Below are 115,343 nucleotides of genomic sequence, written 5' to 3'. Positions count from 1 at the left end.
TTAACGTTTTTGACGGGGATGCTTGGGACTACGCTGGTGCTTTGGCTGACGGGTATTGCGAGGCACTGGCTTATTTATCAAACGCTGGATGATTCTATGGCCCAACAATATGCCACATTTACAATCAACAATCATCGGCTTTCACTCTGGTTTTATGGAGTCGATTTTGTGAAGGCAACCATTATGTTTCTACTTTTTTTGCCGGTGTATGAGGCGCTTTTCTTTGCCGTCGAATCCCGAGAAATAACAAACCGACTTCGGCAATCAGAGCGTGAAAAAGAAGCACTGGAGAAAACCAATCTTCAAAGCCAATTGGAAGCGTTAAAGCAGCAGGTAAACCCGCACTTTTTGTTCAATAGCTTGAACGCGCTCGGAACCCTCATTGAGGAAGACCCACCGCAAGCCTCCCTTTTTTTGGAAGAATTGAGCACCGTGTATCGTTATTTACTGCGGAGCAATGAGCAGAATCTGACCACTTTAGCGGCCGAGTTAGACTTCATTCATTCGTATACACATTTGCTCAAAACGCGCTACGGAGCAGGGTTAAAGATATCTATTCATGTCGATTCAGTTCACGAAGCATTTCTGTTGCCTCCTTTGACGTTGCAATTGTTGGTTGAAAATGCCGTTAAGCACAACATTATTTTGCCCGAACAGCCGCTTTCTATTTCGGTTTTTACGAACTCCGACAATCAATTGGTGATTACCAATAATTTACAGCGAAAAAATACCAAAATACACTCAAATGGTCTGGGGCTCAATAATATTCTGACCAAGTATAAAATGTTGGGGCAGACCGTTCCGACCATTCTTGAAAATGAAAATCAGTTCTCAGTTATGTTACCTTTGATAAAATATAGTTGACGCCTCAAAGCCCTTTTGTACCTTTTAAAAACTCTATTCTTGAAAAATTGGCGTTTATGGCCGATTTTTAACCCATTAATCTTTGCTCACTATGAAAATTTTAATAATTGAAGACGAGGAACTGGCCGTTCGAAAATTGTCGAAATTGTTGTTGGATTTGGATGAAAGCATCCAAATCGTAGGAACCTGCGCTAGTGTGAGGGCGTCAGTAGCTTGGCTGAATGCCCATTCGGGCGAGTCAGCGGTGCGGCCTGATTTGATTTTGATGGATATTGAGCTGGCCGACGGGCAAAGTTTTGAGATATTTGAACAAACCACCGTGAGTGCTCCCGTCATATTTACGACTTCGTATGATGAATACGCTTTGCGCGCTTTCAAAGTCAACAGTATTGATTATTTGCTAAAACCCATTAAGCGGCATGAGCTGGAAGCGAGCTTGGATAAGTACAAACGAACGCATTATAATCAAAATGGAGCAGTGGCTGGAAAAAGTGAAACCAGCGGTGGGGTCGATATTGATGCATTAGTACAGCAACTCCGCCAACACATTCAGCCGGCTGATTATAGGCGGCGTTTTTTGGTGAAACACCTGCAACAATGGGTGCCCGTTGAGGTGAGCGATATTGCCTATTTTTACTCCGAAGAAGGCGTTAGTTTGTTTAAAACCGTTCACAATCAAAAGTTTTCGCTGGATTACCCCTTAGATGAGCTAGAGGCGATGCTTGACCCCGCCCATTTTTTTCGGGCCAATCGTCAATACATCGTTCACATCAATACGGTGCAGCAGGTTCATCCCTATTTTAACAATAAACTGAAGTTAATTCTCAAGCCAAACACCGATGATGAAGTGCTGGTAAGCAGAGAGCGGGCCACGGATTTTAAGCGTTGGATGGGTAAATAAAAACGGAGGGCAGCATTATTGGGCTTTGGTCCAAACCGTAGTTTTGCCAAATGCTGCAATGCCTACGTATCCCCTGATTTCTAACTTTCCTTCTTTTAGTTTCAGAAAACCGTCGTAGGTTTTGCCGCTTTTGGGGTCGTATACTTTTCCGTTGCGCCATTGGTCTTGGTGGAATTCAAATTGTTCCAAAATGAGCAGGTTTAATAAGGGGCGCCCTTTCAATAAAGCGTTGGTGTTGTTGGCATCTTTTCGGGATGTTTTGCCGTCGGCTTCGTAGAGTTCTTTACCCCAAATCAGTTTTCCGAAATAAAGACTTCCTGATTTATAAATTCGGATTTTGCCGTCTTTTTCGGCGTTAAACCAATCACCCAAAATCGCATCCGCATTTTGAGAAAAAGTAATGTTGCTGATTAAAAATAGGGATAATGCGGCAAAAAGGAATGTTTTCATGGGCTTGCTGTGAATGGCTGATTCAACTTTACAAAACTAAAAATTTATCATTTAGTTTTGCAAAGAAGGTTGTTACACAGCACGATACTCAATCACAACAGGCTCATTTCACCCGCTAGAGGTTTTGCCAATTCTTCGCGGATGCGCTCCACATCGCTTTCTCGCGCCAAAATGCTCATCATCTTGGTAATAGCGGCTTCGGTGGTGATGTCGCCGCCGCCCACAACGCCGATTTTCTGGAACCACGTACTGGTTTGGTAGCGTCCCTGCATCACGCGCCCGCCGTCGCACTGCGATACATTCATGATGACTACGCCGCGCTCCGTGGCTTCTTTCAGTTCGTACAAAAACCAAGGTAGGGTAGGGGCATTGCCAGCACCGAAAGTCTCCAGTACCACACCGCGCAATCCGTTGATATTGAGGATGGAACGGAGTACATTTTGGGTGATGCCCGGAAACAACTTCAGAATGGTTACATTTTCATCCAAAGGCAGCTGGGTCTGAAAAGGGAGTTCTGGACGATACGGCGCGATGTAAGGGTAATTGTACTCAATCGTCACGCCGACTTCGGCCAAGGCGGGGTAATTTTCGGAGCGAAAAGCATTGAATTGGGAAGTCTCTTTTTTCTTGGCGCGGTTGCCCCGCAGCAGATAATTTTGAAAATAAATGCATACCTCTGGCACCAACGGGCGGCCTTCCCACTGCGCCGCCGCAATTTCTAAGGCTGTAATGATGTTTTCACGGGCATCTGTCCGGGCAATTCCGATGGGCAACTGTGCACCCGTCAGGATAACAGGTTTGCTGAGGTTTTGGAGCATGAAACTCAACGCCGAAGCGGTATAAGCCATCGTATCGGTGCCGTGTAGAATCACAAAACTGTCGTAAGAATCATAATGACGCTGAATCAACCGCGCCAAGTCCATCCACACATCGGGGCGCATATTAGATGAATCCATGATTTCTTCCAAACTCGTAAACGTAATCTCGAAGTCTAACCGCTTGATTTCGGGGAGTTTGTCCAGGATTTGTTCAAAATCAAAGGGGACGAGTTGGCCTTTTTCAAAGACCATTCCGAGTGTTCCACCCGTGTATATCACCAACACGGAAGCGCGCGGACGGTTGGGTAAAACGGGATTGATGGTGACTGATTTATACGCTGGCATGGTTGAGAAGTGTTGATGATAAAGGAATCGTTTTGAACGACGGTATGTTTAATAAACCATTTGGGTCGCATTCTGGGTTGTTATTCGGGCGAGTTCTTCCACCGTAATTTGCATTAAGTCAGCGACTTTCTGTGCAATAATCGGAATATACGCGACTTCGTTGCGCTTACCGCGATACGGGACGGGCGCTAAATAAGGGCAATCGGTTTCGAGTACGATGTGTTCTACGTCGATGTAAGGCAAAACCTTGTCTAGACCTCCGTTTTTAAAGGTAGCCACGCCCCCAATTCCTAGTTTGAAGCCCAATTCAATCGCTTTTTGGGCCTCTTCAAGTGTTCCCGTAAAACAGTGAAAAATTCCTTTTAGCAGTGGATTCCCAACTTGCTCAATCAGCTCAACGACTTCCCAAAAAGCACTGCGACTGTGAATATCAATCCAAAGATTGTGTTTGAGGGCCAAATGGCATTGCACCAAAAACGCTTCTTTTTGCTGCTCGACAAAGGTTTTATCCCAGTACAAGTCCATGCCAATCTCGCCAATGGCTACAAACCCCCTTCCCAACTTTCCCCCTGTTTGGGGAAGGAGTTGTTGCTGGGCTGCTTTATTGAGCCAATTTTCTACGATGTACAGTTCTTTTTGAAAATCTTCTTTGACATACGTAGGATGCAAACCCATCATGGGCAAACATACATTTGGATATTGCTCCGCCAACGCCATCATGCCGTCGATGGTCGTGTGGTCACAATTGGGCATCCAGATTTGGGTAATGCCCGCCTTAAAAGCGCGGTCCAGCATTTGGGTGCGGTCTTCATTAAATACTTCGTCGTAAATATGAGCGTGGGTTTCTATCATGAGTCGTGAATGGAGAAAGATGAAGCGCTTTAAATACAAACATTTTTCAGTTTTGCATTGGTTGCGGGTAGCTTGTACGGTTTTCTATTTTACGGTTTTTCAATACTCCCGCCCTTTCCAGACGGTGGTTTTTCGTAGATAAAAATTAATCAGCATCACAAAGTTCATAACGATGTGGAAAAGCCAGAAAAAAGGGACGCCAATAAAAAGGTGAGGTTGTTGCAGCCAATTTAAAATACTGACCAACCAAGTACAGACCCACAGAACGTATAAAAATAAAATAACAAGGGCGGCTTTGGGTATAAAAATGCCTAGAAGCACTATAAACGGAAGGAATAATGCATTGACATACACCCCGATACGTTGCCCCCAAGGCAGGGTCATGGCGCCGTGCATCCAGCGTTTTCGTTGAATCAATAGTTGAGAAAAGGTCGGAATCGGCTGGGAAAGGGTCAGGACGCGGCGGTCAAATAATTGAACGAACTTAAAACCTTGGGTCACGATAGCGTGAAAAAGAGCGTAGTCTTCCGTGATTGAAAAACCTACTTTTTCATACCCTCCCACGGTCTCAAAGGCTTTACGACTTACGGCCATGTTGTTGCCCATCGCCGTAATGGGGACCCCAAAAAGGGAAAATAAACGTATAAATGAAAGATAGTACAACCATTCAATGGCTTGCATCAATCCAAAAATACCTCCCCCTTTTATGGTTGTGGTACCTGTTACGATGCCCACGTTGGGTTTAAAATGCGAAAGCATGTTTTCAATCCACTTCTCTGGTACTTCGATATCGGCATCCGTAAAAAACAGGAATTCGCCCTGCGCCCGCTGCGTCAATTGGGCCAACGCATTGGTTTTTCCTTTCAGGGTCGATGCCCCGCCTGAATTTGGAGCGGGAGTAATGTTAACAAGTTCAAAATGAGGTTTGTCCCGAATAAACTCCCGCACCAACGCCCCCGTCTCGTCTTCCGAAGCATCATTGCCGATGAGGATTTGCAGGTGTTCTGGTGGATAACTCAACGCCGCCACAGACTGCAAACAAGCGACGATATTGTCCGCTTCGTTGCGAGCGGCGATAAGAACTGATACTTTTTTCACACCCTACTTTTTTGCAAAGGTAAGGGTTCTTGGGTTGTATTTTGAGTTTCAAAACGGGGTATTCGTTGGTATAAATGGCAATGGAGTTGCCTTGTTGCCTTAAAATGAGGCTTTTATCATTAATTTTTGTTATGGATTGAACGGGAAACGAATGGGAAATTGTTAGGAGAAAATAGACTATTTACCCCCTTCATTGATTGCTCATTATCGTATGGCTACACATCGACTGATCACTAAAGTTAAAAACAGTAAACTCCTCGAAAAAGAGGAAGAACGCCGTGACGTAGGATTTGGAACCCGCATTACCAATGACCGCGGGCGATTGATGAAATCTGACGGGTCTTTTAATGCGCGCCGAGTCAATGGCTCATTTTGGGCGAGGCTTGATATTTTCCACCGCTTGACGGGGCTTTCATGGCCGATGTTTTTTCTGGTGGTATTTATGGTATATTTTGTGGTAAACTGCTTTTTTTCAGTGCTTTATATGATGATAGGCGTAGAAAATCTTCAGGGGATTAAGGCCGTTAGTACGATGGAGCAGTTTTGGGGAGCGTTCTTTTTTAGCGCCCAAACATTGACCACCGTGGGCTATGGGCACGTGGCCCCCGTAGGGCTAGTGGCGAGCGGACTGTCATCTATTGAGTCGTTGGTGGGGGTGTTAGGCTTTGCGATTGCGTCGGGTTTGGTCTATGGACGGTTTTCTCGTCCCGTTCCTAAAATTCTTTTTAGCCGAAATGCTATCTTTGCGCCTTATTTGGACATCAACGGTTGGATGTTTCGGATGATTAACGAGAGTCCGACGGAGTTGGTGGATGTGCGCGTAGAAATTTCACTTTCACGATTGGAAACCCTCCCCAACGGACAGCGTTCGCGGCGTTATTATCCATTAAAACTGGAACGTAACCAGGTAAATTTTTTTCCATTAAGTTGGACTATAGTGCATCCTATCACGGAAGCGAGTCCTTTATACGGTGCTACGGAGGACAGCATGGCCGAGTCAGATACGGAGTTTCTGGTGTATATTCGGGCTACCGAAGAAACTTTTTTGCAATCGGTACATGCTCGGTATTCGTTTCGGTACGAAGAAGTGGTGTGGGGTGCAAAGTTTGTTCCCATGTTTGACAGCGGTAAGCGGGACGATATTGTGAGCGTAGATGTTCAAAAAATACACGATTATGAGCCCAAAGAGTTGAATTAAGTTCAAATCCTTTGTTGTAAAATGACCGATAATGGCGACTCAATGCGTAAAAAGACCACCAATTACGCCAAATATTCGAGTATTGGCTTGCAAATGCTCGGAACCATCGGACTGGGAACCTATGCGGGAGTAAAGCTGGACGAGTGGCAAGGAAATAAAATTCCAGGTTGGACATTGGCATTATCTTTACTTTCTATCGCTGCTGCCTTGTATAATTTCATTCGGCAGGTCAAATCCTGATTTCTAAGAGAGATGTGACCCAATATATTTTTGTAATACTCCGCACTTACCTGTTGTTTGTTACCTATTTCGTTGATTAACTTTTATAAAATGTTTCGAACTATCCTTTTTACGTTCTTTTTGGGAATTGTACTTTTTACAGCCGATTACTTTTCAGTCGGGGCCTATATCCATCCTGAAAAATGGACTATTCTGGCCTTCTTCTTCGTGGTTTCGTTGCTTCAACACCGTTTGATGGAGCAGGGTTTTAGGGAGAATAGAGAAAGATTTGTTCAATTTTACCTGACCACGGTCGTCGTTCGTCTCTTAATGTGTCTGGTATTTGTAGGGGTATTTTTGTATTTCAAGGTGCCCTCTCCCAATAGCTTCGTCGTTACCTTTTTTGTATTTTATTTATTTTATACTTGTTTTGAAATATACGGATTGTATCGTAACTTGCGCCGCGATTTGGAATAGGAGCGTATTCTTTATTTGTAATTCGTTAATCGTTAGTTATGTTTCAGACCTTACGTCATACATTTTTCGCGACATTCGCGCTACTTTTTGTTACTTTTTCCGTTGCTTTCGCCGAAGAACCGGCTCATGACCATGAAGCCAAAGAAAGCAAATTCAACATTGGTGAGATGATCATGCACCACATCGCAGACGCCCACGAATGGGAATTTGCGCATGGTTTGTCAATACCGCTTCCGGTCATTATTTATGACAATGGGGTGAAGGTATTTTCATCGAGCAACTTCTACCACTCGCCCGATGCTACCCACGAAGATCACGAAAACCACGTGTATCCCAACAAAGCCTTAGGCTACGTATTGGAGCATGAGCACATCTACCCAATCGGGGCAGATGGCAAAGCCAACAAAGAAGCACACGTATTGGATTTTTCCATTACTAAGAACGTAGCTTCTCTGCTTTTAAGTGCCATTATTCTTTTGCTTATCTTTACTTCGGTTGCCAAAGGTTATTCCAAAAATAAAGGAAAAGCTCCTTCGGGCATCCAGTCGTTTTTGGAGCCTATCATTCTGTTTATTCGGGATGAAGTGGTAAAGCCCGCCATCGGCCCTAAGTACGAAAGATACTTGCCTTATTTGTTGACCTTGTTTTTCTTTATTTGGGTAAACAACCTCCTTGGGTTGGTTCCTGGTGGAGCAAACTTAACGGGCAACATCGCCGTAACGTTGATTCTGGCGGTTATTACCTTTATCATTGTTCACTTCAGCGCCAATAAGCATTATTTCGCTCACTTGATTAAGCCAACGGGTGTACCTGTTGCTTTGTTACCGATTATGATTCCGGTAGAAATCGTGGGCGTATTCATGAAGCCTTTCTCATTGATGGTTCGACTTTTTGCCAACATCACGGCGGGTCACATCATTATCCTGAGTCTTTTAGGTTTGATATTTATTGCCAACAATTTAGGCGGTGGCGGTACCGGTTGGGCCGTGAGTCCGTTGGTCCTCATCTTTACGTTGTTTATGAACGTTATTGAGTTGTTGGTGGCGTTTTTGCAGGCCTTTATCTTTACGCTCCTGACGTCAATGTACATCGGAAGCTCCATCGAAGAAAGCCACGAAGCAGACCACGGACACTAATTTACGCGTACCATTTTTCATTGAATTCTTTTGTTTCACTATATAATAAATTACAATTATGTTGCTTCAAATCTTACTCCAAGCTGCTGCTGAAAGCGGTGCAGGTCTAGCGGTATTAGGTGCCGGTATCGGTGCAGGTTTAGCTGCAATCGGTGCAGGTCTAGGTATCGGCCGTATCGGTGGTAGCGCAATGGAAGGTATTGCTCGTCAGCCAGAGGCTGCTGGTCGTATCCAAACTGCGATGTTGATTATCGCGGCTTTGATCGAGGCCGTAGCTCTTTTCGCTGCCGTTATTTGCTTGTTGATTTCTTTCAAGCTCTAATTGCAACAAAGGGATTTCGTACTGTGCGCATTAGGCGTCGGTACGAAATCCTCTCTTTTGTAGTAAACAAGAGGAATTCTAAATTATTATCTCAAAACTGTAAACTGTATTCAAATGGAATTGTTAACCCCCGCAATCGGCTTACTTTTCTGGATGTTGGTGGTATTTGTTATCTTGGTGGTGATCCTGCGCGTAGCCGCTTGGAAACCCATCATGAACGGCTTAAAAGAACGCGAACATCAGATTCAAAGCGCGCTTGATTTGGCCGAAAAGACCCGTGCCGACATGGCTAAGTTGCAGTCAGACAATGAAAAATTACTGGCCCAAGCCCGTGCCGAGCGCGACAGCATTTTGAAATCTGCCAAAGAATCTGCCGACCGTCTGATTGCCGAAGCAAAAGACCGCGCAGGTATCGAAGGAAAACGCATTATTGAAGATGCACGTGAGGCCATCAATAATGAACGCGTAGCCATTGTTGCTCAAATGAAGAAAGAAATCGTCACGATTTCGCTTGATATTGCCGAGAAAGTGTTGCGCAAAGAATTAGGCGACAAGACCTCGCAGGAGAAATTGGTAGCTGATTTGGCCAAAGAAGCAAGACTTAACTAGTCAATTATCATTCAACATTGAACTGTTGATGTTCAATGGTAACTGTTCAATAAATTATGTCTGAATCTACCGTAGCATTACGATACGCCAAATCGCTTATTGACTTGGCACAAGAACAAAACGTGGTGGACACTGTTTATCAGGATATGCTTTTCTTCAAGCAGACGGCGGAAGAAAATCGTGGATTGATGTTGGCTCTTAAAAGCCCTGTGGTACGTCACGACAAGAAATTGGCTATTCTGGAAGGAGTGTTTAAGACCAGAGTAAGTCCGACTTCTTATACGATCTTTACCATCATCACGAAGAAAAACCGCGAAGGAATCATGTTCAGTATCGCGGAAGAGTTTATCAAGCTGTATGATGAGAAAAAAGGCATTGTCAAAGCGCTCATTACTTCTTCGATGCCATTGACCGCTCCATTACGTAAACAATTTGTGAGCATAGTAGCAGAAGCTACTGGCAAAACAGTTGAATTAGAGGAGAAAGTAGATGAGAAACTCATTGGAGGATACGTGTTGCGCGTTGGAGACCGGCAAGTAGATGCGTCTATTCGCACGCGCTTAAACGACTTAAAATTGAAGTTGCTCAACTAAGATATTTTTTATCTGCTTAGAGTGACAGAAGCCCTCATTGCTTTGCGATGAGGGCTTTTTTTGTTGGTTTTTTAATAAAATCTAAAATTGGCAAAAAATTTGAAGATTTGATACCTCAAACAGGTTGGCTTACCCCAGCTCAAATTACAGCCATAGCCGATGACATTGATGATATCCACATTGGCGAATGTAAACAGGTATATGTGAAACTCAACAGCATATCAGGCGGTATTCCACAAATGTCCCAAGCTTGGTGCAGAGATGTGATTAGAAGAATGAGATTTACTGATAATAACACAGATGCAATTAAAAACTTCGGAGAAGTATTATTTGAAGTAATTGAAGCAAGAAGAAAAACTTATGCACGTTCAGTCATGGGCGTTCATAAAACACAAAAACTCGTATGTATAGCCAGAATCAACTAACAACAAGCCAAATTGCTTTTTTTGAATACAAGGAATACTCTTTTCATCAGTATGAAAAATTAGCATTGGAAAGGCTTGAGAAGCATTCCGATATTAATGCTGTCCGTAAGGATAAGGAAATGTACTCTTTTATGACAAGCCTTACAGATATCATCCTCAAAACCTTGGTGATAGATAACGATTGGCAACAAGTCAAGTATTTTTGCTATACGCTGGGCAAAGTGATTGAGGCTGACCATGATGGTAAAAAAGACAATTTACACAAAGTGTTAGTGTACAAGGTAGATTCTCATCTGATGGCATCTTACCTGCTATGGTCTGATCATAGGGAATTGATACAGCGTTTCACTACGTTCAACTATGCCCAGTACGGCAATACCGAGAAAGAAATCTGGAATCGGTGGACGCTATTGGAACAGGGGATCGCCATATATGCTTATGTGATGTATCATTTGGCGAGTGGCATGTTTGAGCAAGTACACAATTGCATTGCGGTGGCCAATCGTCTGGCCACGAGCCGAAAATTCAGCCGCAGGCATTTCCCTATTCATGTTCGTATTTGGGAGGCTATTATGAACAAAGACAAAGAGGCAATCAAAACCAATATATTGCAGCTTATCAACAAAGCACACGGATTCTTTCATGAAGAATTATATGGTGAGGGTGACTTTATTTCAAGCCCTGCCATAGGGTATCTGAAAGCCGCATGGCTTTTGGGCATTGAAGTAGAAGTAGAGCATCCGCTTATTCCGATGGAGATGATGCCTGTCAAACCGCTTGAAAAATATGAAAATAGATATTGGTTTTTAATGGAAGAATAAATACCGTAACACCAATGGTTTTCAAATCAGATATTTCACATAGAAAACGCCCTCATTGCTTTGCGATGAGGGCGTTTTTTGTTGCTGTAAAAAGAAAAGTTTTGGAAGAAGAAAACAGCGTTACATCGCCTCAAAAATCTCTTCAATGGCATCGGCCAAGGCTTCGTCTTTTTCGGTCACTTTATCGCCCGCATCGTGCGTAGAGAGCTCAAACGTCACTTTGTTATAAACGTTTGACCACCAAGGGTGATGGTTCATCTGCTCGGCTACTTCGGCCACTTTGGTCATGAAAGCAAATGCTTCTTTGAAGTCTTCAAATTCGTATTCCTTTACGAGCTTATTGTTTTGTTCTATCCACATATATCAATTTGTTATGGTCAAGATTAACCGTTGGTATCTCTACTAACGATTAATCCTTCAGAACTGACATACTTTATTATTCAACGAGGCGAAAGATGGGTGATAATTATTCCTTGACGTCATCGTTGAAAAAACGCCATTTATCAAGCTTCCATCGCATCATACACCACTACTTTGCTCCACAAATGGGAGTAGTTTTTGATGAATTCCTGATGAATTGGATGGTCTTGGTATACCTTTTGCCCCGCCGTGTCGTCAAAGAACATCAGCTCCGATACATCCCAACTGGTATCTACTACGTCCCGTTTTTCGGTGCTTGCCAATACTCCCACGTGCAGTTTACGAATGGTTTCAATTTTGGATAGGGTTTTCAAGCCTTCTACCAGTTTATCACGGTCGGCTACGGAGCCTGGGTTTTTGAGCCAAAAGAAAACGTGGTGTACCAGTTGCTTTTTGGGTGCAGCTGCGATGACGTGGGCAACTGCCCCAGTTCCGACGAGGGTAGCGGCGGTTAGAAATGAACGACGATTTGATTTTTTCATAAAAGAATTAAATAGGTGAGTACCTGACAAAAATACGAAAACAGGTTTGACATGACTTCCGTTATTCTACGGTGACAGATTTTGCCAAATTGCGAGGTTGGTCTACATTTCGCCCTCTCATGACGGCTACATAGTACGAAAGTAATTGCAGCGGAATGGATGAAAGCAACGGAATAAGGATGTCGTGGGTTTCGGGTACTTCAATCACAAAATCAACCATGTTTGGAATCAGCTCATCGCCTTCGGTCACGATAGCAATCACGCGGCCTTTACGGGCTTTTACTTCCTGAATGTTGGAAACAATTTTTTCGTAGGAACTGTCTTTGGTAGCAATAAAAACCACCGGCATGTCTTCATCAATGAGCGCAATGGGACCGTGTTTCATTTCGGCGGCGGGGTATCCTTCGGCGTGGATGTACGAAATTTCTTTCAGTTTCAAAGCCCCTTCCAACGCAACGGGGAAATTCAGCCCCCGCCCCAGATAGATGAAATTGCGGGCGTAGGTGAAAATATACGCAATTTCTTTGATGCGGTCGGCGGCTTTGAGCACTTGTCCCACCTTCTGCGGAATCGCCGATAGGTCGAGGAGCAATTGTCGGTAGAGTTCTTCGGTAATGCTACCCCGTTTGTGGGCAATGGCAATGGCCATCTGCGTCAGAACCGTCACCTGTGCCGTAAAGGCTTTCGTACTTGCTACGCCGATTTCGGGTCCCGCGTGGGTATAGGCTCCCGCGTGGGTTTCGCGGGCAATGGACGACCCGACCACATTGCACACGCCAAAAATGGTCGCTCCTTTCGATTTAGCAAGCTGAATGGCCGCGAGGGTATCAGCGGTCTCGCCAGACTGTGAAATGGCAATGACGAAGTCGTCTTCGTTAATAATGGGGTTGCGGTAACGAAACTCCGAAGCATATTCGACTTCCACGGGAATTCGGGTGAGCTCTTCAAAGACGTATTCTGCCACCAGCCCCGCGTGCCACGACGTGCCGCAGCCTACAATGATGATGCGTTTGGCCTCGGCGAGTTTGTCCATGTAGTCACTTAGGCCGCCCAACTGCAAGGTTCCTTCTTCGCTGTTGACCCGTCCGCGCATACTATCGGCAATGGAGCGCGGCTGTTCGAAGATTTCTTTCAGCATAAAATGGTCATAGCCGCCTTTTTCAATGGCTTCCAATTCCAGTTCTAACTTTTGAATGTAAGGAGCCTGCCGCTCGTTTTCGAGATTAACGATTTTAAGCTCTCCCTGTCGTACCAAGGCCACTTGGTTGTCGTCAAGGTAAATGACATCTTTGGTATATTCAATGATGGGGGTAGCATCAGACGCAAAAAAGAATTCCTTTTCGCCCACGCCAATGACCAACGGGCTGCTTTTGCGGGCGGCAATCAGCTGCGTGGGGTCATCTTCTGAGATTAAAACGATGGCATAAGCGCCCACTACCTCCTGTAAGGCGAGCCGCACGGCCTCCTCCAGCGAACAATTGGTTTCTTGCTGAATGTCTTCAATGAAATGGACCAAAACTTCTGAGTCCGTTTGTGAACGAAATTCGTGGCCTTTTTTGAGCAATGCCTGTTTTAAACTGTCGTAGTTTTCGATGATACCATTATGGATAATGGCCAGTTTTCTATGGTTTGAATAGTGGGGGTGCGCATTAACATCATTTGGCTCTCCGTGGGTGGCCCAACGTGTGTGGCCGATGCCCACCGTAGCGTGTAAATCTTTGTTTTGGAGTTCATTTTCGAGGTCAATGACTTTGCCTTTCTTTTTGTAGATTTTTAGACCTTCTCCATTGAGCAGCGCTACACCGGCACTGTCATAGCCTCGGTATTCGAGACGTTTGAGACCCTTCAGGATGAGAGGACACGCTTCGCGGTGGCCCACATACGCTACAATTCCGCACATAGTAAGAGATGTTTTAGATGAGTTGAGGGACTCTGTGGTTTTTAAAAAAAATTATCAACCTAAAGAGCCCTAAAAACTTTTTTAAAAAACTTATTTTAGTACAATAAATATACCTAAAATTCTCGAAATTTACTGAAATATTACAAAAACAAAAAGAGAGCGGAAGTTTTTCCGCTCTCTTTTTAAATCCAATGTTTATCGTTATTTTTTTACTTAGTCACGGTATAGAATATCCTTAACTTCACGTTTTCTGGGGTGGGGTTTATGGTAAAACGGTCCACCTTATTGTTGATAAACGGATAAAAACTTGTTAAGGCTTGGTTGCCCGATACGTACGATTGTAGAGTAGAGCCCTGACTCGTTGGCATCAGCAACAAGGCGGTACTTTTCTTAAAACCGATAGAAACCGCCTGTAAATATGTGGTAAGTACAAAGTTATAATTACGGAATTTAGACGTGTACGGAACAATTTGAGGTAAAACGTACGACTGAAAAGTAGCCCCATCTACTGGGAGGAGTAATTCGGTGTCTCCTTTTGACCGTAACAGTCGGTTGCTTTCGTCGGTTTCGGCCATCGTAAGCGTGCTTGGCAATCCGTATAAACCTCCAACGTGCTCAGGTTGATTAGGAACAATGTTTAGCTCAGCACGATTGATGGCAACGCGCCCCTCTCCGAATAATTTTGATAAATACGGAAATTCAACCTTCGTCACAATACCGAGGGCATCCTGAACATAATTCAGTCCTTTGGTTTGGGCGGCGGGCAGGGGTTTCAACGGTTGAATCTGGCTTAGGGCAGTTCCTTGGCGGTCTGCTTGCATTTGGTTAAAGCGTTTCAGCATGGGAACCCTAAACACGTACGCGATGGTGTCGTTGGTAATGTGATAATAGAGGTTCAAACTGATTCCTGAGGTGGCTGGAGAAAAACCGATCACCATTCCATTGCTTGCTGATGGCACCAACGTAAAACCCTTGAGCTGTTGCGCAAATTTGAGCGCCGTACTTGCTTCCGTTTTTCCGCTCAAATCCAGCAGCTGCTGTCCTAATGTATTAGGGAGCTTGAACCGGAACGTATTATTGGTAGAAGGAGTCGGATTGAATTTTACACTAGACAGTGCGGCTGCGTCGTACGGGATACTGCTGTTATTGTAATAGTTTTTGCCCGTTCTAAGCGAATCACTCAAACGGTGAAGTTTGACCTCAAACGGTTGGAGGGTATCGCCATACAGGTAAGAATACGCAACATCCAGATGGAGTGAATCAAAGACATAGGTATTGGTACTGCCGTCTGAATTGAGGTTGAGTGTTTGCCCCATCTCAAAGAAGGGTTGTGCCGAAACCCGACCAAAAATCGGGTCGCGGTAGTTCCCTACGAGCATTTGTTGCGCATTGGAAGTGCGAACTGAATCCAAAAGAACGGTGCTGGTGCGAACGGTAACGGTGTCGGTAAACTGTACCTCTGCGATTACTTCGGGCGGGAGTCCGATTTCTTTCGGGGCTTCGCACGCTGCCAGCAAAATAGCAAAAGCGATGACCAGGAAGCCAGCTGTTTTAGCCGGCCAATTCATTATATAAGTTGTAATAAGCGTCGGTATAGTTTTCGTCTTCTTCAACCAGTTCAAGCTTGCGTTCGGGCAATTCATCAAGGATTCTGTTTAAACTTTCACTAAAATCATCATCAGCTTTTACTACGGCATCGGCATACGCACATCCAATTTTGATAAAACCTTCAAAATCGGCAGAACGCAGATGCGCCAATGCCTCATCGCTGACGTCCATGGCTTTGGCTTTGTCTAAAATATCGCCTTCAAATTTATAGTTGAAAGCGTTGTTATAGACGGTGAAAACACACTTTGTATCCTTAAACATCGGATCGTTTTTGTAAGTGGTTTTCAAGTAAAGGGGAATAAGGGCGGTCATCCAGTCGTTGCAATGAACGATATCGGGAGCCCATCCCAATTTTTTAACGGTTTCGAGAACTCCCTTGCAAAAGAAAATGGCGCGCTCATCGTTGTCGTCAAAAAAGTTGTTGTCCTTGTCTAAGAAAACGGACTTTCGGTGGAAATAGTCTTCGTTGTCGATAAAATAAACTTGTAATTTGGCGCTTGGGATGGAAGCTACCTTGATTACCAGCGGTTTCTCATCGTCACCGACTGAAATATTAATACCAGAAAGGCGGACTACTTCGTGGAGGCGGTTTTTGCGCTCGTTGATGAGACCAAAACGTGGTACTAATATGCGTATCTCCATGCCCCGCTCTTGCATCGCTTGGGGAAGTTTTCTTACGTAGTCGGCTACCTCAGTGATTTGGAGAAAGGGATTTATCTCGCTGGCTACATACAAAATCCGTAGTTTACTCATAGGCTTTGGTAAAGCTTGATAGGATTGGTTTTGAAGAAAAATTTTGCAAAATTATACAAAATTTTGGCGATTTTCAACCATATTCCCCGAGATTTATTTGATATGGCCGAAAGATATTACCTTTGTTGCCTAAAATTCTCCTTTATCGAATCTATGAAAACTCCTTTGGTTGAGAGCTTGGTTGGTTGGGCCACGTTGGGCTTTTTTATTTTGTGGATTATGGAATTCCGTCGGACTCAATTTCAGGAAAGTTATTGGCTCTTAATGCTTAGCCTATCGTGTCTTCTGGGTTTTCAATACCTGCGCTATCGTCGGGGGGCAGTGCCACTTTTGGATAAGTATGACCCCAAAAAAGAAGTGAAACCAAAGGCGACGGTGAAGCCTTCACTTAAAAAGAAAAAATAAGGCTATCGGGTAGAAAAAACCTTGATTTTTTACAATAACCAGAGGCTAATTAAAAAAATACCGTCGCCTAAGGGGCGATAACGTTCATTGGAAAGTACTTTGGCCGACGAGCGTTTTAGCACGTGCATACACCCGCTCATGACAACGACGACGATTGCGGCCCTGACGCAATACCGGTAAGTGGTGAAAATAATCACAGCCAATGCTCCGACGATAATCAATCCCAGCAACCAATTCAGCACGGAGGAAACCGTTTCGGTACCCCACGCGATGGCGAGTGAAAAACCTTCGTCCAACTCCAGGGACTCAAACCATGAGAACAGTAATAAATTCTGGAAAGCCAATAAGCCATATAAACCCATCAACACGGGACTTTCCCACGCGAGGGTAGTCTCGGTCAAGATGGCAGGCCCCCAGATGCCTGCGGTGTATACAATCGCTACCAGCGGCTCTTTAAAAACCTGCGCCGTATGTTTGGCAGAAATCTGGAAGGCAAACCACAAATAGAGGCCCACTAAACTAGCTAAGCCGACGCCAAACCAGAGGACTTTTGAGGGTACCCAAAAAAGAAGCACCAATGAAATCAAACCCAACCCCAAAAGAATTTTAACCAGCCAAGGTTCATTTTTAGCGTGAAAATCGTGCCGAGGAGTAGGGGAGTGGTCAGATTTGCGATTGTCTAACAAACGGTCGGCGACGTAAATCATAAATACGGCAATTCCTACCAGAAGCATGGAGGCCCACGAAACCTTCCCGTGGCCGTCGGGCAAACGGCTCGCAATGATGTGGGTGACGACGGCTCCCGCTACCACGTCAAAACTAAGCCAATGCGCTCGTTTGAGGTAATAGTTAATGATAAAAGCCGTATCTTGAAGCCACTGCATATGGACGAAAATTGTTAGAATGAAGGATTTACGAAGTTGAGCGGAGACGGATTAACCTTTCGCTTTCAGGCTGCCTTTTATTTCACGAATGCGTTCATTGAAGTTCCAATTGTGAAAATCGACGTTTGGGAGGCAGGTCGTTTCCAGATAATCCATAACCGTAGGCGGGTGAATCACGCGTTCGCCTTGCCGCACATCAATGTATTTGGAGGTTACCCAAAGTACATTTTTGAGTTGGGTACGGGTGTCGTCGGTCATGTAATACTCCGTTACGGTGGTATCCTGATTAAAATAAATCAATCGGGACGTAATCCGAACCCACTCGCTTACCATAGCGGGGCGCACATACGCAATCTGGTGCTGATACACCACCCAGCTTTGGCCCAATTCCCGAAAAAGGCGTCCGAAGTTGAATTCGTAGAGCTTGGCTACTTGGTCTTCGCGGGCGTTGAAGTAATAATCAAAGTATTTGGCGTTGTTGAGGTGTTGCAAGGGGTCGCAATCCTGAAAACGAATCACCATCCGCGATTCGGGTTCTTTGGGATATTCTTTGCCGGGTATACGTTCAAAAAACATGAGAGTAACGGTAAAACGTTATAAAATAATTGATTGGCGATGCTTTTTTAGGGCAGCACCTTGGTTGAGTTAAACGTTAAAATGGGTTGCGTTGATTACGATTAATGGATGATGATTAATCTTTCACTTTACGGCAAACCAGCAGCCTTTTATCGGCGTTGGCGAGCGTTGTGGCCAGCAAATATACGTCACCCCCGTCTTTTAGTTTTAGTTTTTTGCGAAGTTCGTCGGTAGTACCCGGAAAATTTCGGAGGGTAAGGTTTGCTTTTTCGTTTGTTAGATAAGGTGTAAGTGCTTTAACATCAGCTTTTACAGTGGCAATCAGTTCAAAGGTTCTCCCGGGAAATAGCCGTACCAGACTTTCGGAAGTATAGAGGTGACTGTGGGGGGCAATTTTAGCAATTTGGAATTTTGCGGCGACCGTTTTAAACGCTCCTGCTTTCAAAATAGCGGCGTTGGGTTCGTAAATGTACCGAAGAGGGGTACTGAATTCAACAACGGTATCTGGCTCCTCCGACCAGTAAAAATCAAAGATTTGTTGGCTGCCGTCGTTCTTGAAATTAATGGTTTTGATGATAAGGTCGGTAGCGGGTGTTCCTATTTCCAATAACAATTCTTTGCACTCATTTTCAACCGCAACTACGTGAACCACACTGATTTGCGGCACTTCCAACAACGTTTGTGTCAGATCTAATAAAGGCGACACTTTCACAAGGATGTGGTGCGCCTTCTCCAAAAATAACGCCAAGTGCTTGGTGACGTCGGGTTCGCAATCCCCCAATCCTACCACTCGACGTTGGTCGGCGGTGCGGCGGGCGGGGTCGAGATAAATCCAATCCACTTTGGCATCCAACCGTTGTAAAAAAGCGATGGAATCGTCGCAAATACATTCGATGTTGGTGGTGTTCAGGATGTCGAAATTGTGGCGTGCGCGCTCGACCAGTTTTTCGTTTTGTTCGATGTAAGTGACCGATTCAAACTGTTTTGAGAAATAATAAGAGTCAATTCCCATGCCACCCGTGCCGTCAACAATCGTTTTTGAGGCCGTTTGGCTCATAACCTCGGTTTTGTAATGAGCGGTGGATTCGGAAGAGCTTTGTTCGACCGACACGGCGGGCGGGAATACCAAACGAGGCTCGGCACACCAGCTCGGTAGTTTTGTCCGGGCCTTTTGCCGAGCCTCAATTTGGGCAATGACAAACTCTTTTTCTTTGCCGTATTTGAGCCGTAAAGAAGTCGGATTTGCCTGACTGTTTTGTTGTATAAAAGCGATTTGTTCGTTAGATAGCATTGTACTTTGCAACGGCAACCACTAGATCGCGTTCAGTTTTTATGTCTAATTTTTCCTGATCCATCAGTGTTTTTAAGGCTTCCTCTTTGTCAGACAAAGCGCCGAGTACCGACTTTTTATTTCTTTTGATTTTCGTTAGGCTGCCGTCTGCTTTGAGTAAAAAATATTCGTTGGCATCCTCAAAGGTATCGTAGCGCACGTTGTTGCTGTAAGGGTCTTTATAATCGGCTTTTTTTAAGGTCTTGCTGATTAACTTTACCAAGCTGGTTTTTCCTTGGTATAAGGTCAAAAAATAGATGTCGCGCATGTCGTATTTTGGGGTATGTGCCGAGGGATACCTTTTAAATTCAAAATTTGCTTTTGTAACGGGGTCATTGATAGTGAATGAATTAACTTGGTACGGAAATACAATGATTGAATCTCCGCCGGGGCGTTTCATGACCAATTCTTTGGAATAAGCGTTGTATTTAAGGGGTACTTCTTTGAACACGCGCCCATCCACAAAGGCCATTTCTCCGCTAATCCATTCGGAAATGAAAAAAGGAGAACCCTTTAATCCTTCGTACCGACTATCGAAAGAAGAGGTGGTGTAGGTGCCCATGTTGAGGCGACCGTCTACGTCACGGATGAGGTTGTTGGCGTTTTCAGTTTGGGCCAAAAGCGAGGTACAAGAAGCGGTCAAAAAGACAAAAGTTAGTATTTTTTTCATGGCTTTTTATTTTTAAAGAATTCTTTCGCAAAGTAATTGAAAGTAGGTTGTGTTCAAAAGCTTACAGGCGCAAATTTAATGAATAGGTAGGGGTGGTAGAGATAAATTGAAAACAAAAAAAACGGGGAGGCCGACACAATCTGCCCGCCTCCCCGTTTTTTTATGTAGACCCGATGAGGGTTATCTCTCGCCCGATTTCTTAAAATAATTATCGGCTTCGCGTTTGTAGAAAGGGGCAAAACTCGGCGGTACGGTACGCAAGAGTTCGGTTTGCCGCTGTTTGTCCTTCACGTATTGCTCAAACTCCGCAGGCGGGTTGCGGGGTTGTGGCTTGGCCGTTTCGGACTTGCGTTGGGTATCTTCTTCCTGTTGACGCAATGCTTTTTCGGATTCTAATAACCGTGTTACGATTTCTTCCTGACGTTTGATGATCGTCGGATTGATACGTTTGTTTACCAAGTCGGTTTCGGTTTCGTCCATCTTATCCATCAACTCTTTGACCTCATTCCCCACTTTTCGGCCGCCTTCTGAGCCTTTTTGGGAGTCCATCAATTCCTTGAGCATCTGGCGGATACGCGCCTGCTCGGCGGCCATTTGCGCCAACTGTTCCGACATTTGCCGTCCCCCCATGCCGCCTTGGCCCTGACCTTGTCCTTGGCCTTTTTGCAATTGTTGGATGCGGTTGTTGAGCTGTTTTTGGAGCTCGCCCAAATTGCCCGGGCTTTTCCCTTTGCCTTTGCTGCCTTTCTTGCTGCCGCTGCCTGGGCTGGCCATCGCCATCATAGCCGCCTGCATTTGTTGGAGTGTTTGGCTGAGCATCAACGACAGGTTATTGATTGAGGTCATGGCAAACTGCTGTTTGCTGGTAGCCATGTTGAGGCGACGTTCGCGGATGTAGCGCGTGCTTTCGGTCATGTGAAACTTCATGTCGTTGAGCTCACGGGTCACAAACGTCTGGATTTGCATGACGCGCTTGGCGAGAGCGTACAGACTGTCTTCTATCACCTTGGCATCATCTTGAAGTTTGAGTTGTTCCTGCGCCAGTTTAACAAAACGCGGGTCCTGCAAATTGACCCCTCTAAAATCCTTCATGACGCGCTCTTGGTCAAACGAAAGGTGAATCAGGTTTTCCAGAATATCGCGCAGGTTGTCCATGTTTTCGTCCATTTCCTGCATTTCGGCGCTCTCCATTGACTCTTCCATCTGCTGCGCCATCTTTTTCATGGACTTCGCCGCTTTTTTCTGAGATTGGGAAGCGCTCTTGTTCTGCTTTTGCTGGAGTTGTTTGGAGCTGTTTTTCTGCTCTTTTTCCACTTCCTGCTGTTCCTCCTTGCCCGTGTCCATTTCCTGCTTATCGGCAAGCTCTTCGTTCAATTTTTCGAGTTCTTCGATGTCCTTTTTGGTTTCTTCAAACTCTTTATTTAGTTCTTCCTGCTCCTTTTTGAGCTCTTCTTGCTTGGCATCTTCTTTGCCGTCTTTACTTTCTTGGTCTTTTTGTTCTTTGCCTTCTTGATCTTTCTGGTCCTTACCGTCTTGGTCTTTCCCGTCTTTATCTTTCTGGTCTTTCCCGTCTTTATCTTTCTGGTCTTTTCCGTCTTTATCTTTTCCCTTTTGGTCTTTATTTTCTTTGTCTTTGGCTTCTTGCTCTTTACTCTCTTTTTCGGTTTTTTCCGCCAGTTTTTCCTGTTTTTCGGCCATTTCGTTCAAATCCTTCTGAATTTGCTCCGCTTTTTGTTGGAGTTGAAGTTGCTTAAACATCTCCAATGCTTTTTCAATTTCTTTCTGAGCATTGAATTCCTTGTTTTTTAGCTTATTCATCAACTCCTGCATCTTATCGTCTTGCTGTTGTTGTTGAAGGAGTTTTTCAAGTTGGTCGTACAGTTTTTTGGTTTCGGGGTCGAGCAATTCTTTCATCAGTTTTTGCAACTGCTCCATTTTTTGCTTCATTTCGGGACTTTGCTCCGCAAAACGTTCCTGTTTTTCTTGGGATGTTTGCGTTTGCTCTTGCATGCTCTTCATGTCGTTCATGAGCTCTTCGCGCTTCTTGAGCAAGTCCTCGATTTGCTTTTTATCCTGAAAATCCAGCTCTCGCTCACTTTTCAGACGTTGGTCGAGTTTCTCCAACTCTTTCTGTAGATTCTTGGCTTTCTGTAGCGTTTTGTTGATTTGGGCTTCGGTTTTTTCGGCGGCCTTATCGGCTTCGGCCCGCACTTCCTCTTTAGACGGAACCGCAAAATCAATCATGCGCGATTTGGCCGATTTTGGTCCATTTACGCCGTCATTGTCCCACACCTGAACATAGTATTCGATGCGGTCGCCGGGCGTGAGGCGCAGACTGTCTACGTACCATTGAAAGTAGAAAGTCTGGTTGGTCGTTGATTTGTTGAATGGAATCCCGAACCCTTTATAAGCCACTTTCTTCTCGTCGGTCTTGTCACCTTTGCGGCGTAAATTATAAAAGACGCGTAGGTTGGAGAAGCCGTAGTCGTCGGCAATATTACCGCCTAATACGAAGTAGTTGTATAAAGTCGTATCCTGATAATTTTCTAAAGTCAGGGTCGGATGTTTGTCGTTGATAACGTTGAGAAAATAGCTGATTTTCTCGCGGTTGTTTGACTCGTCGTTTTTGAGCTTGATTTCATAGTTGGCAGACTTCCGAACATTTTTTCTGAACTCATATCCGCCCGTCAGTTTGCTTTCGGCCGTATACGCGTTTTTGTCGCCTTCAAAGGCCAAGGCCATTTCTTCGGTGGCATCGGTGTTGAAATCCCAGGTGATGGTTGTTCCTTCGGGTACGGTCAGGTTGCCTACATTGCTCAATTGTTCGGCTGGCTTGCCTAAATAAGCGGGATATTGAAGAGTAACATCAAACGACAACAGGCTGGGACGCTCGGCCACGATTAGTTTATAATCGCTTGATTTATAGCCAGCGGCTTCAAACTGAAACTCAATGGCCCGCTGCACATTTTTGAAGGTATAGCTGTAGGTATCGGCGTCTTCGGGTTCGAGCTTAAACTTGGCTTTATTGTGAACTACATAAACCGCTTCGGGCAAGGCGCCGCCCGCGAGCGAAACCTTCAACGTAAAGTCTTCATTGCGAAATGCTTTTAGATTTGTATTGTCGAGTTTGAAGGTAAAGGGTGCGTCGTTGTATTCTTTCTCAAAGTGAATAATGCGGTCAGAACTGTTGGCAAAAAAACGCGGATTGATCAGCAACACCAAGCCAATAGCAGCCAATGGGTAAATGGCGTATTTGAGATACCGACGGTTTTGGTCAATTTTGACCGCGTCTGAAAACCGAACGATTAATAATTGTTTCGATTTTTGTTGAATACTGGCTTCAATCAGGTCGGTTTGTGCTCCTGATAAATTACGTAACTGTAAGGTATTGATGAGTTTATCGCCGATTTCGGGAAAAAAGTTTCCGATTTGCCCTGCGGCTTCTTCGTCCGAAAGCGATTTACGCAAACCGTACAAATGCACCAAAGGCGTAACCACCCAACGCGCCAATGCGTAGCCCAAAATGGCCAAAAATCCAAAGAAGAGGGTGCCGCGCACACCAGAACTAAAGCGGCCAAAATACTCGATGGTATTTACAAATAAGTATGCCGACAGCACAAACGCCGCCGCAAAAATCACACCTTTGACGAGTTGATTCAGGTAAAATTTCCGCTTATACTCACCAATGCGCTCCTGCAATACGGAAAGGGGTTGGGTTTTCATATAGTGGTGTTTTGAACGGTGCTTAAAGGGTTAGAATATAGCTTCTAAAGATAACAATAAATTTAACGCAAAAATGATGCAAAAAGTAGCGAAGACTAAGAAAGATTCTGATAATAACGCAAATTGGGGGAAGATTGTTGGAAAAAAGCCATAAAGGCAACCCTTATGCTTGCCTTGAAACGAAGAAGATATAGCGTCTTGCGGGTCGGTTGGTAACCAAAAGGTGAAAAATAAAATAAACCGTAGGGGCAGGCTTTACGTCTGCCCTCTTCACTGCAAACTGGGCAGACGCAAGGCCCTCTTCACTGCAAACCGGGCAGACGCAAGGCCCTCTTCACTGCAAACTGGGCAGACGCAAGGCCCTCTTCACTGCAAACCGGGCAGACGCAAGGCCCTCTTCACTGCAAACCGGGCAGACGCAAGGCCCTCTTCACTGCAAACTGGGCAGACGCAAGGCCCTCTTCACTGCAAACTGGGCAGACGCAAGGCCCTCTTCTCTGCAAACCGGGCAGACGCAAGGCCCTCTTCACTGCAAACTGGGCAGACGCAAGGCCCTCTTCACTGCAAACTGGGCAGACGCAAGGCCCTCTTCACTGCAAACTGGGCAGACGCAAGGCCCTCTTCACTGCAAACCGGGCAGACGCAAGGCCCTCTTCTCTGCAAACCGGGCAGGCTTTACGTCTGCCCCTACAAATTTATTCGCCGGGGCGATAAATGCGCTCGGCATTGTTCATGACGTCTTTTTTGTAGAAAAAGATTTCTTTGAATTGGCCGTTGATGTACCCTTTAACTTGGTCGGTAAAATGCGGTGAAGTTGGGTCTGTGCTGGCTCCGCCCGTCAGAATGGTCTTGGCTTTGAGGGTTTTGCCAAATTCGATTACCGCCACAAAGGTATTGCCATTGACCCCGTAATGGGCTTTTGCCTGCGGAACTTTGCGGCTTGAATAGGCATTGAGAGAACCCAGCGGGCCTGGTGTGGCGGTCACGGCCCAACTTGGCCGACTGTCGCTGAAGGTCTCGCCTTCTTTGATGCGTTGAAAACGGTTGATACTGCCCCAAGGCACTTCCCAAGTGCCGAAATCTTTTTTCAATTCCTGAACTACTTGGGCTAACAGCGCGAGTTGTTCTTTTGGCGTGATAAAATCGGTGGTGAGGTTGGCGCCGTTGGTAACCGAATAGTTCTCTTCGTTGGCAATTGGTTTTTTGAGGCGGGCCACGTTCAACGGGATGATTTTTTCGACCCACATAACGCCCAATGTAGTGGCAACGGAGGTGGTATCGGCCCGAAAATTCCAGTTTCGTAATGCTTGAATCGGGCTAAAAAGCTGCACGGAAACGGAGTCCGTTTGGTTGGTTTCAAAGGCTTTGACCAAGGTTGGGATAAAACGCTCGGCATTGGGCAGGTAGGTGTCATGGGTCGCCGTGATAACGTCGTCAATCGTGGCGTTTTTTAGGTTATTTAGCAGTCGCACGGCGTTCATGGCGCGCGGGGTATGGCCATCGGGTAGCATGTAGGAAGGCTTGCGACTCATGAGGGTATCAAACGCCCCCGCGCCGTAGAGAGGGGTAGAATTACAATTTTGTACCCAACCGTTGGCGGGATTGATATAATGCGGAATCTCGCTGAGGTCGTGCGTACCTTGCCATTCGGTGACAGTGGTGCTGCCGCCAACGGGACGTTTCCAATCGTACGCTGGGTTTCTCTTCGGAACATAGTTGCCGTGCCAATAAGCGATGTTGCCTTTGCGGTCGGCGTAGATGATGTTGTTGCCGACCATGACGCGTTTACCAATCGTCGATTGAAATTCTTCAAAACTTTTGGATTTCATCTTCTGCCAATGTAAGCCCAACAGTTCAATGTTGGCGTCGGTACTTTTTAGGGTAATCCATTTTTTATCCCTGACCGCCACGACTGGGCCGTGGTGGGTGCGGTAAATGGTGAAGGTCTTGGATAACAGTTCATTGCCTTTTTTATACTTGACCGTAATGCGCGAACTGTCAATGCCGCGCTGTTCGCCATTGTAGCGGTAGGAGTACTTCCCGTCTTTCTTTTCGACGGTTTCGGCATAGAGGTCTTTGGCATCGGAAAGGGTAATGGGGTGCATCCATCCGCAAAAATCATTAAAGCCTTGAAAGATATTGAATTGACCCAGAAACGGCGCACCGTATGAGTTCAAACCCTGTTTGCTGACCAAATGTATTTCGATTCGTCCGTAAAATTCGGAGTGTGGATTGATGAGCAACATCGCTTTTTTACTCTGCGTTTTTGAAGGGGCCAGCGCCCAACCGTTGGAGCCGCCCGCTTCTTGGTAAAATTCATGATTGGCTTCTGGCACGTACGACAGTGAAAGCCCCGCGTCTTTGGAATAAAATTGACGAAATTCAAGTTCGGTAAGGTTGCTACCAGTAATAGACGGAATATTATTCAGCAAGACCATCCACGGCTCTACGCGGGTGATGAGTTTCGGCTTTTTGGCAGGATGTGAAATCATGTAAAAGTTGATGCCTGCCGCGTAGGCATCGCATAGTTTGCGGAGCCATTTGGGGGTTTGCTGGTAGAGTTTTAGGGCGCGAGTCGAGTCAATAAAAGTTCGTGCCCACAGGTCTTGGTACAATTCCCGTTCGCCTTGTACTTCAGCCAGCCGCCCCAATCGTGTGATGAGGGTATTTTCCACTTTCTCAAAAAACTCCTCGCACTGAATGTACATCATGCCAAACACCGCATCGGCGTCGGTTTTGGTGTACACATGTGGCACACCCCATTTGTCTTTGACGATGGTGATGCGCTTGGCTTGTTTTTGGAGATTAGCGATTTCGCCCGGGGAGAAGGTTTGAGCCTGAAGCAGGGCTGTGCTGACAATAATAAAGGTGAGGATTAGGGTAAAGAGTCGTTCCATATTACGATTAAGTTTTTTAACTTGTTGATGATAAGGGGAGTCGTAGTATGGCAATTTAGAAGATTTTTTGTAAAAGCAAAAAAGGCACCTCCTTAAAAAAACACCGATAACGGCATAAAAAAACAAATACCAATAATAATCCAAAAACTGCGCCAGAAAGCATCGAATGGGGCTGTTGTCAAGGTGGCGCGGCCTTTGTAGATTTATAAATGCATTTTCATTCCTTCATGCGAAGCTTTAAAACCCAATTTTTCGTAAAAACGAATAGCGTCTGGCCGTTGTTTGTCGGTGGTTAATTGTAGAACATGCGCACCGCGTTCTTTGGCGCGTTGGATTGCCCACATGAATACAGTTTCACCGATACCTTGGCCACGTTGGTCACTTCGGATTCTGACGGCTTCAATTTGGGCACGTATGCCTCCCTGATAGGTCAAATACTGAATAAAACTCAGTTGTAGGGTCCCGATGATTTCGTTTGCGTCGTTTTCAATCACAATCAGTTCCTGATTTACGTCGTTTTCGATGTTAGTAAATGCTTCATAATAGAGGTCTGGCAGAGGGCTTTGATAGTTTTCTCTCAGCTTACCTAACTCATCGTCGGCGAGCATTTGGACGATGAACGGTATGTCCTGTTTGGTTGCTTTTCTGAACTTCATAAAATGTAAAATGTTTTTTGCTACCATTTTTTCGCTTTTGGCGAGGCTTTTTGGATTTTTTACCCACTCGCTTTCTTCGAATTGCTTCGACAACGGTCGCTGCAATATTTTACTTCGTCCCACACTTTCTCCCATTTTTTTCGCCACGAAAACGGTCTGCCGCACACTGGGCAGGTTTTTTGGGGAAGGTTTTCTTTTTTGACGTTTTTCATGCGCTACACAATAATAATGCCTTCCTGTATGTCGCCGAAAACGAAGTGTTGTTGGTTCATAAAACGATACCCCGAAACCCATGCCAACAGTGCGTCGAATTGATGCTGAGTTTTGGGATACTTCGCTAAACAAAGTTCAGGAATAACTTTGGACAACATTCCACAAAGGGATTCCATTTCGTTGGTGGTCAGTTTTTTGTGATAATGGTCCGACAGCAATGTTTGGGCGAGGGCTTTGGGATACACTTCGCGGGTTTCAACGTTCATTTTTTCTTGTAGGCGTTGTTTCAATTCCATGGCGCGCGCGGTTAGCCCGCCCAAAAACATCGGTGACATGGCCTTGAGCGCCACGTCGCATTGGCGGTAATGATAATTGGAGAAACCCGCAATGGATTGATAAACAGCGGGTAAAGAGAGAGGTGCATCCAGAAAGATAGTCGTTAGGGCTGGACGGTTTTGAGCCGACTGACACTTGGTTATCCAGTCAATGATGAATAAGTCCGCGTCTTTTTTATCGGCTTCATAAAAGTGAATGACTCGACCGTCGTGGTGACAAACCACCGTATTGCCCGAGGTTTTGGAGCCATAGTCAATCCCCGCAAAAGTGCTCAACATCAGCGTTTCGCAATTTTGTTGAGACTGATGCTCCGTTGTTGCGAACAGTGAAAACGGTCAATGGTATCATCGCGTAAAGCCTGATGTTTGGTCGAGCGGCCGTTCATACGTTTGCGCCACATCTCAAAACTGCTACGTTTCATCTGCGACCGCATGAGGGTAATGACTTCTTTTTCGGGCAGGCCAAATTGTACCTCAATTGCCTCAAAAGGGGTACGGTCTTCCCACGCCATTTGTACAATACGGTCGATGTCTTGTTCGGATAAATTCATTTTGTACAAAGCTTATTTGTACGTTTTAACACTTTTTAAGAGGTTTTGTTCATTTTAAAAACCCCTATTTTATATCCTTCACGCACCGAAAGCCTACGTGAAAAAGGCTGGTTTCGGACGTTGAGGAAGAACGGCCTGATACGCGGTAGCCATGACACCAACCGGGTTCGCAGAGAAATGAGCCGCCGCGTTGAGCGCGTTCTGGCGAGAGGTCGCCGTCGCGGGTGGGTGTGCGGAAGAGCGCTTCGTAGTTGAATTTTGGGTTGGACTGCCATTCCCATACATTGCCGCTCATGTCGGTGAGGCCGAGGGGAGTTTTGCCAAACTTTCCTACAGGCGACGTATACGCAAAACCGTCTTCGTTGTAGTTCTTTACGGGAAATTTCCCCTGCCAGATATTGGCGTTGTATTTTCCTTGGCTTTGGATGTCGTTGCCCCACGAATAAATAGTGCGGCTGTTGCGGGCGTTGCGGGCGGCGTGTTCCCATTCCAACTCGCACGGCAGTCGTTTGCCCGCCCATTTGGCATAAGCGTTGGCGTCGTTCCACGAAACCTGCGTTACGGGGTGGTCGTCGTCGGCGGCAGGAAAGTCAGGGCCCATAGGATGATGCCAGTTAGCGCCGTCTTTCAAAATCCATTGTTGGCCCGTAGATTCGTCGATGATGCCTGCATTGCCAAAGGTTTCGGCTTCGGTTTTGTAGTTAGTAGCTTTGATAAATTTTCGAAATTCAGCCACGGTGACGGGATGTGTGTCCATCCAAAATGGCGCTATCTTGGCCCAAAAAGAAGGACGTTCCTGTTCCAAGCCTTCGTCAGAACCAATCTGCACCAATCCCCCCTGAATGTAAACCATATCAGCGGGTGCTGTTCCCGATTTGACATTGATCATTGTTGTGTCCTGGGGCTTGTCCAAGCCAAGATAGCTGACGGTTTGGGGGAAATTGAGTTTTTTTAGAAACTCATTATTAAGTTCAGTTGCTTGGGTGGTTGATGTGTCAATCTGTTGATTATCAGTTTTTTCTTGGCAAGATAAAAAAGAGATCAGAAGGGCTGAGCCGTATAAAAGGGGGAGGAAGGTGCGTAACATAACCAAGTGAAAAAAGTGGACAATTAAACCTTGGAGGGTTTGGTCCATCAAAGATAACGAAACAGAAAACAACCGCATTGACGGTATTAAAAAACCATGAAAAAAACACACATCATTCGCACCATTTTTGTAGTGGCGCTGGCCATTGGAGCCCAATTGTCATTTGCTCAACGCGAGCCCATGGACCCACAAAAGCGGGCTGAGCGCGTTTCGGCAGATTTAAAACAAGCGTTGACGCTCGACGACGCTACCACCAAAAAAATCTACGATTTGGAATTGGGCCGCACGCAGGAAGCCCTGAAAATCAGGGAAACCAATGCTGGCGACCGTGAAGCCATGCGGGAGAGCATGAAAGGCATCAATGAAAAATTCCAAACGAGCCTAAAAGGTATTTTGAGTGAAGACCAATTCAAAAAATACCAAGAATGGCAAGCCGCCGAGCGCGAAAAACGCGGGCCTCGCGGTGGTGGAAATCGCAGAAGAAAGTAAGCGTTAACATAACGTCGGTGAGGACTGCGCGTCTGCGGCTCAAACCCTCGCCGACGTTTTTTGTCCAAACCCTCGCCGATCTTTTTTTATACGGCGCTTTCAAAATGCGCCAGCCATTGCTTTTTTCCTTCTCGACACCATTGACGGAAATTTTCGCCCACGGGTTGATGCTGTGGTAGATAATCCATCAAGACCGATAAATCAAACCGTTTGGCTGTCACGCCCGCACCAACTCGCTCGGTGTCAGCAGCATTACAAGCTTGTTCGTAGTGAATTGGGACCACCATTACGGGCTTGTCCAAATACATTGCTTCGCAGACGGACTCAAAACCCGCCGTCGTAACCAAGGCTTTACAGCCCGCTAGTTTCTCTAAAAATTTGGCGCCGTCTAATCGGTGCAGAGTGAGTGTTTCGTCAATTTTCTCTTCGGGTAGGGCGTCTGATTTACTCCAAAAACAATGCAAAGCTACTTCTGGATGCTTGAGGTGCCATTCGAGGATTTGGCCGTACAACGCAGGATGGTTGAGATAAATTAGAATATATTCTTTTTGGGATATAACCAATGAGTGAACATCGTGCCGCAACAGGGGAGATACTACATAGACCTGTTTGGAAGGTTGATCACTGAGGGCATCAAACGAAAGCGCCAGCATTTTTTTTGCCCCTAAAGCCGTAAGCCGGGAGTTGAAATTGACCAAAAAATGGTCTATGTATCCTTCTTTTGGGGTTGGGAAGTCAGAATGAAAAAATAAGTACTGGTGACCAACGCACACCATCGGAACGGGCGGGCGATACAGCCAATTATAGAGCCCACCCAAAATTTCGTAAAAATTGACAATGAGGTCGGGCTTATAGCGTTTTACGGCCTGGTTGATTTGTTTTAGGCTTTTTCCGAAGTGAATGGTGTTGGGCAAATGATGCACAATCGTTTTTTTGAAGTCAACTTTTCCTTCGGTATTAAAGACCAGATTTGGACTCGAAAACGCCTCTACGGGGGCTTGAATTTGGTCATAAAAAAAGGCGGGGATGGGCCGTTCGACCGCACCTCCCACCAATGCTGCTACGATCTGATACCCCGAATCGCGCAATGTTTGACTCATTGAAATGGCTTGGGTCAGATGGCCACGCCCTTCGCCCTGTACCAAAAAGAGAACTTTTTTCAACTGCTTTGGCTAAAATTTAATGCTAGCCCAAAGCACCGAAAAAGATATTAGCTCTTCATTACCAAATGATTATGTATTTGTTGTTTTTAGCAAACTCAATAGTTGAAAAAGAGACTTGCCACTACTCACTACCAACCCACATAACCTTCAGGCGTTATGCCTTTCAGGCGCACATAACAAATGGCTTGTCCGCGGTGGTGGATGATGTGGTTTTCCATGGCGTAGAAAAACTGCCATACTTGGATTTTGCCACCCGCAAATCCTTCCTCTTTGGCGAGCCGCTCCGGCGAAACTTCCCCCGCTACTTTTTCAACCCATGCATAAAATGCCTTGAATTCATCGGCTAATTGGGCTTTGGTAAGTTTTTCCCAATCTTTTTTATTTTCGAACGGATTGGAAATTTCCAATCGTCCTGCCAATTGCATGGCCGTGAACGTAACACAATGGACAAACTGCGTCCGAAAACTCATGGACTCAGGCGTGTATTTAAAATCAATATGTTCTTCGGGCATTTGATTAAATACCGTCAGCGTGTAGTCTTGTGAGCGTTTCCAAGCGACTCCAAATTCCTGTTTAAAGGTCTGAAGTTCTTTTTTGGTGCGTGAAAAACCCAAAAACGGCATAGATACGAATGCGCCCGTAAGGGTATTGAGTGCGGCTTTGCGGCTGATTTTCATGGAATACTGATTTAGTTTATTGAGATGAAACTTGGTGTGTTTTAAAACAAAGTCGTTTTATGACTCTAATGTAAAACCTGCCAAGTTTCAAAACTACTCTTTTAGGAGAAAACTATCGAATCCTTTATAAATCCCCCACCAACTGCGAGACAATCACGGCCTTCTCCGCGCCTTTGGCCTGCCATTCGTAGGCCAATAATAAGCCGTTGGCGGTGGGTAATAGTACTGGATACGCTGCATTTTCATGGTCGGCGGTGAGGAAAGAGGTGGTCTCTTTGCCGTTTTTGTCAATGATTTTCAGCGCAATTTTGGTAAAAAATTCACCGTCTTTCTCCACTGATTCGTCCCAAACCACGGCTACATTACCGTTGAAGTTGGCGATTTGAGGGTGCTTGGCGCGTACCGTTAAGTTAGCGGAAATTAGTTTTTCTTCGCCCAATTTTACGATTCTGATACCTGCTTCGTGGTTTTCAGATTTTCCGCTGAACCATGTTACAAAGAAATCATTTCCTGATTGCGTCATGCTTGGACCAGTATGTGGGCAGGCGTTGATTTTCCAGCGGTCTTTGTACACCAATTTAGGGGCGGTAAATGTCTTGCCACCGTCGGTCGAAACGGAGTGGCTCATGTCGCGGGTGCCGTCGACGAGCAGGTCGCGGTAGGTGAGGTGAATGTTTTTATTGGCGTCAACAAACAATGCCGTACGGCAGCATTGGCAGGCGTTGGAGTCCACCACGATTTCTTCCGAAAAGCCACCATTGGGTAATGTTTGCGTAAATTTCACACTGCGGCCTTCGTACTTGCCCATTTTTTCATCCAGCCATACAAGGCCCAGTTCACCGTTGGGTAAACGAACTATGTCGCTGAAGGAGTGGCCTTTGCCTGGCGTGGTATCTTTGTGAATGGCTTTCGGGGCCGACCAAGTTTTGCCGTCGTTGGTCGATACAACGTACATCAAATCTGCGGCGCGCGGGGCTTCTTTGGTTGGCTTTTTGATTTCAAAAGTTGCCCAAATGCTGCCGTCGGCTTTGAAGGCCATGCGCGGCATTCCTTCGGCGTGTACGGTTAATTCCGTTGGGGCATTAATTTTGATTTTCTTGCCAAATGTTTGCCCACCGTTTTCGGAAATAGCGAAGTAGAAATGAGCTTTGTCGCCGTCTTTTTCCACCCAGCTTAGTACGGGATTGCCACGGTGGTCGGTGGTGAAACGAGGCGTAGCGCCCGTGAATTTTTCGTTGGAAAGGGGCGTTGTTTTGCTTGATTCTTTAGGCCAAAAAGCGGATAAGCTAATAAAGGCGACTGCTGCGATGAAAATGGTTTTCATTTTTTTGTGGTTAAGAATGAATGATATGCGGAGAACGGAACACGGAGGTCTGATTAGTACTCCGTTCTTCTTTTTCCATTACTCCGTGTTCCGCTTGCGTTTATTTCCCCTTAAAATTATACTGCATCCCTACCGTAAACGTGCGCGGTGCGGCGGGCGTAAACGTGGTGCGGTCGGTGGCGGCGTTGCCGCGCGTGGCGTTGGTGGCATACAGCGCGTCGGTCAGGTTCATGACATTGGTAAAGATTTCAATGCCTTTCCACTGATACCCGGCGCGGAAGTTGACCAAGTCATAGCCGTTGTACACTACCGTATTGATTTGATTCTGATACCATTTGCTTACGTGTTGCCATTCTACCGAGGTGCGGAAATTTTTGAACCATTTGGGATAATAACTCACTTCGCCGTTCCATACCCAACGTGGTGCGGAAGGCATGTCCTTGCCGTTGACGTCTTTGAGCGCGTCGGAAGCGCGTTGGCTGAGGATAAATTCTACAAAACGGTGAATGGAATGGGTGCCGCCAAAACGAACAAATACTTCTTTGGAGGGCTTGTAAGTGATGCCAAATTCTAGTCCTTTGTGCAGGGTTTTTCCTGCGGCTTGGTAGTCAGTGGAGTTGTCTGGCTGGCGGATGTTGAGCAGTTCGTTGGTGCCGTTCATTTGGTAGTAAGTGGCATCAAGGTAGATTTTGTTTTTTAGCAACGACATCCAACCACCGATTTCTGCATTGGTAAAGGTAGCGGGGATGAGGTTGTAATAAAACAAATCGCCGTTGTCGGCTGGGGTAGGGCGTTTTCTAAAAATCGCCGTCAAGCCCGAGGGAGCAAAGCCTTTGGAATAATTGGCATAGATACCTTTTCCACGGCCTAAATCGTAGGTTACTCCCAATTTGGGCGTTGTTTGGCTGTATGATTTAGCACCGCCGATGGCCTGACCCGTGGTTTTGTCAACGTCGAGATTGTTGACAAAGTTGAAGGACATATTGTCGTAGCGCAGGCCTGCCGAAAGGCGCAATTTGGGCAAAGGCTCAAAATCATACTGCGCATAAAAAGCGGTATTATGAATGTCGGCGCTGTAGTTAGCGATTTGAATATCAGGTCGTTCTTTAAAAATAGTGTATTTCTCTACTGATTTTTTGTCGGCTCGAAGCTGCGCCGCCAAATCTACCTGATACGACCAATATTCATTGGGCGAAAAGTCAACGGTAGTTCCCGCAGTCAGTTTGGAATTTAAAAACGTGAAGCGCTGGGTGTGTTGGGCAATGAACCCTAAACTCTGGAAGTCACTTGAATTGATTTCACCCCGGGCCATGGTTGCGCCTGATGTCCACCGAATTCCGTAGGAGGGATTTTGACCGTGTTTGTTGTCCCGCGCAAAAACCGTTACGAACGACTGTGAGCCGTTGTTCCACTCTTTTTCAAACGTCAAACGTGAACGCAGCGAGTAGGATTTACGGTAGGTAAAATCGGTCGTGCTGATGTACTGACGATTATAAAACGCGACGCTATCGACGCTGCCGCTGGTTTGGGAATCATACTTGGCGTACGAAAGGGTATAAATCAGGCGCGCTTTTGGGGTAAAATGATACTCCAACCGCGCATATTGAGCGTTTTTGGTATAATCAGAGCGGGTCATCCAAGCGTCTTTTTGTTCGGCTACCAAACCGCCAATGTAGAGGCCAAATTTGCCGAAGGTAGCACCAGCGCCATATTGCACACGACGGTAGCCCCATTGGTCGGCTTGGAGGCCAATCCGGGCGGTGGGTACGGCGGTGGGGCGTTGTGAGATAAAATTGATGGCACCGCCCACGGCTTCTGGGCCATAAACCGACGAAACGGGACCTTTTACGACCTCAATCGAGCTGACGGTAAATTGGTTCATTTCCAACAGAGAGTTGTGGTTGAACACACCCATGGGCCGAATCGGTACGCCGTCTTCCAAATACAGATAGTAGGCGTTGGTGGTCATCGGTTGGCGGATGGCCATCGAGTGCTGTTCGTTGTTGAGGTTGACCATCATCACGCCGGGCGTTTTGTTGATGACCTCATAGATAGAACTTGCCTTTGCCTCATCAATCATTTTTGGCGTCAGTTTTGAGATGGCAATGGGGGTTTCGGTACGTAATGCGGCCTCGCGGTTGCCCGTCACGACGATTGTCTGGAGGTTTTCTACCGAGGGTTCGAGCGATACCGTCAGCAGATTGTTGTCCGAAATTTCAACTTCTTGACTTGCGTAACCAATGGTTGAAATGCTGATTTTTGCGCCTGTTGCCACATTTGAAAGGACAAAAAGACCATTGTTATCAGTAATCGTTCCAGTGTTATTTTTGAGGATTTGAACCGTAGCACCCACCACGGGTTCTTTGGTGACGGCGTCAAAAATTTTGCCTTTGACGGCCTGTTGTGCTGCCGCTTGGTGGACAACTGCTCCCAACAGAAGCAGCAGAAATAGAGGTATATTTTTCATTGTTGTTTCAAAAAATTTTGTGTGTCTTCGATGCTTTTGAGCATATCATCGCTTACTTGTTCAATCTTGATTTTTTCCTGCGTGAGGGCCTGAATCGCTTGGGAGGGAGGCAGTTTTTTGAGCGAATCGCCCTGGTAGTGGTGCATCCAATCCATCATGGAGCGGTCGGCTTCTTGGAGCTGCGACGCAAGAAACCGAGATTGCTCCAACGCCTGTTGCAGCGTAGCATCATTGGGCTTGATTTTGAGCAAGCTGTCGGTCTGTGAGATGTGCTTTCGGAGGGTGTTTTCCAGTGCCACCAACTCGCCCATTTTGGGCATGACGGCATCATGGATCATCATCACCTCCTTCTCAAGGGTATTGATTTGGACTTGCTCCCCGTTTTGACAGGCGGCCAGCCACAACACCCCACTGAATAGTAATGGGTTGATTTTCATTAGATTATAATTGCCTAGTTGTAAAAAAGCGTTACGATTCCTTCGCGGTAGATGGGAATGGCTTTTTTGTACAAAAAAATTAGGCAATCGGAGGCATGATGGGCTTGGATAAAAAGCCTTTTTGTACCGAAGAAGATAACAAGGGGAAATATTCGAAGTCGAGGTACGAAACAGGGGCTAATGCAAAGTCGAGGGTGGTTTCTTCAAATACTTCCTGAATGACTTTTTTGGCGGTATCGCTTTGTTTTTGGGCTTCATTGCGGGCTTGTTCTTCGGCTACTTTGTGGAGTTGTTTGGCCAAATAGCATTTGCCGTCGCAATGTAACTGAGGGGTAAAACGGTTTTCGCAAAGATGTTGAATGATGTATTCTTTGCGCAATTCAAAGTCCAGATACACAAACGGCACCACCAGTATTTTGAAACTGATTAGCAGCAGCAAAAAAAGGGATATGTACCGTTTGTGGTTCATGGATAGGTTTTTCAACCCTGCAAAGTTAAACGATTCTTGGCAGTGCCGATGATTAAAATTGATTTTATCGCCTTTTATTACCGAAAAAGCAGCATCTTAAAATCCGTGAGGGCATTGACTGAGTGCTCGACGTGGGCTTTGAAAGACATGCCGTCGCCGGGAGAAAGGAAAAAAGCTTCTCCTGCCAAGTTGAAGTTGGCGTTTCCCTCCAAAACGTACAAAAAAGCATCCGTCGGCGAAACGTGGGTGTTGAGCCGCTCGCCTTGTTGAATACTGATAAATACGGTTTTAAAGTGCTCATTTGAGTCGATTTTCTTGGTTTTGATGCCATCAAAAGGCAGTAAATCAGGGATGTTTGAGGTTTTCATATTTGTCTGATTAGTTGGGGACAATGACACCATCGATGATGTGTACAAACCCGTTGGAGGCTCGCACTGAGCCAATTACTTTGGCCTCGCCGATGTAAAGCACATCCCCTTTTTTGTGAAAAGTAACGTTGGTACCGTCTACCATGCCCATGCTTTGGCCATCCTGAAAAAAGTCGGCATCCAGTGCCGAGGTCATCACGTGGTGCTCTAAGATAGCTTTCAGTTTGTCTTTGTTTTCGGGTTTTAGTAGGTCGTCTACCGTGCCAGCGGGTAGTTTCCCAAAGGCGGCATTGGTAGGGGCAAACACCGTAAAAGGCCCCGCGTTGGAGAGGGCATCCACCAAATCGGCGGCTTGTACGGCTTTGACAAGCGTGGTATGGTCGGGTGAGCCAACGGCTACCTTTACGACATCTTTTTGTGATTCATTGTCTTCCACGGCCGATTGACCGCTAACGGCGGTAGTTTCAGTGGCGGTGGCTTGAGTACCAGATTGTTCGGCGGAAGATTGACAAGCCGCTAATGCCACGATAAACCCGAAGGCGATAAGGTTAGATTTCATTTTTGTGTTCGTTTTGGTTAAAAATTGGGAAATTGTGTACACGGGTTTAGGCGTATGTTTTGTTTTGCAAACGAGCCATTTTGAAAATATTCAGATACTCCATGTTTTCGCTACAAATCCTTTTTGTTGAAAATGCGGGCAGCCAAAGCGACGGGCCAAACCACCCAAACCATCAGCACCGACAGCGCGATGATGAGCCCGTAATTGGTGCTAAAAAAATCCTGAAAAACGGCTCCCGTAAAGCCCATTAGGGCCGAAATATCCATTTTCATCAAGACCATGATGCGCGCCAAGTCGGTAGGATTGAGGGCGGTCAAGAAAAGCATGACTTTTTCAAGCGGATAATCGCTGAACGAAAACAGGATGCCCAGCACTAACCCGTCGTACACCAAGGCAAAGTAAAACCAGATGACCAAGGCCAAGCCCATTCCTTTGGCTTTGTCGCGGGTGATGACGGCGGCCAAAAAAGCCAACGATACAAACGACAGGGTTAAAAGTAAGCCGCTTATAATCAAGACAATGCCGCGTTCGGTTCCTTCAAAAAGCATTGTCGGAATACCAACACCTACCAAAAAAGCCAAACTCAACGAGGCCGCGACCCCGATGTATTCGCTCAAAAAAATGCTTTTTCGGCTCAACGGTTGCGCTGAGAGTAGTTCGATAAATTCGTAGGAGTTGTAAAAATGAATGGTCGAAAAAATAATGCTGACCAGCGGCACCACCATCAAAATGATGTTGAGCAAGCTCAAAAGCCCTTTGTTGGGGTCGGGGTCGAAACCGAAAAAACTGAAACTTACGGCCGCCAGCAACAAGGTATAGCCCATGACAAACCGATTGCGGACGATGTCGTATAGAACGTATTTGGTAACTTTGTTCATGACAATGATTGGTTAGTGATTTTTTTAGAATCTGCGGTCCGTTTGGGTAAAACCTTGGTTTTATTGGTTACGATGAGAAGGGCAATCGTGACCAAATAGCCCAAAAATGCCACTCCGTTGATTAACCCGCCCCACTGACGCAGGGAAAGGTTTTGCGATAAATCGCCGATGACCCGCAGCACAATACTCGCCTGTAACAGCCCCACCCAAACGTAAAGCACTGAATGATAGGGCTTGACGTTTAGCCCCAATAAACTTGGAAAAATAATGGGCGCATGGGCCATGATCATGGTCATGACAAACCCAACAAAGAAGGCGTGCAGCACGGCGTCGTACAACCACGGCGAGCGGCTGCTGAGGGAAGCAATGAGGCCCGTAAACAAAAGCCAACTGTAGCCCGAAAGTAGCGTAATGCCCAGAAAGCGATAGCTGCCCGTTTTGGTCAGATTATGGCGTGCAATGTCGTTACGAATCAACCATTGGCCAATGCCTACCATGCTAAGGCTGAGCACGATGCCGTATCCAGTATGAAACAGCAACAAGCTGATAACAAAGAGGCAGAGCCAGCCAAATAGCTCCCAACGGTCGTTTTTTTTGACGGGCAGAAATCGCGTTAGATTAAGCCGCTCTCCAACAATCGTGAAGACAAAAAAGGCCATCCAACCCGCAAATGCCATGGCGTAAGAATTGGACAATGCCAGCGCCAAGTGGCCTAATGCCTGAAATATGGCCCCTATCAGTAGAAGAATATCGCCCGTAAAACGGTATTTTTGGTAGTTATAAATCGAGACCCAAAGGTAACCAATACTGCCCGCCGCCAAGGCAAAATAGCCAGCTTGGGCGGAGAGGTGTAGAAGCAACGGCAGGCTGCTCGCAAATACCAAAGGAACAAGCCAAGCCCATTTGTTTTTGAGTACGGCTACGCGTTCTACGGCAATCAGTGTACCCAAAAAACTCCCCACCATCAGTGCGCCGTGCAGCGCAGTAGCCTGCTCAATCAGGATGGGAAAATCCCAGCCCAATCGTAACCAACCCGCATAGACGCCCACGAGCATGGAGACCAGCGCCAAAGGAAGGATGAAGTAGATAGGATTGATTTTCATTGGTTTATATTTTTATTGTTTCCGACAACTTTGATGATGTTGCCGTTTTTGACATGATTTGTGCAATAGCACGCCCCAGTTTTTGTTCGCCAGTTTCGAGTTTAAGGTCATCTACTGAGCTGTAAAATTGTACACTGCCGTCTTGCAAATACAACACATCGGTGGCAAGTTCGTCTAAGTCCGACATGACGTGTGAGGTAATCAGAATCAGTTTGCCATTGTCGTGTTCACGCTGGATTTTTTCTTTCAACAACTCGCTCGAAAGTGGGTCTAGACCAGCGGTGGGTTCGTCCAAAATTAGGATAGGTGGATTGAACAAAAAGGCCAACGCGGCACTGACTTTTTGCTTGGTTCCGCCCGATAAAGTGCCCAGTGGTTTTTCAAACATATCGCGCAAATGAAAAGCCACTACCAAGTCTTCGTCCAATGATTTGGGGGCGTTTTCTTTTCGTAAATCCGTCATCATGTCAAACAATTGCTTGATTTTCAGATGGGTGGGATAACGACCTATTTGGGGCATGTACCCGATTTGGGCGCGGTAATCGTGACGATTGGCGATAGACCGACCCTCCACGTATATTGTGCCGCTGTCGGGGACCACCATCCCGAGCAACGTTTTGATAAAAGTTGTTTTTCCCGAGCCGTTGGGGCCAATCACCGCCACCACCCGCCCTTGGGGAAGACTTACGCTGACATTGCGCAATACTTGCAGCTTGCCAAACGATTTGTTTATGTTTTCAGCGCGAATCATGGGAGGTAATGCTTGAGGTATGTTTTTAAAATAGTGCATGTCAAGTGTTTATGTAACAAATCCGTTCTCCGACCTTCCGTTCTACCTGTTCCGATTGATAATCGGTTTCATCATGGGTGATTCATCTTTCATGCCTTCGGGTGTGATGCTCGGGATGATTTTTTCGATGCGGTCCAACAGCGTCACGGTAAAACTCCGGAGCAGCATCATGGCCTGTGGTATGCGCTCAACCACGCTTGCGTAGAGGCTCACGGGGCGGAAGGGCACATCGCCAATGCCGTCGCGGTTGAGGTCGTAGCCTTCGTATTTGTCCCAATAGTTATGGGCTACTTTGGTTAAAACCACATTGCCGTTGGTGGCTACATCGAAGGTGTTTCCTTTGAAGTTGTTGTAAACCAGCGTATTGTCGTCGCAATTGGCCTGAACCCGAATGGCGTAGCCGTTCTTGATGAATTGATTATGGGAAAACACCGAGCGACTACATCCTTCCATGTATACGCCGATGGTGTTGATGTTGAATGTATTTTGTTCAATGTGGCTGTCGGAGATGTCTTTCAGCAATAGCCCGTAGGCTGCGCCTCCCCAATTTTGTTCAAAAATGTTGTGCTTCATGGTCACAAACTTTGTGTACATGACGGCCACCCCTGCGCCGTTTTGGCGAAAGGTATTGTAGAAATAGCCGTTTTTATGTGAAAACATAAAGTGCAGGCCGTATCGAATGTTTTGATAGCTAAAATTGCGTTGGATGCTTGAATTGGTCACAAACTCAAAATAGATTCCGTCGCGGTGGCCCGCTACTCGGTTGTTTTCAACCCGAATGCTGTCGCATTTCCAAGCGTGGATGCCGTTTCCCGTATTTTGCTCTTCTTTGGGATTGCCGCGCACGTCGTTTTCTTGCACCAAACAATGGTCAGAGGCCGAAAGATAAATGCCAAAATAACTGTTTCTGACGCGGTTGCCGATGATGCGTACATGGCTGGATTCCAGTACTTTAATGGCCGCCCAGTCAATCATGCTCGTCATGCCTACGTTTTCAAAATGCAGGCCTTGGATGGTAACGTCATTGGCGGTAATGGTAAAAATTTCATTCTTAAACTGCCCGTCGAGTACGGGAAAGTTTTGACCGATGATGGTCAGAGGTTTGTCAATGATGATGTTATTGATGCGGTATAAACCTTTATGAATCAGAAGTGTATCGTAGGGATGGGCTTGTGCAATGGCACGTTTAAAATTTTGAGTAGCACTGATTTTCCAAGTACGGGCTTGCGCAGAAAAACTCGTTAGGAAGACCGTGACGTTTAAACAAATAGAGAGAAACCGCCAAAAAGCAGGAGCGTATCTGTTTTCTGACACAGCGTTGCGCGGAGTTTGAAAATCACCGAGTTGCACAGAGAAATGTTGAGGATACATCGTGTGATTCTGGGATTCACTCCGTGAAACTCTGTGACCTAAGAGAAGAGAATGAAACAGTACGCTCATGGTTGAAATCGTTTGGAGTACCTTATTTTGAGGCTTAAAAAATGGCAACTACTTCTTTCCACGTCAGCATTTTGGCTTGGGCAAACTCGGCCTTGTTGGCAGTAGCGAAGGATTTGGGGCTGAATGCCGCCACATCGCCGCGCATCGGGCTGCGAAAATCTTTGCTGCTTAGAAAAACCGCCGTTTTTACGTCAATCAATTCGCCAGGATTACTGTAATCATTGACCACCAAAAATGCGAGCGTTGATTCGTCCAATTTGTTGACTTTTAGGTATTTTACCATGCAGCTCAGGTCGTCAAATTTAAAGGCTTTGCCCTTGTCGGTGACGATTTCGGCGGCGTATCGCTTGTCTACGATGGTCATTTTGCAAAATTCGCAGGCATCTTTTCCGTAGCGAATCGGCTCGGTTGTTTGGGTGCAACTTTGTGAAATTGTTCCCAAACTGATGATTGCCCAAAGCACTGCGGGCTTGATAGAGGATTTTTGAAAAGGCTTTTTAAGTTTTTCTGAAAAATAGAATTCGTAGATAAGGGCCATAACGACTACTACACCCAGAACCACAAACACCCATCCGCCCACGTCGGGCATCGAATACGCCCCAAAATTGAGTAATTCTTTGTAGCCGATGAGCGGTGGCTGATACGCCATGCCGGGTACTTTGATGGGTGCGTCGTCGCTGAGGTTGTGGCCGTATTCGTAGCCCCATTTCCAGAAATCATACAGCGCCACCACGCCCGCCAGCACGATTAACACGAAGTAACTGACCAGCATTTTTCGGTTTTTTAGCAAAGCCGTGAGCAGCCCGAATACGATGTAAAAGCCTACGGCATAAGGCAATATCTTAAATTCAGGAAACATTTCTTCCTTGATGTGGGCCATACCGATGTAGTGGTTCAGCCCGTTGATGATTTCTACATCACCCGATAATTTGGAAAGCCAAATTTTCATAACTAAGCCTTCGGGATATTGCGGTGCCCATAAATCAATGCGCCAAAGCGGCACGAAATAGGTCGCAATCAATGCCAACGAAGCTACCGCTATGCCGGCCCTTGAGATGTTGTGGATTGGTTTCATCGAAGTGTGTTTTAATTGCGTCAGGGAAGCATTTTCAACCCTGACGCAATCATTTTTAGCGTTTTGCTACTTTCTGTTCTGCTTCAGCCGTTGGGTTTTTGCCCGTTCCCCACGAAAGGGGGATTTTGCTGCCAGCGGGTGATACGCGCACGTATCCCTGCATTTCTTGGTGGAGTGCCGAGCAGAAGTCTGTGCAGTAGATTGGCGTAACACCTACTCTGGACGGTTTCCATTTGAGGGTACAAGTTTCGCCAGGCATGATGAGAATTTCGGCGTTGTTGGCCCCGCGTACCGCAAATCCGTGGGGTACGTCCCAGTCCTGCTCTAAGTTGGTGACGTGAAAATAAACGTCGTCGCCCATTTTTACGCCTTCGATATTATCAGGTGTAAAGTGCGACCGAATGGAGGTCATGTACACGTGTACTTCGTTGCCTTTACGTACTACTTTGGCTTCTTTTTCTCCTTTGGCTACGTAAGGGTGGTTATTTTCTTCCAATTTGAAAATCTTTCGTGAGTTCTTTTCGACCAAAGAGGCGGGGATAGCTTCGGCGTAGTGCGGCTCTCCAATGGTGGGGAAGTCAAGCAATAGCTTCATTTTTTCACCCGAAATATCGTACAACTGCGCCGATTGAGTCAATTCAGGGCCCGTAGGCAAGTAGCGGTCTTTGGTGATTTTGTTGTACGCAATCACGTATTTTCCGTGTGGTTTGGAGGTGGGTCCGCCAGGAATCGACAAGTGACCTACCGAATAGTACGTGGGTACGCGGTCAAGTACTTCCAGAGATTGAAGGTTCCATTTTACCAATTCCGAAGAAACAAAGAAGGAGGTAATGGCATTTCCTTGTCCGTCAAACTCGGTATGCAGTGGCCCTAGGCCTGGTTTTTTCACTTCTCCGTGCAACACAGCTTCGTATTTCAGCACGGGAATCCCGTCAAAACTACCGTCAAATGTTTTTGCGGCAATCGCTTGTTGGATTTTATCAAACGAAAATACGGGGATGACAGCGGCCAATTTGCCCGAGCCTACAATGTAGCTACCCGTTGGGTCAACGTCGCAGCCGTGCGGAGACTTAGGACAAGGCATAAAGTACAGCATGTCTGGGCACTCTTTGGGGTCAAGTGTCATTACCTCATTGATGATGGTCGAGGTAGCGGAGTGCGTTTTTTCGTCGTAAACGTTGTGCGCAAACTTCGCCGCTTCTTTCTTGCCTTTGCCTTGGGCTAAATACTGCTCGGCTTTTTTCCAGTTTACGGCCAAAATAAAGTCTTTGTCTTTTTGCGAAGCATTTACTTCAAGCAAAGAATTGGCTTGCTCTGTGTTGTAGCACGAGAAGAAAAACCAACCGTCGGATTTGCCTTTTCCAGCGCGGGCCAAGTCAAAACTTACGCCCGGGGTTTTCAACTGGAACTTAATGCCCATACGCCCCGTGGTTTTGTCGATGCTGATAAAGCTGATGTAGCCTTTGAAGTTTTGCTTAAAACTATTGATGGATACGTCGGCGTTGGCATCGGGGGGCACCGAAAAGCGCGTTCCAGCCACGGCGTATTCGGAGTTGGCGGTGATAAACGGCGAGGAGTGATTGCCGCCCGAGTTGGGAATTTCGATGATTTCGTCGGTACGAAAAGTAGAAAGGCTGACGCGGGCAATGCGCGGCGTATTGTTGCCATTGATAAATGCCCACTTGCCGTCGTGCTCTCCGTTGGTGGTTGAAAGAGCCACGTGGTGAGAGTCATCCCAAGGTACAAATCCATGCGAGGTATTGAGCATGGGTTTGGTTTCCTCGCTGTATCCCCAGCCATTTTCGGCAAATTGGGAGAAAACAGGGATAATGCGCAATACCCGGCCCGAAGGTAAACCTACGACCGATAGTTGTCCGTTGAATCCGCCCGAGACGATATTGTAGAATTCATCGTGCTTGCCGGGGGCCACGTATACTTTTTGGGCGGCGTCACCTGCGAGCTCGGAGCCGCCAGATTTGCCAGCATTGTCGGGTTTGCAGGCAAAAAAGCCCCCTGCCAGCACCGCCAAAGCGATACTGCTGATATTAATGATTTTCATTGAGTTATTTGTTTTTTGATGTTTATACTTTCGGTCTGGGCGACCCCGTCTGGGCGACCCCGTCTGACCTTATCCTGAACTACTGCAAACAGCAAACTGCTTACTGCAAACAGCCCCCTCACTTTTCCCCATCGTTTTTGCGCATAAATTCAATGATGCTGCGGGCTTCTTCGGGGGTAATGTTTTGGTTGGGCATCCGCACGAGGCATTGCTCAAGGAGTTTTTGGGCTTCGGCGTCTTCGGCGAGCATCATGTCTACGTTGGTAATCATGTTGATAATCCACTCGGGTTTACGTCTTTTGGTAACTCCCGCCCAACCTGGACCTACAATGCGGTCTTCGGTGAGTTTGTGGCACGACGAGCATTTTAAGTCGTAGATGTCACTGCCTGTTTTGACCATTATTGGGTCGAGTGGATTGGTGAGCTTTACCTCTTTGACTTCGGAGCCGTGGGTTTCGGGCTGGTCCAGAATGGCCGTTGAGTCAACTTCGGGGGCTTCTGCGCGTTGTTCGGCTCCCTTGCCCGAGCATCCATACCAGATCAGGGTGGTCAGGAGCAGCAGGAACTGAATGGTTGTACGTTTCATCTTTATAGTTGATTTTAGATTTGAAAACAATGGCTTTGCAGCCTTTTGGTTTTGCAAACCTACGACCCGACCTACCCCCATTCTTATGGTTTCGGTCATAAAGAATAGAAGACTTTGAGCAGTAAAAATTAGTTATAAATACTAAGTAATTTTACTTAATACTCATAAAAAAAGCCCCAATTGGGGCTTTAAAAGTGATGAATATCGTTTTTTTAATGGCGTACTATCTTATGGTCTAGAAGCTCTAGTTCACCTAGTTCGGCTAGGCGTAATACTTTTTTAATGACAGTCTCTACTCTCAAACCTGTCATATCAGCAATGGCCTGCCGGGTAAAAGGTACTTCATAGCATGGGCTTGGATGCGGGACCTTATTTTTGAAATAATCGATGATGGTCAAAATCCTTTTTTCGGGATTTTGGGTATTCATGGCGTTGAGCAGCTTGGTCTTATGGCAAAGCCTGATAGCTAGCATTTTAGTGAATTCAAAATGAACACCAGGGTTGTCGCGTAATAGCCTTAGATAATCAACCTTTTTTAGTACCCAAATCTTACAATTTGTGACGGCTTTTGCATCGGCAGGGTAGCTAAAGTCCGCTATTAGGGGAGGTTCGCCAAAACTTTCGCCGTGTGAAAATAGCCCTTGGATATAGTCGTTATTTTCACCTGAATTAAACATTTTAATGCTTCCTTCTTCTAACTGAAAATAGAAATGAGCGGGCCAGCTTTCGTGAAAGATGTATTCACCCTTTGCGAAGCGGTTAAGTGAAGCACCATATTGCTGAAGTAGAGAAGATGGAATCACTGTCATAACTGTATTGAGTAGTATATTTTACGAAAAATGAGTATATATACTAAGTACCGCTATGACGAGCATCATGAATGGCTGAAAAAACAGGTTATAAAGGACAAAAAACAATCATTGACTGTGGAAATAGTCACCAAAATGATGGAACCAAAAAGTTTATGAAGGTAGAAAATTAGTTTTTCTGCAAACTTCGGGCTTTTCTGAGCAGGGCGGCTTTTTGTAAGGCTTCTTCTTTTTCGGTCACCAACGACCAACCGAGTTTGAAAGCAATACAAATAAATACACCTAACATAATGAACAGAAAGAATGGGGCTTTTATATTTGACTGATAGTAAGGCGATTGAAGAACTTGTGAGATGTAAAAAAGTAAATATAGCTGGGTTAAAAACATTGCGGCTATCATGCTTATTACAGAAGTTGGCAACTCTTTCAGGATGGCATTGGCTGTTTTAACAACATGCTTCAGAGGAGGTTCGACCAAAACCAGCTTGCCATTGGCATTAACATAAGATTTTGAAAGTTCAGAAGCCGCGTTTGATGGTTTCATAGGTAAGGTAATAGAATAAGCGGGAAATAAAGTGAGTGGGTTTTCCATTCCTCTATTTGTGCTAAAATTAGAGAATAGACAGCCGAAACCTCTCCAAAAACAACTTGACCACGTGCAATAACTGAACGACAGACTATTACATTTTACAAATGTAACGATATGGTATATTCAAAAGAATGATTTAAATCATTTTTTAATGTACAAACATCTACTTAGGTAAACGTATTTTCGTTGCTTATCAGCATTCTGAAGGAAAATACTTTACAAAAAACTCCAAAGATTATTTTATACTGAAAATGTTTTCATCATATTAAAATAGAAAACATTTTAAAGTGGATTTAATCCCTGAATGAGAAAAACAAAACAATAGACGGATTTAAAATCAACGGGCTGCTGCTTAGAAGACATTCGAGGTTATTGTGGGTAAAAGATATAACCATCGAAAAATTGAAAAGAATAAGTTTCAGGGCGAGCCCAAAAACTTATTCTATAGGGTTGTGTGTATTTGAAGCACTGAAGTCATGCTTCAATAATATTGGAGAACTAGGTGCTCAGAATTTTTACCATTCGAAGCATATCTTCGTTAATGGGTTTGGGCAATCGAATCGTATCCCTGAAAGGCGTGTAAACGATTTCGTTATGGATTATTCCGACCATCACATTTTTGTGATCGTTCATGAGGCCTTCCACGGCTCCCAACCCTAGACGACTCGCCAAAATCCGGTCATAAGCCGTTGGAATACCGCCCCGTTGGATGTGCCCGAGGGTAGTTACGCGAATGTCTATGTCGATTTCAACCCTTGATTTTATTTTTTCGGCTACTTCGGCGGCGTTGCCTTCTTCATCTCCTTCGGCGACTACGATGATAGACGAAGATTTTGAACGGTTCCAGCCTTGCTTGAGGGTTTCGACGACTTCCGAGATTGGCGTCAGTACTTCGGGGACCATTACGATTTCGGCGCCGCCCGCAATTCCTGACTGAATGGCAATGTAGCCAGAGTCACGGCCCATTACTTCAATAAAGAATACGCGGTCGTGTGAGTCGGCAGTATCTCTAATCTTATCAATGGCTTCTAGCGCTGTATTTACGGCGGTATCGTAGCCAATGGTGTAGTCGGTGCCGTAGAGGTCATTGTCGATGGTTCCTGGCGCGCCTACGGTAGGAATGCCGTATTCGTCGTAAAAAATGGTGGCACCCGTAAACGTTCCGTTTCCACCGATGGCAACGAGTCCTTCAATTCCGAATTTCTGTAGTTGTTCAAACGCTTTTTGACGACCTTCTTTGGTCATAAACTCTTTGCTGCGGGCCGATTTAAGAATGGTTCCGCCACGCTGTATAATATTACTAACAGAATGAGAAGTCATCTGATAAATATCGCCGGCAATCATCCCATTGTAACCGCGACGGATACCGTAAACTTCTATTCCGTAGTACATAGCAGTACGGACCACAGCGCGGATACAGGCGTTCATACCGGGGGCGTCACCGCCGGAGGTAAAAACCGCAATTTTTTTAATCATAAGTTAGGCATTAAGGTGGTTGCTTATTTTGGTAGGGCGCAGTATATACCAAACTGCATTCTACTAAAAACACACAAATTTATTTTCTATTTCGATGAAAAACCGAATATTTTGAAATTTTCTTGAAAATTTAACTTGCATTCCTTTGGATAGAACCTCTGCACAGTGCTGTGGAGCAGGATTTTATCGACTTGTTTTGCTCCTTTTTGGGTGTTGTATCTTCGTCAAATTCAACGAAAACTTTTTGAGTATTAAACAAACCCAATTCGTAAAATTACTACTTTTGCCTGAATGCTATAAACTTTAAATTATGTTCAGAAACCTTGCTAAACTACCTCTGATTGGGCGATTATTGTTGATTTTGTACCGTATTAGGGTCGGACTGAGTTTTGTATTAGGGGTAGTTGGTAGGTATGTTAAGTGGCTTTTCGTCTCAAAAGAAACAACCAATCTTACGTACCATCTTAGAGACGACAACTTGATTTATTTGGGACATTTTATTGCTGCTGTTACGGGTAAAACATACCAAGAGATTACATTATACTTCAACGAAATTTTAGAAGATAAAGCTTTCTATACGCACGTCGAAGAGTTATATCGCCATGGTGCTGATGCCTTTAAGTCAGATAAAGAAGTGCGTTTGGCCCGGCGGATTGGGTGGTATGCCATCATTCGGGTGGCCAAACCCAAAGTAGTGATTGAAACTGGCGTTGACAAAGGACTCGGCAGTTGCGTTATTGGGGCAGCTTTGTTACGTAACAAAGAAGAGGGTTTTGAAGGAACCTACTACGGAACGGACATCAATCCCAGTGCTGGCTTTTTGTTTAAACCTCCCTATTCTCAAATGGGTAAAATCTTATACGGAGATTCTATCAAATCCTTGAAAGAAATAAAAGCACCAATTGACGTGTTTATCAACGACAGCGACCATTCAGAAAACTACGAGGCCGAAGAGTACGAAACCATCAAAAATCAATTAAGTGCTTCTTCTTATATCATTGCCGACAATGCTCACTGCAATACCAAACTTCACGAATTTGCGTTAAAAACAAACCGTAAGTTTTTGTATTTTCAGGAAGTACCCAAAAACCATTGGTACCTGGGTGCAAGTATTGCCGTCGCTTTTGAGCAGACCAAACCACTTATTAAACCTCTTTAACTAAGAACTATTTTCGCCCTTCAAATTGATTAAGGAATCATAAACACATGAAAAAAGGAATAAATTTTAAATCATTAGTGCCGCACCTGTTGGTTATTTTAGGCTTTGCCATTTTGTCATGGGGATACATGAGCCCCGTTTTTAAAGGAAAGGTACTGATCCAAAACGACCCAGTACAAGCCGCCGCTACGTCGCATGAAGTAGCGGATTACTTCAAAAAAACGGGCGAATGGTCGGGTTGGACCAACAGTACCTTTGGTGGAATGCCGACGTATTTTATTTGGGGGCGACTTTCAAAGGGCGCAGTGGCGCCCATCGGGATGTTTACCAGTCAATTCGGACAAGGTAGTTATATTTTCTTTTATCTATTGGGGGCGTATTTGCTGCTTATTGCCCTCGAATGCGGTCTGTGGGCGAGTATTTTGGGGGCGATTGCTTTCGCATTTTTTTCGTATAACATTCAAATCATTGAAGCAGGGCATATTTCTAAAGTCAACGCACTCTCTTTTGCACCCATCATGATTGCGGGGATGGTGTGGGCCTACCGGGGCCGAAGTTGGCTGGGAGCTTCGGTATTCAGTTTTGGATTGGGGTTGGATTTATGGGCAAACCACGCGCAAATCACTTTCTATTCGGGGCTTTTAATGATCATTTTAGGGCTCTTTGAATTGGTAAGGGCTTTCCGCAAAAATTACATCGGTAAGTTTATCCTCGCTACTGTTTTTATCGCGGTATTCGGACTCGTCATTGTGGCAAACAACACGTCTACGTTATGGACTACCTTGGAATATACCAAAGAAACCATCCGTGGCAAATCGGAATTAAGCCCTAAACCGGGCCAAAAAAGCACCAGTGGCGGCCTTGATCGTGACTATGCCTTCAACTGGAGTTATGGCAAATTGGAATCGCTGACTTTGCTCATTCCGAATTTTTCGGGGGGGGCGTCGGGGGGCGAACTGGACGAGAAATCGGAAGTGTATAAAACCCTTGGTAGGTACAATATCCCTCCTGAAACCGCTTCTCAATTTGTGCGTCAAATCTCCACGTACTGGGGCGACCAGACGTTTGTTGGAGGAGGCATTTACGCGGGAGCCATCATTTGCTTTTTGTTTGTACTGGGCCTTTTCATTGCCGACAATCGCTATAAATACCCTTTTGCGGTTGCTTTTGTGTTCTTCCTTTTTATTTCTTGGGGAAAAAACCTTGCCATTGTCAATTATACCCTGTTTGATTACTTCCCGATGTTTAACAAGTTTCGGGCGGTGAGCATGGCCATGTCGTTGGTGCAGTTGTGCGTGGTGGTTATTGCGGCCTTGGGTGTAAAAAGCTTGTTGGCTAATAAGCCCAACTGGTCGGAGCTGAAGCGCCCTTTTTATATTAGTTTAGGATTGACGGGAGGTGTGGCGCTCCTTTTTGCGCTGGTACCTGGCCTGTTTGATTTCAGAAGCGAAAACGACCCTCGTTTTGTAGAAAACCTTACGCAGCAGTTTGGTAATAATCGGGCCGCAGCCAATGAAATCTACACGGCACTATTGTCCGACCGTAGTGATATGCTGAGAGCAGATGCCTTCCGGAGCCTCATTTTTATTCTCCTCGGTGCGGGGTTAGTTTGGGCCTATGCCAACCAAATGCTCAAAAATGTGACTGCCGTGGCGGCGCTATTGGCAGGCTTAGTTTTGATAGATATGTGGGCCGTTGACCGTCGTTATTTGAATAACGATAGCTTCCAACAAAAATATTATTCATACGACGACCTGTTTCAGCCTAGCCCTGCCAACCTTCAAATCATGCAGGATACGGACCCGAACTACCGTGTCATTGACTTGACAACGAGCCCATTTCAGGATGCAAAACCCTCGTATTTTCATAAATCATTGGGTGGTTATCACGGTGCTACACTGCGCCGGTATCGTGAGGTGGTAGATGCTCAGATGTCTAAGAACAACATGGCCGTGTACAATATGCTTAATACCCGCTATTTTATTGTGCCAGCCCAGGATGGACAACCTACCGTACAGCGTAATCCCGAAGCCTTAGGGAATGCGTGGTTTGTGAAAGAAGTGAAACAAGTAAACAATGCCGATGAAGAATTGAAGGCACTGGATGCCTTTAATCCTCGTCAAACGGCATTTGTCGATAAACGTTTTTCTGAGCAATTAAAAACCGTAAATCCGCAGACCGATACCTCGGCTACCATTCGATTGACGGATTATAAGCCCAATCATTTGACCTATGAGTCAGAATCTAAAGTGGCGCAGGTGGCGGTTTTTTCCGAAATTTATTACCGGGGAGGAATTGATTGGAAGGCATACGTAGATGGGCAAGAAACCCCGCATTTTAGGGCCAATTATATCCTGAGAGCCATGACCGTGCCCGCAGGTAAGCACAAGATTGAGTTTAAATTTGATCCGCCTGCGGTCAAAACTGGGCAGCAGATTGACCGTTTTGCGGCGGCAGCTTGGCTATTGTTGCTAGTAGGGGCTGTTTTTATGGAATATCGCCGTAAACCTACTGACGACCTGTAGGAAGTAGATAATGTTTAATTTGAAGGGAGTCTGGTTATTGGGCCAGATTCCCTTTTTTGTTTCGGACATAGATGCGCACGTCTTCCAATTCTTCTTTGAGTGTGTAGTTTTCGGCAATGTACTTCGCCAATGTCGAAAAACACTCGTGACCGTATTTTGAGCGGTCATTGATCCAAATGGCTTTTTCGCCTACTGCATCCACAAATATTGGCGGCTTGGTTCGCTTCAAATCCTTTAGGTAGCGCTCAAGATAAATAGGTTGCAAGGGTTGCTTCATGGCACTTCGGGTGGTATGGTTCTCGTTGACTCCCTGCGGCATTTTGGCTTCTACAAAGTAGTTACACGACCAGCCCCATACAGCCAGATAATCATCTTCTTTTCCGTACTTCCGAATGGAGGAGACTATTTTAGCATCACTTATATCTTGATTTCGACCATAAAAAGGATATTCGTTGGTCGGTCGGTCGTAAACTATGTTTTGTAGTAAAAGATACAAAAAACCTAATTGGGCGGAGAGAATGAGCCAACGGCTCCGAGTAGGTATATGTTTTAGGGACCAACTTATTAATAACAAAAAGGGGAGAAATAAAAAATGATAATAATGCGCATAAAAACTCCCAGTACGCGTAACGGCTATATCGGTCATAATCAGATATGCAATCAGCATGATCCAGAAATAGGAGTCCATTTTGAAGAAATGGCTGATTTTTTTTGTAAGAAAACATATATACGCAAAATTTAAAAAGAGCAGACACAAGGGTAAAAGGACCCATTCAAAGTTGCTGTTTCCCCGGGCAATGACGTACGGGAGCCGAAAAAAATTGACCAAATGACTGCGACGGGTGGCCGAAGCTAAATTGTCTTTGTATTGAAAATTAGCTTTGATATAAAAAGTGATAAAGTCATCAAATACGTCATTTGCCCAAAGAAAAATACTCCATACTGCCCACACCACCAAAATGCTACCAATTATAAGTGAGCTATAACCGACAAACTTTGACTTCTGAAACAGGAAGATTTGAATACAAGCAAATACCCCTACCACAAAAGCCATTGGAACAGCTTGGATTTTACAAAGAGGTAAGAGTCCCATTAATAGACCAAAAGTGATAAGTTCAACGATTGTAAAGTTTTTGTAATAGGTCCAACGGGCTAAAAACCAAACACTTATACTAAGAACTGAAATTGAAAGTGCTTCGCTATAAAAGTGAACAAAATCGCTTGTTTGGCTGAAACTTATTAAAGCAATGAAGGGGAGCATCGCCAACTGTACCGTAGAACCTAGTTGTAGGTATTGGACGGCTTTGTACACCATAAGCAAAGCCGTTAGGGTAAAGACCCAACTCAAAATATGGGCAAACTGGAAATTAAGGGGAAATAAATGCGAACAAGCCGCCAAAAAATAACTTGTAAGTGGTCCCCCCGTCGTGGGGTCGACTGATTGATAAATGACGGGGTCAACGGCGAGGGTGATGCCCTGTGCCAGCGCTTGCGCTTCGTCGACATCAATTTGGTAATTGAACAAAAAGACGGGCAGGCGCATGGTGCCCGTAATGACGAAAATGAGGGTAAAAAAAAGCCAATCGGCGAGGGGTTTTTGACGAAGGATAAGCCAAATACTAAAAGTCCCTAAAAGTACATGGCCAAGAATCCAAAAATAATGAGGGCATTCGTCAAATTGGAGCCGCGAAAAAAACATAATTCGTAAATATTTATTGAGTTATAGGGTTGAGTAATTATTGGGTACTGGTTTGGTTAGGTGGCTACAGCTTGGCGTCATCCGCGTGAATGTATCAAGTTTGGCTTTCATCCTCAGGGTTTTAAAATGATTCGTTCAACAAAAATAGCCAGTTGTGGGCGTATCATATCGCGAATATAGTAGTCAAAGTATATTTTTTGCAGCGAATCTTCGCTTGCGCTCTTTAGGCGGTGATTTTTGTTGACCTTTGGTGGCATCTGTTACAGGTTGTAATGCTACATTTTGGGTTGAGAAAACCCAACAAAAAAAGGGCAGACCTAAAGCCTGCCCTTATCAAATCAAATTCTAAATCGTTGGTGTTTTTTCCCAAAACGACTATCTTGTTTGAAACAAGACGAAAAAAAAAACACTCTAGCAGAGGATTAAAAACCTAATCCTACCGCCATGGCGCGCACGGTTGGGTTGCCTTGTAGGGTGGAGCCTAGGGTTGCAGCTCCCGTGGCCAAGTTAATGGTATAAACGCCCGTTGTTCCTCCCGAACGAAGCAGCGCATAGGCCGTGTTGCTGGCACCCCCGATGTCAAAACCATTGGCACTTTCAACCTGTATGCCCAATGAGCCTACCAAGTTTAGGGTTCCGTTATTGGGTGGATTTTGGGTATAAAGCATGGCGTTGCCTCCCGCAGGGGTATCAATGTCGTACAAGGTAGTGGACATCGTTCCCGCAAAATTATTAGTATAAGCGGCGGCGCTAACGTTGGCCGACATAATGCTCAACTCCGTGTCAACGGTATTGATGGCTCCCGTTACGGGGCTTATGCGCAAATTTTGCCGTGTATTGCTCACTACACGAATCAAGTCAGGTACGGGGTTAAAATCAAACCCAAAACTTGTTCCTGATAAAGCAGGCGTGAACGGCCCTGCCCCCAAAGCCGTGGCGGAATAAGTGGCAGTGTTGGCGGCATTGACCGTAAGTGTATAAATTCTGCTCGTGCTGCCCAACGCGTACAATTGACCGTTGGAAGGACGGAAATCAATGCCAAGGATACTCTCACCCATTTGCAATCCCATGATGGTTTTGGTGGTTGGAGTGACTGGCGAAGCAGCGATTGGGTTGAAAATGAGGAGGTTGTTAGAGCCGTCAATGGCGTAGGCAACAGGCTCCGTTGGAATGGCGATGCCAATGATGTTGGCTGGAAGGTCGCCCAGCTTTTGGAGGCGGCCCGTTGAGAGATTCACCTGATTCAGTTCTGATTGTCCAAAGACGGTTACTGCGGCGATGGCGTCGCCGTTGGGGGAAATATCAAATCCTGAGGTTCCCGTGATGTCCAAACCAAGGGCCCCTACTTCTTCCAAAGTGCCATTGTTAGGCGGGTTTTGGCGGTAAAGGCGGTCATTGACGGGGTCAATGTCGTATAGTGTTGTGCTGGTTACGCCTGCTTTGTTGTTGGTATAAGCGGCACTAGTAATCATCGCGCCGGGTGCGCCATTGATAGCTCCATCTATTACGGCAACGGCGCCTGTTTCGGGGTGGAGGCGTAAATTTTGGCCCGTATTGGTTACCAAGCGAATACGGTCCACGGTTGGATTAAAATCAAAAGCAATCATGGTGCCATTGACCGTTGGATTCAAAGGATTCATTCCTACCATGCGGGCTGCGCCAGAGGTAGGATTAATGACGTACAAACGGCTGTCGCTGCCAACGCCATACAACTGGCCCGTAGCGGGGCGGAAGTCAATGGCGCGTATTTTTTCTCCCGTTGGCAGTCCTGAAATGGTCACCGTTGAGGTGGGTGTACTCGTGGCCCGCACATTGATAAACATCAATTGGTTGTTGTCGTTGAGTGCATAAAACGAAACATCTGGCAATGTCTGAGGCGATGGCGGTAAGCGGTGATCAGTACAAGAGTTGAGCGTAAGCAGCGACGTAATGGCTGCAACGGCAAACAAACGTAGATGTTTTTTGACGTGGAACATGATACAAGGTTGTTAAATAGTGTTAGTAAGATACCTATTGGACAACCGTACCTACGTAGAAAATTTACCCCCGGATTTTAAGCATTGCACACGCTAAATGGCACAAATGGGGAATGTATGATGAATAGTTGAAGAGAATAGGAGGTTAAAATAACCTTTTGGTTTACAAATAGCCCGATAAAGGCGAGCAATAGAAGAAGAAACATTGTTTGTTTTTATGGCGGTTACGATTTGTTTTTTTTCACCGTAACCGCCATAAAAATAGATTTTGTTAGTAAACTTCAACCGCAGAAAGCACCGGAGAGGCTTTTGAAGCGGTAATATTCACCCGGATTTTACTGGTTTGTACGGGAGTTAATTTTAATATACGCTTATAGCCAATGGTGGTGGCTTGGGCAACTTTTTGCCACGCCCCGTTTTGCCATGCTTCTATTTCAAACGATTTAACGCGCTGACCCAAGGCGATATATTCTTTTAACGTTACATATTTTACCGTTTGGGTTTTACCCAAATCAATCTCCACGCTTCCCGTAGTGACATCGTCGTTGGTGGTCCAGTAGGTGTCTTTGTTGCCGTCGGTGAGGTTGGCGGAGGCATAATAAACGGCATTGCCCCGAAAAGAGCTGGCTTTGGTTTTGGCATTGGCCGCCAGATTGGTTTTGAATTCACGGTCAATCATGGCACGCCAGCCTTGCAGGGCTTTGACGTCGTTTTCGTGAATCAATCCCCGGCGGTCGGGTGGCACATTTAGGAGCAGCGTTGAGCCGCGTCCTACCGATGTTAGGTAAATATCAAAGAGATTTTCGGGGGTGCGTACTTTTGAATCTTCCTTGGCGTGATAAAACCAGCCCGGACGAATCGACACATCGACCTCGGCAGGAATCCACTGGGTGCCATCTTCTGAGCCAGTGTTCAACAGTTTTTCAATGCCGCCTTTGCCTGCAAAGAGCGTATCGGGCGTAATGCTATTCCAGTTGGTTTCGCCTGCTATGCCGCGCTCGTTACCTACCCAGCGTACGCCTGGGCCAGCATCGCTGAAGAAAATGACATTGGGCTCCATTTGGCGCACCAGATCAAGCGTTTTTGGCCAGTCATAGTACGTTGAGCCTTTGATTTGGCGTTTTTCGCGGGCACCGCCGTAGTAGCCATCGCCGCCGTTGGCCCCGTCAAACCACATTTCAAACGCAGGACCATAGTTGGTAAATACTTCTTTGAGCTGATTGCGGTAATATTCTACGTAGCCTGGTTTGCCGTATTCGGGGTGGTTGCGGTCCCATGGGGATAAATAGATGCCGAATTTCAGACCATATTTTTTGCAGGCATCGGCCACTTCCCGAACGATGTCGCCTTTGCCATTTTTATACGGACTGTTTTTGATGGAATGTTCGGTGTATTGACTAGGAAACAGACAGAAACCATCGTGGTGTTTGCCCGTCAGGATAGCGCCTTTAAAGCCAGCGTCTTTGAGGGTTTTTATCCATTGGTCCACATCCGTTTGGGTAGGGTTAAAAATAGAGGGTTTCTCGTCGCCGTAGCCCCATTCCAAATCAGTAAACGTGTTGGTAGTGAAGTGAATAAATGCATTTTGCTCCATTTCGTGCCAGCCCATTTGGGCTTTTGAAGGAGTAGGTCCGACGGGTTTTGGAGGCAATACATCGGGTACTTTCAACACTACGTGTTTTACTTTTTTGCGCTCGTGGGTGTACGTAATATGCACCAATCCGTCGGTGGTTTGAATCACGGCAGGGTAGCTAAATTCACCCTTGCCTTCGTCTTCCAACGAATAAATATCCTGCCAGTTTACGCCATCTTTGGAGGCCGCTACACGCAGTTTATTGCGCCCTTTTGCCCAGTCATTTCCGCGAATGAGGGGGTTGTAGATCAAAATTTGCGTGCCGTTTTTGAGGGTTACGGCATCGGTGCCCGAGTTCGGATTAGGCAGGCTAGTTGCACTGACCGGGCTCCACGTTTTGCCGCCGTCGTTGGACCATGTTTCTACTATCACATTTTGACGACTGCGACAAAGCATCTGCATTCTACCGTTTGGATAGGTCAAAATACTGGGCTGAATAGCGCCAAAATTGCCGTTGTCAATGCTGATTTTTTGCCAGTTGTTACCGTCTTTATCCGTTTTTTCCACATGTACATGCCAAACATTTCCCGTCACACTTTCGGTGCTGGTCGGGTGCAAAATGTCCCCGTTGGTGAGTTGAATGGGTTTGTTTTTTATCGGACCCAACATGCCATCGGGTAGCTTTTCGGGGGCCGACCACGTTTTGCCGTTGTTGGTAGAATAGCGCACCATTCCCCACCATTCGCGCGGATTAGGCCCTATTTTGTAGTACAGCATGAGCTTTCCTTCGCGGGTTTTGAACAAAACCGGATTCCAGCAAGGATACCGCTTGTTGGCGTCGATGATGCCGTCGGCCATTTGCTTAGGTTGACTCCATTTTCCTTTCTGGTATTCTGACAACCAGATGGTTACGTCGGGTTTTCCTTCGGCAGTACCGCCAAACCAAGTTGCCATCAAATGTTGGTCGCCCACTTGCACAATGCTGGAGGCATGGCAGGAGGGGACGGGAGGATTGTCAAAAATAAATTCCTCTTTGACCAACACAACGGCAGGCGTTTGCGCCCGAAGCACCGTGCCTATAAAAGTGAATAGAAATAAAAAAAATGATTTTAGATTCATAGTGTGAGGGTTGGGATTTGTTAAAATCGGGATATTGATATACCACAAAAGTAAAAATAAAAAATATTAATAATTTAAAGCAATGAAGTAAAAAAAATTAAAAATATTGTACACAAAACATAAAATACGGTGGAAAAACGTATCCGTGAAAATGAAAGAAAATTTGTGGGTCTATATACCGCTTGAATTGAAGATTACAACTGTTTTTTTACACCGATGAATCCCCCGAAAGCTTTAGGAAATAGGGTGCCGTGGTCGAGGGCGGCGGAAGCACTAAAAGTGAGACCTGTGATTTTTGGAAGGATGATTTGGGCAGAAAGTGAATGCGAAAACTGTTGTAAGGCGGGGATATAAAAATAGGAAAAAGAGCCAAAATTGCGGCTGTACGAACTACGAGTGGTGATATTGAGTCGACGGCCAAAGTGCCAAACGCTCCCCAAATACCAGACTTTTACCTGATTATTCGGAAAAAAGAAACCCTTGAACTTATCCTGAACTTCTGGTTTTAAAGTAGTTAGGGGAGCAATCAACGGACTGCCAAGCGTTTGATTTTGATACGACCAACCTTCTTTGTACTGTCCGTGGTTAAAATAATTGTCGGTGCCTTGGTACTGAGCGGTTGGGTCAAAAACGGCTCCACTTTGGTTTAAGGTCGATAAGTGTTCAATGGTTAGTTTGTTGATTGATAATGACTTGTGGGATTTTTTGTTGCGACGTGAAATGCTCAAGCCTGTTAGCCCATCGGGGAAATTTTGAAATGCCAAGCCCGACGCATCTTCGTAAATATGTTGATGATATAGCAAAAAAGTATGGGTAGGTTTGCGCCATTCCAAGGCAAAATCATAGCTTCCCAAATGGTTGCCGATGCGATTGCTGCCGTCGAAAATGGTGTAACGGTCGTTGATGAGGTCGTCGGGGTAGCGGCCCGTGATGAGCGAAATGTAATCCCGAAACGTAGACGGCAACTGCCCGTTTTGTGCTAATAAAGTCCCCTTTAGATAATCGGCTTTCCCGCCCCATTGGACTTGATGGTTGAGTCCTGCATAAAACCGAATTGACCAATGGGGTTTGCCAAAACGTGCGTAAAAGGTTTTTTGATGGAGATAAGCCCCCTGAATATACGGCACCGTAAACCATGCGTGGGCGTAGCTTGCTTTAAAGGCCAGAATATTTTTCAGGAATTTGAGGGGAATATAGTCAATGGTTTGTAGTTGAATTTTGGGAAATGTCATTGCATTGCCCGACCACGCCACAAAACCGGATGTGAGGGTACTGTCGCCGAGCCCAAAAATTTCTCGGCGGTTGCCAGCAGAGAGTTCAAACTTGCCCCATTTGACTTTTACGAACAGGTCAGGTGCCCAAATTTTGTATTTGTTTGCCGTAAAATTGGCCACTCCCATCGCGCCGAATCCCCAGTCAAACGTTGATTTTCGGGTTGAATCGACGCGGTATTCGCGGCGGCTATCTACCCGTACGGTTCCAAAAGGGCTTTCCAACGGAACGATACCGTATTGATTGGTACGTAACCAAAAGGGCGTTTGGGAAGACGTAGCTGCGCCGCCGCCGATTTCAACGTAATAATGGTACGGACTAACTGACTTACCAGACTGGGTCCAAGCCGATTGGGAAAAAAGACCAGCGGTCGCTGCCAATAAGTAGCGGAGCTTCATACGGTTGAAAAAGGGGGTTGGAACTAAAAATACATACGTGGAAATGCGTGTTTTGGACGTGGTTATCGAATAATTTATTGGTAGCCGAAAAATGATAAACCGCACGGGCGGCCCCGCGCGAAACCGTAAAATGTAAAAGAGAGCGTTTTCTTGCCACTTAAACCCTTAGCTTTTCATTCTGACATTGGGAATTTCGGGTGGGAGCGGCACTAAATCGGTTTCGCCTTCGATGCTGGGAAATCGGTCTTCTTTCCAATCCTGTTTGGCTTGTTCGATGATTGCCTGACTTGTAGCCACAAAATTCCAATAAATGAAACGTTCTTCGGGAAAAGGCTCGCCGCCGAAGAGATAAATCGTGGTATTGGCATGAATGGTAAATTGGCAGAGTTGGCTGTTTTGGGCGACCAAAATGCGTTTGGGCTCGTAGGTATTGCCTTCACTTTCAATGCTCCCTTCCAAAATATAAAGGCCCGCTTCGCCAAATAAGTCATCACCGATATTGATGGTCTGCGTGGTGGGACTTTTGATTTCCAAAAGAAATAATTTGCTATAAACGGGTACGGGCGACTTATGACCAAATGCCTCACCTGCAATGAGTTTATACGAGACCCCGTCGGTTTCCCACGCGGGAATCTCGTCGGCTTCGGCGTGGTAAAAAGCGGGGGCCATATCTTCGAGTTCTTTGGGCAGCGCCACCCAAATCTGAAGCCCGTGAAGTTTTTTGTCGGAGTGTCTAAGGTACTCAGGCGTTCGTTCTGAATGCACGATGCCCTTGCCAGCGGTCATCCAATTGACCTGATTTGGGAATATCTCGACGGCCGTACCCAACGTATCGCGGTGCATAATGCTGCCTTCAAACAGATACGTGAGGGTCGAAAGGCCAATGTGTGGGTGTGGGCCTACGTCAATATTTTGGTGCTCTTTGAGGAGCGCTGGCCCCATGTGGTCAATGAAAATAAAGGGACCAACCATGCGTTTTCCGCGAAAAGGAAGTAATCGGCCCACTAAAAAGTTCCCGATGTTGGCGGGACGTTCTTCGATGATAACATTGATGTTTGACATGGTCGTTGGGTGTATTTACGCAAGAACATCCTGCCATTCAGGGGTTTTCTTAAAGGTCGCATTGGCAAAGGGGCACAATGGCATCACTTTAATGCCATTTTTTCGCACATAATCTACCAACTCGGCCTGTAATTTTTTGCCAATGCTTTGGCCCTTTAGCGAAGGGTCAACTTCGGTGTGGTCAATGATTATTTTGTGCTCGCCAGCCAGTATGTATGTCATGGCCGCCAGTGATTTGCCATCTAATTCATAAAAAAATGAGCCGCCTTTTTCGGTTTGATTGTGCTTGATTTGTCCCATAAACAGTTTGTTTGATTTTTTAGTAATGCGAATATAGGTTACTCAAATCGAATGTACGGTATTCTTTTTGCCCGAAAATACCCCAAACCGTTCGTTAGAAATAGTTTGGAGCGTGTTAATTGCGCTAAAAACTATCCTGAATCAGCTCTTTATTGATAGACGCACCTGCTTTAGTGCCCGCCGCTGTTGCCTCCGATACTGCCCTCATTGGAGAGGTATTATCGCCTGCGGCATACACACCCGCCACGGTAGTTTGATTAAAATGGTCAATTTTGAGGTAGCCGTTTTCAGTAAGCTCGCAGCCCAATTCTTGGGGAATAGTACAGTGTTGCTGAAAGGGAACTCGCGCAAAAATCGCAGAAACTGCCTGTTTTGAGCCGTTTTTAAAAATGACCTGCTCCAGTTTTCCATCGGTCTGTTCCAAGTGGTCAAATTCATCTTCGATGATTGCGATGTGATGCTGTAGGAGTTTTTGGGTTTGTTCTGCGCTTAGCGTTGACGGGCCGTTGGTAAACAATGTCAGGTGCGGTGTCCATTGACTGATTAATTTAGCAAATTCAAATCCCATTTCTCCGTTGCCAAGGATGCCCAGCGCCGTACCGTTTACTTCGTATCCGTGGCAATAGGGGCAATGGAGGATGGAAATTCCCCAACAATCGGCAAAGCCAGGCAAATCGGGCATCAAATCGCGAATACCCGTGGCAAATAGTAGCTTCGTAGCCGTAAATTCTACATTCGCTTCGGTTTTAATTCTGAATAAATTTCCCTCTTTTTGGGCGCTTTGTACTGTATCGGCCACAAACTGAATGGAGGGATAAACCAGTACTTGGTCTTTGGCTTTTTGCGCAATGGCGGCGGGCGTTTCCCCATCCTGCGTGATAAAATTATGCGAATGAGGAGCGGTTCGATTACAAGGTTTTCCGCTGTCAATAATCAATACTGAGCGTAACGAGCGTCCCAAAGCCATGCTGGCCGAAAGACCCGCGTAACTGCCGCCAATGACGATAACGTCGAAATGGTTAGTTTCAATCATGTGGTTAACGTTTAAATGGTTAAAAATAGGCTGTTCTTATATTTGCAACAATGATGCAAACATAAAAAGTTCATACTGAAACGAAAGAGCCATGCGGAGAGCTGCCGATTTTAAATCAAATGTGAGGTGTAACCCAAGGCCACCAATTGCCCGTAGGCTTCCCAAACTTCATTGGGAATTTCCTGATAAATCTGGAAGCCTTTTTCGGGATACACTTTCACGCGTTGAAGGTCGCCGACCATGATGTGCACTACTTCTTCAAGCGAGATTTCGGTATTGGGGTATTGCGCAAGCGAGATTTGCGGAGAGGTTACAATGAGTTGTTTGTCAGGCCAATGCTTCTTAAAAGTGGCATAGCTACGGCGTTCCATGTAAGGTTTTTGGACCAGGATAAACGTCTGCGGATTTAGACCGTAGGTGGAGAGGAGTTGCTGCGTAAACAGGATATTTTCGCCAGTGTTTGTGGATTTATTTTCGATGTAAATAGCTTCTTTCGGAACGCCCATTTCGAGAGCGATGTCCGCAAATTTATCCGCTTCGGCGTCTTTCCAAAGGTCTTGGGTGAGTCGACCCAATCCTCCCGAAAAAATCAAAATAGGTGCCCAACCTTGCAGATACAACTCCGCCCCGCGCTCCGCAACCCGCAAATCATGGCTACCCAGCACCAAGATGCAATCGGATTTTTGAAGCGTGTGATTGACGTGATGGTAATCCCAAAGTTTTTGGGCCAAGGCCAAGGTGGTAGTGGAGAGCATGGGTTGCATTACATAAATTTGAAACTGTACGCCAAAGATACAATCGGTGACGAGAAAATTTGGAGTTGGTATGTGGTATAGGCGGTGCCTTGGGTGCGCATGAAGACTGAGTACTGGTTTTTGCGCCCGTATAGATTATAGACCGTAAAAATCCAGCTTCCCGTCCAACGGTTGTTTTTGAGATTGGGATTATTGATTTGCCACGAGAAGTCGAGGCGGTGATAATTCTTGATGCGGCCTTGGTTACGTTCGGCATAATACGGGTAGGCTTTGCCCTGAAAACTCACAAAACCATTCGGGATTGTGTAGGGGCGGCCGGTGCCGTAAGTAAAGGTCAGTGAAATATTGTGGTACTTGTTTTCGGAATAATTGAACGACATGTTTACGTTGAAAAAAGAGTGCATACCCCTAAAATTACAGCGAATGAAAGTAGAGATTTTCTCAAAAACATCCTGAAAATTAGTGGTTTTAGTAATAAACCACTAATTTATTTCATTTTACCTACAAAGCTGGATTAAAATCGACCAACGCCTAAAATTGTGAAACTAACCAGCCAATACCGATTTTTTGGGCTTGGAAATAAGCAACAACCCAAGAAATACAATGGCTCCGTTGAGCATGAGGCGCTCAAAGCCGATTTTGTAGCCGTCGAACCAGACTTCTGAATTTTGATTGAGAATATACGTAATGACGGGGCCCGCCACGCAAACCAGCGGCGTAAGCCGGTCATTGACGGGGCGTTTGGTATAAAGGCCAAAAGCAAAGAGTCCCAATAAAGGCCCGTAAGTATAGCCCGCAATGTCGAAAATCGCCGTGATGACCTCCTTGCTGTTCATCTGGTTGAAAAGCACAATGACAATGTAAAACAACACCGAAAAGCCGATATGAACCCAGTGCTTGATGCGGGCGCGTTCGGTTTCAGGTTTGTTGGCTACGTTCATGAAGTCGATACAAAATGCCGTAGTCAGGGCCGTCAGGGCCGAATCAGAACTGGCGTAAGTAGCAGCCGTAATCCCAATCAGGAACGTAATGGCAACAACTACGCCGGCGGTCCCTTCGTGCACACCAAAGTGATTGAGCGCCAGCATGGCATACAAATCATCGGTTTTGGCGGGAATTGCAATGTTTTTGCTTTGGGCGTAAAAATAGAGCAGCACCCCAAGACTCATAAACATCAAGTTGACGAATGTAAGTGTAATGGTAAACCAAAACATGTTTTTCTGGGCTTCACCGATGTTTTTGCAGGTAAGGTTTTTTTGCATCAAATCCTGATCCATTCCGGTCATGGTAATGGCAATGAAGGCACCCGATAAAAATTGTTTCCAGAAATATTTATTGTCTTTTGGGTCATCAAAGAAGAAAATTCGGGAATATTCGCTGTCGGCAATGGCCGAAACCATACCTCCAAACGAAAAATCAAGTTGATTGGCTACCAAATAAATGGTCAGTGCCACGGCCGTTACCAAAAAAGTAGTTTGGAGGGTATCGGTAATGATAATGGTTTTGATACCGCCTTTGAAGGTATACACCCATATCAGCGCAATGGTAATTGCTACCGAAACCTCAAACGGAATCCCGAGACCATTGTACATGGCTAATTGCAGCACTTGCGCCGCTACATAAAGCCGAACCGCTGAGCCGAGCGTACGCGACAGCAAGAAAAAAGCCGAACCCGTCTTGTAAGCCCAGAAACCAAAGCGTTGTTCGAGATAACTATAGATTGAGACCAGATTGAGACGATAATACAACGGCATGAGCACCGTACCGATGAATAGATACCCCAAAATATACCCCAATACTACCTGAAAATACGAAAACTGGATTTTGCCCACGGCGCCCGGAACAGAGATAAAAGTAACTCCCGACAATGAGGTCCCAATCATGGCAAAAGCAACCAAATACCAAGGCGACTGTTTATTGGCCGTAAAGAACGTGTTGGTATCGGCTCCCCGTGAGGTATAAATCGAAACGGCAATCAAAACAATGAAATAAACGATTAAAATACTGAGGGCAATGTAGGGGCTCATTGGTCAAAATGGGTTAAAACTTTTTTTTATTTGCAAACCTATTAAGGTTTTTTGTAAATTTGTTATAACTATATTAAAACCAAAAAAAACTTTGCCCAATGCAACCGTTTGAGATGCCAGAAATTGACGTGTTAGAGGAAATTGAAGAAAAGATAGTAGAAACCGACTTGTACAGTTTAGTCGTTTTCAATGATGAAATTAATACGTTTGACTGGGTGATTGATACATTGATGGAGGTTTGCAGCCATACGCCCGAACAAGCTGAGCAATGTACCATTATTATTCACTACAAAGGAAAATGTAAAGTGAAAAATGGGTCGTGGGAAGAACTCGTTCCCTTGCGTCAAGAAATATGTCGGAGAGGAATTTCTGCGGAAGTGCTCTAATCATGTATACTTTGCACTGATTAAAATATACCAAAAGAGTAAAAAAGCCTGCCTTCTTATAAACGTTATAGGGAGGCAGGCTTGTCTATGTCTATGCTGAAATCGCCGTTTTATTTGACTTTCATGGATTTTTCTCGGGCGAGCCGCTGCTCATAAAAATCCATAAATCCGTCCAGTTCTTCGGCGGGAAGACGACGGGCAATGATTTTTTTATCTTGGTCTAAAACGTAAATCATGGGCGTATTGACTACGTCAAAATCTTTCCGAAAATCAATACGGAAGCTATAATCATAGCCGTGAATCCATTCCTGTACGCCAAACTCCCGAATGTATTTTTTCCATTGGTCGGGCGCTCGCGCCACCGATGCCGCAAAGATTTGAACGTCCAACGTTTTTTTGTTCTTTTCATAAAACGCCTTCAATGCAGGGGTAGATTGTCGGCAATGACTGCAATCAGGGTCGTAAAAAACAACGACTGTGTATTTGGCTTTCACATCGGCTACGGAGCGCAGTTGGCCTGTCGTATCCGTCAAAGAGAGCGCTGGCATGGTTTTGCCCACCAAAAGCGGCTTCATGACGTTGATTTTTTGGCGGATGTTTTGCACCGTACTCGAATCGGTCATGGGCATGATTCCGCCCAAATAATATTTTTCGGCCAAATGCACAAATACCTGCTCAATACCCATCACCGACGGGTTTTCCGCTTTGTTGGTTAAGTACCAAATACAGTAAGCCTGCATTTCTTTACTGCCTCCTTTCAGGGCTTTTTCAATCACAACATCAGATGCTTGAATCAGCGAATCAGGATGCTGAAAGGTGAGTTCACCCATGTATCGGTCCAGCTTTCGTTGCAGGGTAGGGGTACGAACGAGGCGTTCTTCCGAAAAATCAAAATTATCCCAAAAATGAGCCTTATAATATTGGAACAACCAAACTGAATCCACCCGACCGTCGGGGCGCTTAGGGGCGGGCGGAAGGTCAACCTCGGCGTTGGCCTTCATGATTTTTCCCGTCAGGGTCGTGGCATTTTCCTGCGCAAAACTGCGATAATAGTCAAATATCTGCCGCCGTAAGTTGTTGATTTTTGTTTGGGTCAACACATCCTGCCGCATTTTCATTTGCGCCGCCAAAACGTTTATTTCGGTGTTGTAGCCCGCAATTTGCTGTTGGTATTTGTAATACAACTCATTGTCGGGCGAGTTCTCAATCTTCATATTGCCGACCACATTGAGGGTGTCGGAGCTAAAAGAAAAATGCTGCTCATTGCCAATGATAAACTCAGCCACGCGGCGCTTGGTGGGAGAAAGCAGCATATAAACTCCTCCAGGAAGGGGTTTGTCGCCCGTGAAAGTCAAGTGGCCATTTGCATCGGCAACGGCCGTATCTTTTACCACGTATTGCGAAAAACCAAAATAGTGGGCCAAGGTAAACGGCTCAGGTCGAAGCCCTTTAATGGTTCCTTTGATGTTATAGCCGCCGTTTTGGGCGAGCGTGGTTAAACCCATCAAAACCAGAAAAGGGAAAAAAAACAGGGTGCGCATTGGGTACATAAAAGTTTGTTTATTGTCGGCTGCCTGCAGGTTTTGATTCCAACGCAAGGCGCTTTTTATAAACATTCAAAAATGGTTCCAAATCTTCGACACCCAGCCGACGCGCAATAATTTTTTTGTTTTTGTCTAATACATACACCGTTGGCGTTGAAAAAACATCGTAATCATTGCGGTAGACTACCTGACGAGAAGCCACAAGTCCAAACCCGTTGCTCATCCCTTCGAGCTTAAACTCTTTGATAAATTTGCGCCATTCGTCCTCTTTGCCCTCGATGGCAACGGTCAATACATCGACGCCCTGCGCGTGCATTTTGTCGTGAAAGGCTTTCAATTTAGGGGCTGATTCGCGGCAGTGACCGCAGGTAGGAGAGTAAAAAAACAGCACCTGAAAGTCGGCTTTGCTGCCGTGAATATACTCTAGCTTGTCGGGGGCGCGGTAGCTCATCACGCCCAAGTCGGGAATGATTTTGTTGACCAACAACGGCTTCAACACTTTGATGCGCTCAGACATATTTTTGAGGGTAGCCGTATCAGAAACGGGCATGATGCCAGTGAGGTAGTATTTTTCGCCCATGTGCACAAAAACGCCTTCTGTTCCGACGGTCTTCGGCATTTCGTATTGGTTGGTGATGTACCAGATACAATAGGAAATAATGTCTTTTTGATTTCCCTTAATGGCCTTATTGACCACCAAATCAGCTTCTTTGATGAGTGAGTCTTCGGTTTGGAGGGTCAATTCTTTGATATAACGGTCCAGTTTTTGGTGAAGAAACGGCGTCTGGAGCATCCGAGCATCCGAAAAATCAAAGTTGTCCCAGTAGTGATTTTTGTAGTAATTGAAGACCCAGGCAGAATCCGTTTTGCCGTTAGGAAGTTTGGGCGCGGTTGGTAACTCTGGTTCGGCCGACGCTTTGAACAGCTTGACGGTAAAAGTACCTTCATTGACCTTCATGAAATTGTCGTAAAAGGCTTTTCGTTGGTCCTGAATATCTTTGTAGCGCTTGTCGCTGTCGGGTACTTTTTGGGCTTTGAGTTTTTGATATTCCGTTTCTTTGTCCTTCATGAAGCGCTGGAACTCATAAAAAAGCTCGTTGTCTCGGCTTCCTTTTACGCGCATACTTCCCACGATGTCAACTGTATCGGCGGTAAAACTGAAGTCTTGGTCGTCGGCAATGAGCATTCGGTAGAGCGTTTTACGGTCGGGCAGTACGATTTCATACACCCCACCCGCAAGCGGTTTGTTGCCTTCAATGACAAAATGCCCGTCTTTGTCGGCTTGGGCGGTGTCTTTGGCGTATATTTGGGCGGCGTAATAGTTGGCTAAAATGCAACTACCTCCGCTAAGACCTTTGATTTGGCCTTCGATTCGGTAGGCCGATTGGGCAAAAACTAAATGCGTAATACAGAAAAATAAAGGAAGAAGGATACGTTTTAATTTCATCGCTTTATGCGTTTTATAGGCCTCAAAATTAGAACTTTTATTTTAGTCAGTTAAACGAATTTTTTACACTTTTAGCGTCTCTACCCTTAAAACAGGCTATATGTTTTATATTCTATCCAAAACCATTGATGTGTTGCTGATGCCGCTGACCATGGCATGTATTGCTTTTCTTTACGCCATCTTAACCAAAAACCGTGCCCGAAGTCGCAAAGTTTTGATTGGTGCATTGGTAGGACTTTATCTGGTCAGTAGTCCGATTTTGGTCAATGAATTGCTGATATGGTGGGAGCCGAGGGCCTCTAACGAAGAAAAAAAATACGAAGTAGCGGCCCTCTTAACGGGTGGGATTATAAAACGTTATCACCAATCTACCAAACACGTTTGGTTTGGCAAAAGCGGCGACCGGGCCTTGCAGGCCTTTGAATTGTACAAAAGAGGGAAAATCAAGAAAATCATCATCACTGGTGGAGAAGGCTCGCTGAGAGGAGGAAGAATCAACAATTCAGAAAACAACGGTATCCGACAATACCTCATTGAATCGGGGGTAGCTGCGACCGATATTGTGCAGGATTCATTGGCATTGAACACCCGTCAAAATGCCGTCAATACCGCCAAAATTTTAAAAACACAGTTCAATACCGACAAATGCATGTTGATTACTTCGTCTTTTCATTTGCCCAGGGCGGAGGGTTGTTTTAAGAAAGAAGGCATTACGGTTTTTGCGTGCCCCGCGCATTATCTTCAGGAAGACGGCGGCGCGATTTGGTTTGATAAACTCTTTCCATCCGAAGAAGCCCTTGCTAATTTCTACCTCGTTTGGCACGAAATGATTGGGTATGTAGTGTATAAAATGGTTGGGTATATCTAGTGGTGCTTTTGGGTTTGAGAACCTAACGGCACGACTGTGAATATTTACCCGACAATCTCCAAAGTACTGAGGCCATTGACGTTTTTGAACAACCGAATCTGCGTGCCGATGCGCTCTTTGAGGGCCTCCACGTGCGAAATGATACCGATGGTTTTGTCGCTTTCTGACTGAAGTCGCTCCAACATACTCAGGGCCATATCGAGCGACTCCGGGTCGAGGGTGCCGAACCCTTCGTCAATAAATAGACTTTCAATGCTGACGTTTTTGGAAGCCAAATCCGACAGCGCCAATGCCAATGCTAGACTCAACGTGAAGGTTTCGCCGCCTGAAAGCGTGTTTACAGCTCGTTGGGCGTTGCCCTGATACATATCGATTACAAATAGACTATCGGTATCTTCTTTGGGTTTAACCAAAACATAGCGGTCGGATAGGTGGCGGAGGCGCTGATTGGCCAAGCCGATGAGGTTGGACAGCGTCAGGTTTTGGGCAAAATTGCTGAATTTATTGCCCGTACTGTCGCCGATGTAGCGATTGAGCAAATCCCATTTTCGTCGCTGCGTACGGAGTTGCTCAAGCTCAGATTGCAACCCCGAATAGATTTCTTTTTGCTTGGTGTGATTGACTAATTTTGTGCTTATTTCCGACGATTCACTTAAATATTTGTCGCGCAGTTCACGGCATGAATTGAGTTTAAATTCCGTTTCGTGGGCGTTGAGTTCGGTGGCTCGTTGTTGCGTGAGTGAATGCAGTTGCTCATGCCATGCTTTCTGATTGATTTCCAGTTCTTTTTCCCGGTCGTCCAGTCGTTTACGGGTGTTTTTGAGGGACTCAATCTCAGAACCAGAAAGCAACAATTCATTGGCGGCTTGGATGCTTTCGATGCCTTTTTGCTGCAATTGCTGCGTCAGAGACGCGGCTGCGGCGTCAGTTTTCTGGGTTTCCTCAATGAGCATTTTGTCCGTTTCAGTCCATGCTTTTTGGGCAATGTTGAGCGCAGTTTGGGCATTGCTGAGCGTACTTTTCAACGATTGCCCATCGGCTCTGATGTCTTTGCCCGCGTAGCGCCGTAGCTTTTCCTGCTCTTTCTCGACTTTTTGGGTTCGTAATTCAAACAGGGCGGCATAATTTCTCGTTATTTTTTGAATGATGTCATTTAAGTCTTTGATTTTTAGCCAATTGTTAACCGTAGATTGCTGTTGTATTAATTGGTTTTGCTCAAGCACTAATTGCTCTAGGGTTGTTTCAAGTGGGAGTTGGAGCGTCTCTAATGCATTTTCACAATCTTCTTTGGCCTTTAAGAAATCTTCGCGCAGTTTCTTCAAATCAGCTTCGGCCTGCGTCACGAGCGCCTCGGCTTTGTTGAGTTCAGTGCCGTAATTTTTGGCTTGCATATCAGCCTCTTTTTTTTGTTTTTCCAACAAATCCAATTCCACCTGTACTTGCGACAAAGCGTTGATGTAGGCGTGTACGTATGGATGGTGAGTAGAGCCACAAAGCGGACATTCGTCGCCGTTTTGCAGGGCGTTTCGCAAGTCTTCCAGATTGAATTTTTGCTGTTCTTTCTCCTTTTTTAATTGTAAGTCCTTGATTTTTAGTTCTAAACTTTGAGCCGTTGCATTTGCCAATTCCCAGAGTGGCTTTTTTTCGGTAACAATTTTGGCGTTTTCGGTAACAGCTTTTTTTGTATCTTGACCCTTGGCCACGAGGTCATTTCTTTTTTCCAATTTTGCGCTCAGTTCAATCAATGCTTTTTCGCGCGTCGACAATCGAGAAAGCTCATTTTGGGCCTCAAAATCAGGCCCAAAGCGTTTTACTTCGACTTGGATTTCTTGTTGTTTTTGGAGAAGAAGCGCGTTGGTTTCGTCCAATTTTTCCAATACTAATTGCTTCAGCCAGTCGTTACCCGCTTGAGCTACTTCCTGACGGATGGTGTTAAAAATGGGGCGAATTTCGGCGTTTAGTTTTTCGATGTCCTTTTCCAAACCCAAAATTTCCGTTTCAAAGGCGGTCAATTCCTGCTCCAAAAGTGCGTAAGGAACGGTTTTTTGAATCAGTTTTTCAATCTTTTCCGCTGTTTCCTTTACAATCGTTTGTTGGGTATCGGTTTCTTGTTTATAGGTTTTTTGTTGTTTTTGTAAAACAATTAACTGATTTTGTCGCGCTCTGAGCGTGGCTAAATCGGCGGCCCATTCGCTCACGAGTTCGTGGTGCTGAAGGCGGAGCGCCTGCGGGGCAAAGAGGGCTTGTTCCTGCGCCAAAAGCTGTTTTTCGCTTTCGACTTTTTCCAGTTTGTGGAGAAGTTCGGTACAGCGGTCAAGCGTAGATTTTTCTTTTTCCCAGAAAATCAGGTCTTTATCGGCCTGAATACGGTGCGCTTGGGCAATGGTGAGTTCTTTTTCTAGCTGCGTTACTTCTTCGGCGGTCAGCATGGATACGAGTTGTAACTCCTTCTCTTTCAGCTTCAACTTTTCTTCGTGCTGGCGGTCTTTTTCAAAAGAGGCACGGCCGAGTTGGCGGTAAATGTGCTGCCCCGTAATATCTTCCAACAATTTGGAACGGTCGTGGGCTTTGGCGCGCAGAAACTCCGCAAAACTCCCCTGTGCCAGCACGATGGATTTTACAAACTGCTCATAATTAAGGCCGATGATTTCGGCGTTCTTTTTGGGGAAATTGGCCAATCCTTTGATGTCCAGCAGGTTGCCTGAAGGTAATTCCGCAATTTCCATTTGGTAGTTATTCCACTCGTTGTTGCGGTTGCGGGCAATGCTCCAACGAGAGCGGTACTGACGGCCTTTGACTTCGTATTCTACCTCCGCGTAGGCTTCTGATTTGGGCTCGCCAGCGGCTTTGAGATTGACGATGGAGCCGAGGGTTTTGATGTCGGTTTTTGAAATACTCCCAAAGCGTGGAATTTCATTGTACAACGCCAACGTAATCACATCCAGTAGGGTAGATTTGCCAGCGCCCGTCGGCCCTGAGATAATAAACAACCCCGACACCGCCAACGGATTGATGGAAAAATCAACACAGCAAGGTTCGTTGTAAAACGAATTGATATTTTTAAAACGAGTACGAAGAATTTTCATTTAAGGCGAATATTTTTTGCGGGATTTTACCTTTTCAACTCGTAGATATAATAGTTTTCGTCATGAACGATTGATTCGTTGAAAACTTTCACGCACACAAATTGGTAATTTTTCCCTTGCAAACTTACAGATTTGAGGTGACCTTCCGTGTAAGCCACGGGTGAATTGTACTCGCATAGCCAGACTATTTTTTTATTCTTTTGTGCGTTTGCCACTTGTGCGGCCCGCTTCAGTAAAGTTGAATCGTTCATGCCATAAACCGAGGGGTTCCATAAGTCGGTTCGCCAAACGGAATATGAGGTGTTTTGTAAAATATCCAACGAAAATATCTTTTGTCCTAAATAGCCAGCCACGGGGGTATTGAGATAATGATAATTGCCCACCAACAGATAAGGAGTGCTGGCGTAGTTGGTTTTAAGAAAAGAGGCGGCGGCTTTGGCGTTGGAAAAACGGTAGGTAAGGTCTTTAGAATAGGCGAATAGACCCGCTATTGCCTGTCCACACAGAATGGCTAAAAATGCAAATCGTGTGTATGGAGTAGAGGTGCTTGCTGGGACGTGATTTTTTTTGCGGTCCAAAAATATCCAAAAGCAAAATAATATACTGATGGTATATATTTGATAGTGCCTAACACTGCCCACGTAGGCGCTCAGGTAGATAAAACCGCCCAATGCTGTAAATATCAACCCTGAAAGTAGGAGCACGGGTCGGTCTTTTCGTAAGTGCCACCACAGCCCTAGCCATGCTGCCATGCCAAGGCTCGCCATGCGGTATTTATTTTCTCGGAAAAACGTGTTCCAAAAGTGAAAATGAGCTATTTCGGGAAAAGAAAACGTGCCTTTATACACATTCTTTAACACAAAACCGATGCGTTGCGGGTCAAAATTCAGGACAAATCCTGCTTCAGCCGACGCGTCTTTTGGGGGAATAATCGTGATGATACTGATCAACGCGCCGATGATAATGAGCAAAGAGCCAATCCAAAGGTTAGAATCTCCGTAACGAAGGCCTTTTTCTGATACATAAAAAAGCATCGCTCCCGCGCTGACCGCACAGGCAAATACGAACGCATAAGCATTTGTGTTGAACAGTAAAGCCAATAAAAAGCAAATAATCAGGAGATTTTGCGAAAAGCTCCTCCAGTAAATGGCAATGAGAAAAATTAGAAAAACAGCCAAGATGTAGTTGCGACTAATCAACCCAAATTCAAATAACAGTGGATAACTCAGCAGGATGAGGATTTTTTCAAACGTCTTAAACGGACTCTTGAAAACCATTAAATAGGCCGTTCCTAAAACAAATGCAGTGTGGATGAGCTGCATCCAATGGGGTTCAATAGAAATTTTATTGATAGGCCAGAGGATAGTATGCCACAACAACGGGTGTCCTTCATAAGCGGCATTGTGAACCAACGCGGCCAAACTGCCCGAGTTCGATAAAATATTCCAAAGCTGTAGTTCGTCGCGCCACATTTCGTGGTGAGACACGCCTAAAATGATGAGAAATGAATAGAGCAGAAAGATTCCCCACTCTAAACCAGACGAAGTTTTTGATGGAATGGGCGTTACATCATCGTTGGGCATTAGGGCGTATTTTTAAATGAAAATAATGGAAAATTATTGCGCTTCTGATACATCACGCCACAATTCTTCAAACGCCTCCTGTAAAAGTAAACGGGTTTCTTCGTCAAGGTTTTCGGACAACAGCCGTTGGTTAAACACGTCGCGTGGGGTTAAATCTTGGATGGAAGTGCCCGTTATGAAAAGCTCATCGGCCCCTTTGGTTCGGTTGGTAAAGGATAACCTAGGTTTGATAATTTGGAAGGGAACATTGCTAAATTCGCGCAGCAACTCGTTGAAATACATCTCTTTGTGAGGGTCGGCAAAGGGCTCTGTGACGTGTACTTCTACGTAAGAAGGTAGCGGATTTGTAAAAACGTAGGCTTTCAGGCCCGCTTCTACTTCGTCGAGGCTGCCCGTAAAGCAACGTAATTCTCGATAAGCGGGCACGGGAAGGGCCTCCACCGACGTGATTTTTGTGTTGTCAATGGTCAATTCCAAAACGTATTTACGGTCGTCGCGCTCGCTGAAACTGAGCGGAATGGGAGAACCAGAATACCGAATAAAATCAGAATTGCTGATGCGTTGGGGTTTATGGATATGGCCAAGCGCAATGTAGTCAAACCCCGATGGAAAAAATTCGGCTGAAAAAGCGGCCTCACCGCCCACCACGTGAATGTCGCGTTCGCTTTCGGATGTGGAGGCACCGTTGACAAATAAATGCCCCATGGCAATGGAAGGCAAATCAGAAAATTGGGAGGATTTCAAATCGGCAAGTTGCTCATAATGCCCCCGAATACCCTGTCGAAGGGCCGCGAGTCGGTTTTCGTAGCCTTCCCCCGAAACGGACTTTCGCAAGTCAGCTTCTCGTAGGTAGGGCACCGCCGCCACCACGATTTCGCCGCGTGGGGTGGTTAGGTGAAGTAATTCATCCTCAATGGATTCGAGGGCGTTCCCCACTACCTTAATATCCAAAAATTTAAGCAGTTCGCGCGGGGCATTGAGCACGCCAGGAGAATCATGATTGCCACCCGTTACTACCACCTGACAGCCTGAACCGATTAATTTTTTTAAAAAACCGTAGTATTGCGCCAACGCCTGATTGGAGGGATTGGTGGTATCAAAAACATCGCCTGAGATAAGCAAAACGTCAATCAAACGCTCCTGAATGGTGAGGGCCAGCCAATCCAAAAATAAGCGGTGGTCTTCTTCGAGACTATATTTATGGAGTTGTTTTCCCAAATGCCAATCGGCGGTGTGCAGGATTTTCATTTACAATTCTTTTTTTATCAAATCTGGGACACTTACGCCCTAAAAGTTTCCAAAAGCAGCAAGAAAGCATTATTCCACCCGCTAAAGTATAGGGTTAAAAGGATGCTTTTTTGCCTATTTTGGAGGTTTTATAGATTTGAGGGAATGGATAAATATCGAAACTTCATATAACTCTGCAAAAATGACAAAAAGGAACGGTAAATTTGCACGCTGATTGGACAATCGTCCGCAGCACCCCACCGATAAACATATAAAAGACCGCTCAATGCTTACCAACACGCTCGAACAAACCTATTACGTCATTGACTTTGACAGCACCTTTACGCAGGTCGAAGGCTTGGACGAATTGGCCAACATTGCTCTTGCCGGCAATCCCAACCGCGAAAAAGTGGTACAACAGATTCGCGAACTGACCGAAACGGCCATGAATGGCGATATGTCATTTGCCGAAGGGCTGCGCCGTCGTATCGAACTTTTACAGGCTAATCGTTCGCACATTGATGTTTTAATCGATTTTTTACGTACCAAAATATCCGATTCCTTCCTACGGAATCAGGCTTTTTTGCACGACTATGCCGACAGCATTTTGATTCTGTCGAGCGGGTTTAAGGAATTTATTGTGCCGATTGTGACTGAGTTGGGAATCAAAGAAGAAAATGTATACGCCAATACATTTCGTTTTGATGCCGAGGACAACATCATCGGGGTCGATAATGACAATGTGCTTTCTTCCGACAAAGGAAAAGTAAAGCTGCTCCAATCCCTCAACCTTGAAGGCGAGGTGTGTGTTATCGGTGATGGTTATACCGACTATGAGCTCCGTGAGTCGGGTTTGGCCAGCCGTTTTTATGCGTTTACAGAAAATGTTGAACGGGAGAAAGTGACCAAAGTAGCCGACCACATTGTGCCGTCGTTGGATGAGTTCTTGTTTTTGAACAACCTTCCGCGTTCACAATCCTATCCCAAAAGCCGGATTAAGATTTTATTGCTCGAAAATGTTCACCCTGTAGCCCGTGAAGCATTTGAAGGTGAAGGGTTTAACGTTGAGTTTGTAAAAGGGGCGCTGGACGAAGACGAATTGATTGAGAAAATCAAAGACGTAACCATCTTAGGAATTCGCTCCAAAACCATGGTGACCCGTCGGGTGCTTGAAAATGCCCCGCGTCTGATTGCAATCGGTGCGTTTTGTATCGGGACCAACCAAATAGACTTGAAAACCGCGACCGAAAAAGGGATTGCGGTATTCAACGCACCTTATAGTAATACCCGCTCGGTGGTAGAGCTTGCCGTGGGTGAAATGATTATGTTGATTCGGAACGTATTCCCCAAAAGTGTGGGAATGCACGCTGGAAAATGGGATAAATCAGCCAATAATAGCTTTGAAGTACGAGGCAAAAAGCTGGGCCTTGTGGGCTACGGGCACATCGGTACGCAGCTGTCGGTGATTGGTGAGGCTTTGGGGATGGAAGTGTATTTCTACGATGTAGTGGATAAAATGCCCATCGGCAACGCCAAGAAACTCAGGTCATTGGACGAACTGTTGCAGGTGGCCGACGTGCTGAGCCTGCACATCGACGGTCGCAAAGACAATAAAAATGTGATTGGCAAACGCGAATTCGGACTCATGAAAGATGGCGTAGTATTTCTGAATTTAGCACGCGGTCACGTAGTGGATGTGGAAGCCTTGGTAGAAGCTCTCAAAAGCGGAAAAGTAAGCGGAGCGGGCTTAGATGTGTTTCCGTATGAGCCTAAAACCAACAATGAAGCCTTTGAAAGCGAGTTGCGTGGCCTGCCCAACGTCATTCTAACGCCGCACATCGGCGGCAGCACCGAAGAGGCACAAGAGGGCATTGGTCATTATGTGCCAGAGCGCCTGTTGGAATACGTAAACAACGGTAGCACCACGGGGAGCGTCAACGTGCCGGAAGTGCAATTGCCGTTGCTGAAAGGTTCTCACCGCCTGTTGCACGTACACCGCAATGTACCAGGGATATTGGCCAAACTAAACAATATTTTTGCCCGCTACAATGTCAATATTACGGGGCAATACCTTAAAACCAACGACCAAATCGGTTACGTTATCATGGATGTAGAGCGCAGCTACGTTGACGGTTTTGTGCAAGAAATCAAAGACATGGAAGAAACCATAAAGTTTCGGATGCTGTATTAAGTAGAGGCGAGGAGTGAGTAGCCAGATTCACTTCTCGCTCCTCACTTCTCGCCCCTCACTACTTTTTCTAATGATTACATTTCCCAACGCCAAAATCAACATTGGCCTGCACATCACCGAAAAACGCCCCGACGGTTTTCATAATCTCGAATCTTGTTTTTATCCTGTGGGTTGGAGCGATGTATTGGAGGTAATTCCCGCCAACGAATTCAGCTTTTCATCGTCGGGGATTGACATTCCCGGCGACCCCGCCAAGAACCTGTGCGTGAAGGCGTACGAATTGCTCAAAAATGATTTTGCACTGCCGCCTTTGGACATGCATCTTCTAAAAATTGTTCCAATTGGTGCGGGGATGGGCGGTGGTTCTGCCGATGCCGCGTTTACACTTACGTTGTTAAATCAAGTCTATAACCTCCAACTCCCAACGGAGGCTTTGGAAAACTATGCGCGTAAATTGGGTAGCGATTGCGCCTTTTTTATCCAAAACAAACCCGTTTATTGCTACGAAAAAGGCGACCAATTTGCCGATATTTCTTTATCCCTCAAAGGGAAATACATCGTTTTGGTCTATCCCAATCTTCATATTTCAACGGCCGAAGCCTATGCTGGGGTCATGCCTCAGGCGCCCTCGGTAAATTTGCTGGAAGCTTTGCAACGCCCGCTGTCGGAATGGCGTCATTGTGTACAGAATGATTTTGAAAAAGGGCTATTTCAGAAATATCCGATTTTGTCTGAGCTGAAGGCCCTTATGTACGAGCAGGGCGCGGAGTACGCCTCTATGACGGGGTCGGGTTCAACAATTTACGGAATTTTCGAGAAAGAGGTCAATTTTCAGAACATTTTGCCACACTACACCGTTTGGCAAGGAGAGTTAACATCGTAAATCAGCCGTTTGGACGTAGGCATCATGGGGAAGGCTTCAATCGTAAAAGAAAATCGCTTTACTAAACGGCGGGAGCCGTTCAATTTTATGCTTTGGTTGGGCATCGGGGGGAGTATTCTGATTTTTACGATTCTGTTGTCGGTCTACATCATGCGCAAATCGGCGGGTGTATACTGGACAGATGTGCCGCTCCCGGGCCTTTTTTGGGTCAGTACGGTTGCCATTTTGGTCAGTAGCCTCACGCTGCATTTGGCCAATCACAGTCTGCGCACCGATCGTTATCCTGAGTTTAGAAGATACATTGCTGCCACGCTTTTTTTAGGAATTCTTTTTGTGATTCTTCAGTTTTTGGGATGGTATCAACTCATCAATGCGGGTATTTCTACCCTCAATAACCCCTCGGCAGGGTTCATTTATTTGTTCTCTGGATTGCACATTTTTCATATCTTGATTGGCATTGGCGTACTGAGTTGGGCCGTATATCAGTCGCTCAAAAATAGTGCCTACGTCGATGCTTTCGTTTTTAGCGTTAATCCACCCAACCAACTCAAAATCAAGCTCATCACTATCTATTGGCATTTTGTAGATGTGCTTTGGCTGTATTTGTACGGCTTTTTGCTGTATCACCACGGGCTGTGATGAACGATGGCGACAGTTTGGCTGGCCTTTACTGCTTGTATAATTCCTGTAACTTTTTTGCTTCGTTTTCCCAGTTGTACGTTGCTTTAACGGCTTTACGGCCATTTATTCCCATAGCTTGTAGCGTTTTAGGGTTATCAATGCACGATAGCATCACGGCGGCCAATGCTTCTGCGTCGTAGGGAGAGACGCAAAAACCACATTGATTTGGCTCAATAACCGCCTTCAATAAAGGCAAGTCGGACGTGATAACGGGCAAACCCAAGGCCATGTAATCAAACATTTTGGTGGGGTAAGAATCGGCATAGTCGCCGACGGGTTTGAGCAGAGCAATGCCCGCAAGAGCTTTTTGGGCATACAAAAACGCTTCTTCCTGCGGGGCGTATCCGTGAAAAATCAACTGCTCCTTTACCGCTCGGTAGTCGCTTCGCTCCTCCAAGGATTTTTGTGCAATGCGCAGGTGGCCAAAAAGATGCAGCCGTACGCTCGGATGCTGCCGTTTTACAATGACCAAAGCACTCAACATAGTATCAAACGCCCGGTCAAAACTGATGACTCCTGCGTAAAAAAAGGTGGGTTGTTGCACATCTGGCGTGGGAAAAGGCCACGAAAGCCATTCGGAAGACGCAAAATTGTGAACAATGGCGTGGGGCTTCCTAAGGTTTTGATATTCATTCAAATAGGCATCTTCGGTAAAAATAAACTTGAATACATGCCGCGCTTGGTGGTCGAAATACCGAAAAAAACGCTCGAAAAACCAGCCTCGATTGTACGATTTGAGAGGGAATTTTTTGTACAAATTCTCCTGAACTTCATACACTACTTCAGCCCCCAACCACCGAAACAAAAAAGCCAACGGCAGCAATTCGGCCACGAAAAGGTGGACAATTTGCGGCCTGATAAACAGGAACTTCAGCAGAACAATGGGGTGAACAAACAACACGCGCCAAAGGAGCTGACGGAAGTACGGCAGACCAATAAAACGTTGGTTGGTCGGAGATTTTCTTTGGCTGTTTTGGTCAACAGCTAAGGCAACAAAAAGGTCAAAATGAGCGGATAAGCTTGGAGCAATTTTCCCCGAAATGCGCGGATCTGTGGCCGTATGAACCGTACTGAGCAATAAAATTCGCGGACGTGGGATTGGTTTGTGCATGTTGCAAATATGGGTGAATCCCCGTATTTTTGAAAAAAGTACCTATTTTTCGGACTTATAAAAAATTTGTCGCAAGTTCTGAATAATAGCACACGGATGACACTGATTCCTTTAGAAACACGGGTTTTTACGGATTTTATCCGTGTTAGAACATCCGTTTTATCCGTGTGTTATTGGTCTGCGACAAATAGTTAATAGTTTCATATTTTTTTAACCTATGATGAATGAAAACTACGATAAAAGCCGCTTTGTGGCTTGCCGCTAATTTGCTTGTTACAAGTGTAGTAGCTCAGCCGTCACCTAAATCTCAACCTCGCATGAACCCACCTCAGACTGACAAAATTGTTCTTTATCAAATCTACACTCGCCTGTTTGGCAACCTGAATTCAACCAATAAATTTTACGGCACGCGTGACGAAAACGGCACTGGCAAATTCAATGATATTACCGACAAAGCCCTGAAAGAACTGAAAAAATTCGGTATTTCACACGTTTGGTACACTGGGGTGATTGAACATGCCACCATGACCGATTATTCGGCCTACGGAATCCCCAAAGATAACCCGTATGTAGTGAAGGGAATCGCGGGTTCGCCGTATGCCATCAAAGATTATTACGATGTCAATCCCGATTTGGCGGTAGATGTCCGCAATCGAATGGCGGAGTTTGAGGCGTTGGTGGCCCGTTCTCACAAAGCCAATCTGAAAGTTATTATTGATTTTGTACCCAATCACGTGGCACGGCAGTATAAGTCAGACATGAAACCCGCAGGAGTAAAAGACTTTGGGGAAGGCGATAAGGTAGAAGAGGCGTTTAATCCGCAAAATAATTTTTACTACCTGCCTAATCGAAAATTTCTCGTTCCCGACAACGTGCCTGTGCCACCAGGGATTTCAACTTTTCCATATGAAGAATATCCCGCCAAAGCTACTGGCAATGACGTGTTTTCGGCCAAGCCTAGCATCAATGATTGGTTTGAAACCGTCAAGCTGAATTACGGCGTCGATTATCTCAATAACCGCAGCCGTCATTTTGACCCGATTCCGAGCACTTGGCTCAAAATGCGGGATATTTTGCTCTATTGGGCTGCCAAGGGTGTCGATGGCTTCCGCTGCGACATGGCCGAAATGGTGCCTTTTGAGTTTTGGGGTTGGGTGATTCCCGAAGTTAAAAAGGTAAACCCTGCGGTGATTTTTATTGCCGAAATCTACAATCCTGCCGAGTACCGCAATTATCTTTTTAACGGCAAATTTGATTACCTCTACGACAAAGTAGGTCTTTACGATTCGCTACGGCGTTTGATGGAAGGGCACGGGCATACTGCCGATATTACGAGGGTGTGGCAACAAGAATCGGGCGATTTTGCCAACCGGATGCTGCGTTTTTTGGAAAACCACGATGAGCATCGCATTGCCTCCAAGTATTTTGCTAAAAATCCGTTTTATGCCATTCCCGCCATGGTGGTTTCGGCCACGCTGCACACGGGGCCTTTGATGTTGTATTTTGGGCAGGAAGTGGGCGTTACGCCTACCATTGCCGAAGGATTTTCGGGAGAAGACGGCCGCACCACGATGTTTGATTATTGGGGCGTGCCTGAATACCAAGCTTGGGTCAACGGTGGAAAATTTGACGGCGGCAAACTCAACGAAGACCAACAAAAGCTGCGTAAATTTTACGCTGACTTGCTAAAATTGATTAATAAAAGTGATGCCATCCAAAATGGAGCGTTTTATGACTTGCAGTATGCCAACAACAACGGTCAAAGTGCGGGTTACAACGACGCAAAGCACTACGTTTACCTGCGTCATTCTGACAAACAGAAATTGTTGATTGTTTGTAATTTTGATTTATATAATGGCGCACAAACCACCGTCAAAATTCCCGCCCACGCGTGGGAAACGATGGGGCTTTCGGCAACGGGGAAATACACGTTGACAGAAATTTTTAATCATCCCCAAACGCTCACCGTCGAAGCCGCGCAGGGTGTACCAGTCAGCATGAGTGAAAATAGCGTTCGGATTTTTGAGATAAAAACATCGAAATAATACTTAAAGAGCGTACTTGTCAGGCTTTTCTCCGAAATATTCTTTGTTAGGAGAAAAGCCTGATGTGTTTATTTAAAGCCAATTTGTGCTGAAAAGTGTTAGCAGTAGCTTGCGGGCTATATTCTCTTTTGTTTTTAAGATTCTTTGCTTGCCAAACCCTTCTCATCAATGAAAAAACGCCTTTTATCTCTCTTCTTTTTTCTTTCCTTTTTTAGCCCAATTCTGAGGGCGCAGTCCACAAAATTGGATAGTTTATTGCCCATTCGGGGTTTTTGTATCGGCGCGCCGCAGTCGAAGCAAGTGGATGCTTTCGTTAAATTTATTAACGAAGAATTGGCTCCTCGTCAAGTCAATACGCTCATTCTCCGCGTGGATTTTAATTATCAATTTGACAGTCACCCCGAGTTGCGGGACAGCATTGCGTTGTCGCGCAGAGAGGTCAAAAAGCTGGTGGCGGCTTGTCGGAAAAATAACATTCAGATTATTCCACAAATCAACTTACTGGGCCACCAATCATGGGCCACAACCACTTACAACCTTCTGAGGGTCTATCCCGAATTTGACGAAACACCCCACGTAAAAATGCCCGAAAAGTACGTGTGGCCCAATGCCGACGGTCTGTACTGCAAAAGCTACTGCCCGCTGCATCCGGGGGTGCATAAAGTAGTTTTTTATTTGGTCGATGAAATCTGCGATGTTTTTGAAACCAATGCTTTTCACGCGGGAATGGACGAAGTTTTTTACATCGGCGATAATAAATGTCCGCGTTGTAGCGGCCGCAATAAGGCAGAGCTGTTTGCGGGAGAAGTCAACGCCATTCGGAATCATTTAGCTTTGAAAGACCGAAAACTTTGGATATGGGGCGACCGCCTCATCGACGGCAAAACCACGGGGCTTGGCGAATGGGAGGCAAGCATGAACAATACCCATCAAGCGGTTGATTTGATTGCCAAAGACGTGGTCATTTGCGATTGGCATTACGAACGCCCCGACCAAACTGCGGTGTATTTTGCCATGAAAGGTTTTAACGTCATCACTTGCCCTTGGAGAAAACCAAAAATTGCCGTGGCCCAGACCCATGACATGCTAAAATTCAGAACAACGGCCACCAAAGAAATGAAACCGCGTTTTTTTGGCATGATGCAAACCGTATGGTCACCTGCGGGGTCGTTTTTGGATGAATTTTACGGGATAAAAGTCAACGAAAAAGCGGGTGAAAACACGCCTTCCAATTGTTTCAAAACCATGTATGAAGAAATTAAGAAAGTAAGCCAATAAACAAAACCCATATCTCCCGTGCAAGTTGCCCTAAAGCGAGTACCGTCAATCGATGCATTTCGTGCCTTGACCATGCTTCTCATGATTTTTGTCAACGATTTTTGGTCATTGTCAGGAATCCCGTACTGGCTCCAACACGCCAAAGCCGATGAGGATTTGCTGGGCTTTTCAGATGTGATTTTTCCGTGTTTTCTGTTTATTTTGGGAATGGCTATTCCTTTTGCCGTTCAAAATCGTATTGCCAAGGGAGACAGCCAAGGGCTGATTATCAAACATATCATCTTGCGCTCCATTGCCCTGATTATCATGGGAGTTTTTACGGTCAATGTCCCCGAAATTAATTCAGAAGTGACGGGTATGCGGAGCGAATGGTTTCAGATTTTGATGGTTGCGGGCTTTTTTCTGATTTGGAATGTGTATCCGAAAAGTGAAGGTGCGCAAAAGTATTTCTTTCTTGGGCTTCAAATCTTGGGAATCGGGCTGCTGGGTTATCTGGCGTTCATTTTCAAGAGCGGGGAGGCCGACACACTCGTGGGCATGAGGCCGCAATGGTGGGGGATTTTGGGCCTTATTGGTTGGACCTACCTGACGTGTGCCATTCTCTATCTATTTGCTTACAAAAGCAGCCTTGGGTTACTTATTGCCTGGGGTGTTTTTACTTTTTTTACGATTGCGGGTCATGCGGGGTGGTTGAAAGCCCTTTGGCCTTCAGGACCACAAGATTGGATATTGGGCAACGGAGCCTTTCATGCCTTTGCCATGACGGGCTTGCTGGGTACGCTGTTGATGGAATGGTTGTACAAAAAAAATAGAAAAATACAGGTTCCTTCTATTTTTACGACAATTGGCGTGGCTATGGTGTTGATAGGGCTTCTGTTGAGAAACTTCTTTATCATTTCTAAAATTCAGGCTACGCCTACGTGGGTGTTCTTATGCAGTGGTATCGCGTTTATGCTGTTTGCGGGGATTTATTTTTGGGTGGATTTGCGGGGAAAAGCCAAGTGGTTTGCTCCCATTAAGGTGGCAGGAACCGCTACGCTGACGTGTTATTTGATTCCTTACGTTTATTACAGCGTGGCCAATTTACTGCCGTTCCGTCTGCCCGAAGCGCTCAGTTATGGGGTGATGGGGCTTTTTAAGTCCTTGATTTATGCGTTTATTGTAATTGGTATTGCGGCAATTTTGGGAAGGATGAAAATCAAATTGAAGCTATGAAACGGTTTGTTTTCATCAAAAAGCCCCTTTGGAATCATTCCAGAGGGGGCTTTCTGATGAAAATGCTGGTGTCCTCGGTTGCTTACAGTTTTGGTGCTCTTGGTTGCTCTCAACCGAGCGTAAGGGTTGCTCACAACCCAACGCAGTTCACACCCATCAAAATTTTTGCTATACCCTCTCAATAATTCTTATAATAATCCCGAATTTTGCTCGTAAGGCGGTCGTAAATGGGCTTACTGAACTCAATGAAAAGCTGTTGCGGGGGCGGGGGATTGATTTCTCGAACACTGCAAAGACGTTTTTGTTCAGCGGTCAAAGCACGCTCATCGCCGTTAAAATTGGCCCATTCGCATACCCACGTAAAATCTCCTCTGAATTTTTCCTGTGTTACCACCGACTTGTTGCGAAAATCCATCACTTGCATGTCCAACAATCCTGACGACAGCACCGATTTACGGGTGCGGGTTAGTTTGGCCGTCACTTTGTTATAGACTGGTATTTTCTTGCCATTAACGGTCGTTTCGCCCACTTTTACGGAGTCTTTGCTGGTCACTACGTCGGTATTGGATTGAATGAGGGTCTGACCCACTACAAAATCATCAAATTCTAACTTAATGACGTGGTCAGGTTTGAGGCGCGTACTTGAAGCTTCTTGCGGAGAATAAAACCGTACAAATTTATTGAGACGCTTATTGGTTTGTAAAAACTCGTTGACCTTATTCTGAAAGTATTCGTTGCTCAATTGATACGCCCGCGAGGTGACCAATACCTGCTCTACAACCACTTTAAAAGAAGCGTATTCGTACGATTCATCCAGCATGGATTGAACGTTTTTAAAGCCGCCGAGCAAGGCGTTGGCAGATTCAAAATGCTCATACGCCTGACGCGCCATCTGCCGATTTTCTTTGTTTTGCATCGACAGCATCCCTGCTTCATAACGCTCGGAAGCTGCTTTTTCGCGGGCGTCTCGTTCTTCTGGAATGAAACTCCGAACGGTAACTAAACGCTCACAAGCGGGGCATTTGCGCAAAGCATCATACAGGCGATTGAGACGTACATAGGCGTCAACAACTGGCTCAAAATGAAAGGCTTCGGGGGCGTTTTGATAGCGGGCTACGTCGTCTAAGTTTTGTTGCAGGGCCAATGGATAGGCTTGCTTGAGAATCTCTCCGGCAGATGAATTGGTTGGACTGTCACGAAGTTTTTCGGCGGCTCTTAGCACGGACTCATCATAATCGCCGCGTTTAAAGGCTTTTTTGGCGGATTTACAACCGATAAAACAAAATGTAAATAAAAGAAGGGGGACAAAAAGGGCGGTAAAAGAGTGCTTCATATTCGTTGGATGTAAAGGGGCAAAAATAAACAGGTTTTTGGTAATTTCCCTTCTCAACGCATCTTGTTTCTCTTTACCAAATAAGCCGACAGGATTTGGTCGTAGCCTTTGGCTACGTCGGCTTCTATAAAGTCAATTTTATACTGACCGCATTTTAATTTCAATTCCTGATAATATTTTTTGACCGCTTCCTGGTACTGCTTTTTGACTTGTCCAGGCTGAACTTTTACTTTTTCTCCCGATTCCAAATCAATGAATTCGTACGGGCGGTCATCAAATGCGAATTCTTCTTCGGTGCGACGGTCAGTAACGTGAAACAACAGGACTTCGTGCAGGTTGTGGCGCAGGTGTTGCATGGCCGAAAAAATGCGCTCTGTTTGATTAATATCTTCAAACATATCGCTGAAAATGACAACCAGCGACCGTTTGTGGATTTTTTCGGCAATCAAGTGGAGCACATCGGCTACGGCCGTTTTACGCTGTTCTTTGGGTTTTTGAAGAATCCCTTCCAAATCCAAAAAAATCTTGTGGACGTGCGAAGGAGTTGATTTAATCGGCGTCTGAATTTCAATCGTATCCGAGAAAGTACACAGACTGACGGCGTCTTTCTGGCGTTGGAGAAGATTGGCGATGCTCGCCGCCGCCATCGCACTGAACGTAATCTTATCGTGATTAGGCTCAGGATAATACATCGACGACGATGTATCAATCAATAAGTGACAACGTAGATTGGTCTCTTCTTCGTAGCGTTTTACAAACAACCGGTCGGTTTTGCCGTACACTTTCCAGTCGATATGCCGTGTACTCTCGCCCGTGTTATAGAGACGGTGCTCGGCAAATTCGACCGAAAAACCGTGAAAGGGAGACTTATGAAGACCGGTGATAAAACCTTCAACCAACTGCCGAGCCAGAAACTCTAAATTACCGTATTGTCTTACTCTTGCAACATCCAGCGTACGTGTGCTCATTGGCAGTTTTGGGAAAGGTTAAAGTTTGTTGGCCTTTTCGATGATATCTCCCGTATCGGTGATGATTTCATTTTGTCCGAGCAAAATCATTCCTTCCATACCAACCACTCGAAGTTTGACCGAAGCGATACCAGATTTAATAAAACCTAGGTGTTCGGCAGCGGCGCGAGTCAGGTCAATCAGACGTTTATGATGAAAAGGGCCTCGGTCATTAACTCTAACAATCACCGATTTATTGTTTGATAGATTCGTTACTTCAATCATGGTGTTGATTGGGAGAGAACGATGCGCGGCGGTTAATTCTTTCTGGTTAAATTTTTCGCCAGAAGAGGTCTGCCGACCGTCAAACATTTTGTTGTAAAAAGACGCTTTCCCCTGTTCTTCTTTGCCTAACAATTGTGCTGAAGCAGAATTTAATGTGAAAAACGACAACAGTAAAATTAAATAAAATGGGGTATAATACATAGGTTTTTTCGGGTTTAATTCCACTAAAAGAATGATTTCCACAGAGCTTTCACCTCGAAGCCTACTCAAAAAAATGCAACCTAAAAAAGGGTTATAGGTTGATAATAAGGCACAAATTTAATATAATCTATGTTTTTTACAAAACCAATTTTAAAAGGCATGTTCTTAACAACGTAAAAGCCGGTAACTTTATTTTACAAAAATTTTGAAAGGCAACAACAAAACATGTACTTTAGCGTTTGCTAAAACTCTAAACCTACTAAGTATAGTGGAAGATAAAGACCGAGAAAAGATCTACTCTAAGCGCGTAAAAGCCGGCAAAAGAACCTACTTTTTTGATGTGCGTTCGACTCGTTCCAATGATTATTATCTCACGATCACCGAGAGTCGCCGTTTTCCGCAAGGAGACGGATTTGCGTATGAAAAACACAAGATGTTTCTCTACAAAGAAGATTTCGACAAATTTGTGGACGCACTTCAGGACACCGTAAATCACATCAAAACAGAATTAATGCCAAATATTGATTTCTCGCAGTACGCCGTACGTGAGGAAGAAGATTATAGCGGTAGCGATTTGAAGTGGGAGTAATACCTGTTTTTTAAAACTATCCAATAACTTGCCTCCGGTACCTACCGGAGGCCTTTTGGTTTTGTAGGTACGTCTAAATATACTAATTTTGCAGCCTCACTCAAGTGAGTTATATTATTTGTTCATAATGAGGGAGGAGAGGTCGTTGGAAATGAAGTAAAAGATAGGGCATTTGCCTATTGATGAGCTTTCTGTCTAACCCGCAACTCAAAACTCAAAACTCAAAACTCCCGGAATGTCTCTCCAATGTGGTATTGTCGGATTGCCAAATGTGGGCAAATCCACCCTTTTTAGTGCATTGTCAAGTGCAAAGGCTGAAGCAGCCAATTATCCCTTCTGTACCATTGAACCCAACGTAGGCGTGGTAGAAGTGCCCGACGAACGGATGAAAGTCTTGGAAGGTCTGGTGAATCCACAGCGTATGGTGCCAACCATCGTTGAAATCGTTGACATTGCCGGCCTCGTACGGGGTGCGAGCAAAGGTCAAGGCTTAGGAAATCAGTTTTTGGCGAATATCCGGGAAGTGGATGCCATTATTCACGTGGTTCGTTGCTTTGCCGATGATAACATCGTACACGTAGAAGGGCGCGTTAATCCCGTTAGCGATAAAGAAATCATTGATTTGGAGCTTCAATTGAAAGATTTGGATTCCATCGAGAAGAAATTTGCACGGGTTGAAAAAGCGGCCCGTGTTGGAGATGCAAAAGCCAAGGTCGAGCTTGAAATTATTACGCGCGTTAAAAATGCCTTGCTGCACGGTAAAAGCGTAAGGGCGGTAGGACTGACGGAAGATGAGAAAGCAGCCATTGCTGACTTGCAATTGTTGACCATCAAGCCAGTCATCTACGTGGCAAACGTCGACGAATCAGCCATCATCAACGGCAATGAATACGTGGATCAATTGAAAGCGGCCGTGGCTGAAGAAAATGCCGAAGTGATTGTGCTTTGTGCGGCCATTGAATCTGAAATTGCCGAAATGGAAGACCCCGAAGAGCGCACCGTGTTTTTGGAAGAATACGGTTTGAAAGAATCTGGTTTGAACAGATTGATTCGGGCATCGTATCACATCTTAAATCTGATTACGTACTTTACGGCGGGCGTCAAAGAAGTACGGGCGTGGACCATTCAGCGGGGCTGGAAAGCACCGCAAGCCGCTGGGGTGATTCACACTGACTTTGAAAAGGGTTTTATTCGGGCCGAAGTCATTAAACTCAGCGATTACGAAAAGTACAAAACCGAGGCTGCTTGCCGCGATGCGGGTAAGATTTCGGTAGAAGGAAAAGAATATGTGGTGCAAGATGGCGATATCATGCACTTCCGTTTTAACGTATAATTATTCAACGTCGGCGAGGGCTGCGCGCCCCGGTTCAAAACCTCGCCGACGTTCACTTTCGACGTTTTATAGTTTACCAATCGTCAGTTTCTTCGGCTTTTTTCTTGCCAAACAACGCCCGAAAAGTACCTGACATGTGAATCATGTTATCGACGCGATTTTTGGCTTGGCTGAGTAGGTGCACATTGATGCCCTCCCCAATCATTTGTGTTAGCGAATTGGAAAGCATGCACATTTCTTCGACATTCACCGAAAAATCACTGACAACATACTTCTGAAAGCCTCGGTCTTTGAGGTCAGCAAAGTAGAGGACAAGGCAAAAATCTTGCCCTTCAAAATAGGTAATGACTCGATTTGAATCAAATTTTTTGGGCATTTCCTGATGGTCTACCAATCCATCTACAATCGCAACTTCTTCGTTGGTCATGTATAAATGAGGAGTCAAATATACGGGTGGCTGATAATTCATTTTACTTTTTCTGATTTTGGAATACTTAGCGATATTACTCAATAAACGCGCTTTGTTGAGCAAATCTTATAAGTAAAATCCATTTATCATAAATTTTTGTAGAATATATTTAATTATTTTAAGATTCTACCAAGTGTGTTTTTAAAGTAACTTTACTTGAAAACACAGTTAAAATCCATAAACCACCGTTAGCCAAATTATATTTGGCAGCATTTGACAAAAAAACCGAATAAATGGGTTGTTTTTGAAACTAATTATCTAAAATAAGAAATTTTGTTTGGGTATAAAAAAAGTGGGCAGCTTTTAGAAGCCTGCCCACTTTTAGTTCAAAATCTATGCCAGCACGTGGCTGGGGTATTTTGAGGTCTACCTTGATATTTCCAATACCTCAAACTCCATCGCTCCCGCAGGAACCTGAAATTGGGCTACATCGCCTACCTTTTTTCCCAGCAGACCTTTGCCGATAGGAGAGCCAACGGAGATTTTTCCGAGTTTCAAATCGGCCTCTTCCTCAGACACAAGGGTGTAGGTCACAACGGCGTTGTTTTTACGGTTTTTTATCTTGACTTTAGACAGCACCGCTACCTGCGACGTATCGATTGACGATTCATCGAGGATGCGGGCATTGCCCAAGACTTCTTCTAATTTAGAGATTTTTGCTTCGTGCAATCCCTGTGCTTCTTTGGCGGCATCATACTCGGCATTTTCGCTTAAATCACCCTTATCGCGAGCTTCAGCTATTGCTCTTGCTATTTCTTGTCGGCCCCGCGTTTTTAAGTCCTGCAACTCAGCCTTAAGCTTGTTGAGACCTTCTTCGGTGTAGTACTGTATTTTAGCCATTTTGCTTTACTGTACGTTAATTGTTATAGAATATTTGTTAGTGGTAAAGAAATTTCCGGTACTATGGACAAAAAAAAAGAACGGTGAAATGACCGCTCTACAAAAGGATGGTAGAATCTGTCACTTCTTCAGCAAGACCGAAAAGTATTCGTCGTGTCGGTTCATAGTCGAGAATTGAATCACAAAATTAGCAATATTTGCAACTGAAATCAATATCCCCAAAGGCTTTATCCTAAAAAATAGCCTTATTGTACTACTTTAAACGTAGAAATTAATTTCTTATGACAGGTCTTCGGATTATTTTTATGGGTACACCCGAATTTGCGGTGAGCAGTCTTCAAAAGCTCGTGGAAAGTGGCTCAAATGTGGTGGCGGTGGTAACCGCCCCCGATAAACCCGCCGGACGCGGTTTGCAATTGACGCCTTCGCCCGTTAAGCAATACGCCTTAACCCAAGGGATTCCTGTTCTTCAGCCCGAAAAACTTAAAAACCCAGATTTTTTGGAAGAATTGCGGAGTTATCAGGCAGATTTGCAGGTCGTGGTGGCTTTTCGGATGTTGCCCGAAGTCGTTTGGAATATGCCGCCCAAAGGAACATTTAACCTTCATGCGTCGCTTTTGCCCCAGTATCGTGGGGCAGCACCCATCAATTGGGCCATCATCAACGGCGAAACGCAAACGGGCGTTACTACTTTTTTTCTGCAACATGAGATAGATACAGGTCAAATTATTTTTCAGGAAACCGAGCCGATTCACGAAGATGATACGGTAGGTACCCTCTACGAACGATTGATGCAAAAAGGGGCGGCTTTGGTGGTCAAAACGGTGCAGGCCGTGGAGGGGGGCAAGTATCCCCAAATTCCGCAACCTGAGATTGAAACCTTGAAAAGCGCCCCTAAAATTTTTAAGGAGACCTGCGAAATCCAATGGACGCAATCAGCCTCTGCTATCCGCAACTTTGTGCGTGGATTGTCGCCGTATCCGACTGCCTGGACTACCCTGAATGGAAAAACCTGTAAAGTGTACAAGGTTTCAGTGGCCAATCAAGAATTCAGTGAACGGGAAATCGGAGATTTTGTAACTGATAATAAATTCTTCCTTCATTTTAAGACGGGTGATGGTTGGCTGGCGATTGAGGAGCTACAACTTGAAGGAAAAAAACGCATGGGAATTGAAGAATTCCTGCGCGGTGCTAAATTATAATTTCATTTTCTTAACCTATATCTTCATGCCTCCGAGCCGAATATCCGTCAGTTTAATTTTCTTCATTTGTGGATTCATTTATACCAATTGGAGTACCCGATTACCCAGCATTCAAACACTTTTTTCGCTCAACAACAGCACTTTAGGCCTGATGCTCCTTTGTGTAGCAGTGGGGTCACTTACGTCCATGCCGCTCACGGGTTGGTTGATTGCGCGTCGCGGCAGCAAATTCGCCACAACGTTGTCGCTTTTGCTGTTTTGTTGTTCGTTATTTTTGTTTCCGTTGCTGTCCTCAACATGGCATTTAGCGGTCTTTTTTTACATAATCGGTGCGTTTATGGGTGCGCTGGATGTCGCAATGAACGCCCAAGCGGTGGCGATTGAGCAACGCTACAATGCCCTAATGATGTCTTCTTTTCACGCCATTTTCAGCGTAGGAATGATGCTTGGCGCATTGAGTGGTTCTTTTTTTGTTCCATTTACCACCACGTTTCACTTTACGGTCGTATCGGCGGGGTCGTTGGTGCTTGCGGTGGCTTGCGTGTTTTTTTTGATTCCCGATACGGTCAAACCGTCGAACGAAGGCGTGGCTTTTCGGCTCCCCGACCGCTCGATGCTTTTTATGGGACTGATTGCGTTTTGTGCCATGTTGGGGGAGGGCGCAATGGCTGATTGGAGCACCAATTACCTCAAAAATGTTCTCCAAACCAATGCCGTGATGGCGCCATTGGGCTTGTCCGCGTTTTCGGCTGCCATGACGATTGGGCGCTTCGGAGGGGATAAAATCCGAACTATTTTTGGAGATAAGCGTCTTATTTTGGCAAATTCTGCTTTGGCAATGCTCGGCTTGGTGGTTGCATTGATGATTCCCTCCGTGTGGGTGGCCATTGGTGGGCTTTTTTTGGTGGGCTTAGGGCTGTCAACCGTTATTCCCATTATTTACAGCAACGCTGGTCACAACACATCATTACCCAACGGCGTAGGGTTAGCTATGGTGAGTACGCTGGGCTACTTTGGGTTTTTGTTTGGGCCGCCAGTCATTGGTTTTCTGGCAGATTCGCAGGGATTGCGGGCCGCGCTGGTGTTTGTGGTGCTACTTTTTGGAGTAATGGTGGTTTTGGGCCGAAAAATAGAAACTTAGTAGAAAGCCGTTATTCGCTGAAATTCTGATAGATAGAGTCCATAATTCTAACAAAATGGGCGTAGTCTTCTTCGTTAAGCTCTCCCCAACCTTGACGACGGATTTCTTTGACCACGGGCAAAACCATCTCAAATGTTTTGGTGCCTTCGGGCATCAAAAAAATGTTGAATTTACGCCGGTCTTCGTCCGACATGCGGCGCTCGACCAATCCTTTTTTTACAAGCAAATCCAAAATACGCGTCACCGTGGGGGCGTCTTTGGTGGTGAGCTCGGCTAACATATTTTGACTTATTCCCTGATTTCTGGCTACGTGGTCAATCAATACCCATTGGTCTACCGTCAAATCAAAGCCCGAATCGTTGAAACGTTTTTGTAACACGTTGCGGATTTTCTTGATGGTGGTATCAATTTTGAAAAAATAAGCACGAGAATCGGAAGGGTGAGTCATGAGGTAATCATACAAAAGGTTAAAGTATTAGCCTGCTAATAATTGCTCTGCAAATTAAGATAGGATTTTTAAAAGAGCAAACCTATCGCCAAAATCGCCAACGCAACACGAAATTTTGTTTGGGTTGTTTTTTTCGGAAGAAAACCAACCCGACCGAAAACAAATCAATCGTGACTGTAACGGACGAATGTTGGGTGATATACTCCCAGGCGGCTTCCATCTCTGGCGACCAATGAATATCATCGAATACAAAGAGACTGTTTTCGTGGGCTTTGGTTAGGCAGGTTTCGAAGTAGCGGACGGTAGGTTCGTACCGGTGATTGGCGTCAAAAAAAGCAAAGTCGATGCTAGGGGTTGCAGCTACCTGCGCATTGAGGGTTTCGTCTAAATTTCCAACAATGACTTCAATCGGGGCCAACGCGTCAATTTTTTTGAAATTACGTCGGGCCAACTTGGCCGTTTCGGGGCATCCTTCAAAGGTAAAAATGTGTGCATCTGGCTTGGCAGATGCCAAGTAGAGGGTGGTCAGGCCCAATGAGGTTCCTAAATCAAAAATCGTGGAATAATTAAAATGCTGAATCAGTCGGTAGAAAAGTCGCCCCAACTGAGCCGATTTTTTTGAGTGTTTCGCCACGTCGCGCACTTCCCTAATTGGAGAAGCATTCACCTTTGAACCCGCCCCAAAATCGGTGATGGTGAGGGTCTCACGGCTTTGAAGCATTTCGGTGCGCAGCGCTTCGATGGCTTCAAAACTAGGCTTTAAAGTGTCTTTTTTGATTGTATTTAGATAGAGATCGAATACAAAAGGAGAATGAAGGCCGTGTTCGTTTTGGGCAGCAAAAAAATAGCGAAAAATAGGGCGAAAGAACAAAATCGGGGGAATTTAGTAACCGAAAAATGGTGAACCGCAAAATGAAAAACCGAAAACTGCAAAATGGTAAATGGCTTATTTGCAGTGTATTATATTTTTTCGTTGCGGTTATCTTTACACAGTGGTTGAGATTGTGACGGATATCTAATGAGGCCTAATTGAGACGGTAGGGGGCAATCATCGTAAACTCAGGAATCGTTACGTTGAATTGTTTGCCGTCCATGATGCGCTCCATCAGGTAAGTGCCGCCCATTTTGCCCATGCTGGTGCGAAGGTTGCAGCCCGATACGTATTCGTGGACTTCGCCGGGTTCGAGTACGGGTTGTTGGCCTACTACGCCTTCGCCTTCTACTTCCCGAACGGTGCCGTTTGAGTCATGGATGAACCAGTGCCGACGCAACAATTGTACTGTATGCTCGCTGTGATTTTCGATGGTAATGCGGTACGTAAATACGAAATGGGCCTGCATCGGGCTCGAATATTCGGGCTGATATTGCGTCAAAACGCTTACTCGAACGCCTTCTGTAATCGCGGATGTCATGGTTTTATGAAGCTTTACTAACTTTATAACCAAAATTAGGTTTTAATCGTTAAAAAAACCAAATCTTTGTCAAAAAAGTATCTCAATGCTTACAACGAACAGTATCGACATACTGTTTTAGGCATGGGGCATTTTAAACCATAAATTTTCAACCCGTCATTATTTTGTATGGATATTAAGATTGAAGCTTCTTGGAAGGCTCGATTGCAGACCGAATTTGAAAAGCCTTATTTTGCCGATTTGGTTGCGTATGTGCGACAGGAATACAAAACCCAGCAAATCTATCCGCCTGGTAAACTGATGTTTAATGCATTTGATAAATGCCCTTTTGACAAAACCAAAGTGGTGATTTTGGGGCAGGACCCTTACCACGGGAGAGGGCAAGCCAACGGGCTTTGCTTTTCGGTCAACGACGGTGTTACTATCCCTCCTTCGCTGATTAATATCTTCAAAGAAATTCAAAATGATTTGGGCAAGCCTTTTCCGCGCAGCGGAAACTTGGAGCGGTGGGCTGAGCAGGGAGTATTGCTCCTCAACGCCACACTTACTGTGCAGGAGGGCAAACCAGGGTCTCATCAAGGCCACGGCTGGGAACAGTTTACAGATGCTGTCATTCGCCATTTAAACGACGATAAAGAGGGGCTGGTCTTTTTGCTGTGGGGAAGATACGCGCAGGACAAAGGCAGAATCATTGACCCCAAAAAACATTTTGTGCTGAAATCAAAACACCCTTCGCCGATGTCGGCCAACTCTGGTGGATGGTTTGGCAATAATCACTTTAGTCAGGCGAATAATTATTTGAAAGCCAGAGGTTTGCAAGAGATTGAATGGTAAAAGATTAGGCGGTTTTGTTTCTATAAACCATTCTGTTTTTCTTTCAAGAGCTTTTGATATTCCTGTTCGGCGAGGTCATCGTCGTTGGGGCGGATGTAGGCGCGGTAATATTGGGTGACGAGGCCAATTCCCCAAAAAACGAGTACCCAACCAGGCCAAAAATGACTCTTGGTTCCAGAAGTAAGGTACCAAATAGTGATTAAAATGGCGTTTGTGAACAGATAAGACATTAAATCGCGTTGGAAATGGGCCCTTCGCTTGGCGATTCTCCAGAGCTTTTCGTCACGAGGTTGCATGTAAAAGCAGGGTTAAAGGTGTCGTTCTTTGTTCAAAAGCTTCTGATATTCGCGTTCTACCATGTTTTTTTCACTGTAAGTATACGCCGAAAAATAATGAGACACCAGCCCGATTCCCCAACCAAAAGATGTCCATACGGGCCAAGGATAGGTATCGCCACGGCTCCACACTAAGCCAAATGCCCACAATGCCCATAAGGCAGCATTGACAAAAAGATACACATAAAGGTGGCTTTTGAACGAAGCTCTTGCTTTTGCCATTTTCCAAAGTTGAGGGTCGCGTTGCGTTTCCATTGCATTTCAAGATTTAAGGATGATTAACCGTTTGTTTGTTTTCGGCTGACTGATGCAACAAAAATAAAATGCGGTTGGGAGTTCCCCAACCGCATTCTGACAGACTTGACTTTCAGGAAGATGAATCAGGCTTTTTAGAGAGTCAATTGCCTTGTCGAATTATTTAATCGTGAAATTGCTTGAGCCAATGCGGAATCCTTCCGAATATACTTCCACGCTGTATTTACCTGGGCGGAAGCGTTGTGCATTGTCATAGGTCATTTCAACCATTTGATTTGTATTTTGATAAGCTACGCGGTCTTTGGTCGTAAACATCATCTCTTGGCCTTTCCAGTTGAATTTGCCCGAGCCCATTGCTTCGTCAGAGATTACCGCGCCATCTGGATCAAGTACACGTACATAAATCTCTTTTTCTTCAGGCTGAGTCAATGGGTTAGACGGCAGGGTAAACTGTAACTTGATTTTGTCTACGCGCTTGGCCTTATAGCTGTCGTCGTTTTTAACTTTTCCTTTAGGAGTAACGGCCAACACTTTGATATTCTCGGCTTTAAGCGCAGCGCCAATGGCAACTTTTTCGCTCAATTCCCGATTTTGGCTGCTGTAAGTCATTACAGAGTCGGTAAGCTGTTGTTTTACTTGCGTCAAGGCTTCTTTTTCGGTCTTGAGGCCCGTATTTTCAGTACTTAAATTTTGATTGGTTGCCGCCAACACGCCGTTTTCTTCTCTAAGTTTTACGAGTTCGACGTCTTTATCGGCCAAAAATTGCTCGTATTCTTTGATTTTTGCGGTGTACTTACTAATCTCAAATCGCATGTTTTTCTTCAAGTTGGCTTTATCTGCTTCTAGTCGAGCCTTTACTTTCATTAGCTCTTCTATATTGCCACCAAGTTGCTGTGTTTCAGCGATTTTTGCGTCTAGATTACGAGATACCGAATCTAATTTCGTTTGAGTAAACGCGAGTTCTTTTGCTTTTTCAACAATCGCGACCTCTTTTGTCTCGGTTTGGCCCTTTTGATCGAAGTACATAAAACCGAATGCACCCGCCGCCAACGTCATGATAACCAGTCCTACCCAAGCGAATGTACCCTTGTTTTGCTGATTGTTTTCCATAATTGTAATTGTTTGATTAGTGAAACATGAGTTAAAATAAAGGTAAAGTGATATATCATACGTAATCTTTGGGGTGATAGTGATGCAATACTTTGATAAAATTCTGTTCCAAGTTGTTTTTGAAGTTTTTCTGAGGATTGTTATGGGTAATATGGGGCTTTTTTTACCCAAATCGGGTAACTATCGTTGATTTTTCGCTCAAAATGAATAGTTATGCCCCATAATTGGACACTACAAAAGGCAAATCCCTACCATTGTCAACGAAGTAGTCCGTTGAACTAATATGAAAAAGGGAATGAAGAAAGAGAAAGCCTATGGTAGAGGGGCAGGTTTTTGGGATTATTTGAGCGTTGAATCTTCTTTTACTTGGGTTATCTGCGTTTATTTACAAATATTTTTGTTGATTAAAAACCCTCAAAATAAGTAACCATCCCTAATTCTTTTTTTAGTTATGTCTAACGACGAAATTGTAGAAATCCTTGAACTGACGACCAAATTGCTTGAACTGCATGATGCAGATACTTTTAAAATCCGTACCTATTCGTCGGCGGCTTTTAACTTGAGTCGGCTCAACGACCAAGAATTGGCGACATTGTCGACCGCCGCATTGACGCAATTGCCGGGTGTGGGAAAAAGCATGGCCGCCAAAATTCAGGAAATCGTGCAGACTGGCCGCCTAAATGAGCTGGAACAACTCATGGCTCAAACGCCCGTAGGAGTGCTCGAAATGTTTAAAATAAAAGGAATTGGTGCCAAAAAAATCGGGACAATCTGGCGGCAATTGGGCATTGACACCATTGCGGGCTTGCAAGAAGCGTGTGAGACGGGGCAAATTGCCAAATTGAAAGGATTTGGCGAAAGTACCCAGCAGAAGATTCTGGCTTCGATGGCGTTTTTACAAAGCCAAATGGGCAAGGTGCGTATGGACAAGGCCGCAATTTTGGCTGAATTAATCAGAGATGAGCTTCAGAAATACTTTTCAAATGTCGTGATAACGGGGGAGGTAGCGCGTAAGAATGAAACCGTTGAAACGATTCAGTTGTTGGTCGGTACGGAGTCGCCCGTGGCAGCTATACGTCAAATCAATGAAATAGGGTGGTTGTTGCAAAATGAAAAAATATCGTCTCCTTTTACGTGGCGGGGTAAGATAGTTGACCGCAGTACAACCACCGAGCTGCCCCCGCAGGGCGAAGAAGTAGAGCAGAAAAAAACGCTGGAAATTCAGGTAGAGATTGTCTTTGTGCAACCTGATAAGTTTGAAAGTGAGCGATTTATTTTAGAAAGTACCGAAGCGCATTTGAGCCAGCCGACGGTGTTAGGGACTTCTTTGCTGGCAGTAGCTTACAGCAGTTCCCGCGAAGAATCTGCCGAAGCCATTTATCAAAAAGCAGGGTTGCCGTACGTAGTGCCCGAAATGCGCGAAGGCTTGGGTGAATTTGAGTGGCTGACCCAACATAAAAATGAAGACCTGATTACGTGGGATGCACTGCGGGGAATTTTACACAACCACAGCACCTATTCCGACGGGAAGCACAGCTTGGAAGTGATGGCGAGGTATTGTCAGGAATTGGGATTTGAATACCTCGGCATTGCAGACCACTCCCAAACGGCAAGTTATGCCAATGGCCTCCGGGCCGACCGGGTCAAATTGCAGCACGAAGAAATTGACCGCTTGAATCAGGCCTTGGCTACCAATGCCTTCAAACCTTTTAAAGTCCTAAAAGGAATTGAATCTGACATCCTCGGTGATGGCTCGTTGGACTACCCAGAAGAGGTGCTGAAAACCTTTGATTACGTGGTGGCGTCGGTCCACAGTAACCTCACCATGAGCCTCGAAAAAGCAACTGGACGTTTGCTGGCGGCGATTGAAAATCCATACACTACGATATTGGGCCACCCCACGGGGCGACTGTTGTTGGCCCGGGAAGGGTATCCGATTGACCATAAAGTGATTATTGAGGCGTGTGCGCGCCACGGTGTAGTCATTGAAATCAACGCGAGTCCGTGGCGATTGGATTTGGATTGGCGTTGGATTAGGTATTGTATGGACAAAGGGGTAATGCTCAGTATCAATCCTGATGCACACCAAAAAGAAGGCTATTTTGACATGTATTACGGCGTAAACGTAGCCAGAAAAGGCGGTCTGACCAAAGAGATGACATTCAACGCGTTGAGTTTGGCGGAAATAGAAGCCTATCTGGAGAAAAGAAAAAAGGGATAGAATCAAAGATAAATTGCCAAGCCAAAAAAAATGGAGAAACGAACATACGCTTCTCCATTTTTTTTGGCTTGTCGTTCGATTATTTTTTCACGAAACGCACATAAATCTCACGCAATGGCTTTTGCCCTGGCGCACTGTCTTTGCTTATACCCGTGCCACGCCCTTCGGCATCAATACGGATATAACTGATTCCCGATTTAATTAATATGTCTTTAATCGCAAAAACCCGTTTGACCGATAGCACTTTGTTGGTCACTGGCTGCTTGGCATCATTGGCATAACCTACCAATTTCACCTGCGCGTTGGGGTATTTTTTGAGCAAATCAGCCAAAGCTGCGATGGGTGCATTGGCCTCTGCTTTCAGTTGCGTGGTATTATCTTCGAAGTCTACATTATCAAACTTAAATACTTTTCCTGCCGGTGCGGTAGCGTTTTCGAGGTAAGCCGACATGGGATTTGCCGTGGCCGTTGCTGGGGGAGTAGCCGTGGCTACGGCCGTCGTCGTATCTTTAACAACCGAATCTTGGGTAACGGGCGGCTCCTGAATGGTTCGGGCCTCAATCATGGTAGAGTCGGTTTCAGAAGTACTATTCTCCAACGCAGTCTGGCGCTGATTCCAGAAATAAATCCCCGCCGCAATGGCCCCAATGACCAACGCTCCGATGCCAAACCACTTTAGATAAGGCTGATAGTCAGCTTGTTGTTGCATGTCTACGCCTACCAAAAAAGGCTGAGACGCGCTTCCTTTCTCGGTGCCGGCCCCTCTGGATACCACGCCTGATTCTTCGGTACGTGGAACCGAAAAGTTCTGCAACAGGTACTGGATACCCATTGTTTCAATCAGCTTGTCATTCAAATCGGGAAGTACGGTGAGCATTTCTTCGCGTTGATCGCCCATGTAAGCGGCGAGCGACTCAGCATCCAGTTTTTTCTCGGTTATTTTTTGTTTAATGACCGACATCACGATGGGCATGGCTACGCCGCAAAGTGAGGCAACCAACGAATTTTGGGTTCCCGCATATTTGGACACCATACTACTGATGGCACTTTTGAGACCAGGCAGCACCGTATTTAAGTCTTTTTCTCCAACGGCTTTCAGCTTTTCAAATTCAGCCTCATTTTTTAAAATACGTTCAATATTTTCGGGGCCAAATTCAATTTTCTGCGCTTGGTTGTATACGAGCTTCATGCCGGATTCCGTAGTCACCCGTTTGATTAATCCACCCACAAGAGAGACGCCCAACGCATCAAAAATCTTTTGTATCTTCTCGGGTTTTTCTAGTTTTTGTGCTGCAATTTGACTTATCACCCCCTCAGTCAAAGCCTCTTTCAATGATGCAAAAAAGTTCATTATAAAAAATCAGTTAATTAATTGGTTAGAGTGTAAGGGTAAAAACGAATGAAACGGCTGAAACTGTTAAAATTGCCACGATGTTTTTAGACCTTGCTTTTGTTCTCTTTCTGAAAATGGGCGGAAAGTTACTTAAAATAGTAGACAGTCTCACAGACTGGAGCTGACAGTTTTTGCGTATTCTTACGAAACCCTTCGTCAATCCTGAGAAAGATAGGCTGATGTGGAACTAGATTCTTTACCTTTGCGCTACTAAAAATAACCAAACTGATTGATACTTGAAACACGTAACTGATTCTAATCCGATTGTATTTGTAACGGGAACAAATGGCCTTATCGGCAGTGCCGTGGCGCGCCGTTTGTTGAAGGAGGGCTATCGTGTTAGGGGGATAAAACGCCCCGACAGCGATATGCGTTTAGTGAAAGACATTCAGGAGAGGATTGAATGGATTGAAGGGGATGTGTTGGACGTACTATCACTCGAAGCAGCTTTTGCGGGAGTGACGTATGCCATTCATACCGCCGCAATTGTGTCTTTTATTCCCCGCGACCGTACCCGAATGTACGATATAAATGTAAACGGAACCGCCAACGTGGTCAATGCGGCGTTGGAAGAAGGAATCAAAAAGCTGGCCTTTGTTAGTTCCGTGGCCGCATTGGGTAGGCCCGACCCCAATAAAGTAGCCCCGGGAGATGTGACCGTGATTGATGAAAACCAAAAATGGGAAGAATCACCGCTGAATTCAAACTATGGCAAAAGCAAGTATTTGGCCGAACTGGAAGTGTGGCGGGGAGTGGCGGAGGGACTGGCGGCGGTCGTGGTCAATCCAAGCATGGTATTGGGGGAAGGCGATTGGCAACGCAGCAGCACGCAGTTGTTTAAATATGTATACGACGAAAAAAAATACTACACCGAAGGACTAATCAACTACATAGACGTGGAAGATGTAGCCGAGGCGATTGTAAAACTGTTGTTGTCGGACATCAAAAATGAACGCTACATCCTGAGCGCTGGCCACGTGACGTATCGGGAGTTGTTTACCAAAATAGCCGTGGCTTTTGGTAAACAACCGCCTTCAAAAGCGGTATCTTTTTTCATGGCTGAGACCATCTGGCGGGTGGAAGCACTGCGCTCGTGGCTCACGGGTAGCAAACCGCTTATTACCAAAGAAACGGCCAAAACGGCCCGAACCAAACTTGTTTATGACGGGCAAAAAATTAAAAAAAATCTGGGCGTTAATTACAAAACATTGGATGAAACCGTAAGGCGAGTGTGCGCGTTTCTGACAAAATAGCAATCTTAAAATGTAACGGTATCTACTAAACAATCTCTCTTCATTCTTATGCAACGGACACTTTTAATCCTGATTTTTTTAAGCAATTGGTCAATCACGCAGACTTTTAGCCAATCTAATCCGATTGAAATAACCTACACCAGAGACGAGACCAAGAAGGAATATACGTTCCAATACAAAAACCCCAATTACTGCGACTACGCCGTGAGAGTGGAGTTTACGAGTTTGCAGGGAGGAAGTTGCTCATGTGTATTGCCTTATTTAAGCTCTGTTTCGTCGGGCAATGGGAGCTTATTTACCATTAAACCTTCGCAGGCTAACCAAGGCATTTCCTTTCAATTCGGTTACAAAACTTTAAAAGGGCGCTTGCTCAACAAACCGCCCAAACCTTTTATTTACTTATTTCCTTTTTCAAAAAAAGAGGCTCATCGAGCCAATCAGACCCAAAATATTGTTGAGGCGTTGAGCGGAAAGAAAGTGACTAATTTTTACGGTATGTCTTTTCAAATGCAAAAAGGAGATACCGTTTTTGCCGCGCGGCGCGGGGTTGTTAGTGAAATTAAAAACGAATTTGCGACGCACTCAGAAGAGGTTTGGTTTTCTACCAATACCAATTTTGTCGAAATCTTTCATCAAGATGGCACTTTTGGACGCTACAATCGCTTCAAAATGGGCACAATCATGGTGAAACCTGGCCAATCAGTGGAAGCAGGACAGCCGCTTGGGATTGTGGCGGACGATACTTTTGAAGGAAATACGCTTGCGCAATTTACGGTTTACTATTTAGACAAAGCAAAGGCTTTTACCGAAGCCCATTCTTTCACCTACTTAGTTCCTACTTTCTATACCACGACGCATCCTGCGGGGGTGGTTCTTCAACAGGGGGCTTTTTACACGTCTGATTTCCCAGAAAGCATTGTGACGCAGGAAATGTCGAAGCGCGAATTGAAAAAGTGGAAAGGAGCGAAAGAATAAAAACAAAAGTGCTGACAGAACTTTGTTTTACACTTCCCGAAAGCTACAAATTTTCGTTAAACTTTCGGGAAGTGCAGAATCTTTAGGCCATCAATTTTTTGTATTTTATACGTGTCGGAGTGGCGTCGGTGCCGAGACGCTTGCGGCGGTTTTCTTCGTAATCAGAGAAGTTTCCTTCAAACCAATATACTTGAGAGTCGCCTTCAAAAGCCAGAATGTGCGTACAAAGTCGGTCCAAGAACCAACGGTCGTGGGAGATGATGACCGCACAGCCTGCAAAATTTTCAAGACCTTCTTCCAGCGCGCGTAAGGTGTTGATGTCCAGGTCGTTGGTTGGTTCGTCTAGTAGCAATACGTTTCCGCCTTCTTTGAGCATCATGGCCAAGTGAACGCGGTTGCGCTCGCCCCCGGAGAGGTTGCCGATTTTCTTTTCCTGATCGCTGCCCGAAAAGTTAAAACGGCTCACATACGCCCGGGCGTTGGACTGCTTTCCGCCCAAGATAATCCATTCGTTGCCTTCCGAAATTTGCTGAAACACCGTTTTGCCAGCCTCCAGTTGATTATGTTCTTGGTCGGCGTAGGCGATTTGGACCGTGTCGCCGATGGTGATGGTTCCTTTGTCGGGTTTTTCCTGCCCCGTTATGAGTTTAAAGAGGGTGGATTTACCCGCACCGTTTGGCCCGATGATGCCCACAATCCCAGCGGGAGGGAGGGAGAAGGTCAGGTTTTCAAACAATAATTTGTCGCCGTAGGCTTTCGAAACGCCCTCCATTTCAATCACTTTGTTGCCCAGACGCGGTCCAGAAGGGATATAAAGTTCCAATCTTTCTTCTTTCTGTTTGCCGTCTTCGTCGAGCAGTTTTTCGTAGGCGCTCAAACGGGCTTTCGATTTTGACTGACGTGCTTTGGGAGCCATTCGTACCCATTCAAGTTCGCGTTGCAGGGATTTTTGGCGTTTTGATTCCTGCTTTTCTTCTTTGGCTAACCGATTTTGTTTTTGTTCCAACCATGAAGAATAATTCCCTTTCCACGGAATTCCCTCGCCACGGTCTAGTTCGAGAATCCAACCGGCCACATTGTCCAGAAAATAGCGGTCGTGGGTCACGGCAATGACCGTTCCCTCGTATTGGCGGAGGTGCTCTTCCAACCACAACACCGACTCAGCATCCAAGTGGTTGGTAGGTTCGTCGAGCAGAAGTACATCGGGTTTTTTGAGCAACAAACGGCAGAGAGCCACGCGGCGTTTTTCACCGCCCGATAGATTGGCAATGAGGGCATCTTGCGGTGGGCAACGGAGGGCATCCATGGCGCGTTCGAGTTTGCTGTCCAAATCCCAGGCGTCGAGGGTGTCGAGTTTTTCCTGAACTTCTCCTTGGCGTTCGAGCAGTTTGTCAAAATCGGCATCGGGGTCACCAAATGCTTCATTAATTTGATCAAATTCTTTCAATAAATCGACCACTTCTTGCGTTCCTTCCTGTACTACTTCCAGAACGGTTTTGGTGGGGTCAAATTGGGGTTCTTGGTCGAGCATTCCGACGGAATATCCCGGGGAGAAAACTACCTCTCCGGTATAATTTTTGTCTACACCCGCAATAATGCGGAGAAGAGTGGATTTTCCCGCACCATTTAAACCCAAAACGCCTATCTTGGCACCGTAGAAAAAGGATAAGTAGATGTTTTTAATAATCTGTCGGTTGGGGGGGATTACTTTACTTACCCCCGACATTGAGAAAATAATAGTTTCGTTACTCATTTTTTGCTTATTTTGTGGAGGCAAATATCGTTAAAATTAGGAGTTAATTGTTAAACAGGACAGGTAAATGGGTTTTTTGTGATTACATTTAAGCCCGAACGTTTAACTTTACACCCACCAAAACCTTTAAAGCAGATAAAAAAGTAAGATTGCAATGGAAAACGCCACCTTAATGGACGAATACGGCTATGTCAAAGACGGCAAGGTATTCTTAAAAGGGTATTTAGGTAACCCGGATCGCCAAATCGGCGAAGTAAAACGAACAGAACAGGAAGCCATTGATTATTTCAAAAACCGCTTCAATATTGCTTCCGGAAAAGTAGAACAACTCGAACATGACGTTGAAGAAGCCCAAAACAAGGGCTCTTACCTGACCAAACTGGTACAACTTCGTAAAAAATTGCTCAGTTTTGACGGATTGGGAGATTTTATTCCGTTGCTAGAACGGTTGGATAAGCTTGAAACGGTACTCGAAGATTTAATCAAAATTAACCAGGAGAAAAATCTCGAAATCAAACGTGCTTTGTTGGATGAAACCCGGGCCGTAACGGTGATCGGGGACGATTGGCAGGGCGCTACCGACCTGCTTCAGGAAATCAAATCCAAATGGATACGTACTGGCCCCGTTGATAAAGAGTATCAGGAAGAAATTGAAGGCGCTTTCCAAACCTTGTTGGATACTTTCTTCCAACAACGCCGTGACTTCTTCTCGGAGCAAAATCGTACCATTGCCGACCGTATCGAACGCTACACCGAATTGATTGCCAAGTCGGATATGCTGGTACGGATGTATGACGTGGAAGAAGCCAGTCGTCAGTTGCGGCAGATTCGTGCCGAATGGAAAGAAGTAGGCGACATTCCCGTAAAACGCTCGGCAAAACTGTACAAGCAATTCAAACGGTCTAACCAACGCATCGTTGACAAGTACAACCGCGTCAAAGGTATCGTGGTACAGACCTACGAAAACCCACTCGTGACCAAGCAGCGTGAAATGTGCCGCGAAGCGGAGCAATTGGCCCGCTCAAGTGATATTATTCAGGCTTCCGAACGCGCAAAAGTGTTGCTTAACCAATGGAAGGAGATTCGTCTTCCACCCCGCGTGGGCGATAAAATGGTGGCGGAGCGTTTCCGTTCGGCCTGCGATAAAATATTTGAATTAAGCTACCTCGCTCGGGTTATCACACGCAAGTATCCAGCGTTTGAGATTCGCTCACCTGAAGATCAGCTCAATATCAAAACGCGTGAAATGGAATGGCTCATCAAACGCGAAAAAGCCGATTTGGAAGTGACCATTGCCAGCGCACAAAACATGCCGCCCGACCCCGAAGCTGAACGCCAGATGATGGGCAAAATCAATATTCAGCGTCGTAAAATAACGATGAAGGAGAAAATTTTAGAAGAGTTTAAGGCGCAGATGAAGTAGTATTTGTAAAAAATTGACTCACGCAAAGATGCAGAGGAGCAAAGTTGAATGCTTTGTTCCTCTGCGTCTTTTTTTTGCGTTTTTTTATTGGGTTGAGGAGAAAAACTCATACGTACCCAAAAGAAAATCCTGAACGGCCGTGGCGTGGTCTTTGCCTTTGAGGGTGATGAGGGATACGTTGGTAGCTCCCCGTGCTTTCATCGCATTGAGGGCGTTGACGGAGTTGAAATAAAACACCAACTGGTCGGCATCTCCGTGGTAGAGGCGAGTGGGCGTTTTTGGCTTCCAATCATACACGTCGTTGTCTTTGACGGCATTCAAAAATCCAGTGTCGGTCCCGTCCGCAATTCCTTTGGCAAAAGCATCCGTAAAAATGGTGTTGAAACTAACGTTTACATTGGCTTTTTCTTTGTCGGTCTGTATCAAGCCAGCCCACGGTTCCTTAAAGTATTGCGTTAAAGGCCGGTTGATGTTATAAATGCGGTCGTAAGTTAGGGTAACCCATACATAAAGCTGGTTGTAATTGACCGTGCCGCCCGTTTTTGTACTGATTAAGTACTTCATAAAGGCGGTTTTGTCATAAGCACCTGCGCCGCAACTGGAGGCTCGCAGGTTGAACTCGGTGCCCGTTTCTTCTTCAATTTTCTTTTGCAACGACATGGTGGCGTATCCTCCCGCCGAATAGCCCGCAATGTACAGGCGCTCATCCCAAGCGATACTCTGCTGACGGATGAATTCCTTGGAAGCGCGTATCATATCCAATGACGCCGAAGCGAGACTTTCGCGGTGCTCGTACGGGTGAGGAACGTTATTGGAAGCCCCAAAACCGATGTAATCGGGATACGCAATAATATATCCTAAAGCGGCAAACAAAGAACCCGCAATGTTGGCTTCGCTATTGGTGGCAAAGTAAGAGGGAGCTTCTTGGTCGTTGCGAATGGTGCCATGTTGGACGCTGATCATGGGCGTTGCTCCTGATTTTACAGGGAATAAAAAGGCCCCCGATGCCTGAATTTCTTTGCCGTCGGTGTTTTTCGTTTTGTAAACCAGTTTGTAGACCTTGATGCCATTCTGAAGGAAAGGGGCGATGCCCGCAAGGCTAGGGTCACCAGAAGTGATACGTTGGGCCAATTGTTCCTTGGTGAATTCGCCGATAAGGGTGCTGCTGACCAAATATTGGTCTTCAGGAATGAGGTCAGTGGCGTTTCTGTTACAACCGCTGACCAATACAACCAAGACAAGGAAAAGAGCGTAAAAGCGTTTTTGGGTAGATTTCATGCGATATTGGGCAATAAACGTTGGTTTATAATCTTAAACTAAACGCATAAACAGCCCCGAAAGTTGCCTCTAATTTCCAACATTTGACGGCTTAATAACGAAAATTTGCTTGGATTTGCCCGCTTTTGCGTCTTCAATGATTCTATTGAAAGCAAGGACAGCACCATCGTGCGACCAAACCAGATTGGATGGCGATGGATTTGTTGGTTTTGTCAATACCTGAAACCGATTTTCGAAAGGCTCGCTGCCGATTTTACACAAAACAATGCTGCCTTCCCAAACGTAGCTAATCTGATTTCCACGGGGATGCCAACGCACGCTGCCTTCTACGTTTTTGTCGTGAAACGTGACTTGAACAGGATTGCCGCCTTGGGGCGAAATGGTGAAAATCTGTTGAATTCCCTGCGCATCTTTTGCTAAAAAAGCCAACATACTCCCATCGGCCGACGACCGAACGATGCCTGTACAACCCGCTTGCGGCGTATCGGCGGTAAAAGTAAGTCGGCGCTGAACGGTGCCTTTGGGGGGCATCGGGAAAGTCGTATCTGTTCCTTCCAAAGGACCAAATTCGCCGGGAATCGTAATGTCATTCGGAATATCTACGATAAATACTTCATCGACTTCTTTGCCGTTTTTGTCTTTCACTTTTCCGATAAACGCCCGGGCGATTTGGCGTGTTCCGTCGGGTTTTAAATAACCTTTTGTTCCTACCCAACTATCCCCCGCCGCATGGCTGATTTCGTCCGAAGCGGGTTTGGGATTGGGCGTTACCCGAACGACCAAAGCACTGAACCACTCGCCCGAAACATTGTCTCCTTGCGCGTCTTTCTCCAATTTTACGGGTATGTTTCTTTTGGAAACACCGATGGTGCGTAAGTTGTGTTTTGCGCCCGTTTTGTCTTCCAATGCCTTCAGAACCGCGTCGTTGTAGGTATAGCCAATCCACTGCCCGTCGCCGCTCCACTCGTGGCGGTGGGTGCCTCCGCGCAAGGCGCCTTTGGTATAGGGAGGTGTAATATCGCGGGCATCCATAAATACGGGCACATTGGGAGCCGAATCGTTGATAATGACGCCCGTACGCCGCCATTGTTGATACGGGTTTTCTTGGGTTACACTCATCAATCCGTGAATAAACACCACGGAATTATCGACGGGAGAATAACTCACGGCTCCCGCGCCGGGGCCCCATTCCGCGTTGTTGGGGAGTGCATATAATACTTTCTTTTCGCCCGTTTCGACGTTTACTTTTTCAATTTTAGCCGACGCTGCAATGCCGCCTTCTTCCGTGCGCGTGTCATACACAAGCCATTGGTTATCAGGTGAGAAATTGTCATTGTTGTCTAAGTCGTGGTTGTAACTTAGGTCATGGGTGAGTTGCTTTTCAGCTAGATAGGTAGAATCATTGCAGGAATACATAGCAAGAGAGAGGAATAGGGTGCAGACTTTCCAAGACTGGGCGTCCCCGTTTTTAAAAACTTGGAAAGTCTGCTGATTTTGGAAAAATGGTTGAATCGTCATTTATTATTTGTGTCTTTTAGGCAGTCACACCGTAGTCACTCGCGGGACGCGAGCGACTACGGCGCACTGATTACTTTCAAATAACGTCCCATCCAGTAAGGCAGCAAAAACGAATCACCTGCGCTCAACTCGCTTTGCCCATTGGAGGCGCGGTCGAGTTTGAAGAGATTTCGATTGTGTTTTAGTTCTGGACGTTCGTCGGGCGGCAAAACCTGCTTAATGGTTTGACCACGAAAATTAGCAGGAATCGGCTCAATGTCTTTGCGGTGGCTGTTTATGACCTGCCATTCAATCATATCCAGCGGAAATTCTTTCAAAAACCAGATGGTTTCGGCTTGGTCAAATGCTTTGGCCCCCGTCATGGCGTAGCAGAGGTTCCATAAACCATTTTTTTCGGGGCGTTCTAGGTCCCAATGTTCTTTGATGGCGGCGGCGTATTGCTTCTTCAATTCGGGCGTGAAGGCGTAAGGGTACAGACACCAGTAAGCCAAAAAATACATTTCGTCGTCGGAGTGGTTCCATTCTTCCGAAAGCTCGGCGGCCAGTTTTCCATCCGCTTCAGTCACCTGTCCGAGTTCTTTCATGGGGCGGAGCAAGTTTTCCAGATAGCCATGTTTTTGCATCAGTTCATAGGCTTTCTGTTTGTAGATTTCTTTTTTGGTGAAATGATAAGCCGTTTGTAAAAAGCCGATGATGTTGGAAGCGTACAGTTTTCGGTCGCCTACGTTTTTCGGGAAACCGTTGACGTATTCGGGATTCCATTTACCCCAAAGCGTAGGTTTCCCGTCAAAATCAATCAGATACCAGTCGTTTTCGATGATATTGGTCATGAGTTGGTCCATCATTGCCACGGCTTTTTGTTTGACTTCGCCCTCCATGTTTTGGGCCAAAAGGGTCAGCGCAAACATCTGCCCGACAGTTTGGTCACTGCTCGTGGTGCCGCGCCAATCCCATTCGTCATTCGAAGATTTTACCCAACCGTTGGTCATGCCTCCGTCCCAACGTTCGGGTTTAAATTTGAAGAAACCTCGGCGCTCAAACCCCCGCGCAAAATAACCTTTCATGCCCGTAATGCTAAAAAGGCGCTGCATGGCCTCAAAGGATTCGAGGCAATTGTCGAGCGCTTCTTTGTCGCCCGTGACTTTGTAGCGAAACAATTGGCTGACCAAATACATCGACGTCCAGAGATTATCGCTGTCGCGTTGGCCCATTTCGAAGGTGGATAAATCGCCGTGTTTCAGGGTTGAAACGTCGCAATTAAACCCGTACCGTATGTGTCGTTGACGCACCTGTTTTTCGTACACGAGGGCTTTGTCGTACAGTGTCATGGATTGAAAATGGATTTCGCCCAATCCTTTGGCGGTCAGGATATTTACGTTTTTGTCTTCACCTGCCGAAATATGCACAACACGGTTGTCAGGAATCCATCGTTCACCAAAATAATAATTAAAACCTCCCTCGGGTCGTAGCATGAACGCGCCCAATGTGGAGCCAAACCACACGTGCCCATGAACCACGGCTACGGCGGTCAAATCGGTACTGGGAAGTTTTCGCTGAATCTCGCCCAAGGGTTTGAAAGAATCGGCATGAAGCACGAAATAGCCGTTATGGGTTCCGACGTAAATCTTACTGTTAGCGACGTCAAAACAGGTAAAATCTTTACCCTGAAAAACGGTTTTTAGTTCTTTGGTCGCCAGTGAATAAGCTTCAATGGATTGATTGCTGAGAATCAAAAAGCGATTATTGGGCGCATCAAAACGGATGTCTAAGGCTTCCTTGTCCGAAAGCATTTTTTCATCCAAGACTTTAGCATCCTGAATAATTTTCAAGTTTTTACCATTGGACACCAGAAAGGTAAAATTAGGGCCTGCGCAAAAAAGACGGGCGTTGGCTGTCTCGTGTTTTGCGTACAAATTTCCCGCCCAAGCGTTGCTGAATACGGCTTTGTCGTCCAAATACACAAACTGTTTTTCATACACAGCCATATCCACGAGTTTCTTTTCGGTCATTGGGAGGTACGAACGGTCGGTGCGGAGCGTGCCGGGATATTGAAATTGTCCGCCGTGGGGCTGTAAAATTCCCGCCGATGAAAGAATGCGTACTTTGCCGTTTTTATCGGTAAAAACCCTTTGAAGTTTGACGGAACTGTCTTGTAAATAGTGCTTTACGCTGAGGTCTTGCAAAAACGGTCGGTCAGGGTAAGCGGTATTGACCGTAGTTTGGACAGACATGCTGCTCCAAACTACGGCACTGAGAAACACTAAAAAATACTTTCTAAAGTTCATAAACGGGAAACGTTAAACTACTTTTTGGTTGCCGTTGTGGGGCCGCTGATGACGCCCAAATACCGCCCTGCCCAGTACGGCAGCAGCCATGTATCGCCCGCGCTCAATTCCGTGCTTCCGCGCCCGTTGCGGTCGAGCATAAAACGGCTGTTGTTGTGGCGAATCATGCCCACTTCATCGGGTGGAAGCACTTCTTTGGTCAGTTGTTCGATAAAATTCGGCGGCAACATTTCGATGTCTTTGCGGTGGCTGTTTTTGACCGTCCAATCAATCATGTCCAGCGGATATTCCTGCAAAAACCACACAGATTCTTCCAAATCAAAGTCCTGAATGCCCGTAATGGCCGTCAGAATGTTCCAAAGTCCGTCTTTTTCGGGGCGCTCATACTGCCAATGGTCCACGATGGCTTTTTTGTAATTGGCCTTGAGCGTGTCGTTGAAGGCGTAGCGGTACAGGCCCCAGTAGCCCATGTAATACATTTCGTCGTCGGAGTGATTCCAATCGCCAGAGAGCATCTTGCTCCAATCACTGGCGTTGCCGGGTGCTTGTCCGATGGTTTTCATGGGGCGCATCAGGTTTTCGTAGTACCCGTGTTTTTTCATCAGTTCAAACGCCTTGGTTTTGTATTTCTCTTTTTTGGTGAAATGATAGGCCGTTTGCAGCATGGCCACGATATTTGAAGAGTTCAATTTGCGGTCGCCAACGTTAATTGGAAACGAATTGACGTAATCAGGATGCCACTTTCCCCACAGCGTAGGCTTGCCGTCCCAGTCCACCAAGTACATATCATTTTTGACAATGTGACTCATCAGGGTATCAATCAGCGCAATGGAGCGCGATTTGAGGTCTTTGTCCTCAATCAATTCGGCCATGGCCCCGAAGGCGAAAATGTGCCCAATGACCTCGTCGCTGCTCGTGGTTGATTTCCAATCCCATTCGGGGTCGGAGGTGCGACGCCACGGCTTGTCTTCGTATTTATAACCTGTGCGCTCAAATGACCGCGACGGAAAGCCCGGCACTTCGTTGATGGTGTACAAACGTTCCATCGCATCCAGCGATTCGCGGCAATGTTGCAATGCTTTGGGGTCTTTGGTGGCCGCGTAGCGGAAAATCTCGCCGCCCAAATACATCGAAGTCCAAAGGCCGTCGTTGTCGGAATCTTGTAATGTACCCGTGGCCAAATTGCCGTTTTTCATTCGAGCCAACGTGCCGTTGAAACCGTTGCGAATGTGGCGGGTGCGCACCTGCTTGTCGTAAAATTCGGCTTTTTCCTGCAAGGTCATTTTCGTAAAAATGATTTTGCCGACACCTTTATCGGTCAAGATTAACACCGAATTGTCGTCGCCTTTGGCAATGTGAACCACCTTGTCGGAAGGAATCCAGCGCTCGGAGGCGTAGTAATTAAACTTGCCATCGGGCTTGCGCATGAACGCTCCCATCGTACTGCCAAACCACAACTGATTGTCAATGACTGTAATACAGGTCAGCTCCGTCCAAGGGAGTTTTTGCTGAAGCGGCGTAACGACCTTGCCCGTTTTGTCCAATTCGAGGTAGCCATTTTTGGTGCCGACCACAATTTTTCCGGAAAACAACTCAAAGCAAGTCAGGTCATTGGCCGAATAGATTTTTTGCAGTTTTTTGTCTTTTTCCGAAACCGAATAAACGGCGTTTTCGGAAAGTGCGTAAAACAAATCGCTGCCAGCGTCGTACTTCAAATCCAGCACTTTACCGTTGCTGATGCTCTCTTTCCACGACGTTCCTTCTTTGGAAAGGTATTCCAATTGCGAGCCGTTGGAAATCAAAAAGCTGAAATCTTTGCCGCCTACTAACAGATACGCGTCTGATAATGAATGTTTTGCGAAGAGTTTGCCCGCCCATGCGTTGCTCAACACGGCTTTGTCGTCAATCATCACAAACTGGTGTTGATACAAACCCAAATTGGCGATTTTCTTATCGGCAATGGGACGGTACGAAACGTCTTTTTCTAACGTGCCAGGATACAAAAATTGCCCTGCGTACAGTTGGTACAGGCCCGATTTGGTGCTGACTTTGATGGCCCCATTGAGGTCGGTATAGGCTTTGAGCGGTTCGGTGGCGTCTTTAAAATAGTATTTGATGCTGTAATCCTGCACAAAAGGAACGTCTTTGTGCACGGGCTGCTTGGGTTTTTGAGCAAACAGCGCGGACGAACTCAGCAGTGCGCCCAAAAGGAGAAAGTGAAACTTCATAAAATGCGGGTATTGGTGTTGAATAAGACAGAATGATTCTGCGAATCGAATTTACGTTTATAGTACGCTGTATGCAGGCGTTAGGGCTATTTGGGAGGGAGAAAAATGGGGGCAGTCGCTCGCTTCTAGCGAGTGACCGGTATTCACAGGCCTCAGGCCTTACAATCATAACAGAGGCTGGAGGCCTGATAATAGTCGTCACTCGCGGGACGCGAGCGGCTGCGGTAAGTTTAATGAATTAAGCCAGTATTAAATTCAGAAGTTTTATTATATAAATTATGATAGCCTATAATACCTTTTAATACAAAAGACTTATTTTGTGGATGCCGATCTTTTAAATCTTTAAGAAGACCAAAGTTTATAGAGTTAATCAACTGACAAGTTCGCACAAAATATAAAAGATCTTTTCTCTTAAAAGACTCTAATTCTATATTTAAAGGGTTTCCCTTGCACAAACTTTGATAAGTAAAAATATTGTCTAATTCTTTGCTATATCCTTTGTATGGGTACCATACATTATATGCATGGCTATAATTTATTAAATTTCTTATTTTTGATAACCAATTTCCTTTAATAGCACCATTATTTGTAATTGCAGTTACTAATTCATCTAATTTACTGATAATTTCATAAGCATCATATGAGGGTAGATGATTATATATTAGGGGAGAGGTCTGATTTAAAAAATGTAAAAATCTTAACCAAAGACCTTCATGACTATTGTCGTATTTATCATCTTTATAAAATTTATATTTATTATTAAGTTGATTAATTTCTATACAGTATAAGCCAGAGCTAATATTCGATGAATTATAACCATAGTTGTTTGCTAACCGTTTAATTTGATTTAGAGAATTAGGGTCAACATTTAGGATTCCATGTCCGCATATTCTTAAAATAGAATGAGCAGAAAAAAAAGCTGAATAGTAATATTTAACAAGTAGCCACCCTAAAAATTTAGGAGATATGTTATCTTTTGTAATATTATTTATTGTTTCTAGTGAAGCACACGATAGCCTATTTATTTCGTAAACAAAAGGAGTTAAAAAGTCTAAATATTCATAAGTTGAAATTGTGAATTGGTTATCAATAATATCACTAGCAGGTAAATACATCTTTCCTGATGATAACCAAGAATTTAAGCCTTCTGGAAGCTTATAATTTATTTCATTTATACCAGGGATATAAGAAAACCTCAAGCCATCACAGATACTAAGCATGGTTATAAAGTAAAGTCTTTTTTTAGAGACTCTAAAAAGTGCTCTACTAACTCCTTAGAACTGGTCAATTTTTTATTGACTTTATTGGCATTAATGTTATCAAAGAAAGAATTAAGTACTGTACCCGAAGATAATTGCTATGTAAAACAAAAAGGCTGAATTTTGAAGCGACCAAGCATCAAACCAGCCTTTAAGAATGAAAAAAATCATTAGGGACGAAGTTATTAAATTGCTTCAAAAAAT

Annotated in this window: 104 protein-coding genes (1 of these 104 running past the window's edge); 32 read left to right on the top strand and 72 right to left on the bottom strand. The window is 45.4% G+C overall.

Going from position 1 to position 115,343, the window contains the following annotated elements:
* On the top strand, positions 1-864 hold the 3' portion of the coding sequence (locus DVG78_RS16600) for a sensor histidine kinase (protein WP_229598248.1). It extends 228 nt beyond the left edge of the window; 864 of the gene's 1,092 nt are visible here — the last part of the coding sequence; its start codon lies beyond the left edge, outside the window; its stop codon occupies positions 862-864.
* Positions 865-955: 91 nt separating this feature from the next.
* Positions 956-1,765, top strand: a complete 810-nt coding sequence (locus tag DVG78_RS16595; protein WP_114462172.1) for a LytR/AlgR family response regulator transcription factor — start codon at positions 956-958, stop codon at positions 1,763-1,765.
* Between the two features lie 15 nt (positions 1,766-1,780).
* On the opposite strand, the gene DVG78_RS16590 is transcribed toward DVG78_RS16595, so the two are convergent.
* The 4 genes from DVG78_RS16590 to DVG78_RS16575 form a co-directional block, all read right to left on the bottom strand.
* A complete protein-coding gene (locus tag DVG78_RS16590) occupies positions 1,781-2,215 on the bottom strand; it encodes a DUF2147 domain-containing protein (RefSeq protein WP_114462171.1) in 435 nt (144 codons plus the stop codon).
* Between the two features lie 92 nt (positions 2,216-2,307).
* Complete coding sequence (locus tag DVG78_RS16585; RefSeq protein WP_114462170.1) at positions 2,308-3,378, bottom strand: asparaginase; 1,071 nt, start codon at positions 3,376-3,378, stop codon at positions 2,308-2,310.
* A gap of 48 nt (positions 3,379-3,426) precedes the next feature.
* Positions 3,427-4,230 carry a TatD family hydrolase gene (locus DVG78_RS16580; RefSeq protein WP_114462169.1) on the bottom strand — a complete coding sequence of 268 codons (804 nt, stop codon included), beginning with the start codon at positions 4,228-4,230 and terminating at the stop codon, positions 3,427-3,429.
* 99 nt (positions 4,231-4,329) lie between these two features.
* Entirely contained in the window at positions 4,330-5,328 is a 999-nt protein-coding gene (locus DVG78_RS16575; RefSeq protein ID WP_114462168.1) for a glycosyltransferase, read from the bottom strand.
* Between the two features lie 211 nt (positions 5,329-5,539).
* Here DVG78_RS16575 and DVG78_RS16570 point away from each other — a divergent pair, with 211 nt between their 5' ends.
* The 9 genes from DVG78_RS16570 (at position 5,540) to DVG78_RS16530 (ending at position 11,128) form a co-directional block, all read left to right on the top strand.
* Positions 5,540-6,526, top strand: coding sequence for an ion channel (locus DVG78_RS16570; RefSeq protein WP_114462167.1), 987 nt, complete (start codon positions 5,540-5,542; stop codon positions 6,524-6,526).
* A 21-nt stretch (positions 6,527-6,547) separates the two neighbouring features.
* Complete coding sequence (locus DVG78_RS16565; RefSeq protein WP_114462166.1) at positions 6,548-6,766, top strand: AtpZ/AtpI family protein; 219 nt, start codon at positions 6,548-6,550, stop codon at positions 6,764-6,766.
* 90 nt (positions 6,767-6,856) lie between these two features.
* The gene (locus DVG78_RS16560) at positions 6,857-7,222 is read left to right on the top strand and encodes a hypothetical protein (protein ID WP_114462234.1); all 366 of its coding nucleotides are present in this window, start codon (positions 6,857-6,859) and stop codon (positions 7,220-7,222) included.
* Positions 7,223-7,260: 38 nt separating this feature from the next.
* On the top strand, positions 7,261-8,358 hold the full coding sequence (gene atpB, locus DVG78_RS16555) for a F0F1 ATP synthase subunit A (RefSeq protein ID WP_114462165.1): 1,098 nt from the start codon (positions 7,261-7,263) through the stop codon (positions 8,356-8,358).
* Between the two features lie 58 nt (positions 8,359-8,416).
* Positions 8,417-8,680: an ATP synthase F0 subunit C gene (gene atpE, locus DVG78_RS16550; RefSeq protein WP_114069480.1), complete on the top strand. Its 264-nt coding sequence runs from the start codon at positions 8,417-8,419 to the stop codon at positions 8,678-8,680.
* A gap of 114 nt (positions 8,681-8,794) precedes the next feature.
* Positions 8,795-9,289, top strand: coding sequence for a F0F1 ATP synthase subunit B (gene atpF / locus DVG78_RS16545; protein WP_114069481.1), 495 nt, complete (start codon positions 8,795-8,797; stop codon positions 9,287-9,289).
* Between the two features lie 56 nt (positions 9,290-9,345).
* A complete protein-coding gene (atpH, locus tag DVG78_RS16540) occupies positions 9,346-9,882 on the top strand; it encodes an ATP synthase F1 subunit delta (RefSeq protein ID WP_114462164.1) in 537 nt (178 codons plus the stop codon).
* A gap of 47 nt (positions 9,883-9,929) precedes the next feature.
* Positions 9,930-10,307: a hypothetical protein gene (locus DVG78_RS16535; protein WP_114462163.1), complete on the top strand. Its 378-nt coding sequence runs from the start codon at positions 9,930-9,932 to the stop codon at positions 10,305-10,307.
* Between the two features lie 131 nt (positions 10,308-10,438).
* Positions 10,439-11,128 carry an Imm49 family immunity protein gene (locus DVG78_RS16530; RefSeq protein ID WP_158550043.1) on the top strand — a complete coding sequence of 230 codons (690 nt, stop codon included), beginning with the start codon at positions 10,439-10,441 and terminating at the stop codon, positions 11,126-11,128.
* 120 nt (positions 11,129-11,248) lie between these two features.
* Here DVG78_RS16530 and DVG78_RS16525 read toward each other — a convergent pair whose 3' ends face one another.
* The 5 genes from DVG78_RS16525 to DVG78_RS16505 all read right to left on the bottom strand — a co-directional run bounded on the left by DVG78_RS16525 (position 11,249) and on the right by DVG78_RS16505 (position 16,291).
* Complete coding sequence (locus tag DVG78_RS16525) at positions 11,249-11,488, bottom strand: 4a-hydroxytetrahydrobiopterin dehydratase (protein ID WP_114462161.1); 240 nt, start codon at positions 11,486-11,488, stop codon at positions 11,249-11,251.
* Positions 11,489-11,631: 143 nt separating this feature from the next.
* Positions 11,632-12,030 (bottom strand): Dabb family protein, encoded by a 399-nt coding sequence (locus DVG78_RS16520; RefSeq protein ID WP_114462160.1) that lies wholly within the window; start codon positions 12,028-12,030, stop codon positions 11,632-11,634.
* Between the two features lie 61 nt (positions 12,031-12,091).
* The gene (gene glmS, locus DVG78_RS16515) at positions 12,092-13,930 is read right to left on the bottom strand and encodes a glutamine--fructose-6-phosphate transaminase (isomerizing) (protein ID WP_114462159.1); all 1,839 of its coding nucleotides are present in this window, start codon (positions 13,928-13,930) and stop codon (positions 12,092-12,094) included.
* A 209-nt stretch (positions 13,931-14,139) separates the two neighbouring features.
* A complete protein-coding gene (locus tag DVG78_RS16510) occupies positions 14,140-15,498 on the bottom strand; it encodes a DUF4270 family protein (RefSeq protein WP_158550042.1) in 1,359 nt (452 codons plus the stop codon).
* The gene (locus tag DVG78_RS16505; RefSeq protein WP_013925918.1) at positions 15,482-16,291 is read right to left on the bottom strand and encodes a glycogen/starch synthase; all 810 of its coding nucleotides are present in this window, start codon (positions 16,289-16,291) and stop codon (positions 15,482-15,484) included. Before DVG78_RS16505 ends, DVG78_RS16510 begins: the two co-directional genes overlap by 17 nt.
* Positions 16,292-16,444: 153 nt before the next feature.
* Between DVG78_RS16505 and DVG78_RS16500 the strand changes: the two genes are divergently transcribed.
* Positions 16,445-16,696 carry a hypothetical protein gene (locus tag DVG78_RS16500; RefSeq protein WP_114462233.1) on the top strand — a complete coding sequence of 84 codons (252 nt, stop codon included), beginning with the start codon at positions 16,445-16,447 and terminating at the stop codon, positions 16,694-16,696.
* A gap of 29 nt (positions 16,697-16,725) precedes the next feature.
* Here the strand turns inward: DVG78_RS16500 and DVG78_RS16495 are convergent, their stop codons facing one another.
* From DVG78_RS16495 to DVG78_RS16445, 11 genes are all read right to left on the bottom strand, one after another.
* Positions 16,726-17,580 carry a hypothetical protein gene (locus tag DVG78_RS16495; RefSeq protein ID WP_114462157.1) on the bottom strand — a complete coding sequence of 285 codons (855 nt, stop codon included), beginning with the start codon at positions 17,578-17,580 and terminating at the stop codon, positions 16,726-16,728.
* A 51-nt stretch (positions 17,581-17,631) separates the two neighbouring features.
* Positions 17,632-18,156 carry an acyl-CoA thioesterase gene (locus DVG78_RS16490; protein WP_114069490.1) on the bottom strand — a complete coding sequence of 175 codons (525 nt, stop codon included), beginning with the start codon at positions 18,154-18,156 and terminating at the stop codon, positions 17,632-17,634.
* 115 nt (positions 18,157-18,271) lie between these two features.
* Positions 18,272-19,447 (bottom strand): class I SAM-dependent methyltransferase, encoded by a 1,176-nt coding sequence (locus tag DVG78_RS16485; protein WP_114462156.1) that lies wholly within the window; start codon positions 19,445-19,447, stop codon positions 18,272-18,274.
* On the bottom strand, positions 19,437-20,156 hold the full coding sequence (locus DVG78_RS16480; RefSeq protein ID WP_114462155.1) for a hypothetical protein: 720 nt from the start codon (positions 20,154-20,156) through the stop codon (positions 19,437-19,439). The genes DVG78_RS16485 and DVG78_RS16480 overlap by 11 nt, the downstream gene beginning before the upstream one ends.
* A 180-nt stretch (positions 20,157-20,336) precedes the next feature.
* Complete coding sequence (locus tag DVG78_RS16475; protein WP_114462154.1) at positions 20,337-23,879, bottom strand: DUF4175 family protein; 3,543 nt, start codon at positions 23,877-23,879, stop codon at positions 20,337-20,339.
* 695 nt (positions 23,880-24,574) lie between these two features.
* Positions 24,575-26,776 (bottom strand): penicillin acylase family protein, encoded by a 2,202-nt coding sequence (locus DVG78_RS16470; protein WP_114462153.1) that lies wholly within the window; start codon positions 26,774-26,776, stop codon positions 24,575-24,577.
* A 203-nt stretch (positions 26,777-26,979) separates the two neighbouring features.
* The gene (locus DVG78_RS16465) at positions 26,980-27,432 is read right to left on the bottom strand and encodes a GNAT family N-acetyltransferase (RefSeq protein ID WP_114462152.1); all 453 of its coding nucleotides are present in this window, start codon (positions 27,430-27,432) and stop codon (positions 26,980-26,982) included.
* Between the two features lie 59 nt (positions 27,433-27,491).
* On the bottom strand, positions 27,492-27,644 hold the full coding sequence (locus tag DVG78_RS16460; protein WP_114462151.1) for a DUF2256 domain-containing protein: 153 nt from the start codon (positions 27,642-27,644) through the stop codon (positions 27,492-27,494).
* A 3-nt stretch (positions 27,645-27,647) separates the two neighbouring features.
* Entirely contained in the window at positions 27,648-28,259 is a 612-nt protein-coding gene (locus DVG78_RS16455; RefSeq protein ID WP_114462150.1) for a DUF429 domain-containing protein, read from the bottom strand.
* Positions 28,259-28,531 (bottom strand): TIGR03643 family protein, encoded by a 273-nt coding sequence (locus tag DVG78_RS16450; protein ID WP_199563265.1) that lies wholly within the window; start codon positions 28,529-28,531, stop codon positions 28,259-28,261. The genes DVG78_RS16455 and DVG78_RS16450 overlap by 1 nt, the downstream gene beginning before the upstream one ends.
* A 64-nt stretch (positions 28,532-28,595) precedes the next feature.
* Positions 28,596-29,420, bottom strand: coding sequence for a formylglycine-generating enzyme family protein (locus tag DVG78_RS16445; RefSeq protein WP_229598247.1), 825 nt, complete (start codon positions 29,418-29,420; stop codon positions 28,596-28,598).
* Between the two features lie 294 nt (positions 29,421-29,714).
* Here DVG78_RS16445 and DVG78_RS16440 point away from each other — a divergent pair, with 294 nt between their 5' ends.
* Positions 29,715-30,107, top strand: coding sequence for a DUF4890 domain-containing protein (locus DVG78_RS16440; protein WP_114462147.1), 393 nt, complete (start codon positions 29,715-29,717; stop codon positions 30,105-30,107).
* A gap of 86 nt (positions 30,108-30,193) precedes the next feature.
* On the opposite strand, the gene DVG78_RS16435 is transcribed toward DVG78_RS16440, so the two are convergent.
* From DVG78_RS16435 to pfkA, 18 genes are all read right to left on the bottom strand, one after another.
* Positions 30,194-31,270: a glycosyltransferase family protein gene (locus DVG78_RS16435; RefSeq protein ID WP_114462146.1), complete on the bottom strand. Its 1,077-nt coding sequence runs from the start codon at positions 31,268-31,270 to the stop codon at positions 30,194-30,196.
* A 128-nt stretch (positions 31,271-31,398) separates the two neighbouring features.
* The gene (locus tag DVG78_RS16430; RefSeq protein ID WP_114462145.1) at positions 31,399-31,947 is read right to left on the bottom strand and encodes a DinB family protein; all 549 of its coding nucleotides are present in this window, start codon (positions 31,945-31,947) and stop codon (positions 31,399-31,401) included.
* 124 nt (positions 31,948-32,071) lie between these two features.
* Entirely contained in the window at positions 32,072-33,271 is a 1,200-nt protein-coding gene (locus tag DVG78_RS16425) for an exo-alpha-sialidase (RefSeq protein WP_114462144.1), read from the bottom strand.
* Positions 33,272-33,371: 100 nt separating this feature from the next.
* Complete coding sequence (locus DVG78_RS16420; protein WP_114462143.1) at positions 33,372-35,738, bottom strand: TonB-dependent receptor; 2,367 nt, start codon at positions 35,736-35,738, stop codon at positions 33,372-33,374.
* Positions 35,735-36,175, bottom strand: coding sequence for a viral A-type inclusion protein (locus DVG78_RS16415; protein WP_114462142.1), 441 nt, complete (start codon positions 36,173-36,175; stop codon positions 35,735-35,737). The genes DVG78_RS16420 and DVG78_RS16415 overlap by 4 nt, the downstream gene beginning before the upstream one ends.
* A 79-nt stretch (positions 36,176-36,254) precedes the next feature.
* The gene (locus DVG78_RS16410; protein ID WP_114462141.1) at positions 36,255-36,644 is read right to left on the bottom strand and encodes a hypothetical protein; all 390 of its coding nucleotides are present in this window, start codon (positions 36,642-36,644) and stop codon (positions 36,255-36,257) included.
* A gap of 77 nt (positions 36,645-36,721) precedes the next feature.
* Complete coding sequence (locus DVG78_RS16405; protein ID WP_158550041.1) at positions 36,722-37,012, bottom strand: cupin domain-containing protein; 291 nt, start codon at positions 37,010-37,012, stop codon at positions 36,722-36,724.
* 10 nt (positions 37,013-37,022) lie between these two features.
* The gene (locus DVG78_RS16400) at positions 37,023-37,571 is read right to left on the bottom strand and encodes a fasciclin domain-containing protein (protein WP_114462139.1); all 549 of its coding nucleotides are present in this window, start codon (positions 37,569-37,571) and stop codon (positions 37,023-37,025) included.
* 110 nt (positions 37,572-37,681) lie between these two features.
* Positions 37,682-38,449 (bottom strand): ABC transporter permease subunit, encoded by a 768-nt coding sequence (locus DVG78_RS16395; protein WP_114462138.1) that lies wholly within the window; start codon positions 38,447-38,449, stop codon positions 37,682-37,684.
* Complete coding sequence (locus DVG78_RS16390; protein WP_114462137.1) at positions 38,446-39,552, bottom strand: DUF8744 domain-containing protein; 1,107 nt, start codon at positions 39,550-39,552, stop codon at positions 38,446-38,448. Before DVG78_RS16390 ends, DVG78_RS16395 begins: the two co-directional genes overlap by 4 nt.
* 4 nt (positions 39,553-39,556) lie before the next feature.
* Positions 39,557-40,303, bottom strand: a complete 747-nt coding sequence (locus DVG78_RS16385; RefSeq protein WP_114462232.1) for an ABC transporter ATP-binding protein — start codon at positions 40,301-40,303, stop codon at positions 39,557-39,559.
* Between the two features lie 81 nt (positions 40,304-40,384).
* Entirely contained in the window at positions 40,385-41,656 is a 1,272-nt protein-coding gene (locus tag DVG78_RS16380) for a nitrous oxide reductase family maturation protein NosD (protein ID WP_229598246.1), read from the bottom strand.
* Positions 41,657-41,816: 160 nt separating this feature from the next.
* Positions 41,817-42,857, bottom strand: a complete 1,041-nt coding sequence (locus tag DVG78_RS16375) for a nitrous oxide reductase accessory protein NosL (protein ID WP_114462136.1) — start codon at positions 42,855-42,857, stop codon at positions 41,817-41,819.
* Between the two features lie 55 nt (positions 42,858-42,912).
* The gene (gene nosZ / locus DVG78_RS16370; RefSeq protein ID WP_114462135.1) at positions 42,913-44,916 is read right to left on the bottom strand and encodes a Sec-dependent nitrous-oxide reductase; all 2,004 of its coding nucleotides are present in this window, start codon (positions 44,914-44,916) and stop codon (positions 42,913-42,915) included.
* 118 nt (positions 44,917-45,034) lie between these two features.
* On the bottom strand, positions 45,035-45,502 hold the full coding sequence (locus tag DVG78_RS16365; RefSeq protein WP_114462230.1) for a c-type cytochrome: 468 nt from the start codon (positions 45,500-45,502) through the stop codon (positions 45,035-45,037).
* Between the two features lie 212 nt (positions 45,503-45,714).
* The gene (locus DVG78_RS16360) at positions 45,715-46,311 is read right to left on the bottom strand and encodes a Crp/Fnr family transcriptional regulator (protein WP_114462134.1); all 597 of its coding nucleotides are present in this window, start codon (positions 46,309-46,311) and stop codon (positions 45,715-45,717) included.
* A 169-nt stretch (positions 46,312-46,480) separates the two neighbouring features.
* Positions 46,481-46,855, bottom strand: coding sequence for a hypothetical protein (locus DVG78_RS16355; protein ID WP_147277099.1), 375 nt, complete (start codon positions 46,853-46,855; stop codon positions 46,481-46,483).
* 543 nt (positions 46,856-47,398) lie between these two features.
* A complete protein-coding gene (gene pfkA / locus DVG78_RS16350) occupies positions 47,399-48,373 on the bottom strand; it encodes a 6-phosphofructokinase (RefSeq protein WP_114070472.1) in 975 nt (324 codons plus the stop codon).
* Positions 48,374-48,686: 313 nt separating this feature from the next.
* On the opposite strand from pfkA, the gene DVG78_RS16345 reads away from it, so the two are divergent.
* Positions 48,687-49,535, top strand: a complete 849-nt coding sequence (locus DVG78_RS16345) for a class I SAM-dependent methyltransferase (RefSeq protein ID WP_114462132.1) — start codon at positions 48,687-48,689, stop codon at positions 49,533-49,535.
* Positions 49,536-49,582: 47 nt separating this feature from the next.
* The gene (locus tag DVG78_RS16340; RefSeq protein ID WP_114462131.1) at positions 49,583-52,060 is read left to right on the top strand and encodes a YfhO family protein; all 2,478 of its coding nucleotides are present in this window, start codon (positions 49,583-49,585) and stop codon (positions 52,058-52,060) included.
* Positions 52,061-52,094: 34 nt separating this feature from the next.
* On the opposite strand, the gene DVG78_RS16335 is transcribed toward DVG78_RS16340, so the two are convergent.
* From DVG78_RS16335 to DVG78_RS16290, 10 genes are all read right to left on the bottom strand, one after another.
* Positions 52,095-53,759 carry a glycosyltransferase family protein gene (locus tag DVG78_RS16335; protein ID WP_114462130.1) on the bottom strand — a complete coding sequence of 555 codons (1,665 nt, stop codon included), beginning with the start codon at positions 53,757-53,759 and terminating at the stop codon, positions 52,095-52,097.
* Between the two features lie 422 nt (positions 53,760-54,181).
* On the bottom strand, positions 54,182-55,735 hold the full coding sequence (locus DVG78_RS16330) for a DUF4394 domain-containing protein (RefSeq protein WP_114462129.1): 1,554 nt from the start codon (positions 55,733-55,735) through the stop codon (positions 54,182-54,184).
* A gap of 271 nt (positions 55,736-56,006) precedes the next feature.
* On the bottom strand, positions 56,007-58,427 hold the full coding sequence (locus tag DVG78_RS30375; RefSeq protein WP_114462128.1) for an exo-alpha-sialidase: 2,421 nt from the start codon (positions 58,425-58,427) through the stop codon (positions 56,007-56,009).
* A 194-nt stretch (positions 58,428-58,621) separates the two neighbouring features.
* Positions 58,622-60,097, bottom strand: coding sequence for a capsule assembly Wzi family protein (locus tag DVG78_RS16320; protein WP_114462127.1), 1,476 nt, complete (start codon positions 60,095-60,097; stop codon positions 58,622-58,624).
* 165 nt (positions 60,098-60,262) lie between these two features.
* Positions 60,263-61,159: a pirin family protein gene (locus DVG78_RS16315; protein WP_114462126.1), complete on the bottom strand. Its 897-nt coding sequence runs from the start codon at positions 61,157-61,159 to the stop codon at positions 60,263-60,265.
* Positions 61,160-61,174: 15 nt separating this feature from the next.
* Complete coding sequence (locus DVG78_RS16310) at positions 61,175-61,459, bottom strand: GNAT family N-acetyltransferase (protein WP_114462125.1); 285 nt, start codon at positions 61,457-61,459, stop codon at positions 61,175-61,177.
* Between the two features lie 124 nt (positions 61,460-61,583).
* Positions 61,584-62,492, bottom strand: coding sequence for an NAD(P)/FAD-dependent oxidoreductase (locus DVG78_RS16305; protein ID WP_114462124.1), 909 nt, complete (start codon positions 62,490-62,492; stop codon positions 61,584-61,586).
* Positions 62,493-62,602: 110 nt separating this feature from the next.
* Positions 62,603-63,247, bottom strand: coding sequence for a YdcF family protein (locus DVG78_RS16300; protein WP_114462229.1), 645 nt, complete (start codon positions 63,245-63,247; stop codon positions 62,603-62,605).
* A gap of 8 nt (positions 63,248-63,255) precedes the next feature.
* Positions 63,256-63,627: a hypothetical protein gene (locus tag DVG78_RS16295; protein ID WP_199563264.1), complete on the bottom strand. Its 372-nt coding sequence runs from the start codon at positions 63,625-63,627 to the stop codon at positions 63,256-63,258.
* 165 nt (positions 63,628-63,792) lie between these two features.
* The gene (locus tag DVG78_RS16290) at positions 63,793-65,274 is read right to left on the bottom strand and encodes a sodium:solute symporter (RefSeq protein WP_114462123.1); all 1,482 of its coding nucleotides are present in this window, start codon (positions 65,272-65,274) and stop codon (positions 63,793-63,795) included.
* A gap of 98 nt (positions 65,275-65,372) precedes the next feature.
* Between DVG78_RS16290 and DVG78_RS16285 the strand changes: the two genes are divergently transcribed.
* Entirely contained in the window at positions 65,373-65,660 is a 288-nt protein-coding gene (locus tag DVG78_RS16285) for an ATP-dependent Clp protease adaptor ClpS (RefSeq protein ID WP_114069527.1), read from the top strand.
* 110 nt (positions 65,661-65,770) lie between these two features.
* Here DVG78_RS16285 and DVG78_RS16280 read toward each other — a convergent pair whose 3' ends face one another.
* Both DVG78_RS16280 and DVG78_RS16275 read right to left on the bottom strand, forming a co-directional pair.
* A complete protein-coding gene (locus DVG78_RS16280; RefSeq protein WP_158550040.1) occupies positions 65,771-67,201 on the bottom strand; it encodes a thioredoxin-like domain-containing protein in 1,431 nt (476 codons plus the stop codon).
* Between the two features lie 19 nt (positions 67,202-67,220).
* Complete coding sequence (locus tag DVG78_RS16275; protein ID WP_114462121.1) at positions 67,221-68,651, bottom strand: TlpA family protein disulfide reductase; 1,431 nt, start codon at positions 68,649-68,651, stop codon at positions 67,221-67,223.
* 100 nt (positions 68,652-68,751) lie between these two features.
* Here DVG78_RS16275 and DVG78_RS16270 point away from each other — a divergent pair, with 100 nt between their 5' ends.
* The gene (locus DVG78_RS16270; RefSeq protein ID WP_114462120.1) at positions 68,752-69,519 is read left to right on the top strand and encodes a YdcF family protein; all 768 of its coding nucleotides are present in this window, start codon (positions 68,752-68,754) and stop codon (positions 69,517-69,519) included.
* Between the two features lie 44 nt (positions 69,520-69,563).
* Here DVG78_RS16270 and DVG78_RS16265 read toward each other — a convergent pair whose 3' ends face one another.
* The 3 genes from DVG78_RS16265 to DVG78_RS16255 are packed head-to-tail and all read right to left on the bottom strand — an operon-like array spanning position 69,564 to position 75,436.
* Entirely contained in the window at positions 69,564-72,605 is a 3,042-nt protein-coding gene (locus DVG78_RS16265) for an SbcC/MukB-like Walker B domain-containing protein (RefSeq protein WP_114462119.1), read from the bottom strand.
* A gap of 26 nt (positions 72,606-72,631) precedes the next feature.
* Entirely contained in the window at positions 72,632-74,188 is a 1,557-nt protein-coding gene (locus tag DVG78_RS16260) for a hypothetical protein (RefSeq protein ID WP_114462118.1), read from the bottom strand.
* A 33-nt stretch (positions 74,189-74,221) separates the two neighbouring features.
* Entirely contained in the window at positions 74,222-75,436 is a 1,215-nt protein-coding gene (locus DVG78_RS16255; RefSeq protein ID WP_114462117.1) for an exonuclease SbcCD subunit D C-terminal domain-containing protein, read from the bottom strand.
* A 265-nt stretch (positions 75,437-75,701) separates the two neighbouring features.
* Between DVG78_RS16255 and serA the strand changes: the two genes are divergently transcribed.
* From serA to DVG78_RS16240, 3 genes are all read left to right on the top strand, one after another.
* Positions 75,702-77,606, top strand: a complete 1,905-nt coding sequence (gene serA / locus DVG78_RS16250; protein WP_114462228.1) for a phosphoglycerate dehydrogenase — start codon at positions 75,702-75,704, stop codon at positions 77,604-77,606.
* 70 nt (positions 77,607-77,676) lie between these two features.
* Complete coding sequence (gene ispE, locus DVG78_RS16245) at positions 77,677-78,489, top strand: 4-(cytidine 5'-diphospho)-2-C-methyl-D-erythritol kinase (protein ID WP_114462116.1); 813 nt, start codon at positions 77,677-77,679, stop codon at positions 78,487-78,489.
* Between the two features lie 24 nt (positions 78,490-78,513).
* Complete coding sequence (locus DVG78_RS16240) at positions 78,514-79,128, top strand: cytochrome c oxidase subunit 3 (protein ID WP_114462227.1); 615 nt, start codon at positions 78,514-78,516, stop codon at positions 79,126-79,128.
* A gap of 28 nt (positions 79,129-79,156) precedes the next feature.
* Here the strand turns inward: DVG78_RS16240 and DVG78_RS16235 are convergent, their stop codons facing one another.
* Positions 79,157-80,281: a glycosyltransferase gene (locus DVG78_RS16235; RefSeq protein WP_114462115.1), complete on the bottom strand. Its 1,125-nt coding sequence runs from the start codon at positions 80,279-80,281 to the stop codon at positions 79,157-79,159.
* Between the two features lie 224 nt (positions 80,282-80,505).
* Between DVG78_RS16235 and DVG78_RS16230 the strand changes: the two genes are divergently transcribed.
* The 3 genes from DVG78_RS16230 to DVG78_RS16220 all read left to right on the top strand — a co-directional run bounded on the left by DVG78_RS16230 (position 80,506) and on the right by DVG78_RS16220 (position 84,819).
* A complete protein-coding gene (locus DVG78_RS16230; RefSeq protein ID WP_114462114.1) occupies positions 80,506-82,326 on the top strand; it encodes an alpha-amylase family protein in 1,821 nt (606 codons plus the stop codon).
* Positions 82,327-82,494: 168 nt separating this feature from the next.
* Positions 82,495-83,604, top strand: coding sequence for a family 20 glycosylhydrolase (locus tag DVG78_RS16225; protein WP_114462113.1), 1,110 nt, complete (start codon positions 82,495-82,497; stop codon positions 83,602-83,604).
* 18 nt (positions 83,605-83,622) lie between these two features.
* The gene (locus DVG78_RS16220; protein ID WP_114462112.1) at positions 83,623-84,819 is read left to right on the top strand and encodes a DUF5009 domain-containing protein; all 1,197 of its coding nucleotides are present in this window, start codon (positions 83,623-83,625) and stop codon (positions 84,817-84,819) included.
* A gap of 178 nt (positions 84,820-84,997) precedes the next feature.
* On the opposite strand, the gene DVG78_RS16210 is transcribed toward DVG78_RS16220, so the two are convergent.
* From DVG78_RS16210 to DVG78_RS16200, 3 genes are read right to left on the bottom strand one after another with little or no spacing between them, the layout of a single operon-like run.
* Positions 84,998-86,152, bottom strand: a complete 1,155-nt coding sequence (locus tag DVG78_RS16210) for a hypothetical protein (protein WP_114462110.1) — start codon at positions 86,150-86,152, stop codon at positions 84,998-85,000.
* Positions 86,153-86,205: 53 nt separating this feature from the next.
* Positions 86,206-87,120, bottom strand: coding sequence for a DUF58 domain-containing protein (locus DVG78_RS16205; protein WP_114462109.1), 915 nt, complete (start codon positions 87,118-87,120; stop codon positions 86,206-86,208).
* An 18-nt stretch (positions 87,121-87,138) separates the two neighbouring features.
* A complete protein-coding gene (locus DVG78_RS16200) occupies positions 87,139-87,585 on the bottom strand; it encodes a septal ring lytic transglycosylase RlpA family protein (protein WP_114462226.1) in 447 nt (148 codons plus the stop codon).
* 268 nt (positions 87,586-87,853) lie between these two features.
* Here DVG78_RS16200 and DVG78_RS16195 point away from each other — a divergent pair, with 268 nt between their 5' ends.
* Positions 87,854-88,174: a DUF3276 family protein gene (locus tag DVG78_RS16195; protein ID WP_013925848.1), complete on the top strand. Its 321-nt coding sequence runs from the start codon at positions 87,854-87,856 to the stop codon at positions 88,172-88,174.
* Between the two features lie 235 nt (positions 88,175-88,409).
* Entirely contained in the window at positions 88,410-89,507 is a 1,098-nt protein-coding gene (gene ychF, locus DVG78_RS16190) for a redox-regulated ATPase YchF (RefSeq protein WP_114462108.1), read from the top strand.
* 73 nt (positions 89,508-89,580) lie between these two features.
* Here the strand turns inward: ychF and DVG78_RS16185 are convergent, their stop codons facing one another.
* The gene (locus DVG78_RS16185) at positions 89,581-89,976 is read right to left on the bottom strand and encodes a hypothetical protein (RefSeq protein ID WP_147277098.1); all 396 of its coding nucleotides are present in this window, start codon (positions 89,974-89,976) and stop codon (positions 89,581-89,583) included.
* Positions 89,977-90,342: 366 nt separating this feature from the next.
* Complete coding sequence (gene greA / locus DVG78_RS16180) at positions 90,343-90,816, bottom strand: transcription elongation factor GreA (protein WP_013925845.1); 474 nt, start codon at positions 90,814-90,816, stop codon at positions 90,343-90,345.
* Between the two features lie 281 nt (positions 90,817-91,097).
* On the opposite strand from greA, the gene fmt reads away from it, so the two are divergent.
* Positions 91,098-92,018, top strand: coding sequence for a methionyl-tRNA formyltransferase (fmt, locus tag DVG78_RS16175; protein WP_262511873.1), 921 nt, complete (start codon positions 91,098-91,100; stop codon positions 92,016-92,018).
* Between the two features lie 25 nt (positions 92,019-92,043).
* Positions 92,044-93,159 carry an MFS transporter gene (locus tag DVG78_RS16170; RefSeq protein WP_158550039.1) on the top strand — a complete coding sequence of 372 codons (1,116 nt, stop codon included), beginning with the start codon at positions 92,044-92,046 and terminating at the stop codon, positions 93,157-93,159.
* A 10-nt stretch (positions 93,160-93,169) separates the two neighbouring features.
* Here DVG78_RS16170 and DVG78_RS16165 read toward each other — a convergent pair whose 3' ends face one another.
* From DVG78_RS16165 to apaG, 3 genes are all read right to left on the bottom strand, one after another.
* Complete coding sequence (locus DVG78_RS16165) at positions 93,170-93,607, bottom strand: MarR family winged helix-turn-helix transcriptional regulator (RefSeq protein ID WP_114069545.1); 438 nt, start codon at positions 93,605-93,607, stop codon at positions 93,170-93,172.
* An 82-nt stretch (positions 93,608-93,689) separates the two neighbouring features.
* Positions 93,690-94,478 carry an O-methyltransferase gene (locus DVG78_RS16160; protein ID WP_114462104.1) on the bottom strand — a complete coding sequence of 263 codons (789 nt, stop codon included), beginning with the start codon at positions 94,476-94,478 and terminating at the stop codon, positions 93,690-93,692.
* Positions 94,479-94,632: 154 nt separating this feature from the next.
* Positions 94,633-95,019 (bottom strand): Co2+/Mg2+ efflux facilitator ApaG/CorD, encoded by a 387-nt coding sequence (apaG, locus tag DVG78_RS16155; RefSeq protein ID WP_114069547.1) that lies wholly within the window; start codon positions 95,017-95,019, stop codon positions 94,633-94,635.
* 168 nt (positions 95,020-95,187) lie between these two features.
* On the opposite strand from apaG, the gene ung reads away from it, so the two are divergent.
* The gene (gene ung / locus DVG78_RS16150; protein WP_114462103.1) at positions 95,188-95,853 is read left to right on the top strand and encodes a uracil-DNA glycosylase; all 666 of its coding nucleotides are present in this window, start codon (positions 95,188-95,190) and stop codon (positions 95,851-95,853) included.
* 20 nt (positions 95,854-95,873) lie between these two features.
* On the opposite strand, the gene DVG78_RS16145 is transcribed toward ung, so the two are convergent.
* From DVG78_RS16145 to DVG78_RS16135, 3 genes are all read right to left on the bottom strand, one after another.
* A complete protein-coding gene (locus tag DVG78_RS16145; RefSeq protein ID WP_114069549.1) occupies positions 95,874-96,149 on the bottom strand; it encodes a 2TM domain-containing protein in 276 nt (91 codons plus the stop codon).
* 12 nt (positions 96,150-96,161) lie between these two features.
* Positions 96,162-96,443, bottom strand: coding sequence for a 2TM domain-containing protein (locus DVG78_RS16140; protein ID WP_114462102.1), 282 nt, complete (start codon positions 96,441-96,443; stop codon positions 96,162-96,164).
* 159 nt (positions 96,444-96,602) lie between these two features.
* Positions 96,603-97,553: a DUF8428 domain-containing protein gene (locus tag DVG78_RS16135; RefSeq protein WP_114462101.1), complete on the bottom strand. Its 951-nt coding sequence runs from the start codon at positions 97,551-97,553 to the stop codon at positions 96,603-96,605.
* 451 nt (positions 97,554-98,004) lie between these two features.
* Here DVG78_RS16135 and DVG78_RS16130 point away from each other — a divergent pair, with 451 nt between their 5' ends.
* Positions 98,005-99,774 (top strand): DNA polymerase/3'-5' exonuclease PolX, encoded by a 1,770-nt coding sequence (locus DVG78_RS16130; protein WP_114462100.1) that lies wholly within the window; start codon positions 98,005-98,007, stop codon positions 99,772-99,774.
* A gap of 79 nt (positions 99,775-99,853) precedes the next feature.
* On the opposite strand, the gene DVG78_RS16125 is transcribed toward DVG78_RS16130, so the two are convergent.
* Complete coding sequence (locus tag DVG78_RS16125) at positions 99,854-101,125, bottom strand: DUF937 domain-containing protein (RefSeq protein WP_114462099.1); 1,272 nt, start codon at positions 101,123-101,125, stop codon at positions 99,854-99,856.
* Positions 101,126-101,403: 278 nt separating this feature from the next.
* Here DVG78_RS16125 and DVG78_RS16120 point away from each other — a divergent pair, with 278 nt between their 5' ends.
* Together DVG78_RS16120 and DVG78_RS16115 are read left to right on the top strand one after the other, a co-directional pair.
* Positions 101,404-102,420, top strand: coding sequence for an SDR family NAD(P)-dependent oxidoreductase (locus DVG78_RS16120; protein WP_114462098.1), 1,017 nt, complete (start codon positions 101,404-101,406; stop codon positions 102,418-102,420).
* 48 nt (positions 102,421-102,468) lie between these two features.
* Positions 102,469-103,395, top strand: a complete 927-nt coding sequence (locus tag DVG78_RS16115) for a M23 family metallopeptidase (RefSeq protein WP_114462097.1) — start codon at positions 102,469-102,471, stop codon at positions 103,393-103,395.
* 82 nt (positions 103,396-103,477) lie between these two features.
* Here the strand turns inward: DVG78_RS16115 and ettA are convergent, their stop codons facing one another.
* Complete coding sequence (gene ettA, locus DVG78_RS16110) at positions 103,478-105,148, bottom strand: energy-dependent translational throttle protein EttA (RefSeq protein ID WP_114462096.1); 1,671 nt, start codon at positions 105,146-105,148, stop codon at positions 103,478-103,480.
* A gap of 154 nt (positions 105,149-105,302) precedes the next feature.
* Between ettA and DVG78_RS16105 the strand changes: the two genes are divergently transcribed.
* Complete coding sequence (locus DVG78_RS16105) at positions 105,303-106,571, top strand: DUF349 domain-containing protein (RefSeq protein ID WP_114462095.1); 1,269 nt, start codon at positions 105,303-105,305, stop codon at positions 106,569-106,571.
* An 84-nt stretch (positions 106,572-106,655) separates the two neighbouring features.
* Here the strand turns inward: DVG78_RS16105 and DVG78_RS16100 are convergent, their stop codons facing one another.
* The 5 genes from DVG78_RS16100 to DVG78_RS16080 form a co-directional block, all read right to left on the bottom strand.
* On the bottom strand, positions 106,656-107,849 hold the full coding sequence (locus DVG78_RS16100; RefSeq protein ID WP_114462094.1) for an alpha/beta hydrolase family protein: 1,194 nt from the start codon (positions 107,847-107,849) through the stop codon (positions 106,656-106,658).
* Between the two features lie 69 nt (positions 107,850-107,918).
* Complete coding sequence (locus DVG78_RS16095) at positions 107,919-109,367, bottom strand: DUF3748 domain-containing protein (RefSeq protein ID WP_114462093.1); 1,449 nt, start codon at positions 109,365-109,367, stop codon at positions 107,919-107,921.
* Between the two features lie 56 nt (positions 109,368-109,423).
* On the bottom strand, positions 109,424-111,652 hold the full coding sequence (locus DVG78_RS16090) for a hypothetical protein (RefSeq protein ID WP_114462092.1): 2,229 nt from the start codon (positions 111,650-111,652) through the stop codon (positions 109,424-109,426).
* A 17-nt stretch (positions 111,653-111,669) separates the two neighbouring features.
* Positions 111,670-113,880 (bottom strand): hypothetical protein, encoded by a 2,211-nt coding sequence (locus tag DVG78_RS16085; protein ID WP_114462091.1) that lies wholly within the window; start codon positions 113,878-113,880, stop codon positions 111,670-111,672.
* A gap of 230 nt (positions 113,881-114,110) precedes the next feature.
* Positions 114,111-115,100 (bottom strand): hypothetical protein, encoded by a 990-nt coding sequence (locus DVG78_RS16080; RefSeq protein ID WP_114462090.1) that lies wholly within the window; start codon positions 115,098-115,100, stop codon positions 114,111-114,113.
* Between the last annotated feature and the right edge of the window lie 243 nt (positions 115,101-115,343).

Source organism: Runella aurantiaca, assembly GCF_003339505.1.
GTDB lineage: Bacteria > Bacteroidota > Bacteroidia > Cytophagales > Spirosomataceae > Runella > Runella aurantiaca.
This window is presented reverse-complemented; position numbering and strand designations above follow the sequence as displayed.

Excerpts from the sequence above, each read along its gene's own strand:
- DVG78_RS16430 (WP_114462145.1), bottom strand. The coding sequence starts at position 31,947 with ATGAAAATCAGCCGCAAAGCCGCACTCAATACCCTTACGGGCGCATTC.
- DVG78_RS16470 (WP_114462153.1), bottom strand. The coding sequence starts at position 26,776 with ATGGAACGACTCTTTACCCTAATCCTCACCTTTATTATTGTCAGCACA.
- apaG (WP_114069547.1), bottom strand. The coding sequence starts at position 95,019 with ATGACATCCGCGATTACAGAAGGCGTTCGAGTAAGCGTTTTGACGCAA.
- DVG78_RS16165 (WP_114069545.1), bottom strand. The coding sequence starts at position 93,607 with ATGACTCACCCTTCCGATTCTCGTGCTTATTTTTTCAAAATTGATACC.
- DVG78_RS16570 (WP_114462167.1), top strand. The coding sequence starts at position 5,540 with ATGGCTACACATCGACTGATCACTAAAGTTAAAAACAGTAAACTCCTC.
- greA (WP_013925845.1), bottom strand. The coding sequence starts at position 90,816 with ATGGCTAAAATACAGTACTACACCGAAGAAGGTCTCAACAAGCTTAAG.
- DVG78_RS16450 (WP_199563265.1), bottom strand. The coding sequence starts at position 28,531 with ATGAATTTATCCGAACAAGACATCGACCGTATTGTACAAATGGCGTGG.
- DVG78_RS16420 (WP_114462143.1), bottom strand. The coding sequence starts at position 35,738 with ATGAAAAATATACCTCTATTTCTGCTGCTTCTGTTGGGAGCAGTTGTC.
- DVG78_RS16280 (WP_158550040.1), bottom strand. The coding sequence starts at position 67,201 with ATGCGCACCCTGTTTTTTTTCCCTTTTCTGGTTTTGATGGGTTTAACC.
- DVG78_RS16595 (WP_114462172.1), top strand. The coding sequence starts at position 956 with ATGAAAATTTTAATAATTGAAGACGAGGAACTGGCCGTTCGAAAATTG.
- DVG78_RS16125 (WP_114462099.1), bottom strand. The coding sequence starts at position 101,125 with ATGAACTTTTTTGCATCATTGAAAGAGGCTTTGACTGAGGGGGTGATA.
- DVG78_RS16525 (WP_114462161.1), bottom strand. The coding sequence starts at position 11,488 with ATGTGGATAGAACAAAACAATAAGCTCGTAAAGGAATACGAATTTGAA.
- DVG78_RS16240 (WP_114462227.1), top strand. The coding sequence starts at position 78,514 with ATGGGGAAGGCTTCAATCGTAAAAGAAAATCGCTTTACTAAACGGCGG.
- DVG78_RS16440 (WP_114462147.1), top strand. The coding sequence starts at position 29,715 with ATGAAAAAAACACACATCATTCGCACCATTTTTGTAGTGGCGCTGGCC.
- atpE (WP_114069480.1), top strand. The coding sequence starts at position 8,417 with ATGTTGCTTCAAATCTTACTCCAAGCTGCTGCTGAAAGCGGTGCAGGT.
- DVG78_RS16560 (WP_114462234.1), top strand. The coding sequence starts at position 6,857 with ATGTTTCGAACTATCCTTTTTACGTTCTTTTTGGGAATTGTACTTTTT.
- fmt (WP_262511873.1), top strand. The coding sequence starts at position 91,098 with ATGACAGGTCTTCGGATTATTTTTATGGGTACACCCGAATTTGCGGTG.
- DVG78_RS16270 (WP_114462120.1), top strand. The coding sequence starts at position 68,752 with ATGTTTTATATTCTATCCAAAACCATTGATGTGTTGCTGATGCCGCTG.
- DVG78_RS16130 (WP_114462100.1), top strand. The coding sequence starts at position 98,005 with ATGTCTAACGACGAAATTGTAGAAATCCTTGAACTGACGACCAAATTG.
- DVG78_RS16395 (WP_114462138.1), bottom strand. The coding sequence starts at position 38,449 with ATGAACAAAGTTACCAAATACGTTCTATACGACATCGTCCGCAATCGG.
- DVG78_RS16295 (WP_199563264.1), bottom strand. The coding sequence starts at position 63,627 with ATGTCGTTCAATTATTCCGAAAACAAGTACCACAATATTTCACTGACC.
- DVG78_RS16425 (WP_114462144.1), bottom strand. The coding sequence starts at position 33,271 with ATGAAAACCATTTTCATCGCAGCAGTCGCCTTTATTAGCTTATCCGCT.
- ychF (WP_114462108.1), top strand. The coding sequence starts at position 88,410 with ATGTCTCTCCAATGTGGTATTGTCGGATTGCCAAATGTGGGCAAATCC.
- DVG78_RS16405 (WP_158550041.1), bottom strand. The coding sequence starts at position 37,012 with ATGAAAACCTCAAACATCCCTGATTTACTGCCTTTTGATGGCATCAAA.
- DVG78_RS16080 (WP_114462090.1), bottom strand. The coding sequence starts at position 115,100 with ATGCTTAGTATCTGTGATGGCTTGAGGTTTTCTTATATCCCTGGTATA.
- DVG78_RS16305 (WP_114462124.1), bottom strand. The coding sequence starts at position 62,492 with ATGATTGAAACTAACCATTTCGACGTTATCGTCATTGGCGGCAGTTAC.
- DVG78_RS16565 (WP_114462166.1), top strand. The coding sequence starts at position 6,548 with ATGACCGATAATGGCGACTCAATGCGTAAAAAGACCACCAATTACGCC.
- DVG78_RS16375 (WP_114462136.1), bottom strand. The coding sequence starts at position 42,857 with ATGAAACCAATCCACAACATCTCAAGGGCCGGCATAGCGGTAGCTTCG.
- DVG78_RS16085 (WP_114462091.1), bottom strand. The coding sequence starts at position 113,880 with ATGAAGTTTCACTTTCTCCTTTTGGGCGCACTGCTGAGTTCGTCCGCG.
- DVG78_RS16260 (WP_114462118.1), bottom strand. The coding sequence starts at position 74,188 with ATGCCCAACGATGATGTAACGCCCATTCCATCAAAAACTTCGTCTGGT.
- DVG78_RS16415 (WP_114462142.1), bottom strand. The coding sequence starts at position 36,175 with ATGAAAATCAACCCATTACTATTCAGTGGGGTGTTGTGGCTGGCCGCC.
- DVG78_RS16225 (WP_114462113.1), top strand. The coding sequence starts at position 82,495 with ATGAAAAAACGCCTTTTATCTCTCTTCTTTTTTCTTTCCTTTTTTAGC.
- DVG78_RS30375 (WP_114462128.1), bottom strand. The coding sequence starts at position 58,427 with ATGAATCTAAAATCATTTTTTTTATTTCTATTCACTTTTATAGGCACG.
- DVG78_RS16590 (WP_114462171.1), bottom strand. The coding sequence starts at position 2,215 with ATGAAAACATTCCTTTTTGCCGCATTATCCCTATTTTTAATCAGCAAC.
- nosZ (WP_114462135.1), bottom strand. The coding sequence starts at position 44,916 with ATGAAAATCATTAATATCAGCAGTATCGCTTTGGCGGTGCTGGCAGGG.
- ung (WP_114462103.1), top strand. The coding sequence starts at position 95,188 with ATGGATATTAAGATTGAAGCTTCTTGGAAGGCTCGATTGCAGACCGAA.
- DVG78_RS16410 (WP_114462141.1), bottom strand. The coding sequence starts at position 36,644 with ATGAACCACAAACGGTACATATCCCTTTTTTTGCTGCTGCTAATCAGT.
- DVG78_RS16185 (WP_147277098.1), bottom strand. The coding sequence starts at position 89,976 with ATGAATTATCAGCCACCCGTATATTTGACTCCTCATTTATACATGACC.
- DVG78_RS16385 (WP_114462232.1), bottom strand. The coding sequence starts at position 40,303 with ATGATTCGCGCTGAAAACATAAACAAATCGTTTGGCAAGCTGCAAGTA.
- ettA (WP_114462096.1), bottom strand. The coding sequence starts at position 105,148 with ATGAGTAACGAAACTATTATTTTCTCAATGTCGGGGGTAAGTAAAGTA.
- DVG78_RS16580 (WP_114462169.1), bottom strand. The coding sequence starts at position 4,230 with ATGATAGAAACCCACGCTCATATTTACGACGAAGTATTTAATGAAGAC.
- DVG78_RS16335 (WP_114462130.1), bottom strand. The coding sequence starts at position 53,759 with ATGTTTTTTTCGCGGCTCCAATTTGACGAATGCCCTCATTATTTTTGG.
- DVG78_RS16290 (WP_114462123.1), bottom strand. The coding sequence starts at position 65,274 with ATGAGCCCCTACATTGCCCTCAGTATTTTAATCGTTTATTTCATTGTT.
- DVG78_RS16475 (WP_114462154.1), bottom strand. The coding sequence starts at position 23,879 with ATGAAAACCCAACCCCTTTCCGTATTGCAGGAGCGCATTGGTGAGTAT.
- DVG78_RS16340 (WP_114462131.1), top strand. The coding sequence starts at position 49,583 with ATGAAAAAAGGAATAAATTTTAAATCATTAGTGCCGCACCTGTTGGTT.
- DVG78_RS16445 (WP_229598247.1), bottom strand. The coding sequence starts at position 29,420 with ATGATCAATGTCAAATCGGGAACAGCACCCGCTGATATGGTTTACATT.
- DVG78_RS16585 (WP_114462170.1), bottom strand. The coding sequence starts at position 3,378 with ATGCCAGCGTATAAATCAGTCACCATCAATCCCGTTTTACCCAACCGT.
- DVG78_RS16285 (WP_114069527.1), top strand. The coding sequence starts at position 65,373 with ATGCAACCGTTTGAGATGCCAGAAATTGACGTGTTAGAGGAAATTGAA.
- DVG78_RS16400 (WP_114462139.1), bottom strand. The coding sequence starts at position 37,571 with ATGAAATCTAACCTTATCGCCTTCGGGTTTATCGTGGCATTAGCGGCT.
- DVG78_RS16095 (WP_114462093.1), bottom strand. The coding sequence starts at position 109,367 with ATGACGATTCAACCATTTTTCCAAAATCAGCAGACTTTCCAAGTTTTT.
- DVG78_RS16490 (WP_114069490.1), bottom strand. The coding sequence starts at position 18,156 with ATGTTTTTTGAACGTATACCCGGCAAAGAATATCCCAAAGAACCCGAA.
- DVG78_RS16330 (WP_114462129.1), bottom strand. The coding sequence starts at position 55,735 with ATGTTCCACGTCAAAAAACATCTACGTTTGTTTGCCGTTGCAGCCATT.
- serA (WP_114462228.1), top strand. The coding sequence starts at position 75,702 with ATGCTTACCAACACGCTCGAACAAACCTATTACGTCATTGACTTTGAC.
- DVG78_RS16505 (WP_013925918.1), bottom strand. The coding sequence starts at position 16,291 with ATGAGTAAACTACGGATTTTGTATGTAGCCAGCGAGATAAATCCCTTT.
- DVG78_RS16300 (WP_114462229.1), bottom strand. The coding sequence starts at position 63,247 with ATGCTCTCCACTACCACCTTGGCCTTGGCCCAAAAACTTTGGGATTAC.
- DVG78_RS16455 (WP_114462150.1), bottom strand. The coding sequence starts at position 28,259 with ATGTTGAGCACTTTTGCGGGGATTGACTATGGCTCCAAAACCTCGGGC.
- DVG78_RS16345 (WP_114462132.1), top strand. The coding sequence starts at position 48,687 with ATGTTCAGAAACCTTGCTAAACTACCTCTGATTGGGCGATTATTGTTG.
- DVG78_RS16255 (WP_114462117.1), bottom strand. The coding sequence starts at position 75,436 with ATGAAAATCCTGCACACCGCCGATTGGCATTTGGGAAAACAACTCCAT.
- atpH (WP_114462164.1), top strand. The coding sequence starts at position 9,346 with ATGTCTGAATCTACCGTAGCATTACGATACGCCAAATCGCTTATTGAC.
- atpB (WP_114462165.1), top strand. The coding sequence starts at position 7,261 with ATGTTTCAGACCTTACGTCATACATTTTTCGCGACATTCGCGCTACTT.
- DVG78_RS16500 (WP_114462233.1), top strand. The coding sequence starts at position 16,445 with ATGAAAACTCCTTTGGTTGAGAGCTTGGTTGGTTGGGCCACGTTGGGC.
- DVG78_RS16275 (WP_114462121.1), bottom strand. The coding sequence starts at position 68,651 with ATGAAATTAAAACGTATCCTTCTTCCTTTATTTTTCTGTATTACGCAT.
- DVG78_RS16140 (WP_114462102.1), bottom strand. The coding sequence starts at position 96,443 with ATGGAAACGCAACGCGACCCTCAACTTTGGAAAATGGCAAAAGCAAGA.
- DVG78_RS16105 (WP_114462095.1), top strand. The coding sequence starts at position 105,303 with ATGGAAAACGCCACCTTAATGGACGAATACGGCTATGTCAAAGACGGC.
- DVG78_RS16115 (WP_114462097.1), top strand. The coding sequence starts at position 102,469 with ATGCAACGGACACTTTTAATCCTGATTTTTTTAAGCAATTGGTCAATC.
- DVG78_RS16520 (WP_114462160.1), bottom strand. The coding sequence starts at position 12,030 with ATGAAAAAATCAAATCGTCGTTCATTTCTAACCGCCGCTACCCTCGTC.
- DVG78_RS16230 (WP_114462114.1), top strand. The coding sequence starts at position 80,506 with ATGAAAACTACGATAAAAGCCGCTTTGTGGCTTGCCGCTAATTTGCTT.
- DVG78_RS16200 (WP_114462226.1), bottom strand. The coding sequence starts at position 87,585 with ATGTATTATACCCCATTTTATTTAATTTTACTGTTGTCGTTTTTCACA.
- DVG78_RS16465 (WP_114462152.1), bottom strand. The coding sequence starts at position 27,432 with ATGAAGTTCAGAAAAGCAACCAAACAGGACATACCGTTCATCGTCCAA.
- DVG78_RS16510 (WP_158550042.1), bottom strand. The coding sequence starts at position 15,498 with ATGAATTGGCCGGCTAAAACAGCTGGCTTCCTGGTCATCGCTTTTGCT.
- DVG78_RS16355 (WP_147277099.1), bottom strand. The coding sequence starts at position 46,855 with ATGAAACCATCAAACGCGGCTTCTGAACTTTCAAAATCTTATGTTAAT.
- DVG78_RS16310 (WP_114462125.1), bottom strand. The coding sequence starts at position 61,459 with ATGGGACAAATCAAGCACAATCAAACCGAAAAAGGCGGCTCATTTTTT.
- DVG78_RS16320 (WP_114462127.1), bottom strand. The coding sequence starts at position 60,097 with ATGAAGCTCCGCTACTTATTGGCAGCGACCGCTGGTCTTTTTTCCCAA.
- DVG78_RS16100 (WP_114462094.1), bottom strand. The coding sequence starts at position 107,849 with ATGAAATCTACCCAAAAACGCTTTTACGCTCTTTTCCTTGTCTTGGTT.
- atpF (WP_114069481.1), top strand. The coding sequence starts at position 8,795 with ATGGAATTGTTAACCCCCGCAATCGGCTTACTTTTCTGGATGTTGGTG.
- DVG78_RS16535 (WP_114462163.1), top strand. The coding sequence starts at position 9,930 with ATGAGGGCTTTTTTTGTTGGTTTTTTAATAAAATCTAAAATTGGCAAA.
- DVG78_RS16170 (WP_158550039.1), top strand. The coding sequence starts at position 92,044 with ATGCCTCCGAGCCGAATATCCGTCAGTTTAATTTTCTTCATTTGTGGA.
- DVG78_RS16145 (WP_114069549.1), bottom strand. The coding sequence starts at position 96,149 with ATGCAACCTCGTGACGAAAAGCTCTGGAGAATCGCCAAGCGAAGGGCC.
- DVG78_RS16090 (WP_114462092.1), bottom strand. The coding sequence starts at position 111,652 with ATGAACTTTAGAAAGTATTTTTTAGTGTTTCTCAGTGCCGTAGTTTGG.
- DVG78_RS16480 (WP_114462155.1), bottom strand. The coding sequence starts at position 20,156 with ATGAAAAAAATACTAACTTTTGTCTTTTTGACCGCTTCTTGTACCTCG.
- DVG78_RS16360 (WP_114462134.1), bottom strand. The coding sequence starts at position 46,311 with ATGACAGTGATTCCATCTTCTCTACTTCAGCAATATGGTGCTTCACTT.
- glmS (WP_114462159.1), bottom strand. The coding sequence starts at position 13,930 with ATGTGCGGAATTGTAGCGTATGTGGGCCACCGCGAAGCGTGTCCTCTC.
- DVG78_RS16315 (WP_114462126.1), bottom strand. The coding sequence starts at position 61,159 with ATGTCAAACATCAATGTTATCATCGAAGAACGTCCCGCCAACATCGGG.
- DVG78_RS16365 (WP_114462230.1), bottom strand. The coding sequence starts at position 45,502 with ATGAAACGTACAACCATTCAGTTCCTGCTGCTCCTGACCACCCTGATC.
- DVG78_RS16205 (WP_114462109.1), bottom strand. The coding sequence starts at position 87,120 with ATGAGCACACGTACGCTGGATGTTGCAAGAGTAAGACAATACGGTAAT.
- ispE (WP_114462116.1), top strand. The coding sequence starts at position 77,677 with ATGATTACATTTCCCAACGCCAAAATCAACATTGGCCTGCACATCACC.
- DVG78_RS16265 (WP_114462119.1), bottom strand. The coding sequence starts at position 72,605 with ATGAAAATTCTTCGTACTCGTTTTAAAAATATCAATTCGTTTTACAAC.
- DVG78_RS16210 (WP_114462110.1), bottom strand. The coding sequence starts at position 86,152 with ATGAAGCACTCTTTTACCGCCCTTTTTGTCCCCCTTCTTTTATTTACA.
- DVG78_RS16135 (WP_114462101.1), bottom strand. The coding sequence starts at position 97,553 with ATGGAAAACAATCAGCAAAACAAGGGTACATTCGCTTGGGTAGGACTG.
- DVG78_RS16530 (WP_158550043.1), top strand. The coding sequence starts at position 10,439 with ATGACAAGCCTTACAGATATCATCCTCAAAACCTTGGTGATAGATAAC.
- DVG78_RS16235 (WP_114462115.1), bottom strand. The coding sequence starts at position 80,281 with ATGCACAAACCAATCCCACGTCCGCGAATTTTATTGCTCAGTACGGTT.
- DVG78_RS16485 (WP_114462156.1), bottom strand. The coding sequence starts at position 19,447 with ATGCTATCTAACGAACAAATCGCTTTTATACAACAAAACAGTCAGGCA.
- DVG78_RS16495 (WP_114462157.1), bottom strand. The coding sequence starts at position 17,580 with ATGCAGTGGCTTCAAGATACGGCTTTTATCATTAACTATTACCTCAAA.
- DVG78_RS16390 (WP_114462137.1), bottom strand. The coding sequence starts at position 39,552 with ATGAAAATCAATCCTATCTACTTCATCCTTCCTTTGGCGCTGGTCTCC.
- DVG78_RS16460 (WP_114462151.1), bottom strand. The coding sequence starts at position 27,644 with ATGAAAAACGTCAAAAAAGAAAACCTTCCCCAAAAAACCTGCCCAGTG.